This is a genomic window from Brachybacterium sp. AG952, assembly GCF_004362645.1.
GTDB classification, from domain to species: domain Bacteria; phylum Actinomycetota; class Actinomycetes; order Actinomycetales; family Dermabacteraceae; genus Brachybacterium; species Brachybacterium conglomeratum.
In genome coordinates this window covers 111,173-225,178 of sequence record NZ_SNXV01000003.1, presented here as the reverse complement: position 1 = coordinate 225,178, position 114,006 = coordinate 111,173, and the positions used below count along the sequence as shown (strand labels likewise).

At 72.9% G+C, this 114,006-nt stretch carries 101 protein-coding genes, 1 tRNA gene and 1 riboswitch (2 of these 103 only partly in view); of the genes, 37 read left to right on the top strand and 65 right to left on the bottom strand.

All coding sequences use genetic code 11. The features are described 5' to 3' along the window. A protein-coding gene (locus tag DEU31_RS09290) for an HAD-IA family hydrolase (RefSeq protein ID WP_133676904.1) crosses the window boundary here: on the top strand, positions 1-6 show its 3' end. It extends 609 nt beyond the left edge of the window; the window shows 6 of its 615 coding nt (coding positions 610-615); its start codon lies beyond the left edge, outside the window; the stop codon is at positions 4-6. 55 nt (positions 7-61) lie between these two features. Here DEU31_RS09290 and DEU31_RS09285 read toward each other — a convergent pair whose 3' ends face one another. Continuing rightward, positions 62-865: a hypothetical protein gene (locus DEU31_RS09285; protein WP_133676903.1), complete on the bottom strand. Its 804-nt coding sequence runs from the start codon at positions 863-865 to the stop codon at positions 62-64. A gap of 97 nt (positions 866-962) precedes the next feature. Between DEU31_RS09285 and DEU31_RS09280 the strand changes: the two genes are divergently transcribed. After that, positions 963-1,535 (top strand): hypothetical protein, encoded by a 573-nt coding sequence (locus DEU31_RS09280; protein WP_133676902.1) that lies wholly within the window; start codon positions 963-965, stop codon positions 1,533-1,535. Positions 1,536-1,624: 89 nt separating this feature from the next. Here DEU31_RS09280 and DEU31_RS09275 read toward each other — a convergent pair whose 3' ends face one another. After that, the gene (locus DEU31_RS09275) at positions 1,625-2,560 is read right to left on the bottom strand and encodes a LysR family transcriptional regulator (RefSeq protein ID WP_133676901.1); all 936 of its coding nucleotides are present in this window, start codon (positions 2,558-2,560) and stop codon (positions 1,625-1,627) included. A 105-nt stretch (positions 2,561-2,665) separates the two neighbouring features. Here DEU31_RS09275 and DEU31_RS09270 point away from each other — a divergent pair, with 105 nt between their 5' ends. From DEU31_RS09270 to DEU31_RS09260, 3 genes are read left to right on the top strand one after another with little or no spacing between them, the layout of a single operon-like run. Then, entirely contained in the window at positions 2,666-3,964 is a 1,299-nt protein-coding gene (locus tag DEU31_RS09270; RefSeq protein WP_133676900.1) for an aromatic ring-hydroxylating dioxygenase subunit alpha, read from the top strand. Continuing rightward, positions 3,961-5,337: an iron-sulfur cluster-binding domain-containing protein gene (locus DEU31_RS09265; RefSeq protein WP_208109979.1), complete on the top strand. Its 1,377-nt coding sequence runs from the start codon at positions 3,961-3,963 to the stop codon at positions 5,335-5,337. The genes DEU31_RS09270 and DEU31_RS09265 overlap by 4 nt, the downstream gene beginning before the upstream one ends. A 19-nt stretch (positions 5,338-5,356) precedes the next feature. Beyond that, positions 5,357-7,891 (top strand): FAD-dependent oxidoreductase, encoded by a 2,535-nt coding sequence (locus tag DEU31_RS09260; protein ID WP_133676899.1) that lies wholly within the window; start codon positions 5,357-5,359, stop codon positions 7,889-7,891. Between the two features lie 499 nt (positions 7,892-8,390). Here DEU31_RS09260 and DEU31_RS09255 read toward each other — a convergent pair whose 3' ends face one another. From DEU31_RS09255 to DEU31_RS09225, 6 genes are all read right to left on the bottom strand, one after another. Then, complete coding sequence (locus DEU31_RS09255; RefSeq protein WP_010551540.1) at positions 8,391-8,606, bottom strand: hypothetical protein; 216 nt, start codon at positions 8,604-8,606, stop codon at positions 8,391-8,393. A 175-nt stretch (positions 8,607-8,781) separates the two neighbouring features. Further along, positions 8,782-10,209, bottom strand: coding sequence for a multidrug effflux MFS transporter (locus tag DEU31_RS09250; RefSeq protein ID WP_166649450.1), 1,428 nt, complete (start codon positions 10,207-10,209; stop codon positions 8,782-8,784). Positions 10,210-10,288: 79 nt separating this feature from the next. Further along, on the bottom strand, positions 10,289-11,317 hold the full coding sequence (locus DEU31_RS09240) for a CPBP family intramembrane glutamic endopeptidase (protein WP_133676897.1): 1,029 nt from the start codon (positions 11,315-11,317) through the stop codon (positions 10,289-10,291). 222 nt (positions 11,318-11,539) lie between these two features. Then, positions 11,540-12,310, bottom strand: a complete 771-nt coding sequence (locus DEU31_RS09235; RefSeq protein ID WP_010551543.1) for a queuosine precursor transporter — start codon at positions 12,308-12,310, stop codon at positions 11,540-11,542. A 105-nt stretch (positions 12,311-12,415) separates the two neighbouring features. Then, entirely contained in the window at positions 12,416-13,219 is an 804-nt protein-coding gene (locus DEU31_RS09230) for a GH25 family lysozyme (RefSeq protein ID WP_053915790.1), read from the bottom strand. Between the two features lie 163 nt (positions 13,220-13,382). After that, complete coding sequence (locus DEU31_RS09225) at positions 13,383-14,048, bottom strand: TetR/AcrR family transcriptional regulator (RefSeq protein ID WP_010551545.1); 666 nt, start codon at positions 14,046-14,048, stop codon at positions 13,383-13,385. 165 nt (positions 14,049-14,213) lie between these two features. On the opposite strand from DEU31_RS09225, the gene DEU31_RS09220 reads away from it, so the two are divergent. Then, positions 14,214-16,979, top strand: a complete 2,766-nt coding sequence (locus tag DEU31_RS09220) for an MMPL family transporter (protein WP_133676896.1) — start codon at positions 14,214-14,216, stop codon at positions 16,977-16,979. Further along, positions 16,976-19,723, top strand: a complete 2,748-nt coding sequence (locus tag DEU31_RS09215) for a YhgE/Pip domain-containing protein (RefSeq protein WP_133676895.1) — start codon at positions 16,976-16,978, stop codon at positions 19,721-19,723. The genes DEU31_RS09220 and DEU31_RS09215 overlap by 4 nt, the downstream gene beginning before the upstream one ends. Before the next feature lie 6 nt (positions 19,724-19,729). Here DEU31_RS09215 and DEU31_RS09210 read toward each other — a convergent pair whose 3' ends face one another. The 3 genes from DEU31_RS09210 to DEU31_RS09200 all read right to left on the bottom strand — a co-directional run bounded on the left by DEU31_RS09210 (position 19,730) and on the right by DEU31_RS09200 (position 25,872). Further along, the gene (locus tag DEU31_RS09210; protein WP_133676894.1) at positions 19,730-23,155 is read right to left on the bottom strand and encodes an error-prone DNA polymerase; all 3,426 of its coding nucleotides are present in this window, start codon (positions 23,153-23,155) and stop codon (positions 19,730-19,732) included. Positions 23,156-23,263: 108 nt separating this feature from the next. Beyond that, the gene (locus DEU31_RS09205; protein ID WP_133676893.1) at positions 23,264-25,045 is read right to left on the bottom strand and encodes a DNA polymerase Y family protein; all 1,782 of its coding nucleotides are present in this window, start codon (positions 25,043-25,045) and stop codon (positions 23,264-23,266) included. Beyond that, entirely contained in the window at positions 25,045-25,872 is an 828-nt protein-coding gene (locus DEU31_RS09200; RefSeq protein WP_010551550.1) for a hypothetical protein, read from the bottom strand. The genes DEU31_RS09205 and DEU31_RS09200 overlap by 1 nt, the downstream gene beginning before the upstream one ends. Before the next feature lie 483 nt (positions 25,873-26,355). On the opposite strand from DEU31_RS09200, the gene DEU31_RS09195 reads away from it, so the two are divergent. The 3 genes from DEU31_RS09195 to DEU31_RS09185 all read left to right on the top strand — a co-directional run bounded on the left by DEU31_RS09195 (position 26,356) and on the right by DEU31_RS09185 (position 29,146). Next, complete coding sequence (locus DEU31_RS09195) at positions 26,356-27,387, top strand: NAD(P)-dependent alcohol dehydrogenase (protein ID WP_133676892.1); 1,032 nt, start codon at positions 26,356-26,358, stop codon at positions 27,385-27,387. A 21-nt stretch (positions 27,388-27,408) separates the two neighbouring features. Continuing rightward, positions 27,409-27,747 (top strand): SDR family oxidoreductase, encoded by a 339-nt coding sequence (locus DEU31_RS09190; RefSeq protein WP_133676891.1) that lies wholly within the window; start codon positions 27,409-27,411, stop codon positions 27,745-27,747. A 202-nt stretch (positions 27,748-27,949) separates the two neighbouring features. Further along, complete coding sequence (locus tag DEU31_RS09185) at positions 27,950-29,146, top strand: MFS transporter (protein WP_133676890.1); 1,197 nt, start codon at positions 27,950-27,952, stop codon at positions 29,144-29,146. Between the two features lie 84 nt (positions 29,147-29,230). Here DEU31_RS09185 and DEU31_RS09180 read toward each other — a convergent pair whose 3' ends face one another. The 4 genes from DEU31_RS09180 to DEU31_RS09165 all read right to left on the bottom strand — a co-directional run bounded on the left by DEU31_RS09180 (position 29,231) and on the right by DEU31_RS09165 (position 32,741). Then, positions 29,231-30,118: a helix-turn-helix transcriptional regulator gene (locus tag DEU31_RS09180; RefSeq protein WP_133676889.1), complete on the bottom strand. Its 888-nt coding sequence runs from the start codon at positions 30,116-30,118 to the stop codon at positions 29,231-29,233. Positions 30,119-30,141: 23 nt separating this feature from the next. Continuing rightward, positions 30,142-31,044, bottom strand: coding sequence for an aldo/keto reductase (locus tag DEU31_RS09175; protein ID WP_133676888.1), 903 nt, complete (start codon positions 31,042-31,044; stop codon positions 30,142-30,144). 67 nt (positions 31,045-31,111) lie between these two features. Continuing rightward, positions 31,112-31,942, bottom strand: coding sequence for an RNA methyltransferase (locus DEU31_RS09170; RefSeq protein ID WP_010551556.1), 831 nt, complete (start codon positions 31,940-31,942; stop codon positions 31,112-31,114). Positions 31,943-31,946: 4 nt separating this feature from the next. After that, positions 31,947-32,741 (bottom strand): ABC transporter ATP-binding protein, encoded by a 795-nt coding sequence (locus tag DEU31_RS09165; RefSeq protein WP_010551557.1) that lies wholly within the window; start codon positions 32,739-32,741, stop codon positions 31,947-31,949. Positions 32,742-32,847: 106 nt separating this feature from the next. Between DEU31_RS09165 and DEU31_RS09160 the strand changes: the two genes are divergently transcribed. Both DEU31_RS09160 and DEU31_RS09155 read left to right on the top strand, forming a co-directional pair. Continuing rightward, positions 32,848-34,395: an RNB domain-containing ribonuclease gene (locus tag DEU31_RS09160; RefSeq protein WP_133676887.1), complete on the top strand. Its 1,548-nt coding sequence runs from the start codon at positions 32,848-32,850 to the stop codon at positions 34,393-34,395. Continuing rightward, positions 34,392-35,177, top strand: a complete 786-nt coding sequence (locus DEU31_RS09155; protein ID WP_133676886.1) for a hypothetical protein — start codon at positions 34,392-34,394, stop codon at positions 35,175-35,177. The genes DEU31_RS09160 and DEU31_RS09155 overlap by 4 nt, the downstream gene beginning before the upstream one ends. A 45-nt stretch (positions 35,178-35,222) precedes the next feature. On the opposite strand, the gene glgA is transcribed toward DEU31_RS09155, so the two are convergent. Further along, positions 35,223-36,416, bottom strand: coding sequence for a glycogen synthase (gene glgA / locus DEU31_RS09150; RefSeq protein WP_010551560.1), 1,194 nt, complete (start codon positions 36,414-36,416; stop codon positions 35,223-35,225). A gap of 127 nt (positions 36,417-36,543) precedes the next feature. Between glgA and glgC the strand changes: the two genes are divergently transcribed. Both glgC and serB read left to right on the top strand, forming a co-directional pair. Continuing rightward, positions 36,544-37,785 (top strand): glucose-1-phosphate adenylyltransferase, encoded by a 1,242-nt coding sequence (gene glgC, locus DEU31_RS09145; protein WP_126985567.1) that lies wholly within the window; start codon positions 36,544-36,546, stop codon positions 37,783-37,785. Continuing rightward, positions 37,782-38,462, top strand: coding sequence for a phosphoserine phosphatase SerB (gene serB / locus DEU31_RS09140; protein ID WP_126985565.1), 681 nt, complete (start codon positions 37,782-37,784; stop codon positions 38,460-38,462). The genes glgC and serB overlap by 4 nt, the downstream gene beginning before the upstream one ends. A gap of 64 nt (positions 38,463-38,526) precedes the next feature. Here the strand turns inward: serB and DEU31_RS09135 are convergent, their stop codons facing one another. After that, on the bottom strand, positions 38,527-39,054 hold the full coding sequence (locus DEU31_RS09135) for a histidine phosphatase family protein (protein ID WP_133676885.1): 528 nt from the start codon (positions 39,052-39,054) through the stop codon (positions 38,527-38,529). A 45-nt stretch (positions 39,055-39,099) separates the two neighbouring features. After that, the gene (locus DEU31_RS09130) at positions 39,100-39,825 is read right to left on the bottom strand and encodes a beta-ketoacyl-ACP reductase (protein WP_010551564.1); all 726 of its coding nucleotides are present in this window, start codon (positions 39,823-39,825) and stop codon (positions 39,100-39,102) included. Positions 39,826-39,992: 167 nt separating this feature from the next. Here DEU31_RS09130 and DEU31_RS09125 point away from each other — a divergent pair, with 167 nt between their 5' ends. The 5 genes from DEU31_RS09125 to DEU31_RS09105 all read left to right on the top strand — a co-directional run bounded on the left by DEU31_RS09125 (position 39,993) and on the right by DEU31_RS09105 (position 44,696). Continuing rightward, complete coding sequence (locus DEU31_RS09125) at positions 39,993-41,909, top strand: hypothetical protein (RefSeq protein ID WP_133676884.1); 1,917 nt, start codon at positions 39,993-39,995, stop codon at positions 41,907-41,909. Then, complete coding sequence (locus tag DEU31_RS09120) at positions 41,906-42,436, top strand: hypothetical protein (RefSeq protein ID WP_133676883.1); 531 nt, start codon at positions 41,906-41,908, stop codon at positions 42,434-42,436. The genes DEU31_RS09125 and DEU31_RS09120 overlap by 4 nt, the downstream gene beginning before the upstream one ends. After that, positions 42,433-43,419 (top strand): SURF1 family protein, encoded by a 987-nt coding sequence (locus DEU31_RS09115; protein WP_133676882.1) that lies wholly within the window; start codon positions 42,433-42,435, stop codon positions 43,417-43,419. Before DEU31_RS09120 ends, DEU31_RS09115 begins: the two co-directional genes overlap by 4 nt. Beyond that, a complete protein-coding gene (locus tag DEU31_RS09110; protein WP_010551568.1) occupies positions 43,391-44,203 on the top strand; it encodes a glycerophosphodiester phosphodiesterase in 813 nt (270 codons plus the stop codon). Before DEU31_RS09115 ends, DEU31_RS09110 begins: the two co-directional genes overlap by 29 nt. Before the next feature lie 142 nt (positions 44,204-44,345). Then, positions 44,346-44,696, top strand: a complete 351-nt coding sequence (locus tag DEU31_RS09105; protein WP_010551569.1) for an RNA polymerase-binding protein RbpA — start codon at positions 44,346-44,348, stop codon at positions 44,694-44,696. An 84-nt stretch (positions 44,697-44,780) separates the two neighbouring features. Here the strand turns inward: DEU31_RS09105 and DEU31_RS09100 are convergent, their stop codons facing one another. From DEU31_RS09100 to DEU31_RS09060, 9 genes are all read right to left on the bottom strand, one after another. Then, the gene (locus tag DEU31_RS09100; RefSeq protein ID WP_010551570.1) at positions 44,781-45,386 is read right to left on the bottom strand and encodes an FxsA family protein; all 606 of its coding nucleotides are present in this window, start codon (positions 45,384-45,386) and stop codon (positions 44,781-44,783) included. 34 nt (positions 45,387-45,420) lie between these two features. Beyond that, positions 45,421-46,179: a polyprenol monophosphomannose synthase gene (locus tag DEU31_RS09095; RefSeq protein WP_010551571.1), complete on the bottom strand. Its 759-nt coding sequence runs from the start codon at positions 46,177-46,179 to the stop codon at positions 45,421-45,423. A 55-nt stretch (positions 46,180-46,234) separates the two neighbouring features. Continuing rightward, the gene (gene lnt / locus DEU31_RS09090; RefSeq protein WP_010551572.1) at positions 46,235-47,872 is read right to left on the bottom strand and encodes an apolipoprotein N-acyltransferase; all 1,638 of its coding nucleotides are present in this window, start codon (positions 47,870-47,872) and stop codon (positions 46,235-46,237) included. Continuing rightward, the gene (locus tag DEU31_RS09085) at positions 47,869-48,651 is read right to left on the bottom strand and encodes a hypothetical protein (RefSeq protein ID WP_050815765.1); all 783 of its coding nucleotides are present in this window, start codon (positions 48,649-48,651) and stop codon (positions 47,869-47,871) included. Before DEU31_RS09085 ends, lnt begins: the two co-directional genes overlap by 4 nt. 26 nt (positions 48,652-48,677) lie before the next feature. Beyond that, complete coding sequence (locus tag DEU31_RS09080) at positions 48,678-51,632, bottom strand: DEAD/DEAH box helicase (RefSeq protein WP_133676881.1); 2,955 nt, start codon at positions 51,630-51,632, stop codon at positions 48,678-48,680. After that, positions 51,629-52,594 carry a diacylglycerol kinase family protein gene (locus tag DEU31_RS09075; RefSeq protein WP_010551575.1) on the bottom strand — a complete coding sequence of 322 codons (966 nt, stop codon included), beginning with the start codon at positions 52,592-52,594 and terminating at the stop codon, positions 51,629-51,631. Before DEU31_RS09075 ends, DEU31_RS09080 begins: the two co-directional genes overlap by 4 nt. Beyond that, the gene (gene tatC, locus DEU31_RS09070; protein WP_243733793.1) at positions 52,591-53,499 is read right to left on the bottom strand and encodes a twin-arginine translocase subunit TatC; all 909 of its coding nucleotides are present in this window, start codon (positions 53,497-53,499) and stop codon (positions 52,591-52,593) included. Before tatC ends, DEU31_RS09075 begins: the two co-directional genes overlap by 4 nt. 68 nt (positions 53,500-53,567) lie before the next feature. Beyond that, positions 53,568-53,891: a Sec-independent protein translocase subunit TatA gene (tatA, locus tag DEU31_RS09065; protein WP_010551577.1), complete on the bottom strand. Its 324-nt coding sequence runs from the start codon at positions 53,889-53,891 to the stop codon at positions 53,568-53,570. Between the two features lie 129 nt (positions 53,892-54,020). Beyond that, the gene (locus DEU31_RS09060; protein ID WP_243733792.1) at positions 54,021-56,069 is read right to left on the bottom strand and encodes a WYL domain-containing protein; all 2,049 of its coding nucleotides are present in this window, start codon (positions 56,067-56,069) and stop codon (positions 54,021-54,023) included. A gap of 101 nt (positions 56,070-56,170) precedes the next feature. On the opposite strand from DEU31_RS09060, the gene DEU31_RS09055 reads away from it, so the two are divergent. Then, complete coding sequence (locus DEU31_RS09055) at positions 56,171-57,313, top strand: DUF3866 family protein (protein ID WP_239639374.1); 1,143 nt, start codon at positions 56,171-56,173, stop codon at positions 57,311-57,313. 466 nt (positions 57,314-57,779) lie between these two features. On the opposite strand, the gene DEU31_RS09050 is transcribed toward DEU31_RS09055, so the two are convergent. The 7 genes from DEU31_RS09050 to fmt all read right to left on the bottom strand — a co-directional run bounded on the left by DEU31_RS09050 (position 57,780) and on the right by fmt (position 63,813). Further along, on the bottom strand, positions 57,780-58,262 hold the full coding sequence (locus tag DEU31_RS09050) for a PH domain-containing protein (protein WP_010551580.1): 483 nt from the start codon (positions 58,260-58,262) through the stop codon (positions 57,780-57,782). A gap of 7 nt (positions 58,263-58,269) precedes the next feature. Beyond that, positions 58,270-59,127 carry an ATP phosphoribosyltransferase gene (gene hisG, locus DEU31_RS09045; protein WP_010551581.1) on the bottom strand — a complete coding sequence of 286 codons (858 nt, stop codon included), beginning with the start codon at positions 59,125-59,127 and terminating at the stop codon, positions 58,270-58,272. A 75-nt stretch (positions 59,128-59,202) separates the two neighbouring features. Then, positions 59,203-59,466: a phosphoribosyl-ATP diphosphatase gene (locus DEU31_RS09040; RefSeq protein ID WP_010551582.1), complete on the bottom strand. Its 264-nt coding sequence runs from the start codon at positions 59,464-59,466 to the stop codon at positions 59,203-59,205. Between the two features lie 73 nt (positions 59,467-59,539). Next, on the bottom strand, positions 59,540-60,247 hold the full coding sequence (gene pnuC / locus DEU31_RS09035; RefSeq protein WP_010551583.1) for a nicotinamide riboside transporter PnuC: 708 nt from the start codon (positions 60,245-60,247) through the stop codon (positions 59,540-59,542). Positions 60,248-60,337: 90 nt separating this feature from the next. Next, positions 60,338-60,456, bottom strand: a riboswitch (FMN riboswitch). 26 nt (positions 60,457-60,482) lie between these two features. After that, positions 60,483-61,169 (bottom strand): ribulose-phosphate 3-epimerase, encoded by a 687-nt coding sequence (gene rpe, locus DEU31_RS09030; RefSeq protein ID WP_010551584.1) that lies wholly within the window; start codon positions 61,167-61,169, stop codon positions 60,483-60,485. Beyond that, positions 61,166-62,851, bottom strand: coding sequence for a transcription antitermination factor NusB (locus DEU31_RS09025; RefSeq protein ID WP_133676880.1), 1,686 nt, complete (start codon positions 62,849-62,851; stop codon positions 61,166-61,168). Before DEU31_RS09025 ends, rpe begins: the two co-directional genes overlap by 4 nt. Beyond that, on the bottom strand, positions 62,848-63,813 hold the full coding sequence (fmt, locus tag DEU31_RS09020; protein ID WP_010551586.1) for a methionyl-tRNA formyltransferase: 966 nt from the start codon (positions 63,811-63,813) through the stop codon (positions 62,848-62,850). Before fmt ends, DEU31_RS09025 begins: the two co-directional genes overlap by 4 nt. Positions 63,814-63,897: 84 nt before the next feature. On the opposite strand from fmt, the gene DEU31_RS09015 reads away from it, so the two are divergent. Continuing rightward, on the top strand, positions 63,898-65,139 hold the full coding sequence (locus DEU31_RS09015) for an MFS transporter (protein ID WP_133676879.1): 1,242 nt from the start codon (positions 63,898-63,900) through the stop codon (positions 65,137-65,139). Positions 65,140-65,218: 79 nt separating this feature from the next. On the opposite strand, the gene DEU31_RS09010 is transcribed toward DEU31_RS09015, so the two are convergent. From DEU31_RS09010 to DEU31_RS08960, 10 genes are all read right to left on the bottom strand, one after another. Next, a complete protein-coding gene (locus DEU31_RS09010) occupies positions 65,219-66,883 on the bottom strand; it encodes a DASS family sodium-coupled anion symporter (protein WP_133676878.1) in 1,665 nt (554 codons plus the stop codon). Between the two features lie 64 nt (positions 66,884-66,947). Further along, a complete protein-coding gene (locus DEU31_RS09005) occupies positions 66,948-69,251 on the bottom strand; it encodes a primosomal protein N' (RefSeq protein ID WP_243733791.1) in 2,304 nt (767 codons plus the stop codon). Next, positions 69,221-69,604, bottom strand: a complete 384-nt coding sequence (locus DEU31_RS08995; RefSeq protein ID WP_010551590.1) for an FKBP-type peptidyl-prolyl cis-trans isomerase — start codon at positions 69,602-69,604, stop codon at positions 69,221-69,223. The genes DEU31_RS09005 and DEU31_RS08995 overlap by 31 nt, the downstream gene beginning before the upstream one ends. Before the next feature lie 38 nt (positions 69,605-69,642). Then, positions 69,643-70,596: an FKBP-type peptidyl-prolyl cis-trans isomerase gene (locus DEU31_RS08990; RefSeq protein WP_010551591.1), complete on the bottom strand. Its 954-nt coding sequence runs from the start codon at positions 70,594-70,596 to the stop codon at positions 69,643-69,645. 124 nt (positions 70,597-70,720) lie between these two features. Further along, positions 70,721-72,124, bottom strand: a complete 1,404-nt coding sequence (pafA, locus tag DEU31_RS08985) for a Pup--protein ligase (RefSeq protein ID WP_133676877.1) — start codon at positions 72,122-72,124, stop codon at positions 70,721-70,723. A 4-nt stretch (positions 72,125-72,128) separates the two neighbouring features. Further along, positions 72,129-72,320 (bottom strand): ubiquitin-like protein Pup, encoded by a 192-nt coding sequence (locus DEU31_RS08980; RefSeq protein WP_010551593.1) that lies wholly within the window; start codon positions 72,318-72,320, stop codon positions 72,129-72,131. A 28-nt stretch (positions 72,321-72,348) separates the two neighbouring features. After that, positions 72,349-74,025, bottom strand: coding sequence for a depupylase/deamidase Dop (dop, locus tag DEU31_RS08975; RefSeq protein ID WP_243733790.1), 1,677 nt, complete (start codon positions 74,023-74,025; stop codon positions 72,349-72,351). Next, on the bottom strand, positions 74,022-75,605 hold the full coding sequence (gene arc, locus DEU31_RS08970) for a proteasome ATPase (protein ID WP_133676876.1): 1,584 nt from the start codon (positions 75,603-75,605) through the stop codon (positions 74,022-74,024). Before arc ends, dop begins: the two co-directional genes overlap by 4 nt. Before the next feature lie 52 nt (positions 75,606-75,657). Continuing rightward, positions 75,658-76,731: a tRNA (adenine-N1)-methyltransferase gene (locus tag DEU31_RS08965; protein WP_010551596.1), complete on the bottom strand. Its 1,074-nt coding sequence runs from the start codon at positions 76,729-76,731 to the stop codon at positions 75,658-75,660. Positions 76,732-76,774: 43 nt separating this feature from the next. Then, positions 76,775-77,890: a site-2 protease family protein gene (locus DEU31_RS08960; RefSeq protein WP_243733789.1), complete on the bottom strand. Its 1,116-nt coding sequence runs from the start codon at positions 77,888-77,890 to the stop codon at positions 76,775-76,777. A gap of 120 nt (positions 77,891-78,010) precedes the next feature. On the opposite strand from DEU31_RS08960, the gene DEU31_RS08955 reads away from it, so the two are divergent. Continuing rightward, the gene (locus tag DEU31_RS08955; RefSeq protein WP_126985517.1) at positions 78,011-78,820 is read left to right on the top strand and encodes a PAC2 family protein; all 810 of its coding nucleotides are present in this window, start codon (positions 78,011-78,013) and stop codon (positions 78,818-78,820) included. An 18-nt stretch (positions 78,821-78,838) separates the two neighbouring features. Here DEU31_RS08955 and mshC read toward each other — a convergent pair whose 3' ends face one another. The 3 genes from mshC to DEU31_RS08940 form a co-directional block, all read right to left on the bottom strand. After that, the gene (gene mshC, locus DEU31_RS08950; protein WP_133676875.1) at positions 78,839-80,098 is read right to left on the bottom strand and encodes a cysteine--1-D-myo-inosityl 2-amino-2-deoxy-alpha-D-glucopyranoside ligase; all 1,260 of its coding nucleotides are present in this window, start codon (positions 80,096-80,098) and stop codon (positions 78,839-78,841) included. 35 nt (positions 80,099-80,133) lie between these two features. Beyond that, positions 80,134-81,006, bottom strand: coding sequence for an undecaprenyl-diphosphate phosphatase (locus tag DEU31_RS08945; RefSeq protein WP_133676874.1), 873 nt, complete (start codon positions 81,004-81,006; stop codon positions 80,134-80,136). A gap of 220 nt (positions 81,007-81,226) precedes the next feature. Further along, on the bottom strand, positions 81,227-81,547 hold the full coding sequence (locus DEU31_RS08940; protein WP_010551601.1) for a hypothetical protein: 321 nt from the start codon (positions 81,545-81,547) through the stop codon (positions 81,227-81,229). Positions 81,548-81,712: 165 nt separating this feature from the next. Between DEU31_RS08940 and DEU31_RS08935 the strand changes: the two genes are divergently transcribed. After that, complete coding sequence (locus tag DEU31_RS08935) at positions 81,713-81,991, top strand: DUF5703 family protein (RefSeq protein ID WP_010551602.1); 279 nt, start codon at positions 81,713-81,715, stop codon at positions 81,989-81,991. Positions 81,992-82,076: 85 nt separating this feature from the next. Then, complete coding sequence (locus DEU31_RS08930; protein WP_133676873.1) at positions 82,077-82,580, top strand: hypothetical protein; 504 nt, start codon at positions 82,077-82,079, stop codon at positions 82,578-82,580. A 50-nt stretch (positions 82,581-82,630) separates the two neighbouring features. On the opposite strand, the gene DEU31_RS08925 is transcribed toward DEU31_RS08930, so the two are convergent. The 16 genes from DEU31_RS08925 to DEU31_RS08850 form a co-directional block, all read right to left on the bottom strand. Continuing rightward, on the bottom strand, positions 82,631-83,485 hold the full coding sequence (locus DEU31_RS08925) for an RNA methyltransferase (RefSeq protein ID WP_133676872.1): 855 nt from the start codon (positions 83,483-83,485) through the stop codon (positions 82,631-82,633). Further along, complete coding sequence (locus DEU31_RS08920) at positions 83,482-83,949, bottom strand: tRNA (cytidine(34)-2'-O)-methyltransferase (RefSeq protein ID WP_133676871.1); 468 nt, start codon at positions 83,947-83,949, stop codon at positions 83,482-83,484. The genes DEU31_RS08925 and DEU31_RS08920 overlap by 4 nt, the downstream gene beginning before the upstream one ends. A gap of 34 nt (positions 83,950-83,983) precedes the next feature. Continuing rightward, positions 83,984-84,808 carry a ChbG/HpnK family deacetylase gene (locus DEU31_RS08915; protein ID WP_133676870.1) on the bottom strand — a complete coding sequence of 275 codons (825 nt, stop codon included), beginning with the start codon at positions 84,806-84,808 and terminating at the stop codon, positions 83,984-83,986. Then, entirely contained in the window at positions 84,805-86,190 is a 1,386-nt protein-coding gene (locus DEU31_RS08910; RefSeq protein WP_243733788.1) for an MFS transporter, read from the bottom strand. The genes DEU31_RS08915 and DEU31_RS08910 overlap by 4 nt, the downstream gene beginning before the upstream one ends. Positions 86,191-86,270: 80 nt before the next feature. Next, positions 86,271-87,656, bottom strand: a complete 1,386-nt coding sequence (locus DEU31_RS08905; RefSeq protein ID WP_029360785.1) for a GntP family permease — start codon at positions 87,654-87,656, stop codon at positions 86,271-86,273. 226 nt (positions 87,657-87,882) lie between these two features. Then, a tRNA-Leu gene (locus DEU31_RS08900) sits at positions 87,883-87,971 on the bottom strand. 92 nt (positions 87,972-88,063) lie between these two features. Next, positions 88,064-88,492, bottom strand: coding sequence for a hypothetical protein (locus tag DEU31_RS08895; protein ID WP_133676868.1), 429 nt, complete (start codon positions 88,490-88,492; stop codon positions 88,064-88,066). Positions 88,493-88,597: 105 nt separating this feature from the next. Continuing rightward, positions 88,598-89,494 carry a shikimate dehydrogenase gene (locus tag DEU31_RS08890; RefSeq protein WP_133676867.1) on the bottom strand — a complete coding sequence of 299 codons (897 nt, stop codon included), beginning with the start codon at positions 89,492-89,494 and terminating at the stop codon, positions 88,598-88,600. After that, on the bottom strand, positions 89,473-90,660 hold the full coding sequence (mltG, locus tag DEU31_RS08885) for an endolytic transglycosylase MltG (protein ID WP_133676866.1): 1,188 nt from the start codon (positions 90,658-90,660) through the stop codon (positions 89,473-89,475). The genes DEU31_RS08890 and mltG overlap by 22 nt, the downstream gene beginning before the upstream one ends. After that, the gene (gene ruvX / locus DEU31_RS08880; protein WP_053915729.1) at positions 90,660-91,199 is read right to left on the bottom strand and encodes a Holliday junction resolvase RuvX; all 540 of its coding nucleotides are present in this window, start codon (positions 91,197-91,199) and stop codon (positions 90,660-90,662) included. The genes mltG and ruvX overlap by 1 nt, the downstream gene beginning before the upstream one ends. Then, the gene (gene alaS / locus DEU31_RS08875; RefSeq protein WP_133676865.1) at positions 91,196-93,904 is read right to left on the bottom strand and encodes an alanine--tRNA ligase; all 2,709 of its coding nucleotides are present in this window, start codon (positions 93,902-93,904) and stop codon (positions 91,196-91,198) included. Before alaS ends, ruvX begins: the two co-directional genes overlap by 4 nt. 154 nt (positions 93,905-94,058) lie before the next feature. After that, entirely contained in the window at positions 94,059-94,685 is a 627-nt protein-coding gene (gene rpsD / locus DEU31_RS08870) for a 30S ribosomal protein S4 (RefSeq protein ID WP_010551614.1), read from the bottom strand. Positions 94,686-94,817: 132 nt separating this feature from the next. Continuing rightward, positions 94,818-96,206, bottom strand: coding sequence for a replication-associated recombination protein A (locus DEU31_RS08865; RefSeq protein ID WP_133676864.1), 1,389 nt, complete (start codon positions 96,204-96,206; stop codon positions 94,818-94,820). Positions 96,207-96,275: 69 nt separating this feature from the next. Beyond that, positions 96,276-97,382, bottom strand: coding sequence for a quinone-dependent dihydroorotate dehydrogenase (locus DEU31_RS08860; protein ID WP_166649449.1), 1,107 nt, complete (start codon positions 97,380-97,382; stop codon positions 96,276-96,278). A gap of 92 nt (positions 97,383-97,474) precedes the next feature. Beyond that, positions 97,475-97,936: a membrane protein gene (locus tag DEU31_RS08855; RefSeq protein ID WP_010551617.1), complete on the bottom strand. Its 462-nt coding sequence runs from the start codon at positions 97,934-97,936 to the stop codon at positions 97,475-97,477. Further along, a complete protein-coding gene (locus tag DEU31_RS08850) occupies positions 97,933-98,298 on the bottom strand; it encodes a hypothetical protein (RefSeq protein WP_010551618.1) in 366 nt (121 codons plus the stop codon). Before DEU31_RS08850 ends, DEU31_RS08855 begins: the two co-directional genes overlap by 4 nt. 81 nt (positions 98,299-98,379) lie before the next feature. On the opposite strand from DEU31_RS08850, the gene DEU31_RS08845 reads away from it, so the two are divergent. The 3 genes from DEU31_RS08845 to sucB all read left to right on the top strand — a co-directional run bounded on the left by DEU31_RS08845 (position 98,380) and on the right by sucB (position 103,241). After that, the gene (locus DEU31_RS08845; protein WP_133676862.1) at positions 98,380-99,861 is read left to right on the top strand and encodes a leucyl aminopeptidase; all 1,482 of its coding nucleotides are present in this window, start codon (positions 98,380-98,382) and stop codon (positions 99,859-99,861) included. A 147-nt stretch (positions 99,862-100,008) separates the two neighbouring features. Beyond that, on the top strand, positions 100,009-101,412 hold the full coding sequence (gene lpdA / locus DEU31_RS08840) for a dihydrolipoyl dehydrogenase (protein ID WP_133676861.1): 1,404 nt from the start codon (positions 100,009-100,011) through the stop codon (positions 101,410-101,412). A gap of 23 nt (positions 101,413-101,435) precedes the next feature. Beyond that, entirely contained in the window at positions 101,436-103,241 is a 1,806-nt protein-coding gene (sucB, locus tag DEU31_RS08835; protein WP_133676860.1) for a 2-oxoglutarate dehydrogenase, E2 component, dihydrolipoamide succinyltransferase, read from the top strand. A gap of 97 nt (positions 103,242-103,338) precedes the next feature. Here the strand turns inward: sucB and DEU31_RS08830 are convergent, their stop codons facing one another. After that, positions 103,339-104,589: a hypothetical protein gene (locus tag DEU31_RS08830; protein ID WP_133676859.1), complete on the bottom strand. Its 1,251-nt coding sequence runs from the start codon at positions 104,587-104,589 to the stop codon at positions 103,339-103,341. 324 nt (positions 104,590-104,913) lie between these two features. Here DEU31_RS08830 and lipB point away from each other — a divergent pair, with 324 nt between their 5' ends. The 3 genes from lipB to DEU31_RS08815 all read left to right on the top strand — a co-directional run bounded on the left by lipB (position 104,914) and on the right by DEU31_RS08815 (position 107,487). After that, complete coding sequence (gene lipB, locus DEU31_RS08825; RefSeq protein WP_010551623.1) at positions 104,914-105,612, top strand: lipoyl(octanoyl) transferase LipB; 699 nt, start codon at positions 104,914-104,916, stop codon at positions 105,610-105,612. 61 nt (positions 105,613-105,673) lie between these two features. Next, positions 105,674-106,696, top strand: coding sequence for a lipoyl synthase (gene lipA, locus DEU31_RS08820; RefSeq protein WP_133676858.1), 1,023 nt, complete (start codon positions 105,674-105,676; stop codon positions 106,694-106,696). Between the two features lie 32 nt (positions 106,697-106,728). Continuing rightward, positions 106,729-107,487, top strand: coding sequence for a DUF4191 domain-containing protein (locus DEU31_RS08815; RefSeq protein WP_010551625.1), 759 nt, complete (start codon positions 106,729-106,731; stop codon positions 107,485-107,487). A gap of 252 nt (positions 107,488-107,739) precedes the next feature. Here DEU31_RS08815 and DEU31_RS08810 read toward each other — a convergent pair whose 3' ends face one another. After that, entirely contained in the window at positions 107,740-108,174 is a 435-nt protein-coding gene (locus DEU31_RS08810; RefSeq protein WP_133676857.1) for an RDD family protein, read from the bottom strand. Between the two features lie 178 nt (positions 108,175-108,352). On the opposite strand from DEU31_RS08810, the gene glnA reads away from it, so the two are divergent. From glnA to DEU31_RS08770, 7 genes are all read left to right on the top strand, one after another. Next, the gene (gene glnA / locus DEU31_RS08805; protein ID WP_010551627.1) at positions 108,353-109,783 is read left to right on the top strand and encodes a type I glutamate--ammonia ligase; all 1,431 of its coding nucleotides are present in this window, start codon (positions 108,353-108,355) and stop codon (positions 109,781-109,783) included. A gap of 144 nt (positions 109,784-109,927) precedes the next feature. After that, a complete protein-coding gene (locus DEU31_RS08800) occupies positions 109,928-111,058 on the top strand; it encodes a site-specific integrase (protein ID WP_133676856.1) in 1,131 nt (376 codons plus the stop codon). Continuing rightward, complete coding sequence (locus DEU31_RS08795; RefSeq protein ID WP_133676855.1) at positions 111,051-111,596, top strand: hypothetical protein; 546 nt, start codon at positions 111,051-111,053, stop codon at positions 111,594-111,596. Before DEU31_RS08800 ends, DEU31_RS08795 begins: the two co-directional genes overlap by 8 nt. 138 nt (positions 111,597-111,734) lie before the next feature. Next, positions 111,735-111,977, top strand: a complete 243-nt coding sequence (locus DEU31_RS08790) for a helix-turn-helix domain-containing protein (protein ID WP_133676854.1) — start codon at positions 111,735-111,737, stop codon at positions 111,975-111,977. Next, entirely contained in the window at positions 111,974-112,303 is a 330-nt protein-coding gene (locus tag DEU31_RS16795) for a hypothetical protein (RefSeq protein WP_166649448.1), read from the top strand. The genes DEU31_RS08790 and DEU31_RS16795 overlap by 4 nt, the downstream gene beginning before the upstream one ends. Further along, entirely contained in the window at positions 112,300-113,643 is a 1,344-nt protein-coding gene (locus DEU31_RS08780) for a DUF3631 domain-containing protein (protein ID WP_133676853.1), read from the top strand. Before DEU31_RS16795 ends, DEU31_RS08780 begins: the two co-directional genes overlap by 4 nt. Positions 113,644-113,926: 283 nt before the next feature. Then, positions 113,927-114,006, top strand: the 5' end (the start) of a protein-coding gene (locus DEU31_RS08770) for a hypothetical protein (RefSeq protein ID WP_133676851.1). It continues 481 nt past the right edge of the window; only the first 80 of its 561 coding nucleotides appear in the window; its start codon is at positions 113,927-113,929; its stop codon lies off the right edge, out of view.

The following is a 114,006-nucleotide window of genomic DNA, read 5'->3' as shown; positions in this document are numbered from 1 at the left end:
CTCTGACCGCCGTCGACCCGGACGGCCCACGTGGTGCTGCTCGCCCGCACCGGCGCGGCACTCATGGCGCGCCTGGCCGGCGCGGAGCCCTCCGCTGCACCGCCGGATCGAGCCGGTAGTGGCCGCTCGCAGCATCGTGCTGGAAGAGGCTGATCAGCGCCGCCAGCGCGAGGGCGATCCCGCTCATCTCCAGCAGCTCCTCGATCATCGTGCCGTAGATGTAGCGGTTGTCCACGATCCAGTCCGATGCCGCCAGATGACGGCCGTTCAGGCTCTCCACCCCGACCGCGCCCACCAGGAACAGCGCCCCGCCCAGCAGGATCCCGATCAGCGCCCGGCGGGGGAGCGCGAGCACCAGGCGCAGCAGGAGCAGCCCGATCACCAGCGCGATCGGCGCGCCGACGAGGACCCAGGTGAACCCGACGTCGAACGGCAGCAGCGCCGCGAGCCGGTCGCCAGGCACGTCGAAGCGCTCGTGGATCTCGAGGTACTCGTCGACCGAGGCGAGCAGCGCCACCACCGCCAGCAGCCACCAGGAGCGACGGAAGGAGGGCCCGGCCAGGGCGATCATCGCCGCGAGCCCGCCCAGCAGCAGCCAGAGGCCGGAGTTGTACCAGGTCGCCATGTTGTACTCGCGCCCCACGTCGAAGTACCAGAACACGGTGTGGAAGTTCTGCGAGGTGACGCCGGTGGTGCGCTGATGGGCCAGCAGCGTCACGAGCGCGACGAGGATGATCACCACCGCCACGGCGATCAGGCGGGCGGCGATGCGGGGGAGCGAGAGCGGGCGGAAGTCGGCCTCGTCGGGAGAGACGGCGTCGGTGGCGCGTGCGTCTGCGGTGCGCACGGCGGCGGGGTCAGTCATATCGGACACCCTATGAAATCCCGATGAGATCTCGGTGAACCCCGGATGTGGACGCTCTCATGCGTGTCGCGGCACGTCGGGGGACTACGTTGGAGACATGGCGATCATCTACAAGGCAGAGCTCAGCCCGACGAAGCCCGAGGTGCTGCGAGAGCTGCTCACCTCCCGCCCCTGGGGCGAGGACGGGGAGCTCCAGGTGCTCGGCGCGTACCGCTTCGACGACCCGTCCGGCGAGGTCGGCGTCGAGTGCCACCTCGTGCGTGTGGGGGAGAGCATCTACCACCTGCCGCTGACCTACCGGGGCGCGCCGCTCGAGGACCCCGCGGCGCAGCTGGTGACCACGATGGACCACTCGGTGCTGGGCACCCGCTACGTCTACGACGGCCTCGAGGACGAGCTCGCGATCGAATGCTTCGCCCGGGCGCTCGCCGGCGAGCAGCAGCAGGCGGTGCAGGAGATCTTCGCGCCCGACGGCACGCCCGCCGGGACGCGTCCGCAGTCGGTGGAGCTGACGCTCGAGGTCGACGAGGGCGAGGTCGCGCCGACCCTCGAGGAGCTGCTCGACGGCGACGAGACGTTCACGATCGCGCGCACGGTCGACGGGCTCGACGGCGCAGTCCGTCTCGTCGCCGCCTGGGACGGCGGACGCGGGGTCGTCGCGGCCTGCTGAGGGCACGAGGCGACCGCTCCCGGTCCGGGCGACGGGGGAGCAGTGCCGCGGGCTCCCCGTGATCCCGCCGCACGGCAGCGCCCGCCGCTCTAATCGCCCTCCCCGGCGAGGTGGGTGGCGAGGATGTCCTGGGCGATCTCGCGCAGGAGCCTGATCGAGTCGCGGGGGAGCTGGGCCTCGGTGCTGCCGGCGCGCATCGCCGCGATGATCCGCCGGCTCGATCGCCCCGGGCCCGCCAGACGCACACGACGGACACCAGGGTTGTCCGCGAGGCTCACCAGGCGGGGGAGCAGGCCGACCCCCGCTCCTGCGCCGACGATGGCGATGGCCGTGCCCCACTCCGTGGCCTCGTGGACGATCCTCGGCGTGAGGCCTGCCGCCGTGAAAGCCGCCGTGAACAGCGCGCGATAGGCGGAGCCGGGGCGGTCGGTCACCCACGGGTCCGCGACGAGCTGGTCGAGCGACACGCGCTCCCGTGCGGCGAGGGGGTGATCCGCCGGCACCATGACGTCCAGCGGGTCGTCGAGCAGGGTGATCTTCTCGAACCGGGGGTCGGCCTCGAGCAGCACCTCGCCCTGCATCGAGACGACCACCGCCACGTCGATGCGCTCGGCCACCAGCAGGTCGAAGCAGCGTGCCGGGCTCGCCTCCATCACCTGGATCTCGACGGAGGGGTGCAGGTCGCGCAGGCGGGGCAGGAGAGGGGCGATGAGGTGCGAGGCCGCGGTCGAGAAGCCGCCGATGCCGAACTGCCCCGGGACCTGACCGTCCGCGCTCGCGCTCGCGGCCCGGATCTGCTCCCACTGCGCGAACAGCGCGTCGCTGCGGCGCACCAGCTCCTTCCCCGCGGCGGTCAGGCGCAGCCCACGGCCGTCACGCGTGAGCAGCGTCAGGCCCAGCGCCTGCTGCAGCTCTCTCAGCTGCGCCGACACCGCCGAGGGGGAGTACCCCATGAGCTCCGCGGTGGCCGCGACTGTCCCGCATCGAGCGAAGGTGCGCAGGGTGACGAGGCGAGGATCGATCATGCGGAGATTCTGCACTGCACTCGTCGGTATCTCGCGCTTATCGTGCATGATCCGCGGCGCTAGCCTTCTGCGTATCCGCTGTCATCCCCGACGATGAGGGAGAGCATGTCCACGATCGACGCACGACCCGCAGCGCCCTTCGCGACGGCCGCCATCGCGCCCGAGAAGCTCTCCGAGCTCCAGGCGCTCGTCGACTCCCGTCGGCCCGGCTTCTCGCTGACGGCCCCGTTCTACACCGACAGGCAGCTGTTCGACCTCGACATGCGCGCCGTCTTCGGACGGCATTGGCTGTTCGCGGGGAGCATCGCCGAGCTGCCCGAGCCGGGCGACTACATCACCGTCGACTTCGGCCCCTATGCGCTCATCCTGCTGCACCACGACGACGGCTCCGTCAGGGCCCTGCACAACGTGTGCCGCCACCGCGGCGCCCGGATCCTCACGGAGGACTCCGGCACGACGGGGAACCTCGTGTGCGGGTACCACTCGTGGACGTACGCCCCGGACGGTGCGCTGATCCACGCCTCCGCGCCCGGCGAGATCGACTTCGACGCCGGCTGCTTCGCGCTCAAGCGCGCGCACTGCAGGGTGGTGGGCGGCCTGATCTTCGTGTGCATCGCGGCGGAGCCGCCGGAGGACTTCGACGAGGTCGCCGAGATCTTCCGCCCGTACATCGAGCCGCACGAGCTCGGCGCGACGAAGGTCGCCTACCAGCAGGACATCGTGGAGCAGGGCAACTGGAAGCTCGTGATGGAGAACAACCGCGAGTGCTACCACTGCGACGGCCACCCCGAGCTGGCGTGCTCGCTGTTCCCCACCTGGGGCCTCACCGACGAGACGGTGCCGTCCCACCTCGCCGACGTGTGGAGCCGCAACCTCTCGGCGAGCGCCGCCCTCGAGCAGCGGTGCCGTCGGTACGGCCTGCCGTTCGAGGTGGTCGAGGAGCTCGACACCCGCGTGGCCGGCATCCGCATCTCGCGAGAGCCGCTCGACGGCGAGGGGGAGTCGTTCTCGGCCGACGGCCGTCGGCTGTCGAAGAAGCTGCTGGGGGACCTGCCCGACTTCCGGCTGGGCCGCTGCTCCATGCACCTGCAGCCCAACAGCTGGTTCCACCTCCTCGGCGATCACGTCATCACCTTCGCGGCGTTCCCCCTCGACGAGGAGCGCACGCTGGTGCGCACCACCTGGCTGGTCGCCGACGACGCCGTCGAGGGCGTCGACTACGACCTCGAGGCCCTGACCCACACCTGGAAGCAGACCAACCTGCAGGACAAGGCGTTCGTCGAGCTGTGCCAGCGCGGCGCCGCCAGCCCCGCCTACGAGCCGGGCCCCTACATGAAGAGCGAGTACCAGGTCGAAGCGTTCGTGAACTGGTACATCACCCGCCTGCGGGAGGTGCTGCAGTGAGCTTCGACGTCGACGTGGACAGGGGAGCGGTGTCGCTCGCCCTGCGCACCCGCGGCCTCGAGATGCCGTGGAACCGCGTGCTCGCGGCGGTGGCGGGGCCGGCGCACGCCGCGACGGCGCTCGGCCCCTGGTACCCGGAGGAGTTCCAGGCCGAGTGCGTCGAGACCATCCCCGAGTCCCAGGACTGCACGACCTTCGTGTTCCGACGGCTCGACGGCGCGCCGCTCGCGTTCCGTGCGGGCCAGTACCTCAACATCGACTTCCCCGTGGACGGGGAGGGCGCCGAGCCGGTCAGCCGCAGCTACTCGCTCTCCAGCGCCCCGACCTCTCCCTGGACCTTCGCCGTGACGGTGCGCCGCGACCCGGCGGGTCCGGTGTCGTCCTGGGCTCATGCCACCATGCGTCCGGGCATGGTCCTCGACATGCTGGGCCCGGTCGGCGCGTTCCACCTGCCCGACTACGACCGCCGGGCGCGCTACCTGTTCCTCGCCGCCGGATCGGGCATCACCCCCATCATGTCGATGATCCGCACGATCCACTCCCTGCCGGGACAGGCCGACGTCTGCCTGCTCTACCATGGCTCGTCCCCGGACCGCTTCGCCTTCGTCGACGAGCTCGACTTCCTCGAGAAGGCCGACTTCCGCATTCGCGTGGTCTACTCGCTCGGCGACCGCGAGCGGCCCGAGGGGTGGGGCGCCCGCGTGGGACGCATCTCGGCGGAGATGATCGACGCCGTCGCGCCCGACGCCAACGGTCGCCAGGTGTACGCCTGCGGCCCGCAGGGATACCTCGAGCAGGTCCTCGACTGCCTGCCCGCGGTCGGCGTGGACGACACCTCGGTGTTCGTCGAGAACTTCACCGGCGACTCCGCCACACGACGCGAGTACGCGTCCGAGCTCGCGGCCGCCACGGAGTTCGCCGAGGACCTGCAGGTCGCCGCCGAGGAGAGCGCGGAGCACCAGGGCGCGGTCCTGGACGTCTACGACCTCGCGGCAGACCTCCCCGAGCTCGCGCACGTGGAGCCCACCGTGGCGGTCGACGCCGAGGCGAGCGCGCCCGTTCCCCGCACCCCGGTCGCGCCGGAGGGGGAGCGCCAGGTGGTCGGTGCCGGCGCGCTCACCATGTCCTTCGTCCGCAGCGGGCTCGACGTGCGCATCGACCCCGAGCAGAACATCCTCCAAGCGGCACGGGCCTCCGGCGTGCGCATCGGCGCCAACTGCCAGGAGGGCATGTGCGGCTCCTGCAAGATCGTGAAGCTGGAGGGCGACGTCGAGATGCACCACCAGGGCGGCATCCGCGCACGCGAGATCGCCGCCGGGAAGTTCCTGCCCTGCTGCTCCACCGCACTGACCGATCTCGTCATCGACGCCTGACCCACGAGAGAGAGCTCCCATGAGCACCGCACCCCGCATCGTCATCATCGGCGCCGGCATCGTCGGCGCGAACCTCGCCGACGAGCTCGCCCAGCGCGGCGCCACGAACACGCTCGTGCTCGAGCAGGGCCCGCTCGAGACGCCGGGCGGCTCCACCTCGCACGCCCCCGGCCTCGTCTTCTCGACGAACCCCTCGAAGTCGATGACCGCGTTCGCGCGGCAGACCATCGAGAAGTACACGCACCTGAGGGGACCGGACGGCTCCGGATCCTTCCTGGCCGTCGGCGGGCTCGAGCTCGCGACCACCCCCGAGCGTCTGCAGGATCTGCATCGTCGTGCCGGCTGGAACCGGTCCTGGGGAGTCGAGGCGCAGGTGGTCGACACCGACGAGTGCCGGCGACTGTTCCCGATGGTCGATCCCGAGCCCGTCTTCGGCGGCCTCTGGACGGCCGGGGACGGCCTCGCGCTCGCGCTGAAGGGAACGCGCCTCGTCATCGAGCGCGCTCGGAGGGCCGGGGTCGAGTTCCGCGACCGCACCACCGTGACGGGGATCGACACCTCGGGCGGCCGCGTGCGCGCCGTGCTCGTGGGGGAGGAGCGCATCCCGGCCGACATCGTCGTCTCCTGCGCCGGATTCTGGGGCCCGAGGATCGGCGAGATGGCCGGGGTCGACGTGCCGCTGCTTCCGCTCGGCCACCAGTTCGCGATCACCTCGCCCGTGCCGAGCCTGCGGGGGAAGAACGAGCTGCCCAAGGGCGCCTCCGCCCCGATCCTGCGCCATCAGGACCGCGATCTCTACTTCCGCGAGTGGGGCGACCGGATCGGGATCGGCTCGTACGCGCACCGCCCCATGCCCGTCGCCCTCGACGACCTGCCGCAGTACCGCGCCGAGGAGATCAGCGACGAGGCGATGCCCTCGAGCCTCCCGTTCACGCCGGAGGACTTCGCGGCCGAGTGGGAGGAGTCGCAGAGTCTGCTGCCCGAGCTGCGGCAGACCTCGGTCGATCGTGCCTTCAACGGCGTCTTCTCCTTCACGCCGGACGGCGGATCGCTGGTGGGGGAGTCCGCCGGGGTCGACGGGTTCTTCATGGCCGAGGCCGTGTGGGTGACCCACTCGGTCGGCATCTCGCGAGCCCTCGCCGAGGTGATCACGACGGGATCCTCGGAGACCGACCTGTCGGGCCTCGACGTCAATCGGTTCGAGAAGATCCAGACCACGCGCGCCTACGTGGACGAGACGAGTCAGCAGAACTTCGTCGAGATCTACGACATCCTGCATCCCCGCCAGCCGCGGGTCTCGCCGCGCGACCTCCGGCTCAGCCCGTTCCACCGACGCCAGGTCGAGCTGGGCGCCTTCTTCCTGGAGGCGCACTCCTGGGAGCGGCCGCACTGGTACGAGGCCAACGTCCCTCTGCTGGACGAGATGCCTCCCGAGTGGGCGGCTCCGGCGCGCGACGACTGGTCGGCGCAGTTCCACTCGCCCGTCGCGGCGTGCGAGGCATGGAGGACGCGCACCGCCGTCGCGATGTACGACATGACGGCGCTGACGCGCTTCTCGGTGACGGGGCCCGGTGCCGCCGACCTGCTCGACCGTCTGACCACGTCGTCGATGCGGCGCAGGCCCGGCGCGGTCAGCTACACGCTCCTGCTCGACCGGGCAGGCGGCATCACGAGCGACATCACCGTCGCGATCCTCGGCGAGAACGACTACCAGGTGGGCGCCAACGGCAGCATCGATCTCGCCTATCTCGCCCGCGAGGCCAGGCACCAGTCGCAGGAGGACCCCACGAAGTGGGTCGAGGTGCGCGACATCACGCCCGGGACGTGCTGCATCGGGCTGTGGGGCCCGCTCGCCGGCGAGGTGGCGGCGCGGCTGACGGACGAGGACCTCGGCGCCGAGGAGCTCGGCTACTTCCGCACCCGGAGCGTCACGCTCGCGGGAGTCCCGGTGACGGCCATGCGGCTGTCGTACGTCGGCGAGTTCGGATGGGAGCTGTACACCTCAGCGGACCTGGGGGAGCGGCTGTGGGATGCGATCTTCGCGGCGGGGCAGGAGTACGGCATCGTCGCGGCGGGGCGCGAGGCGTTCGAGTCGCTGCGCCTGGAGAAGGGCTTCCGCTCCTTCGGGACGGACATGACCACGGAGCACGAGCCCGTCCAGGCCGGGATCGGCTTCGCGGTGAAGGCCTCGAAGTCGGCGGACTTCGTGGGCAAGGATGCGCTGGCCGCGCGTGCCGCCGCGGCGACGACGCGACTGACGTGCCTGACCTTCGACGAGCCGACATCGATCGCACTCGGCCTCGAGCCGGTGTTCCTGCCCGGGTCCGAGACCGCCGCCGGGTACGTCACCAGCGCCGCCTACGGCTACACGCTCGGTCGTGCGATCGCGTACGCCTGGCTGCCCGACGACCTGACGGTCGGTGACGGCGTCGAGGTCGAGTACCTCGGCACGCGCTTCGCGGCGACCGTGGCGGAGGAGCCGCTCTACGATCCCGCGATGGACAGGATCCGTCCCGAGAAGGCGGCACAGGTGCCCGCGGGCCGGTCGGTGTGAGCGCACCGGACCGGACCGGTGGTCGTCGACGCGCGGGGACGTCCACCTGAGTGCCCTGGATCCGCTGCCGGCGGGCGGGGACCTGTGCGCGGACGCCGTCCGATGCACAGCCGTCCGGGGGAGTCTCACACCGGCACAGCCCGTCGGCCCTCCCGTCGTACTTTACATAACGTGCATTATCGGCCCAGTGTTCAGAGGTGTTCAGAACCGAGTGGCGGGTATCAGTCGGTATTCCTTTCATGAAGCGATCGAAACATGCCACTCGATCACGACCGGTCAGGTCTCCGAGTGTCTACGACCGGTCATGACTCCGAGCGTCGTCTCACGCCGGCATCACCTCTCGTGTCGTCGCAGTGCCTAGTCTTCCGGGACCTTGTGGCAGCGAGATGTGGACGTGTTCTGCCTCCGGGCAGTCGCTGGGCGCTGTCGACGATGCGTAGGCGGTGCCCGGTGTGAAGACGGCATGGAGATGGCATGCGGTGCGTCAGGGCCGTCGACCTCAGCGGTCACCCTCGGCATCGTCCGGCGCTGCGAGGGTTATCCGACCGTTGTCCAGGAACTCATCCTTCGGGCCGGGAACGTCGAGTCCGGCGGCGTCCGCGTCGTGCGCGATCTCGATGGAGTCGACACCCTTCTCGCCCGGGTACAGCTCGGGCAGAGACGGTGTTCCGCCCGGGCTGAGCCGTCGTCGAATGCGTTGCCACGTCTCGTTCATGCTCACTCCGTCCGAAGCTCCGTCAGCACGATTGGTGTATCAATGCAGGTCAGGGGCACTGGAGCGCTTGCACCCATGCCCTGGGGCCGCTCCCCCTTAATCTCGCTGTGATGTGCGTCATGCGCAACGAGGCGAGGCCGGGGAGCATGCGCGCGGGATCAGGGGCGGGCAGAGCTCAGGCCTGGCCCGGCATCCTGCCGGTGTCGGCGCCGCTCCCCCGGCCCGCCATGATGAAGAAGGCGCCGGAGATCAGCACGCCGCACACCATCGCGATTGACATCGGCAGCGACGAGTGCGTGCCCGCGACGCCCACGAGCGGCGCCGCGATCGAGGCGGCGAAGGAGAAGCCGAGCCCCAGCATCGCCGAGCCCGTCCCGGCGAACTCGCGCGCCTGGTCCGAGGCGAGCGCGCCGCCGTTGCCGAAGATCATGCCCTGCGGTGCGACGGTGAAGAAGAACGCCGGCAGCACGATCCATGCCGGGGTGTCCAGGAACAGGCTCCCGATCAGCAGCGAGAAGCTCGCCAGGGACACCACGATCAGGCCGACGCGGATCAGCCTGCGCGGATGGATGGTGCGGGTCAGCCGCGCCGAGAGCAGCGACATCGCCATCATGCCCATCGAGTTGATCGCGAAGCTCACCGAGTACTCGCTCGAGGAGAAGCCCAGCATCTCCTGCACCACGAAGGACGAGGCGGAGACGTACGCCATCAGCGCGAAGGCCGAGAACGCGTTCACCAGCATGTACGCGACGAAGATCCGTCGGCCCAGCAGCGTGCGGCAGTTGCGCAGGAAGGTGCGGAAGCCGCCCGAGTGTCGCCGGGAGACCGGCAGCGACTCCGGGATCAGGAAGAGCACGCCGATCAGCGAGATCAGAGACATCACCGAGATGACCACGAAGATCTCGCGCCACTGGCCGAAGACCAGGATGATCCCGCCCAGCAGCGGGGCGACGATCGGGGCGACGCCGCCGACGCCCTGCATGATGTTCATGATCCGGAACAGCTCGGGGCCGTCGGTCATGTCGATCAGCACCGCGCGGCCCAGCACCATGCCGAAGCCGCCGCCGATCCCCTGCAGCACGCGCAGCACCAGCAGCACCTCGACCGACGGCGCCATCGCGCAGCCGATCGAGGCGAGCAGGCACAGGATGATCCCGATCAGCAGCGGGCCGCGCCGGCCCATGCGGTCCGAGAGCGGACCGGCGACGATCTGGCCGCTCGCGGTGCCGAGGAAGAACGCGGTGATCGTCAGCTGCATCCGCGAGGCGGTGGTGCCCAGCTCCCCCGCCACCTCCGGGAAGGCGGGGATGTACATGTCGGTGGCGAGCGGGCCGATCGCGCTCAGCGTGGTCAGCACGACGATCACCATCACGGTGACCTTGGCACGGGTGCGGCTCAGCTGCTCCTCGTCGGGCAGATGCGCGAGCTCGTGATCGGCGGGATCCTCGAGGACGGGGATCGCGCCGGTGATAGTGGGGATCGATCCGGTGACGGTGGGGACGGAACCGGTGGAGGTGGGGACCGGGCCGGTGGAGGTGGTCGGCTCGGAGCGAGGGTCCTGGGCGGGATCCTCACGGGGGATGTCGTCGGCGGCGGGGGCCACGGTGCTCCTTCTCAGGGGATCGGCAGACGACGAGCCGGGAGGAGATCACAGGGATCCCGCCCGACTCGATCGCACCATCCTAGGGACGCTGTGACCTCTCGTACAGCCACACCAGGCCGACGGCCACGAGGTCCACCACGATGAACACGAGCATGACCGGCCCGCCCATCCCCACACTGCGGTCGATGACGATGCCGCCGCCTCCGGCGAAGAGCGCACCGACGACCATCATGATCAGGTTGTTCATCACGTGGAAGGCGATCGGCGCCTCCAGCCCGCGGCTGATCACGGCCATCGCCGCCATGCACAGCCCGAAGACCGCGTAGTAGCTCAGCAGCCACGGATCCACCGACATGTGCACGAGGCCGAAGACGATGCTCGAGGCGATCATGCCGAGCACGAGCGCGGGCCTGACCGCTCGGACCCAGGAGGCGAGCAGCGGCATCATCGCCCCGCGGAACAGCAGCTCCTCCCCCGCCGCCTGCAGCGGGGTGGTCAGCAGCGCGACCAGGACCAGCCCGATCGTGGTCGAGGTAATGGCGAACTGCCCGATCCCCGCGGCCGACGGGTCGATCAGGGCGGTGAGCGCGAGCGCCACGCCGACGAGCGCCGAGAACGCTCCGGCGTACACCAGGCCGCGACACAGGCTCGCCCGCCGCGGCGAGGCGATCAGCCAGCGCCAGGGCACGCGCGCCACCAGCGCGGTGACCAGGATCGCCAGCGGTCCCATGGCGGCGAGGCCGAGGTTCATCACGGCCATCATCAGCGGGCTGATGGTCGCGTCCATCGGGTCGCGGCCGAAGGCGGCCATCTCCACGAGGACGACGATCAGCGTCAGCACGGTCTGGAGCACGACCATCGCCACGAGCAGGCCGGGGATGATCAGCAGCGGCTTCCACCAGGCCAGGCGCAGGTGTGCGCCGAAGGGCCGCTCCGGGTCGAGACCCGAGCGGGGTTCAGGGGCGGAACCGGGTGCAGCGGCGGGACGGGGTGCGGTATCAGCGGCGACGGGAGCGCCCGACGGCTCGGCGGCCGAAGGGGCCGCGGCGGACGGGACCCGGCCGACGGGATCGCGGGGCGGGGGCGAGGAGGTGTGCGTCGTGCTCATGGGACCACCCTCCCCGCCTCCGCGCCGCCGAGGAAGTGCCGCTTCGTCGGCGCCTCGGCCGACCATCGTCGAGCCCTCGGGCGCCGCCCGTGACCTTCGTCGGGCGGGACGAGGGCCGCGGGTCGTCCGGCCGATGTGCCTCTCGGCGAGGACCCGGCGAGCACGAGCCTCCGGGCGGGGCCGACGATCGCCGCGGTCCACCGGGCGGCGCGGGACGGTCGCTCAGGCCGCGCCCGTCCTCTGCTCCGCCAGTCGGCGCTGATAGGTGGGATCGGTGCGCTTCAGCCAGCGGATCACCGCGGAGGTCACCGGGATCATCGCGTACTGGACGAGCACCTTGTAGAGCACGCCGAGGACCGTGTACTCCACGTACTGCTCGAAGGTGGTGATGCCGATCGCGACCGAGGCGATGGCGCAGAAGATGATGGTGTCCACGAGCTCGCCCAGGCCGCTCGAGGTGAACAGGCGCGCGATCAGGCCCCGCTCCCCCATCCGGCGCTTCATGCGGGAGACGACCAGCGAGTTCAGGGTCTGCCCGGCGAGGAAACCGGCGAGACCGGCGAGCACGACGATCCAGACCGGCCCGAGCGCGAGCTCGAGGGCCTCCTGCTTGGCGAGGCCGTACTCGTCGGGGAAGGGCGGCAGCGCGATGATCACCTGGTAGCTGAGCGAGGCGAGGATGCTCACGGCGAAGGAGGTGAGGATGGCGCGGCGGGCGCTGCGGGGGCCGTACAGCTCGGTGATGATGTCGCCGAGCACGTAGGCGAGGGGGAAGAGGAAGAAGCCGCCGTCGGTGATGATCTCGAACCCGGTGCCGGGCACGTCGCCGAAGCTGACGCCCTTGGCGGCTCCGATGCCGGAGAGGATCACGACCGTGACCATGGCGGCCAGGAGGATGTCGAAGTGGGAGGAGCCCCGGTCGGCGTAGACGGCGCCGGCCGGGCGTCCAGACGGCGGGGCGGCGAGGGCGGTGCGGTTCTGTTCAGCAGTCACCGGGGAAGGGTACACATCACGGGGCCGCCCCGGCCGGTCATGGGACCGGCCGGGGCGGCGCGGGGGCCGACGGGGACTCGCCGGGAGGCGAGGACGTCGGCGGTGTCAGATGCCGGCGGCGTCGTAGTCCGCGTCGGCGACGAAGCTCTCGAACTGGCTCTCGCTGCCGTACCAGAGGTTGGAGTCGCCGGCGAAGGGGCCGGAGTCGGAGTACTGCCACAGCTCCCAGCCCCACCAGCGGCCCGGCAGGGTGCTGGGGCGGGAGGAGCTGTAGGAGGCGAGGAAGAGCGGCGAGTTCGTCGGGGTCCAGTCCCCGACCACGTCGTTCCACCAGTGCAGGTTGGTGTAGATCACCGGGCGGCGCCCGGCCTGGTCCCGGTAGCGGATCGAGAAGGCGGAGATCCAGTCCCGCATCTCCTGCTGGCCGAGCCCGTAGTTCCGCGGGAGCCCGGAGTAGGCCTCGAAGTCGACCATGCCCGGCAGCGTGATCCCGTCGCCGGTCCAGCCGCCGCCGTTGTTCAGGAAGAAGTCCACCTGCTCCTCGGGGCCACCGGAGTCGGGGCGGGCGAAGTGGTAGCCGCCGCGCACGAGCCCTGCGCCGCCGGCGCCGGTGTACTGGTGGGAGAAGGCGGGGCTGCGGTAGGAGCGGCCCTCGGTGGCCTTGACGTAGGCGAAGCGGGAGCCGGCCGCGGCCTGGGCGGCCCAGTCGACCTCCCCCTGCCAGCCGGAGACGTCCTGGCCGTAGATGCCGGCGGCCTGCGCGGCGGGTGCGGCGAGGGCGGCGGTGCCGGTGCCGAGCGCCATGGCGCCGAGGGCTCCGCCGCGCAGCACGCTGCGGCGGGACGCTCCCGAGGCGGGGCCGGCGGTCGGGGCCGGAGGGGCGAGATGGCGGGGACGGTAGGACGACATGGGGAAGCTCCTGGGGAAGGGGACAGCTGCACTGCGAGGAGGAGTGCGACGGGGATCACACCGCGTCCACCGTAGAGGCGTCCCCCAGGATCGCGCCACCGCCCGCCCCTGTTCCGGCGTGTCGCGGCGAAACGGGCGGAAGGTGCGCAGTGCTGCGAAGCGGTCAGTCCGTCTTCGGGGCGATGAAGGCCCGCAGGGTGCCCAGGATCGTGGTCGCCGCGAGCTGGGTGACGTCCCGTCCTTCCAGCTGCTCGCGCACGAGCAGGTCGATGAAGATGCCCATCAGCAGCTGGGCGAGGTCCTCGACGGGCAGCAGCGCCCGCTCCCCCGAGGCCTCCAGGCGTGTGGTCAGGAGCGCCCCGATCTGGTTCCGCATCCGCTCCCGCTGCTCGGCGAGCTCCGCACGGAGGGCCTCGTCGCGCAGGGAGCGGGCGATCGCGTCGGAGTACAGCAGGTACCACTGGCGGCCGAAGGGGCGGATCCCCTCGAACACCGCGAGCATCACCTGCGCGTCGTCGGCCTCGAGGATCGAGCAGCTCTCGTCGGCCTCGACGTCCGCGACCGCGCTCTCCACGGAGCTGTTCGCAATCGCCATGAGTTCGGCGGTGACCTCGTCGAACAGGGCGATGAACACCTCCTCCTTGCTCGAGAAGCTCGAGTAGAAGGCGCCGCGCGTGAATCCGGCCGCCTTCACCAGGTCGTCGACCGTCGCGCCGTCGATGCCCTTCTCGACGAAGACGTCCAGCGAGGCGCGCACGAGCTTGGCGCGGGTGTTCTCCTTGCGCCGCGTGCCCGCGGACTCGGGCAGCGGCTCGAACAGATCGGTCATGGCTCCTCGGATGCGCGACTGAGAGGCGTCTCACGCGATGACGCCGTTGGAAGGGGGTGCGGCGGGACCGATAGTATCCCATCGATACATCTTCGTATCGAATTCGCGGACGTCTCGAGCAGGGGTCCGTCGTCGCCCTCGTGCCGAGCTCGTCCTGGAGGCCGCGTGTCCTCGTCCCTGTACCGTCTGGGCCTTCTGATGGCCTCCCTGCGCTGGAAGATCGTCGGTGCCTGGGTCGCTCTGCTGGTGATCGTCGGCGGCCTCGCCGTCGGCCTCGGCGGCACCTTCACCGCCGACATCGAGATCCCCGGCACCGAGGGGCAGCGCGGCATCGACACCCTCGCCAACCGCTTCCCCGAGATGGGCGGCACCGCCGGGCAGGTCGTGCTGGTGACCGAGAACGGCTCGAGCGTCGATCAGCACCAGGACGAGATCGACGCCCTCATGGAGGACATCGCCGAGGTCGAGGGCGTCGCGGCCGCCCCCTCCCCCTTCGACGACCTCTCCCCCGGCACGCGCACCGACGACGACACCGCGATCATCGCCCAGTTCCAGATGGAGGGGCAGACCGGCGCCTTCCCCGAGAGCTCCGTCGAGGAGATCCGCTCGCTCGTGGAGGAGGCGGGCACGCCGAGCCTGGAGACGCACCTCGGCGGGCAGGTGCTGCAGAGCGCGGAGGTCCCCTTCGGCGCCGGCGAGGTCTTCGGCATCATCGCCGCCCTGATCATCCTCGCGATCGTCTTCCGCTCCCTGATCCCCGCCTTCATCCCGATCGTCACCGCGATCGTCGGCGTCGGCGTGTCGATGCTGGCGCTGGTCGCGCTCTCCGCCGGGGTGGACATCCCCTCGGTCACCACCGCGCTGGGCGCCATGCTCGGCCTCGCCGTCGGCATCGACTACGCCCTGTTCATCCTCTCCCGCCACCGCGACCAGCTCGCCCAGGGCGACGACGTGCACGAGTCGATCGGCAAGTCCCTGGCCACCTCCGGCAGCGCCGTCATCTTCGCCGGCCTCACCGTGATCATCGCGCTGGTGGGACTGTTCATCACCGGCATCCCCTTCCTCACCGTGATGGGCGTCGCCGCGGCCGCGACCGTGGCGCTGTCCGTCGTGGTGGCGCTGACCATGCTGCCGGCGCTGATGGGCATCCTCGGCGAGCGGCTGCGGCCCCGCAGGATCCGGCGCCTGATGGCCGAGAACGACGGCGCCCTGCCCGAGCCGGACCCCGCGCAGCGCCCCCGCCGCTCCTTCGGCCGCACCTGGGTGCGCCTGGTGACCAAGATGCCCGCGCTGACGATCCTGGCGGTCGTGATCGGCGTCGGCGCGCTCGCGATCCCGATCAAGGACCTCGAGCTGGCCCTGCCTGACCTGGGCACCGAGCCGGTCGGCACTGATGCGCGCGACACCTACGACCTCGTCTCCGAGGAGTTCGGCCCCGGCTACAACGGCCCGCTGCTGGTCACCGCCGACATCATCAACACCACCGATCCGCTCGGCGTCGTCGAGGAGCTCGAGAGCGACATCTCCGAGCTCGACCACGTCAAGGAGATCCAGCTGGCGACCCCCAATCAGGGCGCCGACATGGCCGTGGTGGTCGTGATCCCCGAGGGCGGTCCCACCGAGCAGTCCACCAAGGACCTCGTCGCCGATCTGCGCGACAGCGCCGAGGGCTGGGAGGAGGACCTCTCGATCTCCGACGTCACCGTCACCGGCGCGACCGCGATCGGGATCGACGTCACCGACAAGCTCTCCGCCGCGCTGCTGCCCTTCGCGCTGTTCGTCGTCGGCCTGTCCCTGATCCTGCTGACGCTCGTCTTCCGCTCCCTGTGGGTGCCGCTGAAGGCGTCGGTCGGCTATCTCTTCTCGGTCGCCGCGGCCTTCGGCGTCACCTCGATGGTGTTCGAGTACGGCTGGTTCAACGAGCCGCTGTTCGTGGACGTCAACGGGCCGGTCGTCTCCTTCATGCCGATCATGGTGATGGGCGTGCTCTTCGGGCTCGCGATGGACTACGAGGTCTTCCTCGTCTCCCGCATGCGCGAGGAGTTCGTGCACACCGGCGACGCGAGGCACTCGATCGAGCGCGGCTTCACCGCCAACGCCCCCGTCGTCACCGCCGCCGCGCTGATCATGGTCTCCGTGTTCGCGGGCTTCGTGACCTCGGGCTGGTTCATGCTGCAGCCGATCGCGGTGGCGCTCGCCGTGGGCGTGCTGGTGGACGCCTTCGTGGTGCGGATGACCTTCGTGCCCGCCGTGCTCGCGCTGCTGGGCCGGCACGCCTGGTGGCTGCCGCGCTGGCTCGACCGTCTCCTGCCCACCGTCGACGTCGAGGGCGAGGGCCTGGCCGGGGTCCTCGAGCACAGGCACTGGACCGAGGAGAACGGCCGGCACTCGCTGCGCCTCGAGGACACGGTCGCTCCCCTGCTCGGCGAGAAGGGGACCCTCGGCCCGCTCACCGGTGCGGTCGCCCCCGGCTCCCTGCTGGTGGTCCGCGCCCCTGACAGCGCCGCCCGCGCGACCTTCCTCGGCCTCGTCGCCGGCCGCGTCGCCCCGGTCTCCGGCGTCCTCGCCGTCCACGACCGGCTCTCGCCCGACGACATCGGGGCCGTGCAGGCCCAGGCCCACTGGATCGGCGCGGACGCCCCGGTGGCGCGCCGCCTCGAGCAGATCGACGGCCGGCGCGTCGGCCGCTCCGTGATCGTGATCGAGGAGCTCGAGGACCTCGCCCACGCCGCCGTGTCCGTCGACGACACGCTCGTCGAGCGCCTCGACGCGCTCCTCGCCCGCGGGGCCACGATCGTGGTCGGCTCCCGCGCCGAGCACGCCACCGACGCCGAGCGCCGCCTCCACGCGACCCTGCGGGACCCGCGCCGCATGCTCGCCCTCTCCGTCCAGCGCTCCACCGCCCAGACCCCCGAAGGAGCTCTCGCATGAAGCGCCTCGCCCACCCCCGCACGCTGATCGTCGTCCTGGTGCTGCCCCTGCTCGTGGCGGCGCTGGGCATGTGGGCGCTCAGCGGCCGCGTGGACCGGCTCGACGCCGTGCCCGCCGCTGTGGTCAACCTCGACGAGGGCGCGGAGGTGACCGACGCGGACGGAGAGACGCAGACCGTGCCCTTCGGCCGCCTGCTCGCCGGCTCCCTCACCCAGCCCGGCACCGTCGAGGGGCAGGACGCCCCGGAGACCACCGGCTTCGACTGGCAGCTGACCAGCCAGGAGGACGCCGAGGAGGGGCTGAAGGACGGCAGCTACTCGGCCGTCGTCGTCATCCCGAAGGACTTCTCGAAGCACCTCGCCACCCTCGGCACGCCCGAGGCGTCCCGGGCGATCCTCGAGGTCACCACCAACGACGCGAGCGGCCAGATCAACGCCCTGGTGGGCACCGCCGTCGCCGAGGCCTCGGCGAACACCATGGGCGGGCAGATGGCGGAGCAGTACCTCGACCAGCTCTACGTGGGCTTCAACGACCTCGGCGACGGCTTCTCCGATGCGGCCGACGGGGCCGAGGAGCTCGCCGGGGGCACCTCCGAGCTCGCCGACGGCACGGAGGAGCTCGCCGGCGGCACCCGCACCCTAGCGGACGGGACCACCGAGGCCGCCGAGGGCGCCCGAGAGTTCTCGGGCGGCGTGTGGACCTTCGCCGACGGCACCTGGCAGGCCGCCGACGGCAGCCGCACCCTCGCCGACGGGCTCGACGACCTCGCCACCGGCAGCGAGAAGCTCGCCGGCGGCATCGGGGAGCTGCAGACCGGGATGCGCGGCGCCGAGGGGCAGCCGGGCCTGCTCACCGGCGTCGAGCAGCTCGCCGCCGGGGTCGAGGGCGACGGCACCGCCGAGAACCCCGGCCTCGAGGCCGGCGCCGACCAGCTCGCCACGGGCCTCGAGCAGTTCGCCGGCGGCGTCGAGCAGACCGGCGCTGCGCTCGCGGGCGACGGCACGGAGCAGAACCCGGGCCTCGCCCCCACGGCCCGCCAGGTGGACCAGGGCGTGACCGAGCTCGGCCAGGGCGCCCAGCAGGCGGCCGACGGGCTCCGCGGCACCGAGGACCAGCCCGGCCTCGCCCAGGCCGCCGAGGGCGTGGTCGCCTACGCCGACGGCGTCGACCAGGCCGCGGGCGGGCTGGACACAGCTCTGGACGGCGACGGCACCGCGGAGAACCCGGGCATGACGGCTCTCGCCGTCGGCGACGGTTCCGCCGAGGCGCCCGCTCCTGGCTCGATGCAGGCGAACGCCTGCGATCTCGCCGAGCGCTATCCCGAGGACCCCCAGGCCGTGGCGCTGTGCCAGCAGGCGACGGGCATGTCCGGCTACGTCGCCGGCGTCGACCAGGCCCGCTCGGGCCTGTACACCGTCGTCGACGGCGACGGCACCGCGCAGAACCCGGGCCTCGCCGCGACCGCGCAGGGCGTCGGCGAGGGCGCGACCGCCGCGGCCGACGGCGTCCAGCAGATCGCCGACGGCATCAACGGCACCGACCAGCAGCCCGGCCTCGTCCAGGGCACCGGGGGCATGGTCACCTACGCCGAGGGGATCGAGACGGCCTTCGCCGGGGACGGCACCGCCCAGAACCCGGGCCTCACCGAGTCCGCGAACCAGCTCGCCACCGGCGCCCGCGCCAGCGCCGACGGCGCCGGCGAGCTCGTCACCGGCGTGACCGGTCTGCGCGACGGGCTCACCGAGTACGCGAACGGCGTCGACCAGCTCGCCGGCGGCGCGGACCAGCTCGCCGAGGGCACGCGCGGCGCCGCCGACGGGGCCTCCGACCTCGCCGACGGCAGCGAGGAGCTCGCGCTCGGCGCCGGTCAGCTCGGCACCGGCGCGGACCAGCTCGCCGGCGGCAACCAGCAGCTCGCGGACGGGGCCGGCGAGCTCGCCGACGGCACCGACGAGCTCGCCGAGGGCTCCGGGCAGCTCGCCGAGGGCAGCGAGGAGCTGGCCGGCGGTCTGCGCGAGGGCGCCGACGGCGTGCCCTCCTACAGCGAGGCCGAGCGCCAGCGCATGAGCGAGATGGCCGCCTCCCCCGTCGGCACCGACGCGCAGCGGCAGAACGAGGCGAACGGCGCGGACACCGCGACCTTCCCGTTCGTCACCTCGCTCGCGCTGTGGCTGGGCGCCTTCGGCACCTTCCTGCTGCTGCCGGGGCTCTCGCGTCGCCTGCTGGACCGGGCGATGCCGATGTGGAAGGTGGTGCTGCGCTCCCTCGCCCCGGCGCTGCTGATCGCGGTGGTGCAGACCGTCGCGGTGCTCGCCGTGCTCACGGCGATCGGGATCTCCCCCGTCTCGCCTCTGTCGGTGGGGGTGGTCGCCTTCGCGGGCGCGGTGATGTTCGCGGCGCTACACCAGGCGCTGCTGACGGTGCTCGGCGACCGGATCGGGCGGATCGCCTCGATCGTGCTGATGGTGCTGCAGGTGGTGACCCTGGTGGGGATCGTTCCCGTCGAGACGGCGCCCGAGCTGCTGCAGTCTGTGGGCTCGCTGATGCCGCTGTCGATCGTCACCCAGGGCCTGGTCCATGCGGCGCTCGGCGGCAGCCTGGTCAGCACCACCGGGACGCTGCTGGCGATCCTCGCCTGGGCGGCGGTGTCGCTGCTGGTGACCTTCGCGGCCTCGCGCAAGGCGAGGATCGCGCGACGCTCCTCGCACGTGAGCGTCGTCGGCGCGGTGCCCGCCGCGGCCTGACCCCGCCTACTGGAAGTCCCTGGACCGGCCCGCCGCGGCCAGGTCCAGGGGCTCCACCGCGTCGGCGACGAGGTTCACCGCGCCGGTGCGGTTCTCGACGATGCCGCGCAGCACGATCGCCCGCGCGGTGCGCAGCAGGGCCCGGTGCCGCACCCAGAACCCCTGGGAGCAGACCACGTTGAGGATCCCGGTCTCGTCCTCGAGGCTGAGGAAGGTGACGTTCCCGGCGGTCGCGGGGCGCTGGCGGTGCGTGATCACCCCGGCGACGTGGATCCGGGAGCCGTCCTCCGCCTCCCGGGTGCCGATGATCGAGAGCACCCCGTCGGCCGTCATCCGCTCCCGCACCAGCGCCATCGGATGGTCCGCGAGGGTGATCCCGGTGGCCCAGGCGTCGGCGGTGGCGAGCTCCGCATCGCTCATCCCCGGCAGCATCGGCGCCTCGGCGCCGACGGCGAGGTGCGGGAGCGTGTCCGGGGACTCCTGCGCGGCGGCGCCCGCCGCCCACAGCGCCTGCCGGCGCGAGCTCGCGAGGCGGTCCAGCGCCCCCGCGGTCGCGAGCGCCTCGAGCTGACGGGCGGTCAGGCGCACCCTCCGCGCCAGGTCCGGGACGGAGGCGAAGGGGCCGCCGCGCTCCCGCTCGGCGACGATCTGCTCGGCGGTCTCGGTGGAGATGCCGCGCACCTGGTCCAGGCCCAGCCGGATCGCGGGGCCGCTCGCGGCCCGCTCCCCCTGCACCTGCTCCCCCGGGGTCTCGAGCCGGTAGCCGACGTGCTCCTCGTCGGTCTCCAGGTCGGTGCGGGCGCGGGAGGCGAGCACGTCCGGGCCGTGGGTGAGCACGCCGTGCCGTCGGGCGTCGGCGATCAGGGACTGCGGGGAGTAGAAGCCCATCGGCTGGGAGCGCAGCAGCGCGGCGGTGAACGCGGCCGGGTAGTGGCACTTGAGATAGGAGCTCGCGTAGACGAGATACGCGAAGGAGTAGGCGTGCGACTCGGGGAAGCCGTAGTTGGCGAAGGCGAGGAGCTTGCGGTGGATCGCCTCGGCGTCCTCCCCGGTGATGCCGTGGCGGGCCATCCCCTCGAACAGCGCATCGGACAGCTCGAGCATCTTCTGGGTGGAGCGCTTGGAGCCCATGGCGCGGCGCAGCTGGTCCGCCTGGGCGGGGGTGAAGTCGGCGACGTCGACCACCATCTGCATCAGCTGCTCCTGGAACAGCGGGATCCCGAGCGTGCGGCCCAGGGACTTCTTCAGCTTCGGGTGCAGGTAGGTGACCTCCTCCTCGCCGGCGCGGCGGCGGATGTAGGGGTGGACGGACCCGCCCTGGATGGGGCCGGGCCGGATCAGCGCCACCTCGACGACGAGGTCGTAGAACACCCGCGGCCTCAGCCGCGGCAGGGTGGAGATCTGCGCGCGGGACTCGACCTGGAACACGCCCACGCTGTCCCCGGCGCAGAGCATGTCGTAGACGGCCGGGTCCTCCTGCGGCAGGGTGCGCAGCTCGAAGTGCTGGCCGTGGTGCTCGGCGACGATCTTCAGCGCATGGTCGAGCGCCGTGAGCATCCCGAGGCCCAGCAGGTCGAACTTCACCAGGCCCGCATCGGCGCAGTCGTCCTTGTCCCACTGCAGCACGGAGCGGTCCGCCATCGCCGCCCACTGCACCGGGCACACCTCGATCACGGGCCGGTCGGCGAGGACCATCCCGCCGGAGTGGATGCCGAGGTGGCGCGGTGCGTCCCGCAGCTGCTGGGCGAGGGCGATCACGTCCTCCGGCACGTCCGCGTCCTTCAGCGAGGAGAAGGAGCGCTCGATCCGCTTGGCGAAGGCGTCCTGCGCGCCGGGGTCGTAGCCGAGCGCCCTCGCCGCGTCGCGCACCGCGAGCTTCGCCCGGTAGGTGATGACGTTGGCGACCTGCGCGGCGTTCTCCCTCCCGTAGCGCTCGTAGACGTGCTGGATCACCTCCTCCCGGCGGTCCGAGGCGATGTCGATGTCGATGTCCGGCGGGCCGTCCCGCTCCGGGGCGAGGAACCGCTCGAACAGCAGCTCGTGGCCGACGGGCTCGACCGCCGTGATCCCCAGCGCGTAGCAGACCGCGCTGTTGGCGGCGGAGCCGCGGCCCTGGGCGAGGATCCCCTCCCCTGCGCAGAAGTCGACGAGCTCGTGGACGATCAGGAAGTAGCCGGGGAAGTGCAGGTCGGTGATGACCTTCAGCTCGTGGTCGATCTGCGCCCACGCCCCGGGGATCTTCTCGGGAAGGCCCGGTGCGGGCCGCGGCCCGTAGCGCTCGCGCCCCTCGATCTCCACCAGCTCCACCAACCAGCTCGCCTCGTCGTGCCCGGCGGGGACGGGGAAGGGCGGCAGATCTGGGGCGAGCAGGCGCAGGTCCAGGGCGCAGTCCCGGCCCAGCTGTGCGGCGTGCGCGATCGCGGCGGGATAGCGGGGCAGCAGCTGCGCCATCTCCTCCCCGCTGCGCAGGTGCGCGGGCCGGGAGGCGAGATGGGGGTCGGTGCTCTCCAGCGATCCCCCGGCGCGCAGGGCGGCGTGGGTGTCGGCCAGGCGCTTGTCCGAGGGGCGGGCGTAGTGCGCGTTCGTGCTCGCCACCAGCGGCAGCGAGATCGCATCCAGCCCGTGCGACTCGCGCACCAGGCGGGCGCCCTGGGCGAGCGCGTCGTGGAGCTCGTCGGCCTCTCCCCCGCCGCCGACGATCAGCTCGACGGCGACGTTCCCGGGACCGAACAGCTCCACCAGACGCGCGATCTGCTCCGCGGCGGCATGCGCGGCGCCTTCGAGGTCGCCCTCGGCCAGGCGCGCGCTCGCGGCCCGGGGCACGGCGCCCTTGCGGCAGCCGGTGAGGATCAGCCAGTGCCCCTCCCGGGCGATCCGCGACAGCTCGGCGAGACGGTAGCGGGGCGCGGCCTTCTGCCCGCTGCCCAGGTGGGCGCGGGCGATCGCGGCGGAGAGCCGGCGGTACCCGGCCTCGTCCCGCACCAGCACCAGCAGGTGCTCCCCCTCGGGGTCGGGCGTCCCGGTGCGGGGTGCGGAGATCACGGGGGTGCTGCTCGCGGTCTCGGCCCCGGGCTCGAGGCCGAGGGTCAGCTCGGCGCCGAACACGGTCGCGATCCCCGCCTCGGCCGCGGCCTTCGCCGCCTGCACCACCCCGGGCAGCCCGTCGTGGTCCACCAGCGCGATCGCGCCGAGTCCGAGCCGGGCCGCCTGGATGGCCATGTCCTCGGGGCTGGAGGCGCCGTCGAGGAAGCTGAAGTGGGAGTGGGCGTGCAGCTCCGCGTACTCGACGTGACGGGCAGGACGGTACGGATCCTCCACCTGCTTCCCGGTGTGCTCGACGACGATCGGCGGGGAGACCAGCTCGGCGGGACGGTCCGAGAGGACCGCCTCGAGATCCTTCCACGCGGGCGGACCCAGGAACCAGCGGGCCATCAGTCGGCACTCCCTCGCTGCGCTCCTGCCGCTCGTTGCTCGCAGCACGTCGCCTCAACGGTGCTTTCCGACTGCGCTCCTGCCGCTCGTTCCTCGCAGCACGTCGCGCTAGTCATAGAGCCCCTCCAGTGTCCACTCCCCTGCCCGGGACAGGGCGAGCACGGCGACCTCCTCGGCGCTCGCTCCGCGCACCACGAGCTGCAGGCGCGCGGCGCGCCTGCCGTCCCGCGCCCACCAGCGCTCGTCGAGCACGACGGGGGCGGCATGGGCGAGCACCTGGCAGCCGGAGCCGGCGCGCAGCCCTGCCCGCTGCAGCGCCGGCGCGCCCGAGGCGAGGACGAGCAGGCGGGCCGGCGCGCCGCTCAGCAGACCACGGGCGGTGACCACGACGGGACGGCCCGCGGCGTCCTCGAGCCGCACTGCGGGCGGGTCGCGGAACACGGTCGCGGGCACCGGGCGGGGCAGGGCGCCGGGCCAGGGGCCCTCGCGCCGTTCGGGCTTCTCGCTGCGCCAGGGCACCAGGGCGACCTCGTCGGCCAGCAGCCTCCCCCCGACGAGGGCCGGGACCTGCACCGCCTCCTCCCCCGCCAGGCCCTGCGCGCGGGCGAGCGCACGGGAGGCCCGCTGCGCCGCCTCCCCGGCGCTGCCCCACAGCGCGGGCGCGTTCTCCCCCGCCGGGGCCAGCTGCAGAGGGTGCAGCCCGATCCGGGTGATCGCCCCGGTCGCAGGACCGCCGAGTCGCGCCCGGGTGATCCAGCCGTCGCACTGCCAGCGGATGCGATCCACGACGTCGGCGACGGTCAGCGCCCCGTCGTGCCGCCAGGTGCGCTCCATCTCCTCGCCGCCCTCGGTGCGGGCCACGATCCGCAGCCTGGTGCACACCAGCCCTCGTTCGACCAGCATCGCGTGCAGCTGCTCGGCCAGCGGACGCGCGATGAAGGCCGCCTGGTCGGTGCGCACCAGCGGGGTCTCCAGCGTCGTCTCGGCCAGCAGCGGCTGGGTGGGATGGTGCGCGGCGGGCGGCGCGGGCTCCTGCCCGCGCGCGAGCAGGTGCAGCGTCGCGACGTCCGGGCCGAAGCGGTCGGCGACCGCGGCCGAGGGCAGTGCGGCGAGATCACCGAGGGTCGTGATCCCGAGCCGCTGCAGCAGATCGACCGTCTCGGCGAGGTCGAGGCGTCGTTCGGGGCGGGCGGCCGAGGGCTGACCGCGATGGCCCCAGCCGGGGCCGACGGGCGCGCTGCGCAGGGCCTGGATCGGGTGCGGGGCGAGGTAGTCGGCGCTGCGGCCCTCGTGCACGATCCGGCCCGGCCCGGAGGCGAGCAGTGCAGCGAAGGGACCGTCGGCGATCCCGACGGCGCAGTCCCAGCCGGTGAGGTCGGCGACCGCGTCGAGGATCCGCTCGGCGAGTCGCCCCTCCCCGCCCTGGTGGCGGGACGGCCCCCGGGCGGACATCAGCAGCACCCCGGGGCGCAGCACGTCCACCCCGGCCGCGATCGTGTCCACCGCGGCGGCGACCAGCTCGAACAGCGCGGTCTCCTGCTCGCGGTCGGCCTCCAGCACGAGCGCCTCGGGACAGGCGGCCCGGGCGGCGCGACGCGTCATCCCCGGGCGCACCCCGGCCTCGAGGGCGGCGGCGCCGGCATGGGTGACGCGGTGCTGGTCGAGAAGGATCACCGGGACGGCGGCGAGATCGAGCGGGACCGGCGCGGGGGCGTCCTCCTCCCCTGCGGCGGCCTCGAGGCGTCGCTGGTGGCGGTCCAGCGCGGCCAGCAGCGGCCAGTCCGGGACGGTCACCGCGACGGTGCGGGTCGCCCGGGCGGTGACGGCGTCGACAGCAGCGGGGCCGGCCGCGGCGGGGGCGTGGAGGTCGGCGGGGGCGTGCACGCTCATCACCCGGCCCTCCGCACGCTCGGCAGGAGCTGCATCGCCGGACGCCGCTCCGAGACCGCCGCCGGACGGGCCGCAGCCCCCGCCGACGCACCGGCGGGAACCGCTGCGAGCATCCCGTCCACCTGCGGCAGCAGCACCTCGGCCGACCGGTGACCGGCGATGCCGCGGCCCTCGGCGGTGATCTCGAGACGGCGCCGACGCAGTCGTCCCGAGCCCTGGCCGAGGCCGGACCATCCCCGAGCGGTGGAGCGCAGCGTGAGGTCGGCGCGGCCGGGCGGGGCGGCGGCGAGGACGAGGGTGTCGGCGGTGCGGGCCCGGCCCAGCAGGCTGCGCCAGAGCGCCGGGGCGAGGTCCAGGTCGGGGCCGAGCACGAGCACGCCCACCCCGTCGGCGAGAGCGGAGAGCACCTGGGGACGCTGCTCGCCGTCCGCCGCGGCGAGGGCGAGGCGGCAGGGATCCAGGCCCGCGTCCATCGCGGAGCGCAGCCCCAGATCGGGCATCCCGGCGATCGCGCACCAGGAGTCCTCCCCCGCCGCGGCGACCGCGAGGGACAGCAGCAGCGAGGTGCTCGCGGCGCCCTCGAGCGCCACGGAGCTGCCGGCGCGCAGGCTCCCGCGCGGGAACAGCGTCCGGAGCGGCCCCGGGACCGACAGGCGGGCGCCGAGCCCGTCGTCCTCGGCCTCGGAGACGGGGCGCGCTGAGGGCTGCAGCGCGGTGCGGTCGATCCGTCCGCCCCAGCGGGCGGCGGAGCGCTCGGCCGCCCCGAGCGCGGCCCGGGCCCGGGACAGCCGCTCCTCGCGGTCCTCGATCTGCAGGGCGGTGCCCATCGCGCTCCTCCTTCCGGCCCTCGCCGTTTCTTCGCATTCCTGTTCGAACAGGGGTTCGAACTGTACGCCTCGGCGGGGTGGCGCTCAAGGCGCCCAGGTCGTGACATCGAACGTGTATACGAAGCCTCGAGGAGGGGTGTGACAGACGAGGGGCGGGCGGAACGGGCGGGGTCCCGGGCTGGGTCTCGCGTGACACATTCCCGCCGCACTGGGCCCCGTCGTCGTGCTCGAGGTGCGCGACAGCACCCGGAGCGATGGGGGCGCCGAGGCGACGGGTGCGGGAACGGACGGGAGTGTCCGGCACGACGTGCGCGTACGTGATGGACATGATGTACGTGGAAAAACAAACACATGCACCTGTCCCTCGGGGGTGGCAGGACAGGACGGAGTGGGAGGCGCTCTGTCCGTCGTCGGACCTCCCCTCCTCCCCCGCCGCGTCTCTGCGATCATGAGACGGACCGCACATCGAAGGAGAGGACTGGGATGCGAGCGCTGGTGCTGCACGAGAAGAACCGGATGTCGATCGAGGAGGTCGAGGCGCCCGGCGCTCCCGGCCCCGGTCAGGTGAGGATCGCGATGCACACGGTCGGCATCTGCGCCTCGGACGTGCACTACTGGACCGACGGGAAGATCGGCCCGTTCGTCGTCGAGGCGCCGATGATCCTCGGTCACGAGGGCGCCGGCACCGTGCTCGAGGTGGGCGAGGGCGTCACGGACCTCGCCGTCGGCGACCGCGTGGTCATGGAGCCGGGCGTGCCGGACCCCACCTCCCGCGCGGTCAAGGAGGGCAACTACAACGTCGACCCGGGCGTCGAGTTCTGGGCGACCCCGCCCGTGCACGGCTGCCTGGCCGACGAGGTGCTCCACCCCGCCGCCTACACGTACAAACTCCCGGAGTCGATGAGCTTCGCCGAGGGCGCGCTGATCGAGCCCTTCGCCGTGGGCATGTTCGCCGCGACCAAGGCGGAGATCTCCCCCGGCGACGTCGCCGCAGTGGTCGGCGCCGGCACCATCGGGATCATGACCGCGCTCGCCGCGCTCGCCGGCGGTGCCAGCACCGTCTTCATCTCCGACGTCCTGCCGGAGAAGCTCGCGCTGCTCGACGGGATCGACGGCATCGTCACCGTCGACGCCACCCAGCAGGACCTCGGCGAGACGGTGCGCGACGCGACCGGCGGATGGGGCCCGCAGGTCGTCTTCGAGGCGACCGGCGCCGCCCCCGCGTACAAGGCCCTGTGGTCGCTGCCCGCGCCGGGCGGGCGGATCGTCCTGGTGGGCATGCCGGTGGATCCGGTGCCCTTCGACATCGCCACCGCCCAGAGCCGCGGCATCTCGCTCGAGACGGTGTTCCGCTACGCGAACGTGCACCAGAAGGCGATCGACCTCGCCGCGAGCGACGCCGTGGACCTCTCCCCCTTCGTCAGCGTGACCTTCGCCTTCGACGACTCGGTCGCCGCCTTCGAGCGGTTCCTCGAGGGCCGGCCGACGGATGTGAAGATCCAGATCGCGCTGTAAGGACGGGGCAGCTCCGGCGGCGTGCTCGTCAACGTCTCCTCCGGAGCGGCCACCACGGGAGCGCCCGGGGAGTACGTGCACTACGCAGCCGCGAAAGCGGGGGTGGAAGCCCTCACCAAGGGACTCGCGATCGAGGTCGCACCGCGCGGGATCAGGGTCATCGGGGTGGCGCCCGGGACCGTCGACACGCAGGTGCATGCCGACGCAGGAGAACCTGGAAGGCCCGAGAGGATCGCGCGCATGCATCCGATGGGCCGGGTAGGTCGGCCCGAGGAGATTGCCTCGGTCATCGCGTTCGCGCTCTCAGCGGACGCCGGCTACGTCGCGGGGACGACCAATCGCGCAGCCGGCGGGGTCTGAGTCCGGAGCCGGCACGATCGATCCCCGGACGCGGAGCGCGGTCGTCGGCGAGGAACCGGCCGCCGCCTGGGACGGTCGCCTGCCGAACACGATCAGCCTGCTCGCGCGCCGGTGCTGAGGGGTGCCCTGGCAGTTCCTCCCGGCGAGGACGGCGGCGGCATAGCGTGCCGGGAGCTCGACCTCCGAACGATGAAGGATCTCCATGCCCTCCGACGCCCCGCGGCGCCCTCTCGCCTCCCGCCTGCTCGTGCCGTCGGCGGCGCTGCTGTGGGGGCTGCACTCCTCGCTGCTGAGCCCCGCGCTCGCGCTGATCCTCGCCACGCTCTACGACGCCTCCACCGCGGACATCGGCTGGTCGCTGGCGATCTACAACGCCGGCGGCTTCATCGCCTCGATCGTGCTGCCCGCCTGGACGGACCGGCGCCGCACCTACCTGCCGATGCTGATGGCCGCCGCGGTGCTGACGATCGCGCTGGCCGCAGCGCTCGCCGCGGTGAGCACGCTGCCGCTCGCGACGGTGGCGCTGGTGGTCCTCGGCGGCCCGGCGGGGCTCGGCACCACGATGCTCTTCGCCCATCTGCGGGACGTCGGCGCGGCCACCTCCACGATCGTCGACACCCGCGCGATCATCTCCGCGGCGTGGATGGGCGGGCCGCCGCTCGCGACCGCGATCATCGGCTCGGCAGGGGCACGCGGCATCCTGCTGGCACTGGTGGTGATCGCGGTGGTGAACATCGTGACGACCGCAGTGATGATGCGGCAGCACCGCTCCACCGCCGCGGAGACGCCCGAGCCGGCCCGCTCCCCGCACGCCCTGCCGCCCGGCAGCCGGACAGCGACCGTCGTGATCATCGGCGCGTTCGTGCTGTTCCAGGCCACGAATGCGACGGCGATGACGTTCATGGCGCTGTACGTCACCGAGACGGTGGGCCTCGGCGTCATGTGGGCGGGGATCGTGCTCGGCGTCGCCGCCGCGCTCGAGGTGCCGGCGCTGATGATCATCGGGCGGCTCGGTGACCGCATCTCGCACCTCACCCTGGTCGCGGTCGGCGCCGTGCTCTCGGCCGTCTACTACGCCGGGCTGGTGCTGGTGACCGAGCCGGTGCTGCTGCTCGTGCTGCAGATCCCGAACGCGCTCGGCTTCGCCGCGATCTCCGGGATCGGGCTGACTCTCTTCCAGGACCTGATCCCGGGGGCGGGGATGTCCACGGGACTGTTCATGAACGCGAGGCGCGTCGGCGCGATCCTGTCCGGGCCGATCATCGCCGCCGGGGCGCTGCCGCTGCTGGGGCCGCGCGGCATCTTCGCGATCTGCGCGGTGCTGACCGTGATCGGGCTCGTCATGATCCCGCTGGCGAAGCGACTCGCGGCGCGGCCCGCGGAGACGGCGCGAGCCTGAGCACGGACGGCCGGTGCAGGGGGCGGGATCGCCGCGCGTCGGCTCCCCGCTCGACGGGCCCGCTCGGACGCCCCGGCCGTGCCGTCAGCCGGCCGCGGTGGAGCGCCCGTCGGCGGTCGAACGGGCCCCGTCGACCGACTCCTGCGCGAGGCTGCCCAGCAGCCGCAGCCGCTCCTCGCTGGGCGAGCCGGGCGCGGCGGTGTACCCGAACATGAACCAGTCGGGATGGGCGGGGAAGTCCATCGCCTCGTAGCCGAGCTCGAGGTCCCCCACCTCCGGGTGGTGGATGCGCTTGAGACCGGTGCGGTGGTGGCGCACGTCGTGCGCGGCCCAGCGCACCCGGAAGTCGTCGCTGCGGGTGGCGAGCTCGCCGATGAGGTCGCTGAGCCGCTTGTCGCGCGGGGACTGGCCCGCGTAGGTGCGCAGCGTCGCGACGATGCCGGTGGCGTTGTCCTCCCAGTCGGGGAAGAAGGTGCGCGCGGCGGGGCTGAAGAAGACGAACCTCGCCGTGTTCCCGCGAGCGGCGGGGTCCTCGAGCACCGGGGCGTACAGCGCACGGCCGAGGGGATTCGTCGCCACCACGTCCATGCGACGGTCCCGCACCCACACCGGCACGGAGACGGCGTCGACGAAGCGCTGCAGCGAGTCGGGGAAGGGCTGCTCGGCCGGACGAGGTCGCCGACGGGCCGGCGGCCCCGCGGCCTCGGCGAGGTCGTGGAGATGGTCTGTCTCCGCCTCGTCCAGCAGCAGGGTGCGGGCGAGCGCGTCCAGCACCTCCGTCGAGACGCCGCGCAGGTCACCGCGCTCGATCCGGGCGTAGTACTCGACGCTGATCCCCGTGGCCGCGGCGACCTCCTCGCGGCGCAGCCCGGGCACGCGGCGACGCGTGTCGCCGAGGATCCCCGCCTGGGAGGGCGTGATCCGGTCCCGGCGCGTGCGCAGGAAATCGCTCACCTCTGCTCGATGGTCCATGGTCACACCGTATTCCTCCCCGCTCACGCCTCCGGGATCTCGCGGCCGAAGGTCTCCAGTGTGATCGCATCGGGGTCGGGGCCGCCGCGCTCGCCGGTCTCCAGCGCGTCGATCCGGGCGACCTCCTCGTCGGAGAGCTCGACGCGGAACACGTCGAGGTTCTCGGCGATCCGCTCGGGGCGCACGGACTTCGGGATGACCGAGCGGCCCTGCTGGAGGCCCCAGCGCAGCATGACCTGCGCCGGCGTGAGGCCGTGCGCGGCGGCGATCTCGCCGATCACCGGGTCGGTCAGGGTGGAGCGCTCCACGTCGCCTCGGTAGTGGGTGATCCCGCCGATCGGGGACCAGGCCTGGGTGAGGATGCCGTGGCGGGCGTTCGCCTCCTGCACGTCGCGCTGCGCGAAGTAGGGGTGGGACTCGACCTGGTTCACAGCGGGGGTCACATCGGTCGCCTCGAGCAGGCGCTCGAGCACATCCGGCATGACGTTGCTGATGCCGATGGCGCGCACGCGCCCGTCGGCCAGCAGCGTCTCCAGCGCCTTGTAGGCGCCGATCGTCTTCTCGAACTCGCTGGTCAGCGGCTGGTGCAGCAGGAGCAGGTCGATCTGGTCGACGCCGAGCTTCGCGGCGGACTTCTCGAAGCCGTGCAGCGCCTGGTCGTAGCCGTAGTCGGTGATCCACAGCTTCGTCTCGAGGAACACCTCGGAGCGGTCCACGCCCGAGGCGCGCAGCCCCTCCCCCACCTCCCGCTCGTTGCCGTAGGCCGCGGCGGTGTCGATGTGGCGGTAGCCGATGCGCAGGGCCTCGGCGACCGCGGCGGAGGTCTCCTCCGGCGGGGTCTGGAAGACGCCGAGGCCGAGGGCCGGCATCGTCACGCCGTTGTTCAGGGTGAAGGAGGGATTCGTTGCGGTGAGATCGATCGTCATGCTGTCCACGCTAGGAGCAGGGGCGACGGGACGGGAGGAACTGGCAGTTCCCCCTTCGCGGCGGGGCTCAGGCCTGCGCGAGCATCGCCCGACGCTGCCAGAACACCACGGCGCTGGCCGCGGCGACGTTGAGGGAGTCCACTCCCCCGGCCATCGGGATCACCACGTGCTCGTCGACCGCACGGAGCGTCGCGGGCTTCAGGCCGTGGCCCTCCGCGCCGAGCACGAGGGCGACCTTCCGCTTCGGGCCGAGGTCCACTCCGTCCAGCGGCGCCGCCCCGTCGGTCAGCGCCAGGGCGAGCACGTCGAAGCCGGCCTCGTGCAGCCCCTCGATGCCCGCGGCGGGCCAGGAGGTCAGCCGGGTCCACGGCACCTGGAAGACGGTGCCCATCGAGACACGGATCGAGCGGCGGTACAGCGGGTCCGCGCACTGCGGGGTCACCAGCACCGCATCCACGCCCAGCGCCGCGGCGGAGCGGAACATCGCCCCGACGTTCGTGTGGTCCACGATGTCCTCGAGCACGGCGACGGTCCGCGCCCCCTCCAGCAGCTCGGCCACACCGGGCAGCTCGGGGCGCTGCATGGCCGCGAGCGCGCCGCGGTGGAGGTGGAAGCCGGTGAGCTGCTCGAGCAGCGCCTCCTCCCCCACGAACACGGGCACCTCGGGGAAGCGCTCGTACAGCGGCGCGAACTTCTGAAGCCATTTCTCGCTCATCAGGAACGAACGCGGTGCCATCCCGGCGTCCATGGCGCGGGAGATGACCTCGAAGCTCTCGGCCATGAACAGGCCCCGCTCCACCTCGACACGGGAGCGGAGCTTCACGTCCGTCATGCGCAGGTAGTCGTCGAGCGCCGGGTCCCCGAGCTCGGTGATCCGGCGCAGCTGCGCCTCGCTCATGCGCTCAGTCCAGGGAGAGGGAGCGGGCGGTGAAGCGCTCGCCGCGCTGCTCCACCACGAGCGGCAGCCCGAACGTCCTCGTCAGGTTCTGGGAGGTGAGGGTCTCGGCGATGGGGCCGGCGGCGACCAGGCCGCCGTCGCGCAGCAGCGCGACATGGGTGTAGCCCGGCGGGATCTCCTCGACGTGGTGGGTGACCAGCAGCGTCACCGGGGTCGCGGGGTCCTTCGCGAGCCGGCCCAGGGTGCGCACGAGCGCCTCGCGGCCGCCGAGGTCCAGGCCCGCCGCGGGCTCGTCCAGCAGCAGCAGCTCCGGGTCGGTCATCAGGGCGCGGGCGGCGAGGACGCGCTTGCGCTCGCCGGTGGAGAGGGTGCCGAAGTGACGGCCCGCGAGGTCGCCGACGCCGAAGGCGGCCAGCAGGGTGCGAGCGCGCTCGAGGTCGACTTCGTCGTAGCTCTCCCGCCACCGGCCGACGACGCCGTACCCGGCGGTGACCACGACGTTCTCGGCGGTCTCGTCGGCCGGGATCGTGTCGGCGAGCTCCTGGCTCGCCAGCCCCAGCAGGGGGCGCAGCTCGAAGATGTCCACGCGGCCCAGCTGCTCGCCGAGGATCTCGACGGTGCCGGAGGTGGGGTGCAGCCGTGCCGAGAGCAGACGCACGAGGGTGGACTTGCCGGCGCCGTTGGGGCCGAGCACCGCCCAGCGCTCCCCCTCCCCGATCCGGAGGGTCACCTCGTCGAGGATGGTCTTCCCGCTGCGGGTGACGGTGACATCGGTCAGGGAGGCTGCTGCGACGGACATGGCCCCGAGCCTATCGCCTGGGCGCCCCTGTCCGTGGTCGGCCCACCGGGCGCGTCGGCCCCTGCCTAGACTGGCCCGGTCCGACCCCGACCTGCTGGAGGTCCCTGTGGCGCACCGTCCCGTCTCCCTGCTCGCACCGCGCGGCTCGGTCGCCGCCGACGACCTCCGCGAGGGCATCGACGCGCTCCTGGCGGACCACGACGGCGACGTGCCGCTCGAGTTCCCCGCCGACGTGCTCGCCGCCGCCGAGGAGGCCGCGGGGCGTGACGCCGCGGCAGGCGGTGCGGACCGACGCGATCTCACCGACGTGCCCTTCGTGACCCTGGACCCGGCAAGCTCCACGGACCTCGACCAGGCGATGCACCTGGAGCGCACCACGGAGGGGTACCGGGTGCTGTACGCGATCGCGGACGTGCCCTTCTTCGTCGACCTCGACGGTGTGATCGACCACGAGGCTCGGCGGCGCGGGGAGACCCTCTACCTCCCGGACCGACGCATACCGCTGCATCCCGAGGTGCTCTCCGAGGGCGTCGCCTCCCTGCTGCCGGAGCAGACCGCGCCCGCCTTCGTGTGGGAGCTGACGCTGGACGAGCGCGGCGTGGTCGTCGGGATCGGGCTCGAGCGGGCGCTGGTCCGCTCCGTCGCGAAGCTCGCCTACGACCGGGTGCAGCAGGAGCTCGACGCCGGACACGGCCATCCGATGATGGTGCTGCTGCAGGAGATCGGCGACCTCCGCACCGCGCTCGAGGCCGAGCGCGGTGGGGCGAGCCTGAACGTGCCCGAGCAGGAGGTGGTGGCCGAGGAGGACCACGTGCGCCTGACCTGGCGGAGCATGAACCCGATCGAGGACGCGAACGCGCAGCTCTCGCTGATGACCGGCATGGCCGCGGCGAGCCTGATGCTCGAGCACGGCGCGGGGATCCTGCGCACCATGCCGCCGGCGGAGCAGCGCGCCGTGGACCGCTTCCGCCGCCAGAGCGAGGTGCTGGGAGTGCCCTGGCGCGAGGGCGTGGAGTACGGGGAGTTCCTGCGCTCCCTGCACTGGCGCGAGCCGACCCATCTCGCGCTGCTGAACCACGCCACCTCCCTGTTCCGCGGCGCCTCCTATGCGGCGTTCACCCGTCCCGAGGAGGTGCCCGAGGACCCGGTGCAGGCCGCGATCGCCGCGCCCTACGCCCACACCACCGCCCCGCTGCGCCGCCTCGTGGACCGCTTCGTGCTGCTGGTCTGCCTGGACCATGCACAGGGCCGCAGCCCCTCGCAGGAGCTGCTCGCCGCCCTCGGCGAGATCCCCGAGGCGATGCAGTCCACCGGCGCGCAGGCCGGGAACCTCGAGCGGGCCGCCCGCGAGCTGGTGGAGACCGCCGCGCTCGCCGCCTGGCAGGGCGAGACCTTCGACGCGACGGTGATCGAGCGGCGCGAGGCGAGCGAGGGCAACGGCAACGGCTCCGGCGCCCCGCTGCGCGTCGAGGTGCAGCTGACCGATCCGCCGGTGACCGCCTGGGTGCCGATGGATGCGGAGGTCGGCACCGTGGTGCGGGTGCGGCTGGAGACGGTGGACGTCCCCGCGCGGCGGGCGGTCTTCGTCGCGGCCGACGAGTCGAGCGCGGCCGACGACGGGGCGCCCGGCGGCGCGGACGGAGCCGGCTCGTGAGCGAGGCCGCTGCCGGGCGTGATCTCGTCGCCCTCCCCCGGGCGGCGGTGCTGATGCTGTGGACCGCCGCCTACCTGCGCGGCGATCTCGGGCCCGACGACGCCGCCCGGATGAGCCACGGCGTGGGCCGCTCCGGACCCTCCGGCGAGGGCACGGACCTGTTCGAGTGGATGACGGCGCTGCGCCGCCTGCCGCTCGCCCAGCTGCGTCTGGTGCTGCCCGGCCCCGGCCGGCTCGCGGGCCTCGTCGGCCCGCCTCCGGTGGTGCCGCTCGCCCTCGAGGCGGAGCAGGCGATCATCGTCACCGGCGCCGGGATCGCCGATCACACCCTCGTCCCGGTGCTGACCCCGGTCGAGGTCGAGGGACGCGAGGTCACCGCGGTGACCTGGGCGAAGGTCGAGGCGCCGCTCGGCGCGCAGGTCCCGCCCGCGGCGACCTCGGGCAGCGCCCGCGAGGAGCTGCTGCGCGCGCTGCGCCGCACGGCCGAGGGGAGCATCGACCTGGACCTGGTGCCCGAGGAGCCGGTCGAGGCCGCCCGCATCCCGCCCGGCTGGATCTCCACCGCCCTGCCCCGCCACGTCGACGGGGCGGCCGCGCACCTGCTGGTCCTCGCCTCTCGCACCCTGCTGCTGACCCGCTCCGAGATCGAGGAGGGCCACGGTCACACGATCGACCTCTCCGAGGCGCTCGCGCGGCGGGGCCTGCTCGACGAGCTGCACGAGGCGGCGCGCGCGGCGCTGGTCGAGGCGGTCGAGCGGATCGTGCTGGACGAGCTCGGCTGAGGCCGGCCGTCCCGGCGCACGCCGGGACGGCCGGGGCTCAGGCGGTCAACGCGACTGCTCGATGACGGTGCGGTAGACCTCCAGGGTGCGCTCCGCGATCGAGGTCCAGGAGAAGTGCTCGGCGGCGCGGCGGCGCGAGGCCTCGCCCATCTCCTTCGCCCGTGCCGGGTCCGAGACCATCCGCACCAGCGCGTCGCGGGTGTCGGCGATGAACCTCTCCGGGTCCACGGGGGTTCCGGTGCCGTCGCTGAGCTGCTCGAGCTGGACCAGGTAGCCGGTCTCCCCGTCGGCGACGACCTCGGGGATGCCGCCGGTCGCGGAGGCGACCACGGGGGTGCCGCAGGCCATGGCCTCGAGGTTCACGATGCCGAGCGGCTCGTAGATGCTCGGGCACGCGAAGGTGGTCGCGTGGGTGAGGATCTGGGTCAGCTCGTGTCGCGGCAGCATCTCGGTGATCAGGTGCACGTTGCCGCGGGTGGTGGACAGCTCCCTGACGAGCCCGTCGACCTCCTGGGCGATCTCCGGGGTGTCCGGGGCGCCGGCGCACAGCACCACTTGGTAGTCCTCGGGCAGCTCGCGCACCGCCCGCAGGAAGTAGGGCAGGCCCTTCTGGCGGGTGATCCGGCCGACGAACACGATCGTCGGCGCCTCGGGGTCGATGCCGCGGGAGGTCAGCGCCGAGGTGTCCTGGTTCGGGGCCCAGGAGTCGATGTCGATGCCGTTGTGGACCACGTGCACCTTCGCCGGGTCGACCGAGGGGTAGGCGCGCAGGATGTCCTCCCGCATCCCGGCGGAGACCGCGATGACCCCGGCGGCGCCCTCGTAGGCGGTGCGCTCGGCGAAGGAGGAGACGCGATAGCCGCCGCCGAGCTGCTCCGCCTTCCACGGGCGCAGCGGCTCGAGGGAGTGGGCCGAGAGCACGTGCGGGATCCCGTGCAGCAGCGAGGCGACGTGCCCGGCGAAGTTCGCGTACCAGGTGTGGGAATGGACCAGGTCCGCGCCGCCGCAGTCCGCGGCGATCAGCAGGTCGGTGCCGAGGGTGGACAGGGCGGCGTTGGCCCCCTCGAGCTCCGCGGGGGTGCTGTAGGAGCTGGTGCCCTCCTCCTGCCGCTCGGCGCCGAAGGCCCGCACCCGCACGTCGATGTGCGGGCGCAGCACCTTGGTGAGCTCGGCGACGTGCACCCCGGCACCGCCGTAGACCTCCGGGGGGTACTCCTTGGTGAGCAGATCGACGCGCATGGGGTTCCTTCTCCTTCGTGCCTCGGCGCGGGGCGCACGACGCGGACCGGTTTGCCCGTTCCGCCCGGTGCGTCCACGCTCTCGGGGATGTGCGTGACGAGTGCCACGATTGGACTATCCTCGCACCATGTCGTCCCAAAAGGTCCTCGCCATCGTCCTCGCCGGCGGCGAGGGGAAGCGGCTGATGCCGCTGACCCTCGATCGGGCAAAGCCCGCGGTGCCGTTCGGCGGCATCTACCGCCTCATCGACTTCGCCCTGTCGAACATCGTCAACTCCGGCTATCTCAAGATCGTCGTGCTCACCCAGTACAAGTCGCACTCGCTGGACAAGCACATCGCCCAGACGTGGCGGATGAGCTCGCTGCTGGGCAACTACGTCGCGCCGGTCCCCGCGCAGCAGCGGATGGGCAAGCACTGGTTCCGCGGCAGCGCCGACGCGATCGCCCAGTCGCTGAACCTGATCCACGACGAGAAGCCGGAGTACGTGGTCGTCGTCGGCGCCGACAACATCTACCGCATGGACTTCTCGCAGATGCTGGACGCGCACATCGAGTCCGGCCGCTCCTGCACGGTCGCCGCGATCCGTCAGCCGATCGAGCTGTCGGACCAGTTCGGCGTCATCGAGACCGATCCGTCGGACCCCACCGCCATCAAGGCCTTCGTCGAGAAGCCGAAGGAGACCGAGGGCCTGGCCGACGACCCCTCCTCGGTCCTCGCCTCGATGGGCAACTACATCTTCACCGCCGACGCGCTGGTCGAGGCCGTCACCCGCGACGCCGAGGACGACTCCTCCAAGCACGACATGGGCGGGGACATCGTCCCCTCGTTCGTGGAGAACGGCGACGCGACGGTCTACGACTTCATCCACAACGACGTGCCGGGCTCCACCGATCGCGACCGCGACTACTGGCGCGACGTCGGCACCCTGGACGCCTTCTACGACGCGCACATGGATCTGATCTCGATCCACCCCGTGTTCAACCTCTACAACGACAAGTGGCCCACCTTCACCGGGCACCGCAACGCGCCGCCGGCGAAGTTCGTCCACGCCGGCCCCGGCCGCGTCGGCTCCGCGGTGGACTCCGTCATCTCTCCCGGTGTGGTCGTCTCCGGCGCCTCGGTCTCCAGCTCCGTGCTCTCCCCCGGGGTGCGCGTGAACTCGTGGTCGACGGTCTCGGACTCCGTGCTGATGGACGGCGTCACGGTGGGTCGGCACTGCCAGATCCACCGCGCGATCATCGACAAGGACGTGGTCGTCCCCCCGCGCACCCAGATCGGCCTGGACGCCGAGAAGGACCGGGCCCGCGGCTGGGTCGTCACCGACTCCGGCATCACCGTGATCGGCAAGGGCACGGTCATCGAGCCGTGAGCGCCGCAGTTCCCGGGACCACGACGACCTCCCTCGCGACGGGGCTGCTCGTCTCCGACGTCGACTCGACCTTCCTCACGCAGGAGGTGATCGAGCTCGTCGCCGATCACGCCGGCGTGCGGGCCGAGGTCGAGGAGATCACCACCGCGGCGATGCGCGGCGAGCTCGACTTCGCCGCGTCGCTGCGGGCGCGGGTGGCGCTGCTGGAGGGGCTCGACGACTCGGTGCTCGCCGAGGTGCGCTCCTCGCTGGTGCCGACGCCCGGCGCGCTCGAGCTGGTGCGCCGCGCGAAGGCGGCCGGCTGGGCGACCGCGCTGGTCTCCGGCGGGTTCCACGAGGTGATCGATCCCCTCGCCGCCGAGGCGGGCATCGACCACGTGCGGGCGAACCGCTTCGAGATCGCGGGCGGCCGCCTCACCGGGAAGGTCTCCGGCCCGATCATCGACGGCGCCGCGAAGCGCGCCACCCTCGAGGAGCTCGCCGCGCGGCACGGCGTGCCGGTCGCGCGGATCGTGGCGATGGGCGACGGGGCGAACGACCGCGAGATGCTCGCCGCCGCCGGCACCGGCATCGCCTTCCGGGCGAAGCCCGCGCTGCGGGAGATGGCCGACGTGGTGCTGGACGGGGAGTCGCTGCTGGACGCCTGGCCGCACCTGGAGGCCGCGGCCTCCCGCTGAGCGGCTCCGCACAGCACAGCGCCCGCCCCACCGCGACGGTGGGGCGGGCGCTGTCGCGTCGGCCTCAGGGGCGGACGATGGTGTGCAGGGTGAGCGCGTCCTCGCCGAGCGCCTCCCAGTTCTCCAGGGAGCCGGAGAGCACGGACATGGAGCCGGTCGGCATGCCGATGCGGGCCTGCGCGGTCGCCCCGGCGTCGGAGTCGTCGTCCGCCAGCAGCGCGCTGAGCGAGGAGATGGTCGGCTCGTGCCCGATCACCAGGACCACCGCGTGCTCCGGGGCGACGCCCCGGACCAGCGAGAGCAGCTCCGAGGGGCCGCCGGAGTAGATCTCCTCGTGCGAGGTGACCTCTCCGTCGAAGTCCGTCATCTGCGAGCGGACGCCCTCCCAGGTCTGCGCGGTGCGGGTGGAGTCCGAGACGAGCACCCGGGAGACCTCCACGTTCTGCGCGGCGAGGTACTCCCCCACCAGTCGGGCCTGGGACTGTCCGCGCTCGGCCAGCGCACGCTCGTGGTCGGGCTGGCCGGAGCTGTTCTCCGCCTTGCCGTGGCGCATCAGGAGCAGCAGACGACTGGCGGGGGCGGAGGAGGACATCGGGGTGGGTTCACACCTTCACGGTCGGTCGGTTCGGGACGGGGATCAGTGTCCCATGCCCAGGCCGCCGTCGACGGGGATGACGGCGCCGGAGATGTACGCCGCATCGTCGCTCGCGACGAACGCCACGACGCGGGCCACCTCCTCCGGGTCCGCGAAGCGCCCGGCGGGGATCGCCTTGCGGTAGCTGTCCTGGAGATCCTCGGAGAGCTGCTGGGTCATCTCGGTGTCGATGTAGCCGGGCGCGACCACGTTCGCGGTGATGCCGCGGGACCCGAGCTCGCGGGTGAGTGCGCGGGCGATGCCGACCAGACCGGACTTCGAGGCCGCGTAGTTGACCTGTCCGGGCGAGCCGTACAGGCCCACCACCGAGCTGATCAGCACGATGCGGCCCTTCTTCCTGCGCACCATCGACTTGATCACGCGCTGCACCGTGCGGAAGGCGCCGGTGAGGTTGGTGTCGAGCACCGTCTCGAAGGACTCGTCGCTCATCCGCAGCAGGAGCTGGTCGTCGGTGATGCCGGCGTTCGCGACCATCACCTCGATCGGTCCGTTCTCGGCCTCGACCGCCTTGATCGCGGCGGTGAGGCTGTCGCCGTCGGTGACGTCGGCGGCGACGGTGAGCGCGCCCTCGGGGCCGCCGGTGCCGGAGCGGCTGGTGACCGCGACCTTGTCGCCGCGGCGGAGGAACTCCTCCGCGATCGACCGGCCGATGCCCCGGTTGCCTCCCGTGACCAGGACGCTGCGGGGCTCGGGGATGCTCTCGGTCATGCGGACTCCTTCGTGTCAGGGGCGGCGGGAGCGGCGTGGAACCGGTGTGTCGGCACGCGGCGGGGACGCCGCCCGGTAGGGGTGTGTGCTCTACGATACGGGGCGAGAGAGTGTCGGGACCCGAGGGGGGACCCGGCCCCGCCCACAGCTCCGGAAGGTGCCCCACGATGGCCTATCGCTTCAATCCTCCGCCGAACTGGCCGATCGACGATCCGCAGTGGAGCCCGCCTCCCGGCTGGCAGCCGGATCCGTCGTGGGGCCCCGCGCCCGAGGGCTGGAACTTCTGGGTCAGCGCCGAGGACGCCCCGGCGGCCGCGCCGGAGCAGGCTCCGGCCGAGCAGCCCGCTCCTGCGCAGGAGCCCGCGCCGGTCGAGGACGACGCGACGCGGCTGAGCGCCGGCGATGATGCGCAGACGCACGTGGCGCAGCAGCCTCAGCAGCCCGTGACCACCGCCTCAGAGCCCGCGGCGGATGCCCAGGACCCCTCCGCCGGTCAGGATGTTCCCGCAGGCCAGGACGCCGCCGGCCAGGACGCCCCTGCCTCGCAGGGCACCACCGGCCAGTACGGCGCGATCAACCCCTACGGCGCCGCTCCGAGCGGTGCCGACGCCGCGCAGGGCGCACCCGCCGGCGCGCACGCCGACGACACCCGTGGGCGGCATGCGGCGGATCCCGTCGACCAAGGGGCGCCCGCACCGGCGCCCGCCGGGGCCGACGCCGCGCAGCAGTCCGCGCCCGCCGAGGACGCGACGCACGTCGCGGGCACCGACCCCCGCACCGCCGGGACCGACCCCGAGGCCGACGGGACTTCCGGGGCCTCGGAGACCGCCGAGTACGCGGGACCCGACCTCGAGGCGGGCCTCGCCCAGCAGGCCCCGTACGAGACCGCCGAGCCGGCGCAGGCCCAGGACGCCTCCGCCCAGGACGCGGACGGCAGCGGTGCGGGCTGGGGCGCGGCCGCGGCCGGCGGCGCCGTGGCCGGTGGCGCCGCGGTCGGCGGCGCCGTGGCCGGTGGCGCCGCGGTCGGCGGCGCATACGCCGCCCAGGGCTCCTCCGACGCCGCCCAGGGCTCCGCCGACGACGGCGCCCCCTCCGCGCCCGTCTACGGCCAGGGACAGGGCCAGGGCGAGGCCGCGTCCGGCTACGGCCAGGAGCAGGGGTATGGCCAGGGCTCCGCCGACCAGGGCTACGGGCAGGCGCAGGCCGGCTACGGCCAGGCCTCCCCGGCCCAGGGCTACGGTCAGGCCTCGGCGGACCAGGGCTACGGTCAGGCCTCGGCGGACCAGGGCTACGGCCAGGCCTCGCCCGCCGACTACGGCGCCCAGGGCTACGGTCAGGGCTCGCCCTCGCAGGGCTACGGCCCCGGCTCCCCCTCGACCGACTCCGGGGCAGCATGGACCGCGTCGACCGGCGCCGAGCCGCCGAAGAAGGGCATCGTCCGGCGCTTCTGGTGGGTCGGCTGCATCCTCCTGATCATCATCGCGCTCGTCCTCGCGATCATCGGCGGCGTGTTCCTGCTGAACCGCGGCGGCGACGAGCCGACCGGCGGCGGCGACCCCACCACCTCCCAGGAGGAGACCACCGACGGCGGCGAGGAGACGACGCCCGAGGAGACCACTGACGACGAGGCGGAGGAGCCCGAGCCGACCCCGACCGACCTCGCCACCATCGACCCCTCCGCGAAGCCGGTGGAAATCGTGGGCACCGACGGCACCGGGACGCTCGCCGTGCACATGACCTACACCCCCGCCGACAAGCTCCCGAGCGAGTACGACGGCACCGTCGAGCCCGGCGAGCAGGGCGACTACCTCGTCCTCACCGCGAAGCTCAGCGTCACCGAGGGCACCTTCGACGGACTCAACCCGCAGCAGTTCACCGTGATCACCCCCTACGGCGGCGGCATCACGCCGTCGAGCGAGACCTACGGGCTCAAGGGCTCCGGGGCCGGCTTCTACCCCGAGGACGGCTTCACGGCCGGCGACGAGTACACGATGACGATGCTGTTCGACGTCAAGCGCGCCGGCGACCTCAAGCTGGAGTTCAACTCCTACTCGGACACCTACTCCTGGGACGTCCCTGCGTGACCTCCGCACAGCGCTTCAACCCGCCGCCGAACTGGCCCGAACCCCCGCATGACGAGTGGGTCCCGCCGGCGGACTTCCGGCCCGGCCCCTCCTGGGGGCCGGTACCGGCCGGGTGGAGGCTCTGGACGGACGACCGCTCCGCCCCGCAGGCCGCGGCGCCGCTGCAGGACTCCGAGGACGTCCCCGCCAGCGGCGCCCGCCCCCGGGCGCGGGTCGAGCAGTACCCGGTCTCCGTCCTCAACCCCGGGATGTGGACCGAGAACCACCTCCAGGACGAGGACTACGGCTTCCCGCCGGCACAGCCCCGCAGGGACCGGCCGCGGCTGCGCCTGGGGATGACCATCACGGTCACGGCCCTCGGCCTGCTGCTCACCGCCGCGACGGTGATCCTCTTCGTGCAGCTGGTGCAGTTCGGGATCGAGGACCTCACCGGCGTGCTCGGCGAGCAGGCGAGCCATCTGCACGGGGCCGGGCACGCGATGCCCGGTGATCACGGGACGGGCGCCGCGGCACCTGATCGCGGATGACCGACCGCTCCGCCCGTCGCCGCATCCTGCTCTCCCGCGACACCCTCCTCGGCCTCGTGGTCGTGCTCCTGCTCGCCGCCGTCTGCGTGTCGCTCGGGCTGTGGCAGTACGGCCGCTTCGAGGACAAGCGCGACCGTGCCGCGGTGATCGAGGAGAACTACGACGCCTCTGCCGTCCCCCTCGCCGAGGCGATGCCCGATCCTGCCGCTCCGCTCCCGGACGCGCAGGTGTGGACCCCGGTCGAGATGCAGGGCAGCTACTGCACCAATCCCGGCTGCGTGCTCTACGTCCGCAACCGCCAGCTCGGCGGCGAGGTCGGCTTCTGGCAGCTGGTCCCCTTCCGCGTCGAGGACGGCACCACGCTGATGGTCGTGCGCGGCTGGGTGCCCGAGGACGCCGACGCCAGCTCCCCCGCCGATCCGGCGCCCGTCCCGGAGGGCACCCTCACGGTGACCGCCCGTCTGCGGACGGCGGAGCCGGTGCTGGACCGGGTCCCGCCGGAGGGCCAGGCCCACTCCGTCAACCCCACCCAGATCGCCTCCCAGCTCGGCCTGGACACGGACGCCGCGGTGATCGGCGCCTTCGGCGAGCTCGCGCAGGAGGAGCCGGCCGCGGACCGGCCGCAGCCGCTCCCGGCACCGGAGACGGGCCTCGGACCGCATCTGTCCTACGCCTTCCAGTGGTGGATCTTCGCGCTGTTCTTCCCGGGCGCCCTGATCTTCCGCCTGCGCCGCCAGTTCCAGGACCTCGCCGCGGAGGAGGCCGAGGCCGCCGCGGGGGCATCGCCCGGCGCCGACGAGGACGGCGCGCCGGGCGCGATCGCCGCGTCGGACCCGCATGCCGCCGCCCCGGCGTCCCGGACCCCGGTGCGGTCCGGCGCACGGGACACCGCAGACCATCGCCCCCGACGCGCCGTCCGCGCGCGTCGACGGGGCCAGGACGAGGAGGAAGAGGATGCCCTCATCGACCAGCAGCAGCCCTGAGCGGCCCGGAGCGCCCGCCTCGCGCTTCCTGCCCGGCCCGCGGCCGCGCCGCATCGCCCACCGGGGCCTCGCGCTCGAGGCGCCGGAGAACACCCTCGAGGCTTTCCGCGCCGCCCTCGACGCCGGCGCGGACATGCTCGAGACCGACACCCGCGCGACCCGGGACGGGCTGGCCCTCGCCGTGCACGACGAGGACCTCGCCCGCATCGCGGGCGACCCCCGCCGCATCGACGAGCTCTCGGCGACGGACGCCGGCGCCGTGCGGCTGCCCGGCGACCGGCCGCTCGCGATGCTCGAGGACGTGCTGGACGCCTTCCCGGACGTCCCGCTGAACATCGACGTGAAGAGCCCCTCCGCGATCGGTCCCGCCGTCGCCGCGATCGCCCGGACCCGCAGCGCCGACCGGGTCTGCCTGGCCGGCTTCGACGGCGCCGTGGTGCGCCGTGCGGTCGCCACGCTCCGCGCCGCGACCGGGGTCACCGCCGTGCGCAGCCCCTCCCGCGGCGTGATCGGCCGCTTCCTCGCCGCCCGAGCGCTCGAGGCCCCGCTCGCCGTCACCGACCGGATGCTCGCCCCCTACGGCGCGCTGCAGGTGCCGAAGACCTACAAGGGGATCCCGGTGGTGACCCGGGACACCGTCGCCGCCGCGCACCATGCGGGCTGCGAGGTGCACGTGTGGACCGTGGACGACCCTGTGACCATGCAGGATCTGCTGGTCAAGGGCGTGGATGGTATCATCACCAATCGTGTCGACCTGCTCTCCGAGCTCCTCGACGACGCCTGACCCGCGAGGGCCGTGCAGCTCCCGGGAAGAGATCCGGCCCCGCAGGCGTTGACACCTCCGGGTGTCGCCGCGCACGACACCCCACAGACCTTCCGGACGGCACCCCGTCCGGCCCCGTACCCCGGCAGGAAGCGAGAACCGCATGAACAGCCGCAGCCTGCGAGGCACCCGACTGGGCTCCCTCTCCATGGAGACCGACGAGGGCGTCCTCGCCGCACCGCGCCAGGAGGCAATCTACGACTGCCCCAACGGCCACCACATCGTCCTCCCCTTCTCGGTCGAGGCCGACGTCCCGGCCGTGTGGGAGTGCCGCTGCGGCCAGACCGCGGTGCTGCGCGACCACGAGAAGCCCGAGGAGAAGCCGGGCAAGCCCGTGCGCACCCACTGGGACATGCTGCTCGAGCGCCGCAGCGAGGAGGACCTCCAGGTCCTGCTCGACCAGCGCCTCGAGCTGCTGCGCGCCGGCAAGCTCCACCAGCGCCGCAACCTCTGAGCCCCCCAGCCCACGGGAAGAGCCCCCGCCCCGCCGATCACGGCGGGGCGGGGGCTCTTCCCGTGGGCGGTCTCACAGCTCGGGTCACTCCGGGGAGGGCGGGTCCTGCACGATCATCGGCGGGACGGTGCCATCCCCCCGCCGTCCATCGGCCCCGCCGGAGGCACCGCCGGTGCGACGGTTCTCGACGATGATCTCGCCGTCGATCACGCCGCTGCCGGAGCGGCGGTAGAGCACGGTACGAGCCTGCTCCGAACCGCTGCCCAGCCCCATCGCGGAGACGGCGCGCTTCTGCACCGGGGTGAGCAGCAGCACGAGTGCGGCGAGGTCGGTGAGCAGTCCGGGGAAGAAGAACAGTAGCGCCGAGAGCATCGTGAAGGCGGGACGCGAGAGGTGGTCCTGCACGTCCCCGCTGCCGCGCACTGCACGGAACAGGGAGCGCACGCGCACGAAGGACTGCTGTCCGGCGGCGACCAGCAGCGCCACGCCGACGAGCCAGCCCACCACGACGATCAGCACGGACCACCACAGGCTCGTGTTCACGCCGATCAGCACCAGGATCGCGAGCTCGAGGAGTCCCACGACGACGATCGCGAGCGGGATCGCGCTCGCGCGGCGCGAGCGGCGGCGGTCGGCGGGGTCGGTCGGGCGCCCGGAGGCCCCCGGGGTGCTGTGGGGCGAGCTCGTCACGGCGGTTCCCTTCCTGTGCGAGGAGACGGCCAGGTTAGCGCAGGGCCTTGCGAAGGCCCTGGGCGCGACGTGCGAGTCCCCAGAGGGTCACCTTCACGAGCGCCTCGCGCACGATGTCGGAGGACATCTTGCTGGCCCCCTCGGTGCGCTCGTCGAAGTCGATCGGCACCTCGGCGATCACGGCGCCGAGGTCCCGTGCACGGCGGGTCATGTCGACCTGGAAGCAGTAGCCCTGCGAGGCGATGTCCTCCTCCATCAGGCGAGAGAGCAGCCCGGCGCGGAAGACGCGGAACCCCGCGGTGGCGTCGGCGACCCCCAGACCCATCAGCACCGTCACGTACACGTTCGCGCCGCGGGAGAGGAGCCGCCGACGGGCGGGCCAGTCGTGGACGGCGCCGCCGGGCACCCAGCGGGACCCGATCGCGAGGTCGGCGCCGCGCCGCACGGCCTCCAGCAGGCCCGGCAGCTGCTCGGGCCGGTGCGAGGCGTCGGCGTCCATCTCCACGAGCTGCTCGTAGCCGTGCTCGAGACCCCAGGCGAAGCCCGCGAGATACGCCGGGCCGAGGCCCTGCTTCCCCGCCCGGTGCAGCACGTGCACGGCCGCATCGCGTCGGGAGACCTCCTCGGCCCACTCCCCCGTGCCGTCCGGGGAGGAGTCGTCCACCACGAGCACGTGCGCCTCCGGCACCGCGCGGCGCAGCCGCTCGAGGGTGCCGGGCAGCGCCTCCCGCTCGTCATAGGTGGGGATCACCACGAGGGTCGGCGGCAGCGGGGCGGTGGACGGGCGGGTCATCGGTCTCCTCGGAGGATCGGACGGCGCGGGCGGGACGGCGGGGTGGCCCGGAGGATCAGCGACGGGCCGCAGGCCGGGCCAGGGCGCGACGACCGGAGGTCAGCGCCCCGAGCAGCCCGGCGACGCCGAGGGCGGAGATCCCGATCGCGATCCACGGCCCGGCCGCCACGGCCGGGGTGGTCCCGGTGCGCAGCGGCACGTCGGCGACCATCGTGCCCTGCTCCCAGTGGTCCACGAAATCGATCTGGCGACCCTCGGGGCTGTAGATCGCGGAATGGCCGACGGTCGAGACGTGCACGACGCTGCGCCCGGAGAGCACCGCCATCACCCGGGCCTGCGCGAGCTGCTGGATCGCCTCGTCCGAGTCGCCGAACAGCGCATTGTTCGACTGCACGACGATCACCTCGGCGCCGTCGTCGACCACGTCCTGCACGAGGCCCTCGTAGGCGATCTCGAAGCAGATCAGCAGCCCGGCGGTGCCCTCGCCCTGGCCGAGCTCGGCGAGGTCCATGGTGCCGATCTCCTCGCCGGCGATCATGTCCCGGGAGACGAGGTCGACCTTGTCGGAGAGCCGGCTGAACACGTCGCGCATCGGGATGTACTCGCCGAAGGGGACGGGGTGGCGCTTGGAGTAGGCGTAGGGGGTCTCGCCCTCCGGGGTGATCAGCACGGACTGGTTCAGCCGCTCCGACTCCCCCACGGGCACCTGGGTGCCGACCAGGACGGGGGCGTCCGCGTCCCGGGCGAGGGAGGTCAGCAGGGAGGAGAGGTAGGGGTCCTGGCGGGGGTCGTAGCCGGTGGCGTCCTCGGGCCAGACGACCAGGTCGAGGTCGGTGCCGTCGGCCGTGGCCTGGTCGACCGCGGTGCGGGAGGCGGTGAGGTGGTTGTCGAAGACGTCGTCCGGCATGGTGTAGCTGACGGGGTCGATCTCCCCCATCGAGCCCTGCACGGCGGCGACCGTCATGGAGGGCCGTTCGGCCGGGGCGCGGTTGAGGGGATGGGGCACGACGACGGTGGCGAGCACGGCGGCGACGGCGATCGCGAAGGGCCACACGCCGGAGAAGCCGGTCAGCCCGCGGTGGCGGCGGCCCAGGAGGGCGAGCGCGCCGAGCAGCAGCAGCTGGGCCAGCAGGGCGACGACGAGGGCGAGCCCGGCCATCCCGATCCACGGCGCGAGATGCACCAGCGGCGAGTCGGACAGCGCGAAGCCGCTCGCGCCCCAGGTCAGCCCGCCCCACGGGGCGCTGCCCCGCAGCGTCTCGACGCCCACCCAGAGCGCGGAGACCACCAGCGCGGAGGAGACGCAGAGGCCGCGGCGCACCATCACCGCACGGGCGGCGAGGCCGAACAGCACGATGTACAGCGCCTCGAAGGCGCCCAGCGCCAGCCAGGGCGCGCTGCCGGCATAGGTGCTGGCCCACTCGGTCAGCGGGATGAAGAAGGCGAGACCCCACAGCAGGGAGACGAGGCCGGCGAGCCAGGCCGATCGCACCAGCAGCCCGCCGCACAGCAGCGCGATCCCCACCGGCAGCAGCATCCACAGGTCGTAGGGCGGGAAGGCGAGCAGCGCGCAGATCCCGCCGAGGATCCCGCAGCCGATCGCGACCGCCCAGGGAGTCGCCTCGTATTCCTCGCGCGGACGGCGGCCCTGCGAGCGCGCGCGCGAGGCGGCGGTCCGTGCGGCGGTGCTCACTCGCCGTCCCCGCCGAGGTCGTCGTGGACGACGCGGCCGTCGACGACGGTGCGCAGGGCGCGCGGGCTGCCCTGGTCCAGGTCGGGCAGCAGCGGGGTGCGGGAGCGGGGGTCGGTGGACCAGGTGTCGACCCGCTCGGCGAGGGAGCGGACGGTGAGGTCCCACGGCTCCCACAGGACGAACGTGGCGGGCAGTCCGGTGCGCAGGGTGCCGGGATGGCGCCTCCCGGCGACCCGCTGGCCGCCGCGGCTCGCGGCGAGGAAGGCGGCGCGGTCGCTGAGGCGCTGCGCGGCGGTGGCGGTGCGGGCGGCGGCGCGGACCCAGGTCCACGGATCGGCGGCCTCGTCCCGGCCCGCGGAGCCGAAGGCGAGCGGGGTGCCGTCGCTGACGAGGTCGAGGAAGGCGGCGTCCTCGGTGACGGGGGCGATCACCTGCACGCCCTCGCGCGTGCCCGTCGGCCCGGGCAGGCGCAGCACGATCCCGTGCGCGGCCGCGGCGGCGTCGCCGGCCGGGTCGGGGTCGGTGCCGTCCGCGGTCGCGGCGGCGTCGACGAAGCCGGGGGTGACCAGGCAGCCGGTCGCATCCACGCGCTCGGCCTCCGGGTGGAGCACGAGGGCGCTGTCCTCCGGGCCGGTCCAGGCGATCAGCTCGTCGGCCACCAGCATCGCGGAGGCCTCCGGGTCGTCCGCGCTGTACAGCACGATGCCGGTGTAGAGGACGGGCGCCGTGGGCTGCGAGAGGGGCCGTGCAGGCTGGTTCTGGGCACTCACACGTCCCATCCTCCCCGCTCCCCCTGGGAGAACGCTCATCGGCCGATCTCCTGGGCGACCAGGCCGCGGCGCACGCCGTCGATCGCGGCGCGCGCGGTCCTGCCCAGGCGCTCGTCGGCGGTGAGCTGGTCGAGCAGGTCGATCACCTGGCGGCAGTGGCGCACGAAGTCGCCCGGCGGCAGGTCGTTGCCCTCGAGCGCGGCGGCCAGGTGCGCGCCGCGCGCCCAGCGGTGCACGATCGCCGCGATCGCGGGATCCGGCGGGAGGGTGGGGTCGATGCCGTGCCGCGCCTCGGCGGACTGCAGCTCGGCGGCGATCCGGCTCGAGGCCTCGAGCGCCGCGCCGACGGCAGGATCGGGGATCAGCTCCGGCGCACGGTCGTCGCGGCGGGTCTCGTGGACGGCGGCGGAGACCACGGCGGCGAGCCCCGCCGCGTCCAGACCGTCCCAGGCGCCGTGCTCGACGCATTCGGCGATCAGCAGGTCCCGGTCGCTGAACAGGCGTCGCAGCCGCATCCCGCTCGCCGTGGGCGCGAGCTCCTCCCCGTCCCCGCCCGCGTGCTCGAGATAGCCGAGCTCGAGCAGCAGGTCGGTGAGGCGGTCGAAGCGGCGGGCCAGCGAGCTGGTGCGACCGCTGATGCGGCGCTGGACGCCCTCGAGCTCCCCGCGGGACTTCCGCCACCGGCCCACCCAGCGCAGATGCGACTCGAGGTCGGGGCAGGCGGCGCAGGGGTGCTCGGCCAGCTGTGCGCGCAGCTCCTGCAGGCGGGGGTCCTGGGCGGCGGTGGAGGGGGTGCGGCCGGCGCGCCGGCGCACCTCGCGGCGGGCGTCGTCGTCCTGGCCCGCCAGGCGCTGTCGGAGCGCGGAGGCGGTGTCCTTGCGCACCTTGCCGCTGCCGAGCGCCTCCTGGCGCGGCAGGCGCAGGGTGTCGATGACCGCGGGCGGGGAGGGCACGTCCCCGGGGCGGAGGCTGCGGCGGCGTCCCTCGGTGTCCAGCAGGTCCACCTGGGGGCCGCCGAGGACGTGCCGGTCCACGTCGAGCACGACGGCGTAGCCGCGGCGCTTCCCGCCGGGCAGTGCGATGATCTCGCCGCGGCGCAGGTCGCCGAGGACGCTGCGGGTGCGGTCGCGTTCCGCGGCGGCCCGGGCCTGGGAGAGCTCCTTCTCCCGCGCGCTGATCGCCTCCTGGATCCCGGCGTACTCGAGCAGGTCGCCGCGCTCGCAGGTGACCGCCGCGCGGTAGTCCTCGACGGTGTCCTCGAGCTCGCGGGCGCGCCGGGCGAGCCCCACCACGGAGCGGTCCGCCTGGAACTGGGCGAAGCTGGTCTCGAGGGTCTCGCGGGCGCGGGAGAGGTCGAAGCGGTCCAGCAGGTTCACCGCCATGTTCGGGGTGGGGCGGAAGGCGGAGCGCAGCGGGTAGGTGCGGCGCGAGGCGAGGGAGGCGGCGGCCGGGGCGTCGAAGCGCGGCCCGCCGACGATCACGGCATGCCCCTCGGTGTCGATGCCGCGCCGTCCCGCACGTCCCGTGAGCTGGGTGTACTCCCCCGGTGTGAGGTCGGCGTGCTCGACGCCGTTGAACTTCACGAGCTTCTCGAGCACCACGGAGCGGGCCGGCATGTTGATGCCGAGGGCGAGGGTCTCGGTGGCGAACACGACCTTGAGCAGCCCGCGGGCGAAGAGCTCCTCGACGACGGTCTTCAGCAGCGGCAGCATCCCGGCGTGATGGGCGGCGTAGCCGTCCAGGACGGCGCGGCGGAAGGCGTGCAGGCCCAGCACCTCCTCGTCCTCGACGCCGATCTCGGCCAGGCGTTCGTCGAGGACGGCGCGGATCTCGCCCCGCTCGTGGTCGTCGGTCAGGCGCAGGCGGGCCCGGGCGCACTGCTGGACGGCGCCCTCGCAGCCGGCGCGGGAGAAGATGAACATGATCGCGGGCAGCAGCGCGGCGTCGTCGAGCAGCTCGACCACCTCGGGGCGGCGCAACGGACGGCCACCGGCTCCGCCGCGTCCGCCGCCCTGTCGACCGCCGTCGTGCCGCGAGCCGTCACGTCCCGAGCCCGGACCGTGGTGGCGCGTGCCCTCGTGCTCGCCGCGCCGGTCCCCGCCCCGCTCGCCGCGCGGCGAGCCGTGGCGTCCGGCGCCGCGGGGGCGGTGGCGGCCGCGGGTGCCCTTCCGGCCGCGATAGCCGCGGCCGCGCTGTCCCCCGCTGCGCTCGTCCACCGGCAGGGAGAAGGAGCTGATCCGCTCGATCTCGGGGTTGACCTGTCGATCGCTGCGGGCACCGGGGCCGTGGGAGACGACGGCCTCCCCGTCGGCGTCGACGAAGAGGTCCAGCAGCTCCTCGCCGACGATCACGTGCTGCCACAGCGGCACCGGCCGCGTCTCGGAGACGACGATCGAGGTCTCGCCCCGCACCTCCTGGAGCCAGGCCCCGAACTCCTCGGCGTTCGAGACCGTCGCCGAGAGCGCGACCAGCTGGACGGAGCGGTCCAGGTGGATGATGACCTCCTCCCACACGGGGCCGCGCAGGCGGTCGGCGAGGTAGTGCACCTCGTCCATCACCACGAAGCCCAGCCCGTCCAGCAGGTCGGAGTCCGCGTAAAGCATGTTGCGCAGCACCTCGGTGGTCATCACGACCACCTCCGCGGTGGGGCGGATCGAGGTGTCGCCCGTCAGCAGGCCGACGCGCTCCGCGCCCAGCCAGTCCGCCAGCTCGCCGAACTTCTGGTTCGACAGCGCCTTGATCGGCGCGGTGTAGAAGACCTTCCGGCCCTGCGCGAGCGCGAGATGCACCGCGAACTCGCCGACGACGGTCTTGCCGGCGCCGGTCGGGGCGGCCACCAGCACGGAGCGGCCGTCCTCGAGGGCGCGGCCGCCGGCGAGCTGGAAGTCGTCCAGCGCGAAGTCGTAGCGGGCGGTGAAGGCGGTGAGCTCGGAGTTCTCCCGCCGCTTCTCCTCGGCCCAGGCGGCGTACTTCTCGGAAGGAGAGGTCACCGCGCTCCCCCGTCGACCGCCCTCTCGCCGCGCAGCGCCGAGAGATCGGCGAGCAGGCGCACAGCGCCGGGCAGCACACGCGCGGTGAGGGGCAGCAGGGAGCGGGCCTCCCCGTCGGCGTAGGCGCGCAGCGAGCGGCCATGGCGCAGTCCCACGGTCACCTCGCGCACCGGGCGGATCCGCACGCCCTCGAGCTGGGTGTGGGTGCCCTTGAAGACGCGGGGGAAGAAGCGCAGGAGATCGCGCCTCCCCCGTCCCTCGACGCTCAGCAGCTCGAGCTGTCCGTCGTCGATGCGGGCGTTCGGGACCATCTGCATCCCGCCACCGTAGACCCCGGAGCTGCACAGGGACAGCAGCGGCGCGTCGATCTCGAACCGCTCGCCGCCGTCGATCTCGAGCCAGTACGGCAGCGGGGTGAAGGTGGGCAGCTCTCGCAGCACGGCGGTGGTGTAGCGCACGGTGCGGGAGGCCCGGGAGCTGTTGGCCCGCGCGTTGACGATCGCGTCGAAGCCGAGGTTGACGTTGCCGAGCGCGAGGGAGCGGTGGGGCAGCGCGTTCTCCCCCGCGGAGGTCACCTCGATCGCGTCGATGGTGACGACCGGGCGGGACAGCGCGTGCAGCAGCGCGCGGGTGGACTCCTCGGGATCGTTGACGCTGAGCCCCAGGGCGCGGGCGAAGTCGTTGCCGCTCCCGGCGGGCACGATCCCGAGCCGTACGGGGGTGCCCGCGACGATCTCGGCGCCGAGCGAGACGGTGCCGTCCCCGCCCACCACCACGAGTGCCGTCAGCGAGTCGCGGACCTCCTCCGCCCGGGCCCGGGCGACGTGCGCGCTGGGACCGGAGAGGTCCACGACCGAGATGCCCGCGAGATGGAGCAGATGCCCCACCTGCCGTCCCACGCGATGGGCGGTGCCCTGAGCGGCGGTGGGGTTCGCGAGCAGGCCGACGCGGAGTCTGCTCACCGGCCGCCCTCGTCGGGCTCGTCGAGCCGGGAGGGGCCGTCGATCTTCTCGACCTCGTCGTCGATGCGGCTGGCCTCGTCGTCGTCGAGGTCCTCGTCGCCGCTGCGCTTCGCCTGGCGCCGGTCGTGGAGCATCGAGATGACGATCGCTCCGAAGAAGAGGCTGGCGATCGCGGCGGACATCGCGATGAGGGTGATCGGCTCGGGCGTGGGCACCATGACCGCGGTGAAGGCGAAGCTCAGGAAGATGATCCAGCGCCAGGCCTTCAGCATCGCGCGGCCGCTGACCAGGCCCATGAAGTTCAGCAGCACCATGACCACCGGCACCACGAAGGCGACGCCGAAGGCGAGCATGGTCTTGACCAGGAGCGAGAGGTACTCGTCGTAGCGGATCAGCTGCTCGACCTGGTCCGTCTGGGGCGTGAACGTCAGCAGCACGGGGACGAGCTGGTTCACGGCCCAGTACCCGGCGAGGCAGCCGAGGAAGAACAGCGGGATCGCGGAGCCGAAGAAGCCGATCGCATACTTGCGCTCGTTCTTGTGCAGACCCGGCATCACGAACAGCCAGATCTGCAGCATGATCATCGGCGAGGAGAGGATCAGGCCCACGTAGGCCGACATCTGCAGGCGCACGTTCAGCCCGGTGCCGACGCCCTGGAAGTTCAGGTAGGCGTTCAGGCCCTGCTCGGAGGCGAGCTCGAAGGGTCGCTTGAGCGCCTCGAACACCCACGGGAAGACGATCCATCCGACGATCGCGAGCAGCAGCACCGTGACCGCGCTGATGACCAGGCGGTTGCGGAGCTCGGTGAGGTGCTCGCCGAGGGACATGCGTCCCTCGGGATCGCGTCCCCTCTTCGTCGCGGGCCCGCCCTGCGCCTGGTCGTGTCCCTGTGTATCACTCGCCACGGATCAGTTTCCTCCCAGCCCGGCAGGACGGGACGGGCTCACGGCCCTGCCCCGTCCCGGCGCGGAGCTCAGTCGCGGCGGTAGGGCTCGTCGTCCTCGCGCGGGGCGCGGACGGTCTCGCGGTCCTCGCGGAGATCGCGGTCGCGGGGGTCGTACTCACGGTCCTCACGGGCACGGTCGTCACGGGCGCGGTCCGAACGGGCGGGACGCCCGTCCTCCGTCTCGTCGTCCCCGCCCTTGTCGTCACCGCGCATCTCCTCGACCTCGCTCTTGAAGATGCGCATGGACTTGCCCATGTTGCGCGCGAGTCCCGGAAGCTTGTTGGCCCCGAACAGCAGGATCACGAGCACGATCAGCAGCACGATCGCCCAGGGGTTGCGGAAGAAGTTCATGGAAGTCCCTTTCAACAGCGCCATGACTCAGCGCAGGCGCGCCCATCATCCCACAGCGGACTGGGCGCCGGACGGGCCGCCACGGCGACGGCTCGGCCCACCGCTCGGCGGGTCGTCCCAGGGTAGCGCCTAGCGAGGGGTGTGACGTGCAGCGCCCGCGCGCGCCACAGTCACGATCGTGTCTCTGAGCGCGGGCGGGGACAGCACCTCGGCGGCGCCGGCGGACTCGAGCACCGCGTCCACCAGCGGTGCCCGCACCGGGCCCTCGAGACGCGCGTAGGTCGCACCGCCACCGGTGCCGGCGCCGTCCGTGCCGTCCTCGTCGGGGCCGCCCCTGCCGTCGCGCAGCTCGGTGGCGGCGAAGGACTCGGCGATCCAGTGCCCGGCGGGCTCCAGGCGCAGCCACACCTCGCCCTCGACGCGGCCGGAGAGGTCCGCGTCGACTCCGGGAGCAGGCCGGCTCATCGGGGTCCCGGCCGGCAGGATCTCCACGATCCGGTCCAGGCGGAAGCGGCGGTGACCGCCGGCGAGTTCGCAGTCGGCCACGAGATAGGAGCGCGCCCCGTCGGACTCGATCCGCTCGGGACGGATCCGGCGCACGCTCGTGCCCGAGCGGTCCGTCGAGGAGTAGCGGATGGTCAGCGTCGCCTCGTCGGAGCCCTGCTCGGCGCGCAGCGCCGTGCCCACCGCGGCGAGCACCGTCTCGGCGCGGTCGGCGGTGCGGGCGGCCCGCTCGTCGGCCGAGAGGGCCTCCGCGATCTCCTCGCGGCGCGGGACGGGCGGGGCGGGGGCACCCTCGGCCGGCGCCTCACCGGACATCGCAGCCAGCAGCTTCGCCCGGACGGAGTCGACGACCTGCTCCGCCTCGCCCGCGGCGGGCTCGAGGGCGGCGAGCCCGGCCAGCAGCGCCGTGATCTCGACGGCGCTGAGGCTGAGGGCGCGGCGCAGCGGCTCCGCATTGCGCACCCGCACGGTGCCGTGCTCCCACTCCGCTTCGATGAGGTCCTCCCAGCCGGCGCCCATGTCGCCGCAGACGAAGAGCACCTGCAGGTCGTCCACCAGCTGCGTCTCGCTGACGCCGAGCGCCTCGGCGAGCTCGGCCAGGTCCGCCTCGCCGCGGCTCATGACGAAGGACGCGGCGGAGATCAGGCGCGAGAGGTGGTCGCCGCTCTGCGGGCTGATCCGGATCCGGGGGGCGGGGCGCGGCGCGGCGGCCTCGAGGGCGTCGAGCGCGGCGGGGCCCTCGTGGCGCGCGGCGACCGCCTCCAGCACCTCGGCGATCTCGGCGCGCCAGGCGGCGGGCTCGAGCAGCTCGACCCAGCGCACGTCGGCGAGGACCAGGCGGCGGGTCGCCGGGCGGGGCAGCTCGGGCAGGCGCAGCTGCTCGGCCTCGAGCGGGGCGACGGCGCGGTCGCGCAGGGCGAGCGCCTTGTAGGGGGCGGCCCGCAGCAGCGCGGAGGCCCGGTCGTCGCTGTCGAGCATCCGCTCGAGAACGTCGGCGAGGTCGATGTCGTCGGGGCGGGGCGCCTTCGCGGAGGGGCCCTCGGCGGGGAAGGACTCGATCCTCGAGGCGCGGAAAACACGGGGCGCGTCGCGGTCGCGGTCATGGCCGTAGACGTACCAGTGCCCGTCGTGGACGCCGACGACCCACGGCTCGACATGGCGCTGCGCGGGGGCGCCGTGCGTGCCGCGATAGGTGAAGCGCACCGAGCGCCCGGTCACCACGGCGTCCAGCAGCGGGGAGAGCACGGGCAGGGACTCGACGGCGCCGCGCGGTGTGCGCCGCAGCAGGTCGGGGTCCGCGTCGTGGCCGAGGCTGAGCAGCTTCGCGCGCACGCGCCGGGCCGCTCCCCCGGCGGTCGCATCGTCCCAGGCGCGGCTCGCGGCGAGCAGCACGGTGTACTCCTCGGTCGTGAGATCGAGCACCGCCGTGGAGGGCGAGGCGTCGATCCGGTAGTGCACGGTGTTCTCGTCGAGCACGTCGCGCTCGGCGACGAGCGGGAGCCCGAGCTCGAGGATCGCGGCCTTGTCGCGCTCGAACATCCGCTCCGCGGCCTGCTCGGACGTCGCCTCGGCGTAGTCGGGGATGACGGAGAAGAGCTTCGCGCGGTCGATACGCCGTCGCGAGCCGATCGTCATGATGACGTTGAGCAGTCTCTCCACGTTCTTCGAAGCCACCCGCCCAGACTAGCCGGACGGGATCACGGGGATGCGGAGCTTCCGCCGCGCGCCTCTAGGCTGGGGCCATGCTGCGATGGGAACGGGGCACCGTGAGTGCCGTGACCAGCTCCTGGCCCGGAGTGGACCGACTCGAGATCGATCTGGACGACGGGGAGGGGACGCTCAGCGCGATCGCCTACGAGGAGCTCACCGGGCGTCCGCGCGCCGGCGAGCAGGTGCTGCTGAACACCAACGCCGTGCGGCGCGAGCTCGGCACCGGCGGCGACGCGATGGTCGTGGCCCGCACCGAGGTGCTCCCCGAGGCCGCCGAGGTGCGAGGCCACATGGTCAAGGCCCGCTACACGCCGATGCAGACCATGGTCGACGCGCTCGACGACCCGGACAGCGAGCACTACGAGACGGTCCGGGCGGCCACCGGCATCGACGGGATGCCCGTGGTGGTCGCGGACCTGCACTCCTCCCTCCCTGCGATCGTCGCCGGGATCCGGGCGCGGCGCCGCTCGGCCCGGATCGCCTACGTGCACACCGATGCCGCGGCGCTGCCCGCCGTCTACTCGAGGAGCGCGGCCCGACTGCGCGAGGCGAACCTGCTCACCGCAGTGATCAGCGCCGGGCAGTCCTTCGGCGGCGATCTCGAGGCGGTCACGGTCCACTCGGCGCTGCTGGGCGCCCGGCACGTGGTCGGCGCGGACGTCGCGATCGTGATCCAGGGCCCGGGCAATCTCGGCACCGGCACCGGCTGGGGCTTCTCCGGCATCCAGACGGCGGAGTCGCTCCACGCGACCTCGGTCCTCGGCGGCGTGCCGATCGCGACCCTGCGGGTCTCCGAGGCCGACGAGCGGGAGCGGCACCGCGGCCTGTCCCACCACTCCTCCACCGCCTACGGGCGGGCGCTGCTCGCCCCGGTGCACCTGCCGGTGCTCCCCCGGACTGACTCCCGGTACAACTCTTTTCATGAGTCAGTGCGGAAACAGGTCAAGAGCACGATCCTGAAGCCGGCGAAGAAGCGCGGCGTGCTGCACCACCTCACCGAGGTCGATGCCAAGGGGCTGCGCGATGCGCTCGAGGAGATGCCCGTGCGGATGACCACGATGGGACGGACCCTCGCCGAGGACTACGCCTCCTTCCAGTACGCGGCCCTCGCCGGGCGCTGCGCGGCCGAGCACGTCCGCGGCGCCGGCGGCGGCTCGGGCGGCGCGAAGGGCGAGTCCAAGGGGCCCACGGGAGGCGCGAAGCGCTAGAGGCCCCGGCGCCGGCACGGGCCCGACGGGGTTGCCGGGACAGGCGACCGACGGAGTTGCCGGGACAGGCGACCGACCGAGTTGATCGACGTGAGGTACCAGGAAAGTGGTACCCGACGTCGAACAACTGGCCGTCCTGCCCTGCGCCGCGGCCGGCGGGGCCGTCCCGTGAGGTTGATCGACGTGAAGTACCAGCAAAGCGGTACCTGAGGTCGAACAACTGCCCGGGCGGACCCGCGACGGTGCGAGCCGGGCCGCCCCGTGGGGTTCTTCGACGAGAGGTACCAGCAAAGCGGTACCTGAGGTCGAACAACTGGCCGGGCGGAACCGCGACGGTGCGAGCCGGGCTGCCCCGTGGGGTTCTTCGACGAGAGGTACCAGCAGCGGTACCTGAGGTCGAACAACTGCCCGTCCGGCCGACCGATCCATGTCGGCCGTCCGATCCGCGTCAGCCGCGTCAGCCGCGTCAGCCGCGCTGGGCGTCGCCCTCGCCGTGGGCCTCGCCGCGCTCCTGGACCAGGTGCAGCAGGCGGTGCGCGGCGGAGATCGCCCGCTCCCCGTCGTAGCGTTGGATCGCGTGCAGCGGATGGGTGCGCCCGTCCGCGAGGTCGAGATGGGCCCAGGGATCGCCCATCGGGAAGCTGATCCCGAGCACCTCGGGCCATTCGAAGGTACGGGTGCGCATGAGGTTGCGGACCTCGAGCCCGTCGGGACGGGCGACCACGCGCACCGAGGCCTCGAGATGGCAGAACAGCGCGATGAGCAGGCCGATCATGAGCAGGCCGAGCCGTCCGCCGAGCTGGAAGCTCGTGATCATGACCGCGCCGCCGATCATCCCGGCCATCACGATGACGGCGGTGATGTAGGCGGCCCAGCGCACCGCCCGCGGACGGAACACCTCGACGGCGCGTGCGTCGTCGCGGCCCGGGGTCCCTGCGGCACTGCTCATCGGGATCTCAGATGCGGCAGGCCTGGATCGCCGTGACCAGGATGGCGCGGGCGCCGGCCTCGTAGAGCTCGTCCATCATGCGGTGCGCGGAGCGGCTGTCGACCATGGCGCGCACGGCCGACCACTCCCCGCCGTGCAGCGGAGAGACGGTCGGGGACTGCAGGCCGGGGGTGATCTCGACCGCCCGCTCCAGCAGCGCGGAGGGGATGTCGTAGTCGAGCATGACGTACTCGCGGGCGACGAGCACGCCGCGGATGCGCCGCTCGAGCACCTCGAGCGCGTGCTGCGCCTCGTCGTCCAGCTCCATGCCGGGGCGGGAGAACAGCACGGCCTCGCTGGTCATGATCGCCTCGCCGAAGGGCTCCAGACCTGCCTCGCGCAGCGTGGTGCCGGTCTCGACGACGTCCGCGATCACGTCGGCGACGCCGAGGCGGATCGAGGACTCGACCGCGCCGTCGAGGTGGACCACCTCGGCGCTGATCCCCCGCTCGGCGAGGTAGTCCTCCACGAGGTTCTCGTAGCTGGTGGCGATGCGGGAGCCCTGCAGCTCCTCGACGGTGCTGTGCGTCCCGGCGGGCGCGGCGAAGCGGAAGGTGGAGCGGGCGAAGCCCAGCGAGAGGATCTCCTGGGCCGGGGTGCGGGAGTCCAGCAGCATGTCCTGGCCGGTGATGCCGACGTCGACCGTGCCGGAGCCGACGTACACCGCGATGTCCCGGGGACGCAGATGGAAGAGCTCCACCCCGTTGTCCTCGTCGACCACGACCAGCTCCTTGGAGTTGCCGCGGCGGCGGTAGCCGGCCTCCTGGAGCAGGTCGGCGGCGGGGTCGGACAGGGCGCCCTTGTTGGGCACGGCGATGCGGAGCACGGATCCTCCTCGGCCGATGCGGCGGCCTCGAGACGGGTGGGACGGGAAGTCGGGGGCGAGCGGCGCGGGGCCGGCTCAGAGATGTCGGTAGACGTCCTCGAGGGAGATGTCCTTGGCGATCATCATGACCTGGAGGTGGTAGAGCAGCTGGCTCATCTCCATGGCGGCGTCGTCGGTGGACTCGTGCTCGCAGGCCATCCACACCTCGGCGGCCTCCTCGACGATCTTCTTGCCGATCTGATGGACGCCGGCATCGAGCTCCGCGACGGTGCCCGATCCCTCGGGTCGGGTGCGTGCCTTCTGGGTCAGCTCGGCGAACAGTGCCTCGAAATCCTTCACGGGACCAGGGTACGCGTCCCGGCAGGTGCTCCGCGGTGCGGACCGCCTGCCGGGCACGCGCCCCGCCCGTGGCTCAGCCGCGGCGGACCGTCGGGTCCAGGTGCGCGGTCTCGACCGTGACCCGGTCGGTCTCCGCGTCGCGGCGACGGCGCACCCGCCACCAGACGAAGAAGCCGGTGAGGGTGAACGCGCCGTAGAAGAGGTACATGAACGCGCTCGCGTAGTAGCCGGCGCTCCACAGCAGCGGCACGCCGACGAGGTCGACCGCGACCCAGATCAGCCAGAACTCGACCCAGCCCTTGGCCATGCCGAAGGTCGCCAGCAGGCTGCCCATGAAGATCCAGGCGTCGGCCCAGACCGGCTCGTAGGAGCCCAGCGCCCGGAACAGCGGGGTGAGCGCCGCGGTGCCGCCGACGAGCACGACGAGCAGCAGGGCGCGGGTGCCCCAGGAGGCCCAGACGGGCTCGACGGCGGTGCCGTCCTCGTGCTTCGCCTGGCGCCAGCGCACCCAGCCGTAGACGCTGGTGGCGATGAACATGATCTGTCGGCCGGCCTGGCCGAGCAGGTCGACGGAGTTCGGGTTGCCGAAGACGCTGCCGAGGAAGACGGTCAGCAGCAGGGCGTTGCCCAGGATGCCGATGGGCCAGGCCCAGACCTTGCGGCGCATGCCGCCGAGCGCGCTGAGCAGTCCGAAGACGTTGCCGAGCACCTCGCGGAGCAGGAGGAACTGGCCTCCGCCGAATTCGATCTTGGCGTCGAAGAGCCACTGCAGGATATCCATGTCGGTCCTTTCACCTCGGATGCAGTGGCTCCGGGGGAAAAGGGTTGCCTGCGGGGCTCGGGGAGGCGTGCGCCGTCCCGGGACCTGCGGGACGTGCGCCTCTCATCCAGGCTGTACTGTCGGTGCCGGAATTCCACCGGCTCCACCGCAGGATGCGGGTCGCGGACTGTCACCGCCGGCTCGGACTTTCACCGACCCCGGAGCACGTCACAGGATGTGACGGAGCAAGGATAGGTCAGTGCGCGGCGTGGGCGCCCGCCAGTTCGCGCAGGGCGGAGATCTCCTCGGCGGCGTCCTGCGCCTTGTAGATCGCGGAGCCCGCGACGAAGACGTTCGCGCCCGCCTCGGCGCAGCGCTCGATCGTCTCGCGGCTGACGCCGCCGTCGACCTGGATCGAGACCTCGAGGTTCGCCTCGGAGATCGCGCGGCGGGCCCGACGGATCTTCGGGAGCATCGTCTCGAGGAAGCTCTGCCCGCCGAAGCCGGGCTCGACCGTCATGATCAGCAGCATGTCGAACTCGCCGATGATGTCGATCAGCGGCTCGACCGGTGTGGCGGGGCGGAGGGCGACGCCGACCTGGGCGTTCTTGCGGCGCAGGTCGCGGGCGAGCTTGACGGGGGCGCGGGCGGCCTCGAGGTGGAAGGTCACCGAGGAGGCGCCGGCCTCCGCGAAGACGGGGGCCTGGTTGTCGGCGTCCTCGATCATCAGGTGCGCGTCGATCGGGATGGGGCTGCGCTCGACGATCTGCTCGACCATGCTCGGCCCGAAGGTCAGGTTCGGCACGAAGTGGTTGTCCATGACGTCGACGTGGACGCTGTCGGCGCTGGAGATCTTGTCGAGCTCGGCGCCGATGGACATGAAGTCGGCGTTGAGGATGCTGGGGTGGATGAAGCTGGAGTCGGTGGAGTACGAGATGCTCACGAGCTCGGGGTTCCTTCCTCGGTGGGGACGGGGAGCCTGCGCAGCAGGCAGATGAACATGGCGTCGGTGCCGTGGACGTGGGGCCACAGCTGCACGTCGGGGCCCTCGCCCAGCTCGACCTCGTCCCGCACGGCGGGCAGCAGGCCGGCGCGGACGGCGGGGCGGGCGTCGAGGCGCTCGACGTCGTCGCGGCGCTTGAGGACGTCGGCGACGATCAGGCGGGTCTCGGCCAGGTGCGGCGAGCAGGTGACATAGGCGACGACGCCGCCGGGCGCGGTCGCGTCCAGCGCGGAGGTCAGCAGGTCGCGCTGGATCGCGCCGAGCTGGCCGACGTCCGCGGGGGTGCGGCGCCAGCGGGCCTCGGGCCGGCGGCGCAGCGCACCGAGCCCGGAGCAGGGGACGTCGGCGAGGACGCGGGAGAACTCCCCGGGCCGCTCGGCGCCGATGGTGGTGCCGTCCGCGGTGAGGGTGGTGATCTCGCAGCCGGCCTCGCGCAGGCTCGCCACCGCGCGGTCCACCAGCTCGGTGCGGTGCTCCTGCAGCTCGACGGCGAGGAGGTCGGCGTCGTGGTCGATGGTGAGCCCGCCGAGCAGGGCGGTCTTCCCGCCGGGGCCCGAGCAGAGGTCGAGCCAGTGGGCGTCGTCGGTGAGGACGAGGTCGTCGGCGCCGAGCGCGAGGGAGAGGGCCGCGAGCTGGGAGCCCTCGTCCTGGACGGCGACGCGACCCTGCTTGACCAGGTCCATGCCGCCGGGGTCGCCGGAGGGCCAGGCGGCGGCGAAGATGGAGAGCCGGCCCTGGCTCGCGCCGTGGTCGATCAGCTCGTCGAGGTCGGTCAGCCCCGGGCGCATCACGAGCGAGACCGCGGGGGCCTGGTTCTGCGCCTCGAGCAGCTGGTCGATCTCGTCGCGGGAGCGGCCGTTCCCGGCGAGGGCGTCGGACAGGGCCCGCACCACCCAGCGGGGGTGGGAGTGGACGACGGCGAGATGCCCGGTGGGGTCCTTCTCGCGGTCCGGGGCGACCTCCGCGATCCAGGTGGCGAGGTCCTTCTCCCCCACCCGGCGCAGCACGGCGTTGGCGAAGCTCGCACCTCCCGCGCCGACCTCGGCGCGGGCCAGGGCCACGGTCTCGGAGGTCGCGGCGTGCGGGGCGACGGTCATGTCCAGCAGCTGGTAGGCGCCGAGGCGGAGCATGTCCAGCAGCGCGGGCTCGACCTTCGCCAGCGGTCGGTCCACGCAGGCGGCGATGATCGCGTCGAGCCGGCCCTGGGCACGCAGCGAGCCGTAGAACAGCTCGGTGGTGAAGGCGGCGTCGCGGCCGGAGACGCGGTGGCTGCGCAGCAGGCGGGGCAGCACGAGGTTCGCGTAGGAGTCCTCCTCGCGCACCAGGCGCAGCCCTTCGAGGGCGACCTGGCGGGAGGGGGTGGAGGCGCGGGAGCGCTCGGAGGGGCGGGAGGAGGACCAGCCGCGGCGCGGGCCGCCCTGACCGCGGGAGCCGGAGCGCTCGCGGCCCTGCGCGTCGCGGGGTAGATCACTACGGTCGTCCCGCCGACCGCCCCGGTCGCCGCGATCGTCCCGTCGACTGCCGCGGTCGTCCCGGCCTCGGCGATCGTCGCGGCCTCCGCGGTCGTCCCGGCCTCGCCAGCTGTCGTCGTGGCGGCGCCCGCCGCGTCGGTCCTCGCTCATGCGCGTGCTCCGTCCTGCTGGTCGTCCTCGAAGCGGGCGTCGGGGCCGAGTCCCGCCCCGCGTGCCCAGTCCGCCGCGCGCATCGGGCGCTTCCCCGCCGGGGCGAGGGTCGCGATGGCGAGCGGGTCGGTGCCGGTGCCCACGAGCACCTGTCGCTTGGTGGCCGCGAGCGCGCCGGGGGCCGACGGGGCGCTCGCGCGCGAGGCCTCCTCGACGGCCTCGAGGCCGAGGATCTTGGTGCGGGCCCCGTCCAGGAGCGTCCACGCGCCGGGCTGCGGGCTCATGCCGCGGATGTGCGCGGAGACCTCGTCCGCCGAGCGGGTCCAGTCGATCCGGGCCTCGGCGGTGGTGAGCTTCGCGGCGTGGGTCGCGGCCGCGTGGTCCTGCGGGGTGAGGGTCGCGGTGCCGTCCTCGAGCGCGTCGAGGGCCGCGAGCAGCAGCGCGGCGCCGTCCTCGGCCATCCTCTCGAGCAGCTCTCCGGAGGTCTCGAACTCGCCGATGGCGGTGGGGGCGGCGGCGATCACGTCGCCGGTGTCCAGGCCCTTCTCGAGGCGGAACACGCTCATCCCGGTCTCGCGGCGGCCGGCGAGCACGGCCCGCTGGGCGGGAGCGGCGCCCCGCAGCTCGGGCAGGAGGGAGAAGTGGAGGTTCACCCATCCGTGGCGCGGGATCTCGAGAGCCGCGGGCGGCACGAGGTTGCCGTAGGCGACCACGGGCGCGGCGTCCGGGGCGAGATCGCGCAGCTGCTGCTGCACCTCCTCGTCCCGCAGCGTGGCGGGGGTGAGCACCGGCACCCCGGCCTCGAGGGCGAGGGACTTCACCGGGGACGGGGTGAGCCTGCGCCCGCGGCCGGAGGGGGCGTCGGCACGGGTGAGCACGCCGACCACCTCGTGGCGGGAGTCGAGCAGGGTGCGCAGGGAGGGGAGGGCGGCCTCGGGGGTGCCGGCGAAGATCAGACGCATGATGGCCCGAGTCTACGGTCCCACCGGCGGCTCCTGCCGGGCCGTGCCTACAGTGGAGGCCATGAGGCGAGCGCGGTGCGAGGGATGAGCGGGATCGACCCGATCCCGGGCCATGCGCTCGGCTCCCCCGCCTATCGACGGATGCAGCTGGCGCTGGTCTGCGCGGGCATCGCCTGCTTCGCCCAGCTGTACTCCCCGCAGGGGATCCTGCAGCTGATCTCCGCCGATCTCGGCATCGGGCCGGAGCAGGCGGCGCTGACGGTCTCCGCCGCGACCGCCGGGCTGGCGCTGGCGGTGATGCCGTGGTCCTTCGTCGGCGATCGCCTCGGTCGGCGTCCCGCCATGATCCTCGCCGTGATCGCGGCGACGGTGCTGGCCCTGGCGGCGGCCTGGTCGCCGAGCTTCCCGCTGCTGCTTGTGCTGCGCCTGCTGGAGGGGATGGCGCTCGGCGGGGTGCCGGCCCTGGCCATGGCGTATCTCTCCGAGGAGGTCGATGCGCGCTCGCGTGCGGTCGCGGCGGGCTGGTTCGTGGCGGGGACGACGCTGGGCGGCCTGTCGGGCCGGGTACTGGCCACCCCGGTCGCCGATGTGCTCGGATGGCGCGCGGGGATGACCGCGGTGGTGATGCTGGCGGTGCTCGCCGCGGCGGGATTCGTGGCCCTCGCCCCGCAGGAGCGGCGCTTCGTGCCGCGGCGGCGGGCATCGGGCGGGTCCGTCCCGGGTGGACGGGCGGGCCGGCTGCTCGCCCCGCTGCGTGATCCGGGCCTGCTGGCGCTGCTGGCCTGCGCGTTCCTGCTGATGGGCGGGTTCGTCGCGGTCTACAACTATCTCGCCTTCCACCTCAGCGGCCCGCCCTACCTGCTGCCCGCCTCGCTGATCGGGCTGATGTTCCTCGCATACCTGGGCGGCACCGCCTCCTCCCCGCTCGCGGGCCGGCTCGCGTCCCGGCACGGGCGCCTGCCCGTGATGCTGGGCGCGATGGCGGTGATGCTGATCGGCCTGCTGCTGACGCTCGCCGCTCCCCTGCCTGTGCTGATCCTGGGCCTGGTGCTGATGACGGCGGGCTTCTTCGGCGCGCACTCGGTCGCGAGCGGCTGGGCGGGCACGCGCGTGCCCGGTGCACGATCGCAGGCGACGGGGCTGTACAACCTCGCCTACTACGCGGGCTCGAGCGTGCTCGGCTGGGCGCTCGGCTTCGTGCTCGCCGGGGCCGGCTGGGGCGGGGTCGTCGCCACGGTGAGCGCGGCGGTGGTGCTCGCGGGCCTCGTCTCCGCGGCGCTGCTGCGCGACGTGGAGCGGCCCGCCGCGTCGGCCGGGAGCTCCTGAGCACCCGCACGCGGCGCCGTGGCCCTGCGGTCCGGGGTCAGGGCGCCGGCGTCACGGCCCCGGGCGCGCCCGTCCCGGCTCAGTACACGAGAGAGAACACCCACACGGCGAGGGTCATGGTCGTGGCGCAGATCAGCACGATGCCGATCAGGTTCAGCCACAGCCCGGCCGCCGCCATCTGCGGGATCCGCACGTAGCCGGAGCCGTAGGCGATGGCGTTCGGCGGCGTCGCGACCGGCAGCATGAACGCGCACGTCGCGGCGAGCGCCACGGGGATCGCCAGCAGCATCGGGTCCACGCCGATGCCGACGGCGACCGCGGTCGCGACCGGGAGGAAGGTCGCGGCGGTGGCGGTGTTCGAGGTGAGCTCGGTGAGGAAGAGGATCCCCGCGGCGACGATCGCGACGATCAGGACCACGGGCAGGCCGCCGATCCCGGCGGTGACCTCGCCGATCCACTCGGTCAGGCCCGAGGAGCTGAACTGGGCGCTGAGGGCGAGACCGCCGCCGAACAGCAGCAGCACGCCCCAGGGCAGCTTCACGGCCGCGTCCCAGTCCAGCAGGCGCACCCCGCGGGCGGCGCCGGCGGGCAGCACGAACAGCAGCAGCGCGACGACCATGGCGATGCCCGCATCGCCGATCGGCGGGTCGCCGGCCCCGGCGATCTGCCAGATCAGGGGGATGAACACCCAGCTCAGCGCCGCGAGCACGAACACGGACAGCACGCGCACCTCGCCGGAGGAGATCTTCCCGAGCCCGCGCCGCTCCTCGCGGATCAGCTCCGCACCGCCGGGGATCTCGGAGATCTCGGGCTTGAAGATGACCTTGGTCAGCAGCAGCCAGGCGATCAGCAGGAACACCACGGCGATCGGGGCGCCGACGACCATCCAGCGGCCGAAGCCGATCGTCACCCCGAACTCCTGGCTCATGTGCGCGGCGAGCAGGGCGTTGGGGGGCGTGCCGATGATGGTGGCGAGGGAGCCGATCGAGGCGGCGTAGGCGATGCCGAGCATCAGGGCGGTGCCGAACTTCGAGCGGACCGCTGAGCTCGCGGTGCCGGCCGAGCCCTCGGCCTCGAGCTCGGGGTCGACGCCCTCCCCCGGCTCCTCGCCCTTGCGGGCGGCGTCCTCGAGCCGCAGCCGGTTCACGAGCACCAGCACCGAGACGCCGATCGGCAGCATCATCACGGCGGTGGCGGTGTTCGAGACCCACATGGAGATGAACCCGGTGGCGATCATGAAGCCGAGGATCAGCAGGGAGGGGCTGGTGCCGATGGCGCCGACGATCGCCAGCGCGATGCGCTTGTGGAGGTTCCAGCGCTGCATGGCCAGGGCGAGCATGAACCCGCCCATGAACAGGAAGATGATGTTGTTGCCGTAGGAGGCGCCGACGTCGTCGAAGCCCACCTCGGGGTTCAGCACCGGGAAGACCACCAGCGGGACCAGCGCGGTCGCGGGGATCGGCAGCGCCTCGGTCATCCACCACACGGCCATCAGCACCGCGGTCGCGGCGGTCAGCTTCGCGGCGTGCGGGACGTCCGCGGGCATGACGAGGTAGACCAGGAGCGCGGCGACCAGGCCGACGGCGAGGCCGAGGCGGTGCACCAGCAGCGTCCGGTGGGTCTCGGCCGGGGCGCGCTCACCTTCGGAGACGTCCGAGCGTCCCTCCGGCGCGGTGCGGTCCTCGGGGTCGGCGGCGGGGTCCGGGGCGTGGTGGTCGGACGTCGGGGAGGCGTTCGAGGCCATGGTGGGGGTCCCTTCAGCGCATCGTCGCGGCGGCAGGCGGTGACCCAGAACACTAGCGGATCGTTCAGAACACGTCCGGCGGATCGAGGCGGACGCGCAGGGAGCCGCGGTCCTTGCGGGCGCTGCGGGCCGCGACGCCGGAGCGCAGCGCGGCGGCGAGCTCGCGGGAGCGGCGCGGCTCGATCCGCAGCACCGCACGAGCGCGTCCGGCCTGGTCGGGGCCCTCGAGTTCCACGGGGCCGAGCACCTCGGTCCCGTCCGGCAGCTCGGTCGTCTCGAGGAAGCCGCGGCAGGCCTCCCGCTCCCCCACCACCTCGGCGACACGCCGGAACGGGGGCAGGTCCAGCTCGCGCCGGTCCTCCAGCACCCGGTCCAGGAACAGCGCGGAGCGGTGGGCGACGAGGTCGCGGATGGCGGGGAGGGTCGAGGTGCCGACGACGAGCACCTCGCCGCCCTCCTCCGCGGTGCGGACCAGGGAGATGGCGCCGCGCCAGCGGCGGACGGCCTCGACGTCGGCGTCGAAGGCGGCGCGGCCCAGCATCGCGTCGGCGTCGAGCAGCAGGCAGGCGCTGTACCGGCCGGGCGGGGCGGGCTCGGCGCCGGGGGTCGCCACGACGATCCCGTGCTCGGGCACGGCCTCGTCCTCGAGCGGGCCGTGGGCGCCGCCGGCGACCTTCAGCGGCGCGTCGGGGAAGGCGCGGTGGAGCTCCTCGGCGGTGCGGGTGGAGCCGATGACCATGGCGCGCACGTGGGTGCGGTCGCACTCGGGGCAGCGGTAGCCGTCCTCCCGTCGGCCGCAGACGGTGCAGTGCAGGGGCCCGTTCCGGCCGCGCTGCGACAGGGGCGCCGCGCACTCGGGGCAGCGGGCGCGGGTGCCGCAGAAGGTGCAGGCGATCGCGGGGGCGTAGCCGGTGCGCGGCACCTGGACGAGCACGGACCCGGCCTGGAGGCCGTTGCGCAGCACGCGCATCGCCTCCTGCGGGAGGCGGGAGCGGCCGGAGGGCCCCTCGCGGTCGCGGAGGTACTGGTCCATGGCCACGATGCGGGGGCGGACCGCGGTGACGGGGGCGGGCACGGGATCGAGGCGGGCGAGATAGCCGGCATCGGTGAGGGCGCGCATCGTCACCGACTCGCTCGCGGCGAGGAAGAGGAGGGCGCAGCGCTCCTCGGCGGAGCGGCACTGGAGCACGGTGCGGGTGTGCGGGTAGGGGGCGCGGGGCTCCTCGAGCAGGTCGTCGGCCTCGTCCCAGCAGATCACGAGGGCGAGGTCCTGCACGGGGGCGAAGGCGGCGGAGCGGCTGCCGAGCACGACCCGGGTCGCGCCGCGCAGGATCCGGCGGAAGGTGCGATAGCGCTTCTCGGGTCCCTCGGTGCCGGCGAGGACCTCGTGGGCGATGCCCCGCTCCGTCAGGACGCGGGAGAGCCGGGCGACGTCGCGCTGGTCGGGGGCGATGACGAGGGCGCCGCGGTCGGGCCCGAGTGCGGCGATCGACTCGGCCGCGATCGCGGTCCACGGGTCCACGGGATCCAGCACGAGGGAGGCGCGGGGCACGGGGCCCTCCGCGCTCCCGGCGCGGGAGAGCAGGGCGGCGAGGCCCGGGTAGCGGTCGGCGTGGCGGGGCGCGACGGGCGCCTCGGCGGACGGATCGGCTGCGGGCACCGTCTGTTCGTCGTGCCCGGTCTCCGCGGCATCCGTGGTCGCCGCGGGCTCCGCATCGTCGGCGCTCTCCGTGCTCTCGAGATCCTCGGCGGCCTCGGCCTCGGCCTCGGCCTCAGCCGCTGCCGCCTCCTCCTTCTCGGCGGCGGCGCGGTCGGCCTTCTCGGCGCGGGCGTGACGGGGCGGGAGGGCGAGGCGCAGCACGTCGCCGACGGTGCCGGCGCTGCGCTCGGCGACGTCCTCGCACACCCGCATCATCGCGGGCGGGACGACGACGTCGTCGGAGACCAGGCGGTGCAGCGGGGCGAGGGCCCGGTCGGTGGTGGGCTCGGCGCGGCGCTCGAGCACGATCCCCTCGGTGTCCTTGCCGGAGAAGCGCACCCTCACCCGCATGCCCGGACCGGCCGCGGCGGTGTCGGGGGTGACCGCGTACTCGAAGGGACGGTCCAGGTGGGGCAGCACGCCGACGAGGCGCACGCTCGCGACCGGCAGCTCGCTCACGACCTCGAAGCCGGCGGTGGTGCGCAGGCCGGGACCCCGGACCGCATCGGGGCGGTCCGGGGAGGTGGTGGCGTTCTCCGCGGCGGCGGGGACGGAAGCGGCGGGGGCCGCGAAGAGGGGTGCCTGGCCGTCGGCCGGTCCCTCCTCGCGCTCCCCCGCCGCTCCGTGGGCGGTGCTGGTCAGCGCTTGTGCACCGCCACCAGGTCGCACACGAAGATCAGGGTCTCGCCGGGGGCGATGACCGGCGGGGCGCCGCGGTCGCCGTAGGCGAGGTGGGCGGGGATCTCGAGGCGGCGACGGCCGCCGACCTTCATGCCCTGCACGCCCTGGTCCCAGCCGGTGATGACCTGGCCGACGCCGAGCTGGAAGCGCAGCGGCTCGCCGCGGTCCCAGGAGGCGTCGAACTGCTCACCGGTGGAGTGGGAGACGCCGACGTAGTGGACGTCGACGACGTCGCCGCGGCCGGCCTCCTCGCCCTCGCCGAGGATCTCGTCGGTGCTGACGAGCTCGGTGGGTGCGGGGCCCTCGGGGGCGTCGATCTCGGGCTTGGTGCGATCGCTCATGCGATGTTCCTCCTGTGGTGGATGAGAGGGTGCAGGGGTCAGTCTGCCGTGTGGGCGGCGTCGAGGACGTCGACGACGAAGATCAGGGTCTCCCCGCCGAGCTCGTGCGCCTCGGCGTCCTCCCCGTAGGCCTCGGCGGCGGGGATCACGAGCATCACCTGGGAGCCGACCTTCAGGTCCAGCAGGTTCTCGTCCCAGCCCTGGATCACCATGCCCTGGCCCTGGACGAAGGAGAAGGGCGCATTGCGCTCCCAGGAGGAGTCGAACGCGGAGCCGTCGGACCACTTCCAGCCGGAGTACTGCATGGTGAGGTAGTCGCCGGCGCGGGTGGTGTCGCCGGTGCCCTGGATCAGCAGCTCGCGGACGGTCTTCGCGGGCGGCTCGCCCTCGCCGGGGCCGGCGATCGACGGCACGCCGTTCCCGTCGAGGGACACCTCGGGATAGGTGCCGGAGGGCGAGCCGGCCGTGCCCTCCGCGCGCAGCGGGGAGACGACCCGGTCCACGTCGGCGACCTGGAGCAGGGAGCGGGCCTGGCCGCTCGAGTCCTGCTGCCATCCGGCCATCACGAAGCGGGAGCCGACCGTCGTGGTGGTGAGCACGTCGAAGGCGGCCTGTCCGATCGTGTCGACCGTGACCTGCACGCCGCCCGCCGGTGCGCCCTGCCACCACGACTGCAGCACCTCGCCGGAGCTCGCGTCGACGTAGAGGTCGCGCCAGATCACGGTGTCGCCGTCGGCGATGGTCGCGCCGTCGCCGGGGACCACGACCTGGGCCTTCGCCTCGGAGATCTCGAGCGGGGCGGTGAACTCGACCGTCGGCTCGGCGCCGAGGTCCTCGCTGACGGTCACGCCGGACAGGGCGTCGCCCCCGCCGTCCGAGGCACCGCCCGCGTCGGAGGCGTCGGAGCTGCTCCCGTCGTCGGTGCAGGCGGCGAGGCCGATGGCGGCGGTCGCGGCGAGGGCGGTGGTCAGCAGCGTGCGGCGGCGGATCAATGGAGGACCTTTCGGATCGGCAGCCCGTGAGCGGGCACCGCACCAGGGTACGGGGCGCTCGGTGGGCGGAGCCTGGGGCAGGGAGTGGCTGTCGTCTCAGGCGGCATGCGCCCGACGGCGGTGCTCAGGCGAGCGGGGGCTCGGCGGGAGCGTCCTGCTCCCGGATCTCCGCCAGCAGGGCGTCGACGGCGGGCAGCTCGGTCGCGAAGGGGTCCATGACCTGCACCGGCATCGCGCCGCGGCGGGTGAGCCGCAGCGTGGTCCAGTCCACGACGTGGTCCACGCCGTGCTCCTGGGCGGCGGTGACCACCTGGCCGCGCAGGTGGGCGCGGGTGGTGGTCGGGGCGATGGTGCGGGCCCGCTCGATCCGCTCCTCGGGCAGGATCGCGGGGGCGAGGCCCCGCCGCTGCAGGGCGAAGAACACGCCGCGGGCGGGGTCGATGTCGTGATAGGCGAGGTCGAGCCGTTCGATCGCCGGGTCCTCGAGGTCGATGCCGCGACGCTCCATCACCTGGGCGAACAGCCGCTCCTTGATCGCCCAGTCGAGGTTCTGCCCCGCCCAGGTCCGGTCCCCCGTGCGCACCGCGTCCAGGGCCTTCTGCCAGGTCTCGAGCACCTCGGTCTCCTCCCCTTCGGCGAGGTCGGCGACATGGTCGAGCCAGCGCTGCTGCACCTCGAGCGCGGTGGTCGTGCCGCCGCCGGCGGTGGGCAGCGGTGCGGCGCCGGTGAGGTCCCGGGCCACGGCGCGGATCGCGGCGATGTCGTCGGCCAGGCCCAGCTCGGGCAGGGCCCTGCCCGATTCGATGGCGCGCAGCACCAGGTCGGTGGTCGCGAAGCGCAGGTGGGTGGAGACCTCGCTCATGGTCGAGTCGCCGACGATGACGTGGAGGCGGCGGTACAGGTTCGCGTCCCCGTGCGGCTCGTCGCGGGTGTTGATGATGGGGCGGGTGCGGGTGGTGGCGGAGGAGACCGCCTCCCACATGTGGTCGCTGCGTCGGGAGAAGACGAACTGCGCGCCCGCCCCTGCGCCCGCCTCGCCCGGGACGACGTGGGCGACGCCCCCGGCACCGGTGACGATCTGGCGGGTGACCAGGAAGGGCAGCAGGTAGCGGGGCAGGCGGGTGAACTCGCCGCGCCGGTCCACGAGGAAATTCTCGTGGGAGCCGAAGGCGTTGCCGGCGGAGTCGACGTTGTTCTTGAGCAGGTGGATGCGGGCGTCCTGGCCGGCCTCGGCCAGGCGCTCATCGGCCTGGGCGGTGAGCTCGGCGAAGATCCGCTCCCCCGCCCGGTCCTGGGCCACCAGGTCCCACCAGTCGTCGCACTCGGCGGTCGCGTACTCCGGGTGGGAGCCGACGTCGAGATAGAGCCGGGCGGCGTTGCGGAGGAACACGTTCGAGGAGCGGCCCATCGCGACGACCGGCCGGAACAGCTCCCTCGCGGCCTCCTCCGGCTCGAGGGCGCGGCTGCCGTCGGCGCGCACGCACACGAGCCCGAACTCGGTCTCCAGACCTCCCACTCGGCGCTTCATCGGGTCACTGGCCGCCCTTCTGCACGAAGGAGCGCACGAAGGTCTCGGCGTTGGACTCGAGGACGGAGTCGATCTCGTCGAGCAGGTCGTCGGTGCCCTGCACGGAGGCGAAGGTCTGGCCTCCGGTCAGCGTCTCGTCGTCGGGCGCGTTCTCGTCGGGGCCGCCGCCGGGGGCGTTCAGGGACTGCTGGGACATGGCGTCCTCCTTCAGGGGTGCGGGTGGGTCAGGATGCCGTGACGGCCCGGCGCAGCGCGTCGAGCACGGTGTCGAGATCGGAGTCGGGGTCGATGCCGTGGCGGGCGCACCACTCGGCGCTGCCCAGGCGCGGGTCCGCCAGGCGCAGCCGGTGTCCGCCCGCGGGGCCCGCGACGGTGATCGCGTCCCAGCCGGCGGAGGGGACGTGCGCGCCGTGCGCGGAGATCAGCCCGCCGCGCAGGTGGGCGCGGGTGCTGGTCGGGGCGGTGGTGATCGCGTCCTCGACCTCGTCGGCGCCCACGAGGGTGCCGACGGCGCCGGCGGCGCGGAGCCTGTCGAACAGGCCCTTGCCGGGGCGGAGGTCGGAGTACTGCAGGTCGACCATGGCCAGCCGCGGATCGGACCAGTCCAGGCCGTGCCGGGCCCGGTAGCGCTCGAGCAGGGAGAGCTTGGCGACCCATTCGACGCGGGAGGCGGCGCGCATCGGGTCCTCCGCGAGGAGGTCGAGGATCTCGCCCCAGGCGCGGAGCACCTGCGCGGTTTCCTCGTCGGCCGCTTCGGCCGCGGCGGAGAGCGCCTCGAGGTGGGCGCGCTGGATCTCGAGGGCGGTGAGCTCGCGGCCGTCCGCGAGCGGGACCGTCGCCCGCAGGCTCGGGTCGTGGCTGATCGTGCGCACGGCGGCGACCGGGTCGGCCAGCGCCAGGTCCGGCAGGATCCGCTGCCCGGTGCGATGCTCCGCCTCGAGCGCCGCGAGGACGAGGGAGGTGGTGCCGAGCTTGAGGAAGGTGGACTCCTCGAGCAGGTTCGCGTCCCCGATGATCACGTGGAGGCGGCGGAAGCGGCCGGGGTCCGAGTGCGGCTCGTCGCGGGTGTTGACGATCGGGCGGTTCAGGGTGGTCTCGAGCCCGACCTCCGCCTCCATGAAGTCCGCGCGGGAGGAGAGCTGGAAGCCGGGCTCCTGACCGCGGGTGCCGAGGCCGACGCGGCCCGCACCGACCAGCACCTGTCGGGTGGCGAAGAAGGGCAGCAGCGCCTCGACGATCCGCTCGAAGGGCACGTCCCGGTCCACGAGGTAGTTCTCGTGGGTGCCGTAGGAGGCGCCCTTGCCGTCGGTGTTGTTCTTGTACAGGGCGACCTCGGGGATCCCGTCGGCGCCGGCGAGGATGCCCATCGCCCGGCGGGCGATCTCCTCCCCTGCGCGGTCCACGACGACGGCCTCGCGGGCGCGCAGGACCTCCGGGGCGGAGTACTCGGGATGGGCGTGGTCGACGTACCAGCGGGCGCCGTTGCGCAGCACCGCGTTGCCGATGGACCGCTGCGAGGCCCAGGCGAGGACCTCGGCGTCATCGCCCTCGGGCGCGACCTCCGGGCCCGTCACGGGCGCGTCGAGCTCGACGCTCGGCACATGGGCGTCGCGCACCTCGTCCGTGAGCTGGGTGGGATGGGCGGCGGCGCGCTGCATCTCGAAGCCGCGCGCGTCCCGCAGCGGGGTCTCGTCGCCGTAGTCCCAGCGCACGCGCCGGCCGCGCTCCCCCTCGGCGGGGTCGAGCAGGGCGTAGGCGCCGACGACGAGATGGGACAGCAGGATCGAGCTGCCGGCCCCGGCGCGGGCGCGGTCCTCGACGTCGGCGTGCAGCACGCCGAACTCGGTCTCGATGCCCATCACCCGTTCGGTGGTGAGGGCGGGTCGGTTCTGCTCGGTCACGCGGAGACCTCCTCGGTGGCGGCGGCGTCCTCGGGCCGGCTGCGGTCCTGCAGCGGGACCACGGCCTCGACCCGGCGGCGGGAGCGGCCGGGCAGGCCGGTCACCCGCGCCCAGTCCTCGGCGTGGGCGGCCGAGGGCATGTCCTCGTTCTCCGCGAACTCGACCCGGATCGCCTCGGTCAGGTGCTCGGAGCCGACGCCGATCTCGCCCGTGGCGATCTGGTCCTTCACGGCGAGCTTCTTCGCCCGGTCCACGATGTTGCGCAGCGTCGCCCCGGAGACGAAGTCGCGGAAGTGGAGGGTGTCGTGGCCGCCGTCGGCGTACTCCACGCGCACGTAGGCGGTGGCGGGGCCGTCGGCGTAGATCTCGCGCACGGCGAGGTCCAGCAGCGCCCCGCGGTCCTCCCGCACGGGCACGTCGTCGCCGAGGTACAGGCCGAGGATCTCGCGGCCGGCGCGGGCGTTCGGGCGGCGCACCCGGATCTTCACGTCCAGGCGGCCGGGCCGCAGGATCGCCGGGTCGATCATGTCCTCGCGGTTCGAGGCGCCGATGACGATCACGTTGTCCAGGCCCTCGACGCCGTCGATCTCGGCGAGCAGCTGGGGCACGATCGTGGTCTCGACGTCGCTGGACGTGCCGGTGCCGCGGGTGCGGAACAGCGCCTCCATCTCGTCGAAGAAGATCACCACGGGGTGGTCGGCGGCGGCCTTCTCCCGCGCCCGCTCGAACACCAGGCGGATCGACCGCTCGGTCTCGCCGACGTACTTGTTCAGCAGCTCGGGGCCCTTGACGTTGAGGAAGGCGGAGTTCGCCAGCGCGTCGTCGGCGCTCACCCCGCGCACCTCGGCGCTGCGCAGCACGAGCTCGTGCGCGACGGCCTTCGCGATCATGGTCTTGCCGCAGCCGGGCGGGCCGTAGAGCAGCACGCCCTGCGGGGGCCGCAGCCCGTAGGTGCGGTAGAGGTCCTGCTGCAGGAAGGGCAGCTCGACCGCGTCGCGGATCGCCTCGATCTGCTCGCCGAGCCCGCCGATCTCGTCGAAGGACACCTCCGGCACCTGCTCGAGCACGAGGTCGGTGATCTCGGCGCGGTCGATCCGCTCGAGCACGAGCTGGCTGCGCAGGTCCACGAGCACGTGGTCACCGGGGTGGAGGGTCTCCTCGGCGAGGGCGCCCGCGCGGCGCAGCACGCGGGTGTCGTCGGGCGCGACCGCGACGAGGATGCGCGAGTCGGCGAGGGCCTCGACGACCGGCACGACGTTGCCGGAGTCGCCCTGCGGCACCGCCTCGACCGCGGCGAGGGCCTCGTTCAGGCGCAGCTCGGTGCCGGGGGTGAGGGCGTCGAGGTCGAGGCTCGCGGCGGTCGCGACGCGCAGTCGTCGGCCGTTGTGGAGCACGTCGATGGTGGTGCCCTCGCAGCGGCGCAGGAAGGTGGCATAGGAGTTCGGCGGGTCCCCCACCCGCTCGAGGTCGTTCTTGAGCTCGACGATCTGGGCGCGGGCGGAGCGCAGCCCGCTGACCAGTCGCTCGTTGTGGGCGGCGAGCTTCTCGAGCTCGGCGGTCATCTCCGCGTAGGTCTTCATCGTCGTCTCCTCCCCGTGGGGCGGGTTCCTCGGTGGTCTGTGATGGTGCGGCTCAGCGGTCCCGGCCCTGACGGATGTCGCGCAGGGCGCGCTTGAGCTTGCGGGGTGCGACGCCGCGCTCGCCGACGTCCTGGGCGGTCCACTCGCCCGAGCCGCCGCCGAAGCCCTCGTTGTCGGGGTGGTTCAGCTCCTCCTCGTCGCGGGAGCCGGGCGCGGGCCGGGTCGCGCGGCGCAGCGCCTCGGTGCCGTGCGCGGTGCGGCGGGCGGTGAGCAGGAAGCCTGTGTGCGCGTTCATGCGGTGCTCGGGGCGCACGGCGAGCCCCTCGAGGTGCCAGGGACGCACGAAGGACTCCCAGGCATGGGGCTCGGTGAACTCGCCGTGGTCGCGCAGCGCCTCCGCGGTGCGGGAGAGCTGTGTGACGGTGGCGACGTAGGTGAGGAACACGCCGCCGGAGACGAGCACGTCCGCGGCGGCCTCCACGCACTCCCAGGGGGCGAGCATGTCGAGGACCACCCGGTCCACCGCGGCGGTGCCGAGGGTGGGGGCGACGTCCTGGAAGTCGCCGACGGTGAGGTCCCAGCGCGGGTGCAGCGCCTCCTCCTCGAGCCCGAAGAAGGTGCCGACGTTCTCGCGGGCGACCTCGGCGAAGTCCTCGCGACGCTCGATGGAGTGGACGGAGCCCCCGGGGCCGACGGCGCGCAGCAGCGCGGTGGTCAGCCCTCCCGAGCCGACGCCGGCCTCGAGCACGCGCGCCCCGGGGAAGATGTCGCCCCACATGAGGATCTGCGCGGAGTCCTTGGGGTAGATGATCGCGGCGCCGCGCGGCATGGCGAGCATGTAGTCGGCGTACAGGGGCCGCAGCGCCTGGTAGCGGATGCCGTGGCTGTTCTCGACGACGGTGCCGTCCTCGGCGCCGATCAGCTGGTCGTGGTGGAGCACGCCGCGGTGGGAGTGGAACTGCCCGCCCGGCTTCAGGGTGATGGTGTGCAGGCGGTTCTTGGAGTCCGCGAGCTGGACCTTGTCGCCGAGGGCGAAGGGTCCGGTGCGGTCGAGGCCGCGACGGGGCGCGCGGGGCGCGGGGCCCGACGCCGTGTCGTCGGCGGCGGGCGGCGGCTGAGAAGTCATGCTCTCCAGCATAGGGCCGGACCAGCGCGGTGACCGGGCCTGTTCACCGTCCGCGCAGGAGCGTGTTCACGTCGGCGCTGAGGATCACGCCCTGGGGCCGCCCGTCGGGGTCGACCACGAGGTAGACCGGCGCGGGGCGCGCGAGCATCGCGGAGACCAGCTCCTCGCCGCCGAGGCCCGTGCGCAGCGCGACCACGTCCCCGACGGGCTCGGCGACGGCGGAGGCGGGGACCTGCTCGCGGTGCTCGGGCGGGACCGCGGCGACGGCCTCGGGCTGGAGGCGCAGCGCCCGGCCGACGGTGCCGGGGCGCGGGGAGGCGGGATCCAGCAGCAGCACCTGCTCCGCCCCCGGCCCGTCGGGCAGGGCGGCGAGCGGGGTGTGCGGGGCGAGCAGGCGCACCGGGCGGGCGAGCGCGGCGGCGTCGAGCGCCCCCACCCGCTCCTGGACGCGCGCCTCCTCCAGGGCGCGGCTCGCCCCCTGCCAGAGCAGGCCCGCGATGAGCAGCGCCCAGACAAGGGTGAGCAGGGAGAACCCGCCTGCTCCACCGAGGCGCACGATCCGCGACAGCGGCACCAGCACCACGCCCACAGCGATGGCGCGACCGATCCAGGCGGTGATCCGGGTGCCGAGCACCGGACGGCGCAGGACCGCGCCGAGCAGGGACTCCAGCGCCCGCCCGCCGTCCATCGGCAGGCCGGGGAGCAGGTTGAACAGGGCGAGGACCACGTTCAGCCAGGTCGCGAAGGAGGCGGCGACCGAGAGCACCGTGCCCTGTGCCGCGATCGCGGCCAGGGCGCCGGTCGCCGCGGCGAGCAGGCCGTTGCTCGCGGGACCGGCGAGGGAGACCAGCACGGACCCGATCGCGGGCATCCGCTCGGCCCGGTACTGCGTGTGCCCGCCCCACAGGGTCAGCGCGATGTGGTCGACCCTCGCCCCGAAGGCGCGGGCGCCGAGCGCATGGGCGAGCTCGTGGACCAGCACGGAGAGGATGAGGAACAGGCCCAGGCCGAGGGCGACGAGCGCGCTCCGCCCCACGGAGAGGCCCGGGCCCTGCAGGGAGGGGAACATCAGCACGGCCACCAGCAGCACCGTGACGAGGGTGGCCGGGCTGACCTGGAGCGGCGGCAGCGCGCCGATCCTCAGCATCGTCCGTGGCATGGGGCCTCCTCGATCGCGGGGCGGCTCCCCGGGGCAGGGCGAGGATAGTCCCTGCTCCTGCGTCCCGGCTCAGGACGGGCCGGCCCCGGCAGGAGGGGCCGACGAGCCTATGATGGAGTGATGAGTCGAATCGCCATCACGGCCTTCAGCGGGTGGAACGACGCCGGCGAGGCGGCCACCGGGGTGATCGAGCATCTCCTCGAGGTGTGGCCCTCGCGGCCCGTCGGCGCGGTCGACGCCGAGGAGTTCATCGACTTCCAGGTCAACCGGCCCGAGATCCGCACCACCGAGGAGGGGCTGCGGGTCGTGGACTGGCCCGACACCCGCCTGCACCTGATCACCCCGCCGCGGGGGCCGGAGATCGTCGCGGTGCTCGGACCGGAGCCGTCGCTGCGCTGGAAGAGGTTCTGCGACGAGGTGCTCGAGCAGCTGCAGGCGCTCGACGTCTCCTCGGTGGTGTCCCTCGGCGCGCTCCTCGCCGACTCCCCGCACAGCCGTCCCCTGCCGGTCTCCTCGCAGGTCGAGCCGGTGCCCGCGCAGCGGGTCGAGGACTCCGAGCAGTACTCGGGGCCCATCGGGGTGCCGACGATCCTCGCCCGCCGCACCGCGAGCGCCGGCCTGAGGACGACGAGCATCTGGGTGCAGGTCCCCCACTACGTCTCCCAGAACTCCTCCCCGAAGGCGGTGCTGGGACTCGTGCGCGAGGTGCAGGAGCTGATCAGCGCGCCGATCCCGGTCGGCGAGCTGGTGGAGGACGCCGAGGCGTGGGAGCGCGGGGTGGACGAGCTGGCCCGCACCGACGAGGACGTCGCCGAGTACGTGCGGCGCCTCGAGCAGGCGCAGGACGCGGCCGAGCTGCCCGAGGCGAGCGGTGACGCGATCGCGAAGGAGTTCGAGCAGTTCCTGCGGCGCCGCCGCGAGACTGACTGAGCCTCCCGCCCCGCCGGCTCAGCCGGCCAGCGTGATCCCGAACAGGGCGTCGACCGCGGCGGCCACATCGCCCGGGGCGTCCGCGGGCAGCTCGCGGCCCGCGGTCCCCGGGAGCTCGTCGCCCGCGGCCCAGGCATTGAGCGCAGTGAGCGACGCGGGGGTGTCGAGGTCGTCGCGCAGCGCGGCGCGGAGCGCCTCGACGACGTCGGGGCGGAGGTCGCGGCGGTGGGCGGCGGCGCGATAGGCCTCCAGGCGCTGCTGCGCGACCTCGAGCTCCGCGTCAGACCACTCCCAGTCGCTGCGGTAATGGTGCGCCATGAGCACCAGGCGTATCGCCATCGGGTCGACGCCGTCGCGGACGAGGCGGTGGACGAAGACGAGGTTGCCGAGCGACTTGCTCATCTTCTCGCCCTCGTGGGCGACCATCCCGGCATGCGCGTAGGAGGTCGCGAAGGGACGGCCGAGGCCGACCGCATGGGCGGCGCTCAGGTCGTGATGGGGGAAGACGAGGTCGCTGCCGCCGGCCTGGATGTCGAAGGGCAGGTCAAGGCCCTCCTCGGCGATGGAGACGCACTCCACGTGCCAGCCGGGGCGGCCCCGGCCGAGGGCGCCGCCGTCCCAGGCCGGCTCCCCCTCGCGCTCGGCGCGCCACAGCAGCGGGTCGAAGCGGCCCCGCTTGCCCTCGCGGTCGGGGTCCCCGCCCCGGTCGGCGAAGACCTCGAGCATCTGCTCCTCGGTCCAGCCGGAGACGTCTCCGAGGGCGCCGTCGAGGGAGAGGTCGTGGTACCAGTCGTCGCCCTCGGCATCGGGGGTCGGCACCTGGTAGGCGCGGCCCCGCTCGCGCAGGGTGTCGACGGTGGCGATGATCTCGTCCATCGCCTCGCTCACGGAGCGGTAGGTCTCCGGCGCGATGATGCGCAGCGCCGCCATGTCCTCGCTGAACAGCGCGACCTGGGACTCGGCCAGCTCGCGCCAGTCGACCCCGTCACGGTCGGCGCGCTCCAGCAGCGGGTCGTCGACGTCGGTGATGTTCTGGGCGGTGGTGACCCGGAGTCCGGAGTCCACGAGCGCACGACGCATGAGGTCGGCCGCGTGATAGGTCGCCGCATGGCCCAGGTGGGTCGAGTCGTACGGGGTGATCCCGCAGACGTAGAGGCGGGCGTGTCCCGGCACGAGCGGCGTCACGGGGGCGATGCGCCCGGTGCGTGTGTCGAACAGCCGCAGCGGCGTCGTGGAGGCGGGCAGCGGGGTCAGCTCAGGGGTGGTCCAGGATTGCACCACTCGATCATACGGTCGACGCCCTCGACGTGGGATCAGGCACCGCCCAGCGGGTCCACGGCCCCGAACCACAGCAGTGCGAGGAGCAGCAGACCCGCCACCACGCGGTAGACCACGAACATCATGTAGGAGTGGTTCTCGATGATCTTCATGAACCACACGATCACCGCGAAGCCCACGCCGAAGGCGACCACGGTCGCGACCAGGATCGCCAGCAGCGAGGGCTCCCCCGCCGCCGCGGCGGCGGCGCGCCCGTCGGCCGTGAAGAGCACCGGGACCTCCTTGGCGGCCTTGTAGAGGCCGGAGGCGAAGACCGCGGGCACGGCGAGCAGGAAGGCGTAGCGGGCCGCAGCCTTGCGGGTGTATCCCATCAGCAGACCGGCGGTGATGGTGCCGCCGGAGCGGGAGACTCCGGGGATGAGCGCGAGCGCCTGGGCGAGGCCGAACAGGATGCCGTCGCGCACGCTGAGCTCGGTCAGCTCCTTGCGCTGGGGAGCGAAGCGGTCCGCGAACCCCAGCAGGATGCCGAAGACGATCAGCATCGTCGCCGTGATGTAGAGATTGCGCAGGCTGTGATCGATCTGACTCTCGAAGAGGAGGCCGAGCACGCCGATCGGGATCGAGCCGAGGATCACCAGCCAGCCCATCCGCACGTCGGGATCCGAGTGCGGGACCTTGCCGGCCAGGGCCCGGAACCACTTCCCGATGATCCGGGTGATGTCATTCCAGAAGTAGATCAGGATGGCCGTCTCCGTGCCCAGCTGGATGATCGCGGTGAACGCGGCGCCCGGGTCCTCCCCCGGGTTCATCAGCTCCCCGACCACGCGCACGTGCGCGCTGGAGGAGATCGGGAGGAACTCGGTCAGACCCTGGACCAGGCCCAGGATCACCGCCTCGATGAAGGACATGGACTCTCCTCGATGGACTCGCGCTCGGGGGTCGCCGCGGACGGCGTCGCGGTCGCGGCAGCGCCGCGATCGACCCCGCACAGCGTACGCGGCGCCGGGCCGATGCCCGGCGCCGCGCGGCGCTGATGAGGTGAAGACTGCGTGGAGGTCCGGCGGACGAGCTGGGACCGCCCGCCGGGCGGTGCGCCCGGACCGGCCGGAGCCTCAGCCGAGCGCGACCTCAGCGGTCCTCGTCGTCGTCCTCGTAGTCCTCGTCGTCATCATCGTCGTAGTCGTCGTCGTCCTCGAAGTCGTCGAGATCGTCGAAGTCGTCGTCCTCATCGTCCTCGTCGTCATCGTCCCCGTCGAAGACGATCAGCGGGGTGGCGATGTCGTACGCGTCGAAGAGGGCGTCGTCGTAGGTGTCGAAGGCCGTGGAGAGCTGCTCGGTGGCGGCGTCCAGGGCCGGGTCGTCGTCACCGCGGGAGGCGGCGGCCGCCTCGTAGTGACGCTCGAGGGCGGCGATCAGCGCAGCGAGAGCGGAGCGAGGATCCGTGTTCATGGTTGGACCGTACATCGTCCGAGGGCACAATGGACAGGGGAGAACGGCGGGCCGTCCCCGTGAGCCCGGGCCGGGATGCGCAGGCGGCCCCCCGTACCGCAGCGACCGTGCCGCATCTCACGCCGCGACGGCCCCGTCGCAGGTCATCGCGCTCAGGAGGAACTGTTGATCCGACCCCGCACCCCGCTCACCGCCGAGGTCCAGCACGTGAGCGATCCCCGTGGACGTCGCGACCTGCCCGTGGAGCGCGGGCGCCGGCTCGAGGACTACGAGTACCAGATCATCACGGTCCCCCGCGGCAGCTCGATCGGACAGGTCCGCGCCGAGCTCGCCGAGCAGGCGGAGTACGGGCGCTGGGAGCATGCGCGCACCCGCCTGTACATGGGCGGCGGGAAGAAGGTCTGGATGCGGCGGCGGATCATCCGAGTGCAGTCCACGCTGTAGGGCAGTCTCCGGGCGGCGGCAGCCCGTCGTCCACATCCCTCGCGCCGGCCGGGCGCGGACCGTGCGGATCTGGTGGGATGGGCCCGTGCCCGACTCCTCCCCGCTCCTGCTCGCCGTGCTGCTGGTGGTCTACCTGCCGCCGGCGGCGGTGCTCGCCTGGCACGACGGCACCTCGCACCGTCTCCCGAACCGCTGGGTCGCCGGGCTCACCGGCGGGGTCGGCCTCGCCCTCGCCGTTCTCGCGCTGCTGGTCCCCGCGCTGCGTCCCGCCCTGTCCGCGGCGTCGGTCCTCGCCCTGGTGCTCGGGGCCGGGGCGATCCTCCTGGGGCTCCTCGCCCCGTCGCTGCTGGGGATGGGGGATGCGAAGACGGTGCCGGTGGTGGTGCTGATGTCGGCGGCGCTCGGCGGGGAGGTGCTCCTGGCGGGGCTGCTGGCAGGGATGCTCCTGGCGGGGGTGCTGGGCGGCATTGTCCTGCTCGCGACCCGCCGTGCGGGGGCGCGCTTCGCCGTCGGACCGGTGCTGCTGGCCGTCCCGTTCCTGGGGCTGCTGGGCGCTCCCCTGGTCGCCGCGGCGCTCGGCACCGCCTGAGCGGCAGCACCCGGACGGCAGCGCCTGGACGGTCGCGGGCGGGCCCGGGCTCAGCGGCCGCGCCGGCGCTGCCGGGCGACCTCGTAGAGGGCGAGGGACCCGGCCACGGAGGCGTTCAGCGACGAGGCGCTGCCGCTCATCGGGATCTCCGCGATCGCGTCGCAGGCCTCCCGCCACCCGGCGCTCATCCCCACGGTCTCGTTGCCGACGACCAGCAGCGTCGGACCGGTCAGGTCGACGTCCGCGACCTCGTGACCGCCTGCCTCGTCCAGCCCCAGCACCGTCCACGGCTCCCCCGCGGCCCGACGACCCTCCACCCACTCGAGCACCTCGCGGTGCGAGGGCACGCGCAGGACGGGCACGGCGAAGACCGAGCCGGTGCTCGCCCGGATCGCGGCGGGATCCCAGGGATCGGCGGCGTGGCCGGTGACCACGAGCCCCGCGCCGCCGAGCGCGTCGACGGAGCGGGCGAGGGAACCGATGTTCCCCGGCCCCGTCGGCCGGTCGAAGACGACCACGGTCGAGCGCGGCCCGGCCTCGAGGCGGGAGAGATCGTCCTCGGGCATCGCGGCGACGGCCAGCAGCTCGGGGGCCCCGTCCTCCTTCTCCCCCAGCTCGGCCATCAGCTCGGGGGCGAGGTGGACCACGGGCGCCGGCGAGGACTCGAGCAGCTCGCGCGCCCAGCGGGAGGGGTTCTCCCTCGAGTCGGTCAGCAGCGCGCGGATCTCGTGGCCGTGGTCGATCGCCTGGGTGATCGGGCGGACACCCTGGACCAGCATCTCCCCGGCCCGGCTGCGCTTGGTGCGGTTGGTCAGCAGGGCCTGCCACTGCTGGAACTGCGCGTTGCGGCGCTCGATGCGGCGCGCGGTGCGGTGCGGGGCGCGGCGGGGGTCGCGAGGGCTCATGCCCCGGCCCCGTCGTAGCCGAGCTGGCGCCAGGCCTCGTAGACGGCGATCGAGACCGAGTTGGCGAGGTTCAGGGAGCGGCGGGCCGGGAGCATCGGGATCCGCACCCGGGAGGTGATGCGCGGATGGGCCATGGCCTCCTCCGGAAGCCCGGTCGGCTCGGTGCCGAAGAGCAGCACGTCCTCCCGCCGGTACTGAACCTGTCCGAAGGCGGTCTCGGTGCGCGCGGTGAAGGCGAAGACCCGCGCGTCGGGCACCGCGGCGAGGGCGGTCTCGAGATCTGGGTGGATGCTCACCTCGGCGAGGTCGTGGTAGTCCAGTCCTGCTCGGCGCAGCTTCGCGTCCTCGAGGTCGAAGCCGAGCGGCTCGATGAGGTGGAGGCGGGCGCCGGTGACGGCCGCGAGACGGATCGCGTTGCCGGTGTTCCCGGCGATCGCCGGCTCGTGGAGGAAGACGTGGACCATGGGGAGGATTCTCCCACGCACCGTCCCCGTCCCCTCACCAGTGCGCCGCCTGCCGGATCCCGGCGTCGCGCAGCGCCTCCCACCACTGCCCGTCGCGCAGCAGCTGCGTCTCCCGCTCCCTCACCGCAGGGACCCCGGCGCCCGCTGCGGAGGGATGCATGACGAGCTCGGAGGTCCCCGGCGGGAGCAGTGCGAGCCCGCTCGTGAGCGACGTGCGCAGCGCGTCGACGGAGGGCGCGGTGCCGTGGTGGGAGAGCAGCGCGGCGGGCAGGGGCACGCCGAGGGCGTCGGCGAGGTGCACGGCGGCGGAGTGGACCCCGCGGGCCGCGACGGGGAGGGCGTCCGTGCCCGGGAAGGGGTCCATGCTCCGCGGCAGGCGGAAGCCGAGTCCGTGCCGGGCGCACCAGCGCAGCGTCGCCTCCAGCAGCGCGCCCTCCCGCAGGCCGTACAGCGCCGTGGTGTGGAAGTCCGCCGCGCCGGGCTCCAGGCCCCGCCCCCGCATCCAGGCGAGCTGGGCGTCGAACTCCTCGACCGCCTCGTCGAGGTCGAGCTCCCGGGCGAGGCGTCGCGGGTCCGTGGTCATCGCGCCGCCCCGCTCCCGCAGGCTCGCCCCGTCGGACAGCGGCCGCCACGGGGGCAGGTCCGCCTCGCCCATGAGGGCCAGGTGCAGACGGGGCGTGAGGCCCGCATCGCGCAGCCGTGCCGCGGCGCGCGGCGACTCCTCGGTCACGGTGAGCAGCGTCGCCGCGCTGATCAGCCCCTCCTGTCCGAGGGCGATGATCACCGCGGTGCCGGCGGGGTCGCGTCCGAGGTCGTCGGCGGTGACGACCAGGCGCCGCTCGTGCTCCTCGGCCCTCATGCACGCCGCCCGGTCCGCACGGCGACGTGCGCGGACGCCTCGGCGGCGCTCCGCTCCGGCGAGGGGACTCTGACCAGGTGCGCCGAGAGGGCGCCGAGGGCGCAGAGCAGGAAGGGATAGACGCAGAGATAGACGCGGAAGGCCTGGCCCGGGTCAGTGCCGGGGCTGTTCCCGGAGTGATACCCGAAGAAGGTGCCCAGAGAGGCGAGGGCGAGGCCGCTCACCGCGCCGCTGAGGCGTCCGAGGGCACCGGTCACCGAGAGGAACAGGCCCTCGCGGTGCAGGCCGTGCACCGCCGCGTCCCGGTCCACGACGCGGGCGACGACGAGGTCGTTGGTGGCGAGCAGCCCGGCCCAGCCGATCCCGAGCACCGCTCCGGCCAGCAGCGCGGTGGTGAGATCGCGGGCGAGGTACAGCAGGGCGAAGGAGCCGGTCAGGGCCCAGAAGGCGAGGCGCCAGGTGCGCAGCGCACCGAGCCTGCGCACTGCCGCGAGCCAGGCGAACAGCGCTGCCGCGCAGGTCAGCAGCACCACGCCCTGGACGAGGAAGGCGGTCGCGACGGGCAGGCCGAGGGTGTGGCGGACGTACAGCTGCACACCGGAGAGCACGATCGCGACCGCGCTGCCGTAGCAGAGGCTGGGCAGCGCCACCTTCCACAGCAGCGGGGTGCGGAGGATCTGGACGAGGGAGGGCAGCAGACGCGGCCGCTCCTCCTGCCGGCGAGCCGGCACCTCGTGCGCGCCGAGCGCCATCACCACGATCGCGGCCACGGCGATCACGGCGTACAGCGCCGCGGTGCGGGAGAAGCCGCCCACCTCCTCCTCGGAGCCGAGCAGCGAGGTGGTCAGGACCGGGGTGAGTGCGAGCGAGATGACCATCGCCACGAGCTGGAACCCCTGGCGCAGCACGTTCGCCAGCGCGCGGCTCCGCTCCTCGGGGAACAGCTCGGGCAGCAGGGCGCCGTAGTTGGCGTTCAGCATCGAGTCGAAGAGCTCCGACAGGATCGCGAAGAGCGCGAACCAGGCCACCAGCCCCGGCCCGTCCAGGGAGCCCGGCGGGCTGAACAGGGCGATCATCGAGGCGGCGAGCAGGGGCGCGCCGAGCAGGAGCCAGGGGCGGCGTCTGCCGAGCCGGGTGCGGGTGCGGTCCGAGAGGTGGCCGAGGACCGGGTTGTCGATCGCGTCGATCACGGCGTAGACCGCCATCACGGCCGCGTAGGCGCGCACGTCCATGCCGAGGATGTCGACATACAGCAGCACGATCGAGCCGCGGATCAGATTGATCGGGATCGAGGTGCCGAACATCCCCAGCGCGTAGCGCCAGGCGGGGGTGCGCACCGGGGCGGGCGCGGGGAGCGGGACGTTCGACGACGCTGCGGCCACGGCGGCCTCCTCGACCTCGGGGCGATGCTGCCCCACTCTAGACCGGCGCCCGCTCCCCCGCGCCCCGGCCCGCCTCCTGCTCAGAGGATCAGGAACAGGGCTCCGGCCATGACGAACCCGATCACGGACTCGAGGGTCTGCTGCACGGTCCAGGTGCGCAGCGTCGTGGCCACGTCCATGTTCAGCAGCCGGCCGACGAGCCAGAAGCCGGAGTCGTTCACGTGCGAGGCGAAGACGGAGCCCGCGGCGGTCGCGACGGTGATCGCGGCGATCTGTCCGGCCGAGTAGCCGGCCGCCTCCACCGCCGGCGCCATCAGGCCGGCGGCGGTGACCAGGGCGACGGTCGCCGAGCCCTGCGCCACGCGCATCACCACGGCGATCACGTAGGCCGCGAGGATCAGCGGAAGGCCCAGGTCGCTGAGCACGCCGGAGAGCGCGTCGCCGATGCCCGAGGAGCGCAGCACCCCGCCGAACATGCCGCCCGCGCCGGTGATCAGCACGACGGAGCAGATCGGGCCGAGGGAGGAGTCCACGATCTTCTCGAGCGCGGAGCCGTTCTCGCCGCGGCGGGAGCCGAGCACCACGAGGGCGACGAGCACGGAGATCAGCAGCGCGACCGCGGAGGAGCCGAGGGTGGTGAGCACGCCGTACCAGACGGCGTTCTCGTCCACCACACCGGCGGCGCGCAGGAAGTCGAGGCCGGTGTTGAGGAAGATCAGCGCCATCGGGAGCAGCAGCACCGCGATGACGGTGCCGACCTTCGGCGGGTTCACGACCGGCTCGCCGTCGCCGCCGCCGAAGATCCCGCCCATGGTCTCGAGGGTGAAGGGGAACTTCCTGGCGGTCACGCGGCCCCACAGCACGCCGGTGAGGTAGAAGGTGGGGATCACGCAGACCAGGCCGATCAGGAGCACGATGCCGAGGTTCGCGCCGTACAGCTCCGTCGCGGTGACGGGTCCGGGGTGCGGCGGGACGAAGACGTGCATGGCGGAGAAGGCGACGGCCGAGGGCATGGCGTAGAGCAGCACGGGGCCGCCGAGCCGTGCGGCGACCGCGAAGACGATCGGGAGCATGACCACGAGCCCGGCGTCGAAGAACATGGGGAAGCCCATGAGCAGGGAGGCGACGCCGAGGGCGAGCGGTGCCCGCTTCTCGCCGAACATGCGGATCATCGTCTCCGCCAGCACGGTCGCGCCGCCGGAGTGCTCGATGAGCTTGCCGAGCATCGCGCCGAGGCCGACGAGCAGGGCGACGCTGGCGAGGGTGCCGCCGAAGCCGTCCAGCATCACATCCACGACCGAACCGGAGGGGATGCCGGTCGCGAACGCCGTCAGCAGGCTGACCAGGACCAGCGTGAGGAAGGCGTGGAGCTTGAACCGGATGACGAGGACGAGGATGAGCGCGATGGCGCCGGCCGCGATCGCGAGCAGCGGCGCGGCCCCGAGCGTCTGGGACCAGCCTTCGATCTCCATGGGGATCTCCTTGGGGAAGGGACGGAGGGACGCCGCACGGCGCGGGGTCCTGGGAACGCGGTCGGGCTGCGGGCCGGCGCCGACGCCGGACGGGGCAGCCGCCGACAGCTCATCCTGTCAGACAGGTCGCCTCGCTGCCCGGGACCGGTCGTCCCCCGGGACGCAGGGCCCCGGACATGCGGAAGGCCCCGGCTCATCGAGTGAACCGGGGCCTTCCCTGTGGTGTCCGAGGGGGGACTTGAACCCCCACGCCCTAAAGCGGGCACTAGCACCTCAAGCTAGCGCGTCTACCAATTCCGCCACCCGGACAGGTGATCGTCGTGCTGACTTGAGAACAGTAGCACGGTCCGGACTTCGCTCCGCACCAGAAAGCGCCTCTGCCAGGGTGAACGTGAAGACAATCACGCTGTGGCGGCCACCCGGCCCCGATCCATCACGGCGTGCAGGACGGCCAGGACGAGCTCGATCCGCACCTCGAGGCCGGCCGGCGCCGGGACCGGCAGGCGATCGGCGAGGTCCTGGAGCGCAGCGGCGGCGAGCACGACCATGGTCGGATCGGGGTCGACGAGTTGCGACGCCTCCCAGCGCCCCATCTCCTCGAGGAGCGCGGCGAGCTGGGCGGCGGCCTCCTGCCGGCCGCGCGTGAGCAGATCGGCGCGGGCGCGGGCGGCAAGGGCGGTGCAGCGGCGCAGCGCGGCCGTCGAGAGCTCAGCGGGAATCGATGTCGCGGTCACGGCATCCGGGGAGGGGATCACCTGCCGTGCGGCCTCCGCCCCCTCGGCGCCCTGCGCCGTCGTGCCGCCGTTCAGGCCGTCCTTCGCCAGCTCCATGCCGCCCGTCCCCTCCCGCTCGTCCCGGGGCCCGGACAGGCCCCTGCGACGCACGTCACTTTACTCCGTCTTTACCTGAGCGGGCAAGAGCGGCCCGGAGGGCGTTCAGCGCCCGGCGCTCCCCCGGCGCCGTGCGAGCTCGTCCCGGGCGGCGACGAGCATCGTCGCGACCGGGGCGGCGGGGACGTGCAACATCGAGCGCACCTGCATGTCGGCCTGGTGGGCGAGCATCTCGAGGCCGTCGGCGACCTCTCCCCCGGCCTGCTGCACGACGGCGGCGACGGGGGCGGGCCACGGGTCGTAGAGCACGTCGAGCAGCACCCGCGGCGGCGTGATCCCGGCGTCGCCGCGGGCCTCCCAGGCGGCGGCGACGGCACCGGCGCCCTCGGCCGCGAGGGCGCTGACGACCGCGTCGGCCCGGAGCACCTCGTGGTGCGAGGACCAGGGGATCTCGACCGCCTCGGCGCCGGCCTCCTCGGCGAAGCGGTGCAGCGGCGCGAGCTTCTCGGCGCTGCGGGCGGTGAGCAGGACGGTGGTGGCGCCGAGGTCGAGCAGCGCCGCGAGCGCGCTGAGCGCGGTCGCCCCGGAGCCCAGCACGCCGCCGGTGGCCACGGACCGGGCACCGTGGTCGCGCAGGGTCGCGGCGATCCCGTGCACGTCGTGGTTCTCGGCCCGCCAGGTGCCGCCGGGGCGGCGCAGCAGGGTGTTGGCCACGCCGAGCCGCCGGGAGACCTCGTCGTGCTCGGCGGCGAGGGCGAAGGCCTCGGGCTTGCCGGGCATGGTGACCGAGAGGCCCTCGAGCTCGCGCCCGGGCCCGTCGGCGAGGAAGGCGGGCAGCTCCCCCGCCCCGACCTCGAAGCGCTCGTAGCGGGCGTCGTCCACGCCGAGCGCCCGGTATGCGGCGCCGTGCAGCACCGGGGAGAGCGAATGGCCGACGGGAGACCCGATCACCGCGAAGCGGCGCAGCGGGGCCGCGGAGGTCATCCCTTCGACGCCGCCCATGCCTGCCACTCCTTGACGTTCTCCTCGTGCTCGGCCCAGGTGGAGGCGAACTTGGTCTCGCCCGTGTCGGTGTTGACGGCCACGAAGTAGAGCCAGTCCCCCTCGGGCGGGTCCGCGGCCGCGTCGAGCGCCTGGGCGCCGGGCGCGGCGATCGGGCCGGGCGGCAGGCCGTCCTTGAGGTAGGTGTTGTACGGGCTGTCGGTGGCGCGCTCCGCATCGGTGGTGCCGACGCTCGCGGACTTCCCCGTCACGTAGTGCACGGTCGAGTCGAACTGGAGCTTCATCGGCGAGCCCTTCGCCTCGCCGGTGCCCTCGAGGCGGTTGTGGATGGTGCGCACGACCTTCCCGTAGTCCTCCGGGTTGCGCACCTCCATCTCCGCGAGGGAGGCGTAGGTCAGGGTGGTGTGCCACTGGTCCTTGGGGATCTCGCGCTCGGTGAGCTGCTCCTCCATCCGGCCCCACATCATCTCGATCACGTCCTCGGCGGTGTGCTCCTCGAGGATGTCGTATCGGCCGGGCCAGAGGTAGCCCTCGAGGGTGCCTGCCTTGTTCTTCGGGATGCCGTAGGAGGTGTAGTCCTTCGCGGCGGCCTCGAACTCCTCCACCGGGATGCCGGTCTCCTCGGAGAGCAGGGCCCAGATCTGGGTGAGGCGCAGCCCCTCGGGGACGATCACGCGGTGCCCGGCGAGGTTCTCCGGGTCCATCAGCATGGTCAGCGCATCGGCGGAGGTCATCTCCTGCTTCAGCCGGTACACGCCCGGCTCGATCTTCGAGGCGTCCTGGGTGGAGGAGAACAGCGTGACGAACGGCGCGGAGGACTTGATGACGCCCTCCTCGACGAGGGTCGCGGCGATGTCCGTGCCGGTGTCTCCCTCGCCGACCTCGACGAGCACCTCCCCGCTGCCGGGCCCCTCGAACTCGGGGGCCTCGTCCTCGACGCTGACGTTCGCGGTGACCCACCGGTACCCCTGGAATCCGCCGACGGCGAGGGCGCCGACCACGGCGAGGACGAGCAGCACGGGCAGCAGCGAGCGGAAGAATCCGCCGCGTCGGCGGCGCGGCTCGCCGCGGTGCCCGCCGCGGCGGGGACGAGGAGCGCCCGACCCGCCGTCCTCGGAGTTCTGCGCCTCGGCGAGGTCGTCGAAGGAGTGGTGCTCGTCCTTCATCAGCTGTCCTCCTCGGTCGGGTCCTGCGAGGTCGCGCCCGGCGGCTCCTCGACGAGCTCGCCGCCGCGCCGCCCGGTGGACCTCTCGAGGTCCAGGGCCTGCTGGAGGATCATCACGGCGGCGACCTGGTCCACGACCTGGCGATGGCGACGCCCCTTGCGGCCGGAGCTGTGCAGCGCCCTGTGCGCGGACACGGTGGTCAGTCGCTCGTCGATCAGACGGACCTCGGTCTGCCGTGAGGCCGCGACCAGCAGCGTCACGAGCTCCGCGGCGAACACACGCGCCTTCGTCGCGGCTGCGCCCTCGGTCCCGTCCAGGGACCTCGGGAGCCCGACCATGATGACATGGGCGTCGAGCTCGAGAGCCTCCTGGACGACCCGGCGCGCCGCCGTGTCGCGCTCGAGGGTCTCGACCGGTGTGGCGATGAGCCCGTCGAGATCGCTGCGGGCGAGCCCGACGCGGACGTCTCCGACGTCCACGCCGAGCCTCACCCCGCGCGGGAGGCCCGTCGGCGCCTCGGCGTCGACCGGGCCACTCATGCGGTCCGCGTCTCCTCGATCGCGCCGCGCACCGCGCCGAGCGCCTCGGCGATGCGGGCCGGCTCGCCTCCGCCGCCCTGGGCGAGGTCGGGCTTGCCGCCGCCGCGGCCGCCCATGGCCTCCGCGCCGGTGCGCAGCAGGGTCCCGGCCGCGAGGCCGAGGTCGCGGGCGCCGGCGCTGGTGGCGATCACGAGGGCGGCGCGACCGCCCTCGTGCCCGGCCACGGCGACGACGACGGGCGCGTCCTCGCCGAGGCGGGCGCGCAGGTCGGTGGCGAGGGTGCGCAGGTCGCCGGCGGCGACCCCCTCCCCTGCGTCGTGCAGCAGCACGCGCACGCCGGAGACGTCCTGGGCGGTCTCGACCAGGCGGCCCGCCTCGGCCTGCAGCTGCTGGCCGCGGAGCGTCGCGAGCTGCTTCTCCATGTCCTTCATCCGCTGGGTGAGGGAGCGGACGCGCTCGGGCAGCTCCTCGGCGGAGCCGACCTTCAGCATCTCGGAGAGCTGGGAGACCAGGGCGTGGGACTTGGCCTGGTGACGGTAGGCGGACAGGCCGACGAGCGCGTCGACGCGGCGCACGCCCGAGCCGATCGAGGCCTCGCCCATCAGCTGGACGGTGCCGATCGCGCCGGTGCTCGCGACGTGGGTGCCGCCGCAGAGCTCGCGGGACCAGTCCCCGCCGATGGAGACGACGCGCACGATGTCGCCGTACTTCTCGCCGAACAGCGCCTGGGCGCCGAGCGCCCTCGCCTCGTCGATCGGCATCTGCTGATCGGTGACGGAGAGCTCCTCCTGCAGGAGGGTGTTGACGCGTCCCTCGATCTGCTCGAGCACGGACTTCGGCACGGCCTGGCCGTAGCGGAAGTCGAAGCGCATCCGGCCGGGCGAGTTCTCGGAGCCGGCCTGGGTCGCGCCGTGGCCGAGCTCCTCGCGCAGGGACTCGTGGACCATGTGTGTGGCGGTGTGGGCGCGGGCGATCGCCCCGCGTCGGTCGCGGTCGATCGACGCGATGGCGGAGACGCCGGGGGCGAGCTCGCCCTCGACAAGGCGCCCGCGGTGGACGATCAGGCCCTTCACCGGCTTCTGCACGTCGTCGACCTCGACCAGGCCGCCGCCGGTCAGGGCGATGCTGCCCTGGTCGGCGAGCTGGCCGCCGGACTCGGCGTAGAACGGGGTCGAGGCGAGCACGACCTCGACCTGCGCGGGCGCCCGGACGGAGTCGACGAGCGCGCCGTCGACGAGCACGGACTCGACGGTGGTGGCGACGGTGTCCTCGGTGTAGCCGAGGAACGGGACCTCGCCGCCGCGCTCGGAGAGCAGGCGGTTGTACAGCCCGGTGTCGGTGTGGCCGGTCTTCTTCGCGGCGGCGTCGGCGCGGGCGCGCTCGCGCTGCTCCTGCATCGCGGAGCGGAAGGCGTCCTCGTCGACCTGGAGCCCGACCTCGGCGGCCATCTCCATGGTCAGGTCGATCGGGAAGCCGTAGGTGTCGTGGAGCTTGAACGCCTCGTCGCCGGGCAGCACGCGCCCGCCGTCGGCCGCGGCGCTCCTTGCGACCTGGTCGAAGATCGCGGTGCCGGTCTCGAGCGTGCGCCGGAAGGTCTCCTCCTCCGCGTAGACGATCTCGGCGATCCGCGGGAAGTCCGCCTCGAGCTCCGGGTAGGACTCGGCCATGAGGTCCTTGGAGATCGGCAGCAGGTGCGGCATCGACGGCTCGGCGTAGCCCAGCAGGCGCAGGGAGCGCACGGCGCGACGGATCAGGCGGCGCAGCACGTAGCCGCGGCCCTCGTTGCCGGGGCGCACGCCGTCGCCGACGAGCATCAGCGCGCTGCGCACGTGGTCGCCGATGATGCGCAGGTGGACATCGTCCTCCGCGTCCGCGCCGTAGCGGCGGCCGGAGAGCTCCTGCGCCTTCTCGATGACGGGGAAGATCTGGTCGATCTCGTACATGTTCTGCTTGCCCTGCAGCAGGTAGGCGAGACGCTCGACCCCGAGGCCGGTGTCGATCGCCTTCTGGTCGAGCTCGCCGAGCAGCTCGTAGTCCTTGCCCTTGCCCGGGCCGCGCAGGAACTGGTCGAAGACGAGGTTCCAGATCTCGAGATAGCGGTCCTCGGCGCGCTCGTCGCCGGGCCACAGGGGAAGGCGGCCGGTGGGGGCGTCGGGGCCGTACTCCGGGCCGCGGTCGTAGTACCACTCCCCGGTGGAGCCGGCGGGGCCGGGCTGGCCGGTGTCCCAGCAGCTCTCCTCCCAGGGCAGCTGCACGATCCGCGCGGGGTCCAGGCCGACGACCTGCACGAGGTGGTCATAGGACTCCTGGTCCTGCTCCCACAGGGTGATCCAGAGCCGCTCGGGCTCGAGGCCGAAGCCGCCGTCGTCGACGGAGGAGGTCAGCAGCTCCCAGGAGAAGTCGATCGCACCGGTCTTGAAGTAGTCGCCGAAGGAGAAGTTCCCGGCCATCTGGAAGAACGTGCCGTGTCGGGTGGTGCGCCCGACGTTCTCGATGTCGTTGGTGCGGATGCACTTCTGCACGCTCACCGCACGGTCGTAGGGCGCCTTCTCGGTGCCGACGATGTACGGGATGAACGGGACCATGCCGGCGATCGTGAAGAGGATCGAGGGGTCGTTCGAGACCAGCGAGGTGCTGGGCACGACCTCGTGCGCCTTCTTCTCGAAGTGGGCGAGGAACCGCCGGTGGATCTCGGAGGTGCGCATGGGTGCGGGATGTCCTTCCTGGAGCCGCGTCGGCGGCGCGGCGGGATGCTGTGGGGCGGACGGCCGTGGTGCGGCCGGCACTGCGGACACGAAGGCCCCGGTCAGGGTACCGGAGTACACCCGCCGGGGCCTGTCGCGCCGCGGAGAGGAGAGGTCAGCGCGCGTAGTACTCGACGACCATCTGGACGTCGACCGTGACGGGGACCTCGGCGCGCTTGGGGCGCGAGACGAGCTGGGCCTTCAGCTCGGGCAGCTCGACGGAGAGGTAGGAGGGGACCGAGGCGAGCACGTCGGAGTTCCCGCCCTCGGCGGCGATCTGGAAGGGCTCCATGGCCTGCGACTTCGGCTTGACCTGGATGGTCTGGCCGGGCGCCACGCGGAAGGAGGGGCGGTCCACCAGCTGGCCGTCGACCAGGATGTGGCGGTGCACGACGGCCTGGCGGGCCTGGAGGATGGTGCGGGCGAAGCCGGCGCGCAGGACGAGCGCGTCCAGGCGCATCTCCAGCAGCTCGACCATCGACTCGCCGGTCAGGCCCGGTTGCTTCTTGGCGTCCAGGTAGGCGCGGTGCATCTGCTTCTCGCGGAGGGCGTACTGCGCGCGCAGACGCTGCTTCTCCTTGAGGCGGACCGCGTAGTCGGACTCGGTGCGGCGACGGGCGCGGCCGTGCTCGCCCGGGGGGTACGGGCGCTTCTCGAAGTACTTGACCGACTTCGGGGTGAGCGGGAGCCCGAGGGCTCGGGACAGACGCGCCTGGCGGCGCGCACGGGTGACGTTGGTCACGAGGTATACCTCTTGTTCGCGTGTGGTGAATCCAGTCTTGCAGCCGCGGATTCAGCGACCGACTCTACCGCACGCCCCCGTCCGGGTCCATGTCCGACGGGGCTGGTCACACCGGGCTTCCTGTGGAGTGCCTCACGCGCCCGCGCCGGGCGGGGGCGGAGCCTGGTCCAGGATGCGGCGCAGCGCCTCGACCCGGCGGCTCGTGACCTCCTCGTGCCCGTGGCTCTTGGGGTGGTAGTAGCGGGTGCCGACGAGGTCGTCGGGCGCGTACTGCTGGGCGACCACGGCGTGCGGGGCGTCGTGGGCGTACTGGTACTCGACCCCGTGTCCGAGCTTCTTCGCTCCCGAGTAGTGGGCATCGCGCAGGTGGGCGGGGACGCCCTGGCCCTTCCCGGCGCGGACGTCCGCGATCGCGGCGTCCAGCGCCTTGTAGGAGGCGTTGGACTTCGGGGCGGTGGCGATGTGGACGACGGCCTGGGCGAGCGGGATGCGCCCCTCGGGCATGCCGAGCATCTGCACGGCCTGCATCGCCGAGACCGCGACCTGCAGCGCGGCGGGGTCGGCCATGCCCACCTCCTCGCTCGCGGCGATCACGACGCGTCGGGCGATGAAGCGGGGGTCCTCCCCCGCCTCGATCATGCGGGCGAGGTAGTGGAGGGAGGCGTCGACGTCGCTGCCGCGCATGGACTTGATGAAGGCGCTGGTGACGTCGTAGTGCTGGTCGCCGCCGCGGTCGTAGCGCAGCGCGGCCCGGTTCACGGCCTGGGAGAGGGTGGCCGCGTCGATCTGCTTGGACTCCTTCATCAGGGCCGCGGCGGCGGCCGCCTCGAGGGAGGTGAGGATCTTGCGGGCGTCCCCGCCGCCGAGCCGCAGCAGCGCCTCGCGGGCGTCGCCCGTGAGGGTGACGGCGCCGCCGAGCCCTCGCTCGTCGGTGAGCGCGCGGTCCACGAGGGTGTCGAGGTCCTCCCGGGCGAGCGGCTCGAGGGTGAGCACGATCGAGCGCGACAGCAGCGGGGAGATCACCGAGAAGTAGGGGTTCTCGGTGGTCGCGGCGACGAGGGTGACCCAGCGGTTCTCGACGCTCGGCAGCAGCGCGTCCTGCTGCGACTTCGAGAAGCGGTGGACCTCGTCCACGAAGAGGACGGTCTCGCGGCCGACGGTGCGCAGCCGGGAGCGGGCCTGGTCCACCACGTCGCGGATGTCCTTGACCCCGGCGAGCACGGCGGAGACCTCGACGAACTCGCGGTCGCCGGACTGCGCGACGACATAGGCGAGGGTGGTCTTGCCGGTGCCGGGCGGTCCCCACAGGATCACGGAGCTCGGCGCGGTGCGGGAGTCGTCGGTGGAGACCAGGCGGCGCAGGGGGCTGCCGGGCTCCAGCGCCGCGTGCTGGCCGACGATCTCCTCGAGGGTGCGGGGGCGCATCCGCACCGCGAGCGGGGCGCGGTGGTCGACGTTGCGGTCCGACAGTGTGCGCGGCGCGGGCGCATCACCACCCAGCGAGAAGAGGTCCTCGTCCATCCCTCCAGGGTAGGCCCGGCGCCCGGGCGGGGAGGGCCTCGCCCGCGGTGACTCCCGTGACGGCAGGGGTCAGCGGCGCAGGGCGCGCGCGATCCGGCCGGGCCAGGACGGGCCCTCGTAGATGAAGGCGGTGTAGCCCTGGACGAGGTCGGCGCCGGCGGCGAGGCGCTCGCGGACGTCCTCGGCGGTGGTCACGCCGCCGCAGCTGATGACCACGGCCTCCTCCCCCAGCTCGGCGCGGAGCAGTCGGAGGATCTCGAGGGAGCGGCGGGCCAGCAGCGGGCCGGAGAGCCCGCCGGCGCCGATCCGCGCGATCTCGGCGCGCTCGGCGCGCAGCTCCTCGGGCCGGGAGATGGTGGTGTTGGTCGCGATGACGCCGGCGAGCCCCACCTCGGCGGCGAGGCGGGCCACCGCTGTGACGTCGGCGTCGTGGAGGTCGGGGGCGATCTTCACGAGCACCGGCACCTCGCGGCGCAGGCGACGGGCGGCGCTGCGGCTCTCGTCGACGACGGCCTCGAGGATCGGGCGGAGCATCTCGACACTCTGCAGGTCGCGCAGCCCCGGGGTGTTGGGGCTGGAGACGTTGATGGCGAGATAGGAGGCGTAGGGCGCGAGCAGACCGGCGGAGAAGCGGTAGTCCTCGGCCGCGTCCTCGAGCGCCGTGATCTTCGACTTGCCGATGTTCACGCCGATCACCGCGCGCTGGCCGCGCTCGGTGCGTCGGGCCGCGGCGAGGCGGTGGGCGAGGGCCTGGGCGCCGTGGTTGTTGAATCCCATGCGGTTGATCAGAGAGCGGTCCCCCACCAGACGGAAGGAGCGCGGGCGCGGGTTGCCGGGCTGCGCCTTCGCGGTGACGGTGCCGACCTCGACGTGGCCGAAGCCGAGGTCGAGGAACGCGAGCGGGAGCTCCCCGTCCTTGTCGAGACCCGCCGCGAGTCCGAGCGGGGAGGAGTGCTCCGCGCCGAGCACGCGACGACCGGTGCCCGCGGGCCGCATCGGGTCCGGCGTGCCCGTCGCGCGGCGCAGGAGCCGCGGCGCGCCGGGGACCGCGTGCGCGAGCGACAGCGCCCGCAGGGTCAGCAGGTGCGCCTGCTCAGGGTCGAGACGGGCGAGCACGTGACGGAACAGGACGTCGTAGGGCCCGCGACGGGCGGCGGTGTCGGTGGTCACGGGCATACGGTACGCGGTCCGGGCCCCGCTCCCCGGGTCCTAGGGCTCTTCCGGACGCGCCGCAGGGGTGCTCCGGCCGGGCCGCAGGGGCCCGATGGTCAGGCCTCGGGGCGCTTCCGGGCCCCGAGGAGCATGTAGACCAGCGCGAGCACGGGCAGCGCGAGCGGCACGTAGCCGTAGCCCTGGCCGTACACGCTCCACACGGTCGCCTCGGGGAACAGCACGGGGTCGAGCACGGTCAGGGTGCCGACGGCGAGCACGCCGATCAGCTCGATCACGACGAGCACCCGGGCGACCCTCGAGCGCCGTCCGCCGCGCACGAGGGCGACGGTCACGGCGATGTAGGTCGCCGCCGCGAGCAGCGAGAGGGAGTAGGCCACCGGTGCGCGGTCGAAGTCCCGGAGCACCTGCACCAGGCTGCGCGCGGTCGCCGAGAGGGCGAAGATGCCGTAGACGGCGACCAGGACGATCTCGAAGCCGCGCCCGCCGCGGCTCCTGCCCGCCGCGGTACCGCGTCCGTCGCGGCCCGCAGGGCGGTCGTCGGTGCGCGGTGCGGTCATGCGAAGCCTCCGGGCCAGATCTGGTGGATGCGCATCAGGAGCACGAGGGTCACCGCGCAGGTCACGGCGATCACCACACTCCCCCAGCGCGTGCGCTCGAAGGCGCCGAGCCAGCCCCCGCCGACGACGAGCATCAGCCCGGTCAGCACGTACCCGTAGAGCGTCACCCGCTCGGGCGGCGGGCCTGCGGAGGTCGCATCGCGCACGCCGAGGGTGATGCCGAGCACGATCCAGCCGATCGCGGTCAGCGCCGCGGCGCCCAGCAGCACGAGGTCGGCGCTGAGATCCTTGGCGGCGTAGTAGATCGCGAGCGCGGCGGTCAGACCGCCCAGCACGGCGACCACGATGCTCAGCAGGCTCATCGGTGCGGCTCCCTCATCGTGCGGTCGGTCCTCCTCCACGGCCGCGGACGGTCGGTCGGGGCCGAGACCTACGATAGGCCCATGCCGATTCTGGAACTGACCGCTGAACCCTTCGTCGACGTCGCCGCCGACGTCCTCGTGCTCCCCCTGGTCGCCGGCGCGGGCGATGCCCCCGCCTCCGTCCCGGGATCCCCCGAGATCTCCGAGGCCGTCGCGGGCCTCGCCCCCTCCGCCGCGCGCGGGGACCTGCACCGTCTGCCCTCCACGGGCCTCGCCGCCGCGACCACCCTGCTCCTCGTCGGCGTGGGCGAGGAGGATCTCTCCGCCGTGTCCGCCGAGGACCTCCGCCTCGCCGTCGGCGCCGCGACCCGCTCGCTGACCGGCGTCGGCCGCGCCGCGCTCGCCCTGCCCACCGCCTCCGACGGGCAGCGCGCCGCCGCCCTCGAGGGCGCCGCGCTCGGCGCCTACGCCTTCACCGCCCACAAGTCCGGCACCGGTGAGAAGGCCCCCAAGGGCGCCCTGGCCGAGATCGTCCTGCTCGCCGGCGAGGCCGGGACCGAGGCCCTCGAGCCCGCGCTCGAGCGGGCCCGTGTGCTCTCCGGCTCCGTCGACCTCGTGCGCGATCTCGTGAACACCCCGCCGAACCTGCTGCCCCCGGCGGAGTTCGCCCGCCGCGCGGAGGAGCTCGTCGCCGACCTCCCGATCACGGTGACCGTGCTGGACGAGGCCGCCCTCGCCGAGGGCGGCTACGGCGGCATCGTCGGCGTCGGCCAGGGCTCGACGCGTCCGCCGCGCCTGGTCCGCCTCGAGTACGCGCCCGCCGGGGCGAGCCGCTCCGTCTCGCTGGTGGGCAAGGGCATCACCTTCGACACCGGCGGCATCTCCCTGAAGCCGGCGGCCGGCATGGAGGACATGACCTCGGACATGGCAGGCGCGGCGACCGTGCTCGGCGCGACCGTCGCCGCGGCCCGCCTCGGGCTGGACGTGAAGGTCACCAGCTTCCTCGCCCTCGCCGAGAACATGCCCGGCGGCGGCGCCCAGCGCCCCGGCGACGTGGTCACCATGCGCGACGGCACCACCGTCGAGGTGCTGAACACCGACGCCGAGGGCCGCATGGTCATGGCCGACGCGCTCGTCGACGCGGTCGCCGCGGAGCCGGACCTGGTGATGGACGTCGCGACCCTCACCGGCGCGGCCGTGGTCGCGCTCGGCAAGCGCACCGGCGGCGTGATGGGCACGGAGACCGGCCGGTCGGCCGTGGTCGCGGCCGCCGAGCGCTCCGGCGAGCCCTTCTGGCCGCTGCCCTTCCCGCAGGAGCTGCGCGCCGACCTCACCGGCCGCGTCGCGGACCTGCGCAACATCGGAGAGCGTCCCGGCGGGGCGCTCTCCGCGGGCATCTTCCTCAAGGAGTTCGTGGGGTCGACCGAGTGGGCGCACCTGGACATCGCCGGCCCCGCCTTCGCGAGCGCACCGCTGGGCTACATGGGCAAGGGGGCCACCGGGATGAGCGTCCGGACCGTCCTGCAGGTCCTCGAGGACCACGCCGGGGCCGCGGGGGCGTGATGCTCGCCGCATCGACACCCTGACCGTTGCGCGCAACAGGTCCGCCCGGCGCCGCCCGGTGCCCTAGCATGGGGCACGCAGGCGGCGCCGTCGGCCATCCGGGTCCGAGTGCGCTGCGGAACACCCAAGACACCGAGGAGCACACAGGTGGCGGACACAACCACTGACCAGTTCGACGTCGTGATCCTGGGCGGTGGCAGCGGCGGCTATGCGGCCGCGCTGCGCGGAGCCCAGCTCGGCCAGAAGATCGCCCTCGTGGAGAAGGACAAGCTCGGCGGCACCTGCCTGCACCGCGGCTGCGTCCCGACGAAGGCCCTGCTCCACGTCGGGGAGCTCGCCGACGCACCGTCCGAGGCCGCCGCGGCCGGTGTGGACCTCACCCTCAACGGCGTCGACGCCGCGAAGGTGCTCGGCTTCAAGGACAAGATCATCGGCCGCCTGTACAAGGGTCTCCAGGGCCTGGTGAAGTCCCGCAAGATCGACTACGTCGCGGGCTTCGGCAAGCTCACCGGCCCGAACACCGTCACGGTCGAGACCGAGTCCGGCACCCGTACCCTGACCGGCAAGAACGTCATCCTCGCCTCCGGCTCCTACTCGAAGACCCTCCCGGGCATCGACCTCGGCGGCCGCTTCCTCGACTCCGAGACGGCGCTGCAGCTGCCCGAGCTGCCGAAGAACCCGATCATCCTCGGCGGCGGCGTGATCGGCGTCGAGTTCGCCTCGGTGTGGAAGTCGCTCGGCGCGGAGTCCGTGACGATCGTGGAGGGTCTGCCCCACCTGGTCGCCAACGAGGACGAGGCGATCTCCAAGGCCCTCGAGCGGGCCTACAAGAAGCGCGGCATCGCCTTCTCCCTCGGCGTCTTCACCGAGAAGGCCGAGCAGACCGAGACCGGCGTCAAGGTCACCCTCGCCGACGGCAAGGTCTTCGAGGGCGACTACCTCCTGGTTGCCGTGGGCCGCGGCCCGAACACCTCCGGCATGGGCTACGAGGAGCAGGGCATCGAGATGGATCGCGGCTTCGTGCTCGCGAACAAGGAGACCCTCGAGACGAACGTCCCCGGCGTCTACGCCGTCGGCGACATCGTCCCCGGCCTGCAGCTCGCCCACCGCGGCTTCGCCCAGGGCATCTTCGTCGCCGAGCGGATCGCGGGCCTGAATCCCGCTCCGATCGTCGAGTCCGGCATCGAGCGCATCACCTACTGCGAGCCCGAGGTCGGGTCCGTCGGCGTCACCGAGAAGCAGGCCAAGGAGCAGCTGGGCGAGGACGGGGTCGAGGCCTACGAGTACAACCTCGGCGGCAACGGCAAGTCCCAGATCCTCGGCACCACCGGCTTCATCAAGCTGGTGCGCGAGAAGGACGGCCCGATCATCGGCGTCCACATGATCGGCTCGCGCACCTCGGAGCTGATGGGCGAGGCTCTGCTCATCGTCAACTGGGAGGCCTACCCCGAGGACGTCGCCTCCCTCATCCACGGCCACCCCTCGCAGCACGAGGCCATGGGCGAGGCGGCTCTCGCCCTCGCCGGCAAGCCGCTGCACGCCCACGCCTGAGTCTTCCCAGAGGAGAGAACCCCATGTCTGAAACCGTGAAGATGCCGGCACTCGGCGAGTCCGTCACCGAGGGCACCGTCACCCGCTGGCTCAAGGCCGTCGGCGACACCGTCGAGGTCGACGAGCCGCTGCTCGAGGTCTCGACCGACAAGGTCGACACCGAGATCCCCTCCCCTGTCGCGGGGACCATCGAGAAGATCCTGGTCGAGGAGGACGAGGACGCCGAGGTCGGCGCCGATCTCGTCGTCATCGGCGACGGCTCCGGCGCCGAGGGCTCCGGCTCCGACGACTCCGGTGCCGAGGCCCAGGCCGAGCAGGCTCCCGCCGAGGAGCAGGGCGAGGACCTCGCCTCCGACGAGACCGTCGCCCCCTCGACCGACGAGGAGACCCCTGCCGGGGAGTCCGAGAAGCCCGCGGACGCCTCCGGCGATGCCGGTTCCGGCGCCTCCGGCGGCGCGGCCGAGGGCGAGGAGGTGACGATGCCGGCGCTCGGCGAGTCCGTCACCGAGGGCACCGTCACCCGCTGGCTCAAGGCCGTCGGCGAGACCGTCGAGGTCGACGAGCCGCTGCTCGAGGTCTCGACCGACAAGGTCGACACCGAGATCCCCTCCCCCGTCGCGGGCACCGTGCTCGAGATCCGCGTCCAGGAGGACGAGGACGCCGAGGTCGGCTCCGTGCTGGCGATCGTCGGCTCCGGCGCCGCCGCGGCCCCGAAGGCCGAGGAGCCCGCCGCTCGCGCACCCGAGGAGAAGAAGGCCGAGGAGAAGCCCGCAGAGGCCCCGAAGGAGCAGGCTCCGAAGCAGGAGGCGCCGAAGGCCGAGGCCCCGAAGCAGGAGGCGCCCGCGGCGCCCGCCGCTCCCGCCCCGCAGGCCGCCGATGCGATCTCCGGCGCGGAGTCCTCCGGCTACGTCACCCCGCTGGTGCGGAAGATGGCGGCCGAGGCCGGCGTGGACCTCTCGAGCGTCAAGGGCTCCGGCCTCGGCGGTCGGATCCGCAAGCAGGACGTGCAGCAGGCGATCGACGCGCAGAAGGCCCAGGCCGCACCTGCCGCCGCTGCCGCGCCTGCCGCCGCGGCCGCCGCTCCCGCGACGCCGAAGGTCGAGGTCTCCTCGAAGCGCGGCACCGAGGAGAAGATGCCCCGCATCCGCAAGGTCATCGGCCAGCGGATGATGGAGTCCCTGCACGGCATGGCGCAGCTGACCACCGCGGTCGAGGTCGACGTGACCCGCATCGCGAAGCTGCGCGCGAGGGCGAAGGACGAGTTCGCCGCCCGTGAGGGCGCCAAGCTCACCTTCCTGCCGTTCCTCATGATGGCCGCGATCGAGGGTCTGAAGACCTACCCGCAGCTGAACTCCACCATCGACGACGACAAGATCGTCTACCACGGCTCGGAGAACATCGGCATGGCGGCGGACACCGAGCGCGGTCTCGTGGTCCCGGTCATCAAGAACGCGGGCGACCTGAACCTCGCGGGCCTCGCCCGGCAGATCGGCGACCTCGGCGGCCGGGCGAAGAGCAACAAGCTCGTCCCCGACGACCTCTCCGGCGCGACGTTCACGATCACGAACACCGGTTCGGGCGGTGCCCTCTGGGACACCCCGATCGTGCCCGCCCCGCAGGTCGGCATCCTCGGCACCGGCACCATCACGAAGCGTCCCGCCGTGGTGCAGAACGCCGAGGGCGACGACACCATCGCGATCCGCTCGATGATGTACCTGTTCCTCTCCTACGACCACCGCATGGTCGACGGCGGCGACGCCGCCCGCTTCCTCACCTACATGAAGAAGCGGCTCGAGGAGGGTGCGTTCGAGGGCGAGCTCGGCCTCTGATCCCGTCCCCGCGCGCAGCCATCGGCTGAGCATCGGCAGGGCCCCGGCACCGTCACGGTGTCGGGGCCCTGCCTCGTCCCGGCCCTCCTCGGGCGTCTCACGCGGTGCGCGTCTCGAGGATCCTCCAGCGGGCCCCGTCCCAGACCAGCACGAGATCGACCTGCGCCGCACCGCTGTTCGGAGTCTCCTGCACGAGGCCGGAGCCCTCGCGCACCTGGCCGGCCTCGGTCGAGACGAGCACGTGCAGCACGGCCCTGCCGTCCTCGTCGGGTCCCTCGATCAGATCGGCCTCGTGCACGACGGGGCCGCTGCCCTGCACCTCGTAGCCCTCGTAGGCCTCGCGGATGCGCTCGTCCTCCTCCTGCGCGGCACCGCCCTCGGCGGCGACGGGCACGTCGGAGGCGCCGGTGAGATAGGAGTGGCGGGAGCCCGCGAGCTCCGCCGCCAGCGCCCACGGGTCCTCGATCGCGGGCACCGGCCCCTCCTGAGAGCTGCCGGCGCCCGCAGGAGCTCCGCCGGCGACGACCGCGGGGGCCTGTCGCGCCGGCTCCGGACGGTCCGTGGTCAGCGTGATCGCCGCCGCCGCGCCGAGGCCGAGGGCGAGCACCACGGCCCCGCTGAGCAGGGCGGTGCGCCGGTGTCGCCGCTGCCCCAGCACCGCGGAGAGCGCACCGCCGGACCTGCGCCGACGTGATGAGCCGGCGTCCGCTCCGCCCGCGGCCCGCGCCTCCGTCCGCGCTCTGCGCAGCCGGGGCGCCGGAAGCGGCGCCACAGGTCCTGCGTCGGCCGCGTCGACCTCCTCCTCTGCCGCCTCCTCCTGTCCCGCGTCCGGCCGCTCCGGCTCCCCCTGGTCTCCCGGCAACCCCGGCGGATCCGCCGGACCCGCCCCCACGGGGGCGTCGAGGAGTCCGGGAAGGTCGAGCGAGGGCGCGCCCCCGCCAGGGAGGGCGTGGACCCGTCGGCGCAGCGTCCGCTCCTCGTCCTCGAGCACGGAGTCGATCCAGTGCAGATCCGCGCTGCGCACGGCGAGGGACTGCTCACGTCGCAGGCCGCTGAGGTCGAGCACCAGCACGCTTCCGTCGGCCCGGACCCCGAGCCCGCGGCCCCGCGGTGCCCCGAGCACCCAGCCGCGCTCGTGGAGCGCCGCGACGAGGGCCTCCAGGTCCTCCCGAGCCCGGGCCTGCGCCACCCGCTCCCCCGTCGCGGGGGCACCGCCGTCGGCGGCGCGTCGTCCGCGGCGTCGCGCGAGCGGCGGGGCGGTCTCGCGGATGTACCCGTCCTCCTCCATGCCGATCACGTCCGGCGCTGCGCTGATCCCGGCCACCTCGAGCGCGGCGAGCAGCTGCATCTCCGCGGTGACGGACTCCCTCCCTTCCGGCCCCCGCCACCGCACCCTCAGCGCGTCCTCCCGCCCCGGCGCACCGAGGCTCTCCTCCTCGCGCCCGGTCCGGTCCCCGGCGGCACCGTCCAGGCCGGCGCCGGCGGGTCCCGGGCCCTCCCGGCCCGGACCGTCGCGGCCCGGACCGTCGGCCGTCGGCCCCAGGACGAACCTGTGGCGCCCTCCGCTCCTTGCGTGCTCCCCCTCGTCCATGGCCACAGTGAACCCCACCGCGACGCGCACCCCTGCTGGTCATCCACAACGCGCAGGTCGCGGCAGGAGTAGCCTGGAGCGATGCTCGACGTGATCCGTCTCGGCCTCAGCGAGCCGCTCCTCCACGAGGACCGGCACGCACAGTTCGACCTGCCCCCGGGGCCGGTGGACTACCGCGCCGCCTGGGACCTGCAGCGCCGGATCCACGCCGAGGTGGTCGCGGGCGAGCGGCCGGACACGCTGCTCCTGCTGGAGCACCAGCCGGTCTACACCGCGGGCAAGCTCACCCAGGACCACGAGCGCCCCCGCGACGGCGCCGAGGTGGTGGACATCGACCGGGGCGGGAAGATCACCTGGCACGGGCCGCAGCAGCTCGTCGGCTACCCGATCGTGAAGCTCCCGATCCCGATCGACGTGGTCGGATTCGTGCGCGCCCTCGAGCAGGCGATCATCGGCGTCTGCGCCGGGCTCGGCCTCGAGACCGTCCCGATCGAGGGGCGCAGCGGGGTGTGGGTGGCTCCCGAGGGCGAGGAGGAGCGCAAGGTGTGCGCGATCGGGATGCGCGTCTCGAAGCGCGCCACGATGCACGGCTTCGCCCTGAACTGCGCCAACGACCTCTCCTGGGCCCAGAATGTCATCCCGTGCGGGATCGACGACGCCGGGGTGACCAGTCTCAGCCGGGAGCTGGGCCGCAGGGTGCCGGTCGCCGAGCTGCTCGACCCGGTCGCCGAGGCGATGATCGACCTCGTGGCGCACCGCACCTCCGCACGGGCGCTGTGAGCGCCGCGCGAGCAGACGGGATCGATAGACTCCAGGGACGTCGAGACGAGGAGGCATCACGGTGACGATCGCTGCCGAGGGCCGTCGCATGCTGCGCGTCGAAGCGCGCAACGCCGAGGTCCCCATCGAGCGCAAGCCCGAATGGATCAAGACCAGGGCCGTGATGGGCCCCGAGTACACGGCCATGAAGCAGCGCGTGCACGGCCAGGGCCTGCACACGGTCTGCGAGGAGGCCGGCTGCCCGAACATCTTCGAGTGCTGGGAGGATCGGGAGGCGACCTTCCTGATCGGCGGGGACACCTGCACCCGGCGCTGCGACTTCTGCAACATCGCCACCGGCAAGCCGATGGCGGTGGACCCGATGGAGCCGTTCAAGGTCGCGCAGTCGGTCAAGGAGATGGGCCTGCGCTACTCGACGATCACGGGCGTGGCCCGCGACGACCTCGAGGACGGCGCGGCGGGGCTGTTCGCCCGCACCTGCCAGCAGATCCACGCGATGAACCCCGGCACGGGCGTCGAGCTGCTGATCGACGACATCAAGGGCCGCGGCGAGCACCTCCAGCAGGTGTTCGAGGCGAAGCCGGAGGTGTTCGCGCACAACCTGGAGACGGTGCCGCGGATCTTCAAGCAGATCCGTCCCGCCTTCCGCTACGACCGGTCGCTGGACGTCATCTCGATGGGCAAGGACGCCGGGATGATCACCAAGTCCAACCTCATCCTCGGGATGGGCGAGACGGACGAAGAGATCCTGGAGTCGATGCAGGCCCTGGTCGACGCCGGCTGCGACATCCTCACCATCACCCAGTACATGCGGCCCTCGAAGCTGCACCACCCGATCGACCGCTGGGTGAAGCCCCAGCAGTTCGTCGAGCTGTCCGAGGCCGCGAGGGAGATGGGCTTCCTCGCGGTGATGGCCGGTCCGATGGTCCGCTCCTCGTACCGTGCCGGGAAGCTCTGGGCGCAGGCGATGCGCGAGCTCGGCCGCGAGATCCCGGAGAACCTCCGCCACCTCGACTCCGATCAGCCCGCCCGTCAGGAAGCTGCGAGCGTCGTCGCCCGCACCCAGCAGGCCGCCGCGAGCTGACGCTCCGCCGGCCCCGAGAGGACACATCCCCCATGGCTCGCACGTCCGAGACCACGTCCGCCAAGGACGACACGAAGAAGCGCGGCAAGCGCAACGCCGACGGCACGAAGAAGCCCGGTCGCCTCAAGCAGATGCTCGAGGTCTTCAAGTACACGCAGGAGGTCGACCGGTCGACCCTGCCGCTGATGATCCTCGCGGTCGTCGGCGCGATCGCCGTCGGCGTGCTGCTGACCGTGCTGATCTTCGACAGCCCCTGGTACGGCATCTTCATGGGCCTCGCCGTCGGCGTGCTGATCGCGATGATCATCCTGGCGCGCAAGGCGGAGCGAGCGGCCTTCGACCGCATCAAGGGCCAGACCGGCGCGGCGCTCGCCGCGATGCAGTCGATCCGCCGCGGCTGGAACGTCGAGGACGAGCCGGTGCAGATCGATCCCCGCAGCCAGAAGATGCTCTTCCGCGCCTCGGGACGGGCGGGCATCGCGGTCGTGGCCGAGGACTCCACGGGCATCTCGATGAAGCTGCTGGAGAAGGAGCGGCGCAGCATCCGGCGCGTGCTCCAGCACGACAACGTGCCGGTCCATCAGATCGTCGTCGGCGACGGCGAGGGCGAGGTGCCGCTGCACAAGCTCCCCACCTACATGCAGCGCATGAAGAAGCAGCTGACCAAGCAGGAGTCCGCACAGGTGACCAAGCGCCTGAACGCGCTGCACCGCTCACTGCGCCAGCAGGTGCCCAAGGGCGTGGACCCGATGCGCGCCCGTCCGAACCGCAAGGCGATGCGCGGCCGCTGACCCGGCACCCGCCCTCTCGGCGACGCCCCCTCCCGCTGCGGCGGGAGGGGGCGTCGTGCTGTGCGCGGAAGGGCTGCCCGTGGGGCCGGGAGGCGGCCGTGACCTTCTCGTTATCTGCGTGACCTTTTCGTGACATTCGGCATCGACGCAGGTCAGCGGGATGAAGTGGGGAGGCGTCCTGCGGGTCGACAGGGCGCGTCCAGGGGTGCTGGAGTGCTTTTTCCCGCCGCGCAGGCGAGGCGGCGGACCCCGTCAGAGGGTGACGACCGCGGTGCCCGCGACGACGTCGTGCAGTGGCTGGGTGTCGCGGTTCCAGACCACTGCCGGGAGCACCAGCAGCATCAGCGCGGTGCGCACCACCGCGCGCAGCAGCATCGGGCTGCGGCCGCTGACGGGGACGACCCGCACCCGCAGCAGGAACTGGCCCGGGGTCACGCCGAAAAGCGTCAGGAACAGCATGTTCACCGCTGCGAAGAGGATCAGGTTCGCCAGCGGGTCGCCGCCGAGCAGCAGGGCCGAGATGCCCACGCACAGTCCCCAGTCGACGATCAGCGAGAGGGGTCGGCGCCAGAACGGCGCGACGGCGCCGCGGCCCGTGGCCGGCAGTCCGAGAGCGGAGCCCTTGACGTAGCCGGCCTCCCCGGGCGGGCCGTCCATCCAGGAGCCGAGGTCCTTGCGATCGATCACGGGCGGAGCCTACGCGGCCGTGCTGGGAATCGCCGGGCTCCCCGGGCGCGGGGCACCACTGCCCCTAAGCTTGGTCTCACCCGAGTCCGGGCCCGACGCGGTTCCTCGGCACTCGACAGGTTCGGCCCCTCGGGGTGAGACAGCACTACACGCGCCGCCCGGCGCGGATGGAGGAGACGTGTTCAACAATCCCAGCGAGGTCACGAAGTACATCGAGGAGGAGGGCGTCGAGTTCATCGACATCCGCTTCTGCGATCTCCCCGGCGTCATGCAGCACTTCAACGTGCCGGCGAGCACCTTCGACGAGGAGGCCATCGCGACCGGCCAGCTCTTCGACGGCTCCTCGATCCGCGGGTTCCAGGCCATCCACGAGTCGGACATGAAGCTCGTGCCGGACCTGGAGACCGCGTACCTGGATCCGTTCCGCGAGCGGAAGACCCTGATCGTCAACTTCTCGATCGTGGATCCGTTCACCGACGAGCCCTACTCCCGCGACCCGCGCACCGTCGCCTCGAAGGCCGAGGAGTACCTGAAGTCCACCGGTATCGCGGACACCGCGTTCTTCGCGGCCGAGGCCGAGTTCTACATCTTCGACGACGTCCGCTTCAAGACGTCGGTCAACTCCGGCTTCTACTCGATCGACTCCGACGAGGCGGTGTGGAACACCGACCGCGACGAGTCCGAGTTCGGCGGCAACCAGGGCTACAAGACCCGTCTCAAGGGCGGGTACTTCCCCGTCCCGCCGAACGACCAGATGGCGGATCTCCGCGACGAGATCGTCTCCGTGCTCGAGGACACCGGCCTGCAGGTCGAGCGTGCCCACCACGAGGTCGGCACCGCGGGCCAGCAGGAGATCAACTACCGCTTCAACACGCTGCTGCAGGCGGCCGACGACGTCATGAAGTTCAAGTACGTCGTGAAGAACACCGTGTGGGACGCCGGCAAGACCGCGACCTTCATGCCCAAGCCCCTGTTCGGCGACAACGGCTCGGGCATGCACACCCACCAGTCGCTGTGGAAGGACGGCGAGCCGCTGTTCTTCGACGAGCGCGGCTACGGCGGCCTCTCTGACATCGCCCGCTGGTACATCGGCGGCATCATCGCCCACTCCCCCTCGCTGACCGCGTTCACCAACCCCACGGTGAACTCCTTCAAGCGCCTGGTGCCGGGCTTCGAGGCGCCGGTGAACATGGTCTACTCGGCCCGTAACCGCTCCGCCGCCATTCGCATCCCCGTCACGGGCTCCTCCCCGAAGGCCAAGCGCGTCGAGTTCCGCGCCCCGGACCCCTCGGCGAACCCGTACCTGTCCTTCGCCGCGCAGCTCATGGCCGGCATCGACGGCATCCGCAACCGGATCGAGCCGCCCGAGCCGATCGACAAGGACCTCTACGAGCTCCCGCCGGAGGAGCACGCGCAGATCCAGCAGCTGCCCGACTCGCTGGGTGCGGCGCTGGACGCCCTCGAGGCCGACCACGACTACCTCACCGAGGGCGACGTGTTCCCCGAGGACCTCATCTCCACCTGGATCGAGCTCAAGCGCACCACGGAGATCGATCCGTTCCGCTTCCGCCCGCACCCGCACGAGTTCGAGCTGTACTACGACATCTGAGCGGAACTGATCCGCGAATGCTGATGTGACCTGCGTACTCTCGGGGAGTTGTCTGTACTGTAGACGCTCCGTGCACTAAGATCAAGTGCAACCGAGTAGTACGGAGCAAGTGCACGTAGGTGCACGGTCGGCAGGAGCGGCACAGTGGCACGGAAAGCACGGAGGACCCGACGGTCCTTCGGGAAGCTGCGCAAGCTCCCCAGCGGGCGATACCAGGCGAGCTACCTGGACCCCGCTGGGGAGCGGCGCAACGCCCCCACCACGTTCGAGGCGAAGATCGACGCCGAGGCATGGCTCTCGGCACAGCACGCCGCGATCACGAGCGGCGCATGGCGGGGCCGGGACGACCGGATCACCGTCGGCGAGTACGCCGAGGCATGGCTCAAGACGCACCAGGTGCGCGAGCGGACCCGCTACCACTACCAGGTCCAGCTCGACCGTTGGATCACGCCGACGTTCGGCACCACGCCCATGTCCAAGGTGACGCCCGTGATGGTGCGGCGCTGGCTCGGGATCTTCCCCAGCGACAAGCCGGCAGCGCGAGCGAACGCGTACCGGGTCCTCGCCCAGGTGTTCCGCGCCGCGGTCGACGAGGGAGTCATCTCCGAGTCGCCGGCGAAGGTCCGCGGTGCTGGGCAGTACGAGCGGAAGCGGGAGGGGCGCGCCCTCACCGTCGCTGAGGTGACCGCTCTCGCCGAGCAGGTCCCGGAGGATCGCCGGCTCGCGATCCAGCTCGCCGCCTACTGCGCGCTCCGCCCCGGCGAGGTGCTGGGGCTGCGCCGGCGCGACGTGGACACGCGCTCGCACGCGCTGAACATTCGAGAGACGGCCTCTGCGGTGCACGCCAACTCGGGCCGCGTCGGGCCGGTGAAGACCGCCTCGAGCGCACGCACAGTACACTACCCCGACGAGCTGCACGCCGACGTGCTCGAGCAGCTCCGGGACCACGCCGCGGACGGGCCGGGCGGGCACCTGTTCCCCTCCCCCAGGAACGCGGGCGAACCGCTGTCCTACACGGGGTTCCTGTACATGGTGCGGACCGCTGCGGAGCGGGCGAAGCTCGGGGACGTGAAGCCTCACGACCTCCGACACACCGGCGCGACGCTCGCCGCGGGCACGGGCGCGACCACGCGTGAGCTCATGTCGCGGCTCGGGCACACCTCCCCCACCATCGCGATGGGGTACCAGCACGCGGTGCGGGAGCGTGATCGGTCCATCGCCGACGCACTGGGCGCCGTGATCGCAGCAGCACAGGAAACGAGCGACGATGCGTGACCTCGAGGGTAGGGACCTGCGCCCCACTGAAGGGCCGACGATCGCGATCACGTGCACGGGGAAGGGGCACGGTCGCGCTGTGCTCGCGCGGCTTGTGCGCATGCCGCGCTGGGACGGGGCAGGCTACTACTGGGGACGCCTGACCGACATGACGGACCGCGAGGCGCGGGCATGGCAGGCCATGGAGCCTGGGGATGGAGCGCAGACCCCGCGGGACTACCGGTCTCCCTCCGGTGACGGGTTCTACTGGCTCCGTGGCACGGAACCCGTCACGGATCCCCGCGAAGCACGGATCATCTCGAACGCCTACCACCACGGGCGTGGAGAGCACAGGCAGGGCCCACCCGTGCCGAGGGTGCTCGATGGCGTTGTGCGGAAGTTCGGGTTGGCTCGCTGCAGGTGCGGAAGAGGCGGGGAGATCCGAGCAGCCGCCGCCCCGGTGGAGGCCGTGCTCGAGCTTGCACACGAGTCCGGCGCGGCCGACTTGGATGTTGCGCTGTTCCGTAAGGCGATCTGGGACGCCTCTAAGTGGAACTGAGCATCATGTAGTAGAATGGACCGCAGGAAGGTAGCCAACCCTTCCCCCTCCGGTGGAGTAGACCGGGTCCACGCCTCGCGCGTCGACGACAACGCCCCTTAGATCCGGGCAACCTCGTCACGCCCGGAGGCGTTTTTCATGTCCCACCCCGGACTCACAGCTGCCACAGGAGCAGCCCAGCACACCAGCACCCCCCGCTACATTCCCCTCTCAGAGGGCGCGGAGTACCTGTCCCTCACGACCGCTGGCCTGCGGAAGTACATCGCCGAGGGTCGCATCACCGGCTACAGGCTCGGGAAGCGCGCGATCCGCGTCGACGTCCGAGAGCTCGACGCACTGCTGACCCCGATCCCGGCCGCGAAGTCGGGTGGTGCCCGATGAGCGCACCGGACAGAAGAAACCGCCCCCGGAAGGCGGCGGGGGCGGTCTCCAAGAGCGTTGTGGCGACGCACCCTCAGGATACCGGGACTACCCGGTTCTCGCACCTGCGCGACCACACCACCCCCGCGCCCGTCGACGGCGGGATCGGGATGCTGCACGGCCCGCTCATGGACCCGGACAGTGACCCCGCGATCTGGCGCGAGTACGGGCGTCCCCCGGCCCCGCCGTGGGGGTCCTACCTCGACGAGACCCCGCTACCGATGCACCCCGACCGGCGCGGACCGGTCGCCGTCGCGATGGACACCCTGCTGGGGGTGACCCGATGAGCCGCGACTACCTCCCCGCCGAGCTGGACCTCGAGCTGCGCCAGGTGACCGACCGCTACACGCAGCCCCCCGCCCCCGACGGTTCCGACGGCTCAGACAGTCTCGACGGTTCACCGGAGAGGGGTACAGAAACCGTCGTCGACACCGTGCGAGCCCACCTCGGCAAGTACCTTTCGCCGGCGTCCGATGACGACCTCGACCTGCTCGCGCTGTGGGCCGTGCACACTCACCTAGCCGCCGAGTCCTACACGACCCCGCGGCTGATCCTTACGTCGCCGATGCCCGGCAGTGGGAAGACGACCGTCCTCGAGCACCTCGAGCGGCTCGTCCCCAACCCCGTGCAGATGTCCTCCGTGTCGTCGTCCGCACTCATTCCGCGGATCCTCGCCGCGCAGTCGTCCGTGCTGCTGATCGACGAGGCAGAGAAGGCGCTCAGCCCCAACAAGCCCGGGATCGAAGACGTGCTCGGCGTGCTCAACAGCGGGTACAAGGTCGGCGGGATGCGGCCCGTGCTCGTGCCGTCGAAGGACAACGGCTGGGAGGCGAAGAACCTGCCGACGTTCGCTCCGGTCGCCATGGCCGGCAACGCGCCGGATCTTCCCGAGGACACCATGCAACGGTCCATCGTCGTGACGATGTTCCCCGCCGCCGAGGGTGACGTGGAGGAGACCGACTGGGAGGTGCTCGAGCCCGATGCACGAGACCTCGGCGAGCAGATCGCCGTGTGGGCGGACTCGATCCGCGACGAGGTGAGGCGGACCCGCCCCGAGGTGCCGAAGGGCTGCGTCGGGCGGTTGAAGGAACGATGGTTGCCGCTGAAGCGCGTCGCCGTGTTCGCGGGCGGTGACTGGGCCGAACGGGTCGATCGGATGATCGAAGCGAACCTCGAAGAGATCGCGAGGGATCGCGAGGAGGGGCTGTCGACGATGCCCATTCACGTGCACCTGATCCGGGACGTTCACGACCTCTTCTCCCAGGAGGAAACCCCTTTCCTCCCTACTAGAGAGATCCTCTCCCACCTCATCGTGACCCATCCCGAACGATGGTCTATGTCGTCGCCGTTCGGTAGCGACCTCACCTCTCAGCGCATGGGCAGGATGCTCGTCAAGCACTTCTCGATCCGGTCAGCGAAGGACGCGACCGACCGGCGCGGCTACTTCCGGGCCGCGTTCGTCCGTGCATGGCGAGCTGTGGGGCTGGACGACGGTTCCCGACGGTCTGCAGACCCCCTCCCAATCGAACCGTCGAAACCGTCCGAGCCGTCGGAACCGTCGGGGATCCTCTGCCCGTCCTGCAACGAACCGGGCTGCTCCGGTGACTGCTGGGAGGTGGACGCATGAGCCCCGCACCCGCCGCCCTCGGAGTCCCCGTCTGGGCCCTCAACGAATGGCGATCCCTCACCACAGCACTCGACGACACGACCGCCCCCATCCCATGCCAGGGCACCCGGTCTGCCGAATGGCACGGCAGCAGTGGGAGGGAGCTCGAGTTCGCGACCCGCGCCTGTCTCGACTGTCCCGTGATGGTCGCGTGCGCCCGGTACGGGATCACCGCCGGAGAGGACACCGGCGTGTGGGGCGGACTCACACCGAGGGAACGCAGCGCCCGCAAGGGAGGCGCCCGATGATCGACCCGAAGCGATGCACGGCCACCAACCGCGCCGGCGAACAGTGCGGACGCCCACCGATGCGAGGCGGGAAGGT

Excerpts from the sequence above, each read along its gene's own strand:
- sucB (WP_133676860.1), top strand. The coding sequence starts at position 101,436 with ATGTCTGAAACCGTGAAGATGCCGGCACTCGGCGAGTCCGTCACCGAG.
- DEU31_RS09105 (WP_010551569.1), top strand. The coding sequence starts at position 44,346 with ATGAACAGCCGCAGCCTGCGAGGCACCCGACTGGGCTCCCTCTCCATG.
- DEU31_RS08980 (WP_010551593.1), bottom strand. The coding sequence starts at position 72,320 with ATGTCCCAGCAGTCCCTGAACGCCCCCGGCGGCGGCCCCGACGAGAAC.
- DEU31_RS08795 (WP_133676855.1), top strand. The coding sequence starts at position 111,051 with ATGCGTGACCTCGAGGGTAGGGACCTGCGCCCCACTGAAGGGCCGACG.
- tatA (WP_010551577.1), bottom strand. The coding sequence starts at position 53,891 with ATGAACTTCTTCCGCAACCCCTGGGCGATCGTGCTGCTGATCGTGCTC.
- fmt (WP_010551586.1), bottom strand. The coding sequence starts at position 63,813 with ATGCGTCTGATCTTCGCCGGCACCCCCGAGGCCGCCCTCCCCTCCCTG.
- DEU31_RS09180 (WP_133676889.1), bottom strand. The coding sequence starts at position 30,118 with ATGGACCATCGAGCAGAGGTGAGCGATTTCCTGCGCACGCGCCGGGAC.
- DEU31_RS08865 (WP_133676864.1), bottom strand. The coding sequence starts at position 96,206 with ATGGACGAGGACCTCTTCTCGCTGGGTGGTGATGCGCCCGCGCCGCGC.
- DEU31_RS08890 (WP_133676867.1), bottom strand. The coding sequence starts at position 89,494 with ATGGGCGGCGTCGAAGGGATGACCTCCGCGGCCCCGCTGCGCCGCTTC.
- DEU31_RS08945 (WP_133676874.1), bottom strand. The coding sequence starts at position 81,006 with ATGTCCTTCATCGAGGCGGTGATCCTGGGCCTGGTCCAGGGTCTGACC.
- DEU31_RS09230 (WP_053915790.1), bottom strand. The coding sequence starts at position 13,219 with ATGTCGTCCTACCGTCCCCGCCATCTCGCCCCTCCGGCCCCGACCGCC.
- glgC (WP_126985567.1), top strand. The coding sequence starts at position 36,544 with ATGTCGTCCCAAAAGGTCCTCGCCATCGTCCTCGCCGGCGGCGAGGGG.
- DEU31_RS09110 (WP_010551568.1), top strand. The coding sequence starts at position 43,391 with ATGCCCTCATCGACCAGCAGCAGCCCTGAGCGGCCCGGAGCGCCCGCC.
- DEU31_RS08815 (WP_010551625.1), top strand. The coding sequence starts at position 106,729 with ATGGCTCGCACGTCCGAGACCACGTCCGCCAAGGACGACACGAAGAAG.
- DEU31_RS09085 (WP_050815765.1), bottom strand. The coding sequence starts at position 48,651 with ATGGGACGTGTGAGTGCCCAGAACCAGCCTGCACGGCCCCTCTCGCAG.
- DEU31_RS09130 (WP_010551564.1), bottom strand. The coding sequence starts at position 39,825 with ATGACCGAGAGCATCCCCGAGCCCCGCAGCGTCCTGGTCACGGGAGGC.
- DEU31_RS08960 (WP_243733789.1), bottom strand. The coding sequence starts at position 77,890 with ATGCCACGGACGATGCTGAGGATCGGCGCGCTGCCGCCGCTCCAGGTC.
- DEU31_RS09240 (WP_133676897.1), bottom strand. The coding sequence starts at position 11,317 with ATGAGCACGACGCACACCTCCTCGCCCCCGCCCCGCGATCCCGTCGGC.
- DEU31_RS08920 (WP_133676871.1), bottom strand. The coding sequence starts at position 83,949 with ATGGTCCACGTCTTCCTCCACGAGCCGGCGATCGCCGGGAACACCGGC.
- pnuC (WP_010551583.1), bottom strand. The coding sequence starts at position 60,247 with ATGGATATCCTGCAGTGGCTCTTCGACGCCAAGATCGAATTCGGCGGA.
- DEU31_RS09115 (WP_133676882.1), top strand. The coding sequence starts at position 42,433 with ATGACCGACCGCTCCGCCCGTCGCCGCATCCTGCTCTCCCGCGACACC.
- DEU31_RS09270 (WP_133676900.1), top strand. The coding sequence starts at position 2,666 with ATGTCCACGATCGACGCACGACCCGCAGCGCCCTTCGCGACGGCCGCC.
- DEU31_RS08780 (WP_133676853.1), top strand. The coding sequence starts at position 112,300 with ATGAGCCGCGACTACCTCCCCGCCGAGCTGGACCTCGAGCTGCGCCAG.
- DEU31_RS08850 (WP_010551618.1), bottom strand. The coding sequence starts at position 98,298 with ATGAGCCTGCTGAGCATCGTGGTCGCCGTGCTGGGCGGTCTGACCGCC.
- ruvX (WP_053915729.1), bottom strand. The coding sequence starts at position 91,199 with ATGAGTGGCCCGGTCGACGCCGAGGCGCCGACGGGCCTCCCGCGCGGG.
- DEU31_RS09175 (WP_133676888.1), bottom strand. The coding sequence starts at position 31,044 with ATGACGATCGATCTCACCGCAACGAATCCCTCCTTCACCCTGAACAAC.
- DEU31_RS09125 (WP_133676884.1), top strand. The coding sequence starts at position 39,993 with ATGGCCTATCGCTTCAATCCTCCGCCGAACTGGCCGATCGACGATCCG.
- DEU31_RS08855 (WP_010551617.1), bottom strand. The coding sequence starts at position 97,936 with ATGACCGCACCGCGCACCGACGACCGCCCTGCGGGCCGCGACGGACGC.
- DEU31_RS08790 (WP_133676854.1), top strand. The coding sequence starts at position 111,735 with ATGTCCCACCCCGGACTCACAGCTGCCACAGGAGCAGCCCAGCACACC.
- DEU31_RS08995 (WP_010551590.1), bottom strand. The coding sequence starts at position 69,604 with ATGAGCGATCGCACCAAGCCCGAGATCGACGCCCCCGAGGGCCCCGCA.
- DEU31_RS09225 (WP_010551545.1), bottom strand. The coding sequence starts at position 14,048 with ATGACCGATCTGTTCGAGCCGCTGCCCGAGTCCGCGGGCACGCGGCGC.
- DEU31_RS09200 (WP_010551550.1), bottom strand. The coding sequence starts at position 25,872 with ATGGGCACCGCCCTGCAGATCGAGGACCGCGAGGAGCGGCTGTCCCGG.
- DEU31_RS08895 (WP_133676868.1), bottom strand. The coding sequence starts at position 88,492 with ATGGAGCTGGCGAAGGACGGCCTGAACGGCGGCACGACGGCGCAGGGC.
- DEU31_RS08915 (WP_133676870.1), bottom strand. The coding sequence starts at position 84,808 with ATGAGGGCCGAGGAGCACGAGCGGCGCCTGGTCGTCACCGCCGACGAC.
- DEU31_RS08860 (WP_166649449.1), bottom strand. The coding sequence starts at position 97,382 with ATGCCCGTGACCACCGACACCGCCGCCCGTCGCGGGCCCTACGACGTC.
- DEU31_RS08965 (WP_010551596.1), bottom strand. The coding sequence starts at position 76,731 with ATGACTTCTCAGCCGCCGCCCGCCGCCGACGACACGGCGTCGGGCCCC.
- DEU31_RS09170 (WP_010551556.1), bottom strand. The coding sequence starts at position 31,942 with ATGAGCGAGGCGCAGCTGCGCCGGATCACCGAGCTCGGGGACCCGGCG.
- DEU31_RS09135 (WP_133676885.1), bottom strand. The coding sequence starts at position 39,054 with ATGTCCTCCTCCGCCCCCGCCAGTCGTCTGCTGCTCCTGATGCGCCAC.
- DEU31_RS09285 (WP_133676903.1), bottom strand. The coding sequence starts at position 865 with ATGACTGACCCCGCCGCCGTGCGCACCGCAGACGCACGCGCCACCGAC.
- DEU31_RS09210 (WP_133676894.1), bottom strand. The coding sequence starts at position 23,155 with ATGGCCCGCTGGTTCCTGGGTCCGCCCGCGTGGAAGGATCTCGAGGCG.
- arc (WP_133676876.1), bottom strand. The coding sequence starts at position 75,605 with ATGAAGACCTACGCGGAGATGACCGCCGAGCTCGAGAAGCTCGCCGCC.
- DEU31_RS08830 (WP_133676859.1), bottom strand. The coding sequence starts at position 104,589 with ATGCAGCTGCTCGCCGCGCTCGAGGTGGCCGGGATCAGCGCAGCGCCG.
- DEU31_RS09255 (WP_010551540.1), bottom strand. The coding sequence starts at position 8,606 with ATGAACGAGACGTGGCAACGCATTCGACGACGGCTCAGCCCGGGCGGA.
- lipB (WP_010551623.1), top strand. The coding sequence starts at position 104,914 with ATGCTCGACGTGATCCGTCTCGGCCTCAGCGAGCCGCTCCTCCACGAG.
- pafA (WP_133676877.1), bottom strand. The coding sequence starts at position 72,124 with ATGAAGCGCCGAGTGGGAGGTCTGGAGACCGAGTTCGGGCTCGTGTGC.
- DEU31_RS09215 (WP_133676895.1), top strand. The coding sequence starts at position 16,976 with ATGAAGCGCCTCGCCCACCCCCGCACGCTGATCGTCGTCCTGGTGCTG.
- DEU31_RS09260 (WP_133676899.1), top strand. The coding sequence starts at position 5,357 with ATGAGCACCGCACCCCGCATCGTCATCATCGGCGCCGGCATCGTCGGC.
- glgA (WP_010551560.1), bottom strand. The coding sequence starts at position 36,416 with ATGCGCGTCGATCTGCTCACCAAGGAGTACCCCCCGGAGGTCTACGGC.
- DEU31_RS09280 (WP_133676902.1), top strand. The coding sequence starts at position 963 with ATGGCGATCATCTACAAGGCAGAGCTCAGCCCGACGAAGCCCGAGGTG.
- DEU31_RS09025 (WP_133676880.1), bottom strand. The coding sequence starts at position 62,851 with ATGAGCGAGGACCGACGCGGCGGGCGCCGCCACGACGACAGCTGGCGA.
- DEU31_RS09010 (WP_133676878.1), bottom strand. The coding sequence starts at position 66,883 with ATGGCCTCGAACGCCTCCCCGACGTCCGACCACCACGCCCCGGACCCC.
- DEU31_RS16795 (WP_166649448.1), top strand. The coding sequence starts at position 111,974 with ATGAGCGCACCGGACAGAAGAAACCGCCCCCGGAAGGCGGCGGGGGCG.
- mltG (WP_133676866.1), bottom strand. The coding sequence starts at position 90,660 with ATGAAGGACGAGCACCACTCCTTCGACGACCTCGCCGAGGCGCAGAAC.
- DEU31_RS08845 (WP_133676862.1), top strand. The coding sequence starts at position 98,380 with ATGCCGATTCTGGAACTGACCGCTGAACCCTTCGTCGACGTCGCCGCC.
- alaS (WP_133676865.1), bottom strand. The coding sequence starts at position 93,904 with ATGCGCACCTCCGAGATCCACCGGCGGTTCCTCGCCCACTTCGAGAAG.
- DEU31_RS09205 (WP_133676893.1), bottom strand. The coding sequence starts at position 25,045 with ATGAGCGTGCACGCCCCCGCCGACCTCCACGCCCCCGCCGCGGCCGGC.
- DEU31_RS09195 (WP_133676892.1), top strand. The coding sequence starts at position 26,356 with ATGCGAGCGCTGGTGCTGCACGAGAAGAACCGGATGTCGATCGAGGAG.
- DEU31_RS09275 (WP_133676901.1), bottom strand. The coding sequence starts at position 2,560 with ATGATCGATCCTCGCCTCGTCACCCTGCGCACCTTCGCTCGATGCGGG.
- DEU31_RS09095 (WP_010551571.1), bottom strand. The coding sequence starts at position 46,179 with ATGACCCGCCCGTCCACCGCCCCGCTGCCGCCGACCCTCGTGGTGATC.
- DEU31_RS09015 (WP_133676879.1), top strand. The coding sequence starts at position 63,898 with ATGAGCGGGATCGACCCGATCCCGGGCCATGCGCTCGGCTCCCCCGCC.
- DEU31_RS09050 (WP_010551580.1), bottom strand. The coding sequence starts at position 58,262 with ATGAGCAGTGCCGCAGGGACCCCGGGCCGCGACGACGCACGCGCCGTC.
- DEU31_RS08925 (WP_133676872.1), bottom strand. The coding sequence starts at position 83,485 with ATGAGCCCTCGCGACCCCCGCCGCGCCCCGCACCGCACCGCGCGCCGC.
- DEU31_RS09185 (WP_133676890.1), top strand. The coding sequence starts at position 27,950 with ATGCCCTCCGACGCCCCGCGGCGCCCTCTCGCCTCCCGCCTGCTCGTG.
- DEU31_RS09165 (WP_010551557.1), bottom strand. The coding sequence starts at position 32,741 with ATGTCCGTCGCAGCAGCCTCCCTGACCGATGTCACCGTCACCCGCAGC.
- DEU31_RS08940 (WP_010551601.1), bottom strand. The coding sequence starts at position 81,547 with ATGAACACGGATCCTCGCTCCGCTCTCGCTGCGCTGATCGCCGCCCTC.
- DEU31_RS08955 (WP_126985517.1), top strand. The coding sequence starts at position 78,011 with ATGAGTCGAATCGCCATCACGGCCTTCAGCGGGTGGAACGACGCCGGC.